Source organism: Bacillus sp. J41TS8 (assembly GCF_018333035.1).
Lineage (GTDB): Bacteria > Bacillota > Bacilli > Bacillales > Bacillaceae > Bacillus > Bacillus paralicheniformis.
In genome coordinates, this window is the sequence record NZ_BORF01000002.1 from 1 (window position 1) to 114,468 (window position 114,468).

Genomic DNA, 114,468 nt, shown 5'->3' on the forward strand with positions numbered 1-114,468 from the left:
CACCTAGCGAAGCTAGGCTAGGGGTGTGGGAGGACTTTTTCTATTTCTTTTATAAAGATGACAAAACACATCAAAACCATTTAAAACAAAAAAGCTTGTAGAAAAACATAGGTTTCTCTACAAGCTGAGGAAGCTGCCAAAAGGCAGCTTCCTATTCTTTTTTATTCAAGTTTTCCTGGCCGATCGGCAGGATGAGGATTTCAACGCGTCTGTTTTTCCTTCTTCCTTCTTCGGTGTCATTTGAAGCGATCGGTTTAAATTCTCCGTAGCCTTTCGCGCTGAATATCTTGGCGTCAAGCTTGGGATTTTCGATTAAAAGCCCCATGAAATTGACTGCCCGCATCACGCTTAAATGCCAATTTGATTTAAATTGAGAATTTCGAATCGGCACATTGTCCGTATGTCCGCTGATTACGATATTGCGGGGCGGATTCAAGACGAGAAGGTCGGATACTTCCTTGGCCAGCGGAATGTCCTGCTGGCGGATCTCCGCTTTTCCGGAATCAAAAAAGATATTATCCTCGATGGAAAGGAGGAGGCCTTCGTCTGTCAGCTTCGTATTGACCTGTTTTTCAAGACTTTTCTCTTTAATAAACCGGTTGACCTGCTCCTGAATTTTTTTCAGCGACTGCTTGTCTTTTTCTTTTTGATCTTGAGAGAGATCTTTTGCTTGGTCAGGGCTTTTTCCATCTTCGGTTGTGCTCGTTTTCGGCTCGGTGAAGCTGGAATAATCCATCATTCCTGTTCCGCCGGTAAATACGGCATTGAATGATTTAGACAGCATATCAAACTTCTTGGCGTCGATCGAGCTCATGGCAAACAGTACGATGAACAAGGCCAAAAGCAGTGTCAGCAGGTCGGCATATGGGATGAGCCAAGACTCATCCACGTGTTCTTCATGGTCTTTTTTGTGCTTCTTTTTTCTAGCCATTGCTGCTGTCTCCTTTGTCTCCTTCTGGGATGACGATGCTGGAGCGTTCGCTTGGAGAGACATACATCAAAAGCTTTTGTTCAATGACTTTTGGCGCTTGGCCTTCCAAGATCGAAAGGATGCCTTCAATCATGACTTCGCGGACTTTGACTTCCTGTTTGGATTTCCGCTTTAATTTATTGGCAAAAGGATGCCATAGTACATATCCGGTGAAGATCCCGAGAAGGGTCGCGACAAAAGCGGCGCTGATCGCATGTCCAAGCGCTTCAGTGTCGCTCATATCCGCAAGCGCTGCGATCAGTCCGACAACAGCGCCCAAAACGCCGAGTGTCGGCGCGTATGTGCCCGCCTGGGTAAAAATGCCCGCTCCGACTTGATGTCTTTCTTCCATTGCTTCAACTTCTTCAGTTAAAACGTCCCTGATAAATTCGGCACTTTGGCCGTCTACTGCCATGCTCATGCCGTTTTTCAAAAATTCATCATCGATCTCATTCAAATTTGCTTCCAAAGCGAGAAGTCCTTCACGTCTTGCGATTTGCGCCCACTCGGAAAACATCGGGATCAATTCGTTGATTTCGATCATCTTCTTCTCTTTGAACAAGATGCCGAAGAGTTTGGGAACCTTTTTGATCTCGCGGATTGGAAAAGCGATCACAACTGCTGCGATTGTCCCGACAAGGATGATCAGCCATGCCGCGGGATTGACGAGAACGGAAGGGCTGACACCTTTCATGACCATGCCGACACCTACTCCGATGATAGCTAAGATGATTCCAATTAACGATGTTTTGTCCATTTTTTCACCAATTCCTTTAACTAACTTTTCTATCGTTAATATCGGTGTTGCGTGATAGGAACTTTAGGGTGTTTCTTAAATTGTTTCAAAATCATGGTGAAAAGGGACTTTAGGGTTATTTAATGTTAAAAAATAGAATTTTTGTGATCCTTACGTTGTATGTAAAGCGGCCTCCGCAATCGGAGGCCGTTATGTGTGTTATGCGGTTGGTTTCACCAAGATTTCATCGTTTTCAACGATAACCGCAAAACCGTTGATATGTTCTTCTTCAAGCAGCAGATCGGTCATTTGATCTTCGACTGCTGTTTGAATGGTTCGTCTTAATGGGCGGGCGCCGAAGGCCGGATGGTATCCGATTTCAGCAATTTTTTCTTTTGCTTCATCTGAAACTTCAAGCGTCATGTTTTGCTCTTTTAACGTTTCTTCAAGCTCTTCCAGCAAGAGAGTGACGATCTTGACCAGATCTTCTTTTTCGAGCGGCTGGAACTCGATGATGCTGTCAAATCTGTTCAGGAATTCCGGCTTAAAGTAGCTGCTTAGGGAATCGATCATTGATTGTTCGCCCATTACTTGTTCTTCCCGGTTAAAACCGACGGTTGTCCGCTTTTCAGATACTCCGGCATTGCTTGTCATAATGATGACGGTATCTTTAAAGCTGACCGTCCGTCCCTGGCTGTCTGTCAGACGTCCGTCTTCCATGATTTGCAGGAACATGTGCTGAACATCGGGATGGGCTTTTTCGATTTCATCAAGCAAAACGATGCTGTACGGGTTCCTCCGGACTTTTTCGGTGAGCTGTCCGGCTTCTTCGTGGCCGACATATCCAGGAGGTGAACCGATCAGCTTCGATACGGCGTGTTTTTCCATGTATTCGCTCATATCGAGGCGGATGACGGCATCCTTCGTGCCGAACAGTTCTTCCGCAAGCCTTTTAGAAAGTTCTGTTTTACCGACACCTGTCGGGCCGACGAACAGGAATGAACCGACTGGCCTGTTTTTTGATTTCAGGCCGGCGCGGCTTCTTTTGACGGCTTTTGCCACTTTTTTTACCGCTTCTTTTTGACCGATCACGCGGCTTGAAAGGTTTGCTTCAAGCTCTTTCATTTTCTTCTGATCGTCGTGCTGAAGCTTGCCGACCGGAATGCCGGTTTTTTGTTCGATGATCGCTTGAATGTCTTCAGCTTTAACGGTTGCCCGTTTTTCTTCCGCATGGTTTTCCATTTTTTTGTGCAGTGCTTCTTCTTCATCGCGGAGCTTTGCTGCAAGCTCATAGTTTTCTTCCTGCAGCGCTTTAGCTTTTTCCGCTTCGATTTCTTTCAGGCGTTGGGAAGCTTGTTCACCGCTGACCGTGTCGATTTTCAAGTTCGCTTTTGAACCGGCTTCATCCAAAAGGTCGATCGCCTTATCGGGAAGATGACGGTCCTGAATATAGCGGCTAGACAGAACGACGCAGGCTTTGATCGCTTCATCCGTGTAAGTTACATCATGATACGCTTCGTATTTTTCTTTCAGCCCGTTTAAAATCGCCGCGGTCTGCTCAATTGTCGGTTCATGCACCATGATCGGCTGGAAGCGCCGCTCTAATGCTGCATCTTTTTCGATTTGGCGATATTCTTTCAACGTCGTCGCGCCGATGACTTGCAGTTCGCCTCTGGCAAGCGCAGGTTTTAAAATGTTGCCGGCGTCCATGGAGCCTTCGGCAGAGCCTGCTCCGACAAGAAGGTGAATTTCGTCAATAAACAAGACCGCGTTTTTGCGTTCTTTCAGCTCTTTCATCAGCTGTTTCATTCTTTCTTCAAATTGTCCTCTGATGCCGGTGTTTGCTACGAGGGAAGCGACATCAAGCAGGTAGAGTTCTTTGTTTTTCAATTTATTTGGAACATCGCCTTCGGCGATTTTGAGAGCAAGTCCTTCAGCAACGGCTGTTTTACCAACGCCCGGTTCACCGATTAAGACAGGGTTGTTTTTATTTCTGCGGTTTAAGATCTCGATTACACGGGCCACTTCATCATCGCGGCCGATCACCGGATCGAGCAAGCCTGTCTTTGCGGCATTCGTTAAGTTGACGGCAAGTTCATCGAGCAAGCCTTTTTTGGCAGCGGTTTGCGTCTGCGCTTGTGATGGCTGGCTGAAGAAAGAACCTCCTCCGCCAAAAAAATGATTTCCTGAAAACATAGAAGGCTGAGTCAGCTCTTTATAGCAGTCTTCACATAAATCCATTTGCTTTTTTGTAAAGTTGATTTGCATGTTCAGGCGAATCGTCGCCTCATTTTTTTGACAATGTTGACAACGCATTTGCCAAAACCCCCTTTATTGAATTTGACCTTTTTTGACCAATTGACTTTGAAAAAATGGTCTGTAGTTTGACCATTTCTGACTATTAGTATACATTGACCTTCTTTGACTTTCAAGTTCTATGCTTTTTTCTTTTTGTTCCTGAATGAGAAGTTGTCCTTCTTTTTAAAGGACATGGCTCATATGGTGTAGAAAGGGAATTCGTTTACGGAGGAGTCGTATGAGTCAATCACATGGATCAGCCTTTCAGCTGGCATTTGTTTATGTAGGAACGGTCGTCGGAGCCGGATTTGCAACTGGAAGAGAAATCGTCGAGTTTTTTTTAAGATTCGGCTGGCCGGGGTTAGCCGGAATTTTGATCAGCGGACTGATGTTTACATTTCTCGGCGCAAAAATGATGCTGATTGCGGTCAGAATCAATGCCAAATCTTATCAGGAGCTGAATCAATATTTATTCGGCCATACGCTCGGGAAATTTGTCAATGTCTTCATGCTCGTGATTTTGCTCGGCGTGACGTCTGTTATGCTGTCCGGAGCGGGGGCGATATTTGAGGAACAGCTCGGCTTTTCAAACCAAGCGGGGATGATTGCGACGATTGCCTTGAGTCTGTTTGTCATGATGAAGGGCGTTAAAGGGATATTCGGCGTCAATGTCATTGTCGTTCCGCTGCTGCTTCTGTTCACAGTCATCGTCCTGTTCGATTCGTTTATTTTCAGAGGGCCGGAGATCCACAATTTGGCGGCATTCTCGGCGGCAAAACCCGATTGGATTTTATCCGCTGTTTCGTACGGCGCTTTTAATTTGTCGCTCGCACAGGCGGTTCTCGTGCCGATCGCTTCTGAACTGAAATCTGAACGGCTCATTATAAAAGGAGCATTAATCGGAGGGTGTCTGCTTACCCTTGTGTTGATCGCGAGCTTTCTGTCTCTTTCAACATTGCCTGATGTCCTGTTATACGAAGTTCCGATGGCACAGGTTGTATTCATTGTCCAACATTCTGTCCATATCATCTATCTGTTTATCATTTTCGGGGAAGTCTTCACATCGGTCATCGGCAATTTATATGGTCTTGAAAAGCAGATTAATGAATATCTTCATATGAAAAGCCTGTATGTATTTATGTTCATCCTGCTGACAATCTACTTGACGGGACAAATCGGCTACGGAAAACTGATATCGACCATTTATCCTTTGTTCGGCCAGCTGAGCCTCGTCTTTATATTCTTTTTGATCGTCAAAAGGGTGCCTGAGCGTTGAATGGCAGGCATTGCACTTGGCGAAACATGCGATTTGTGATAAGATGGCGAAGGAAAATTGAAACAAAATCCGCTTGAAACTGCGGGAGAGGTTCTAGCAAAACCCTCTATAAAAAACTAAGGAAAGCTGTATCCTTGGGGTATGGCCTTTTTTATTGTTTTTTTGCTAGAACACTTTTCTCACAGAGAAAGGTGTTTTTTCGTTTAGATATCAGTGAATCTCTTCTTTTATGAAATACTGACGGAAAGCGGAGAAGGAGGAATTATGAAACAGGAAAAAGCGATCGTCGTATTCAGCGGCGGTCAGGACAGTACGACTTGCCTTTTGTGGGCGCTTCGGCAATTTCAGGAGGTGGAAGCGGTCACCTTCCAATATAATCAGCGGCACCGAGAGGAAATCGAAGTCGCGAAAAAGATCGCTGAAAAGCTTGGCGTCAAGCATCACCTTCTTGATATGGAACTGTTAAATCAGCTCGCGCCGAATGCTTTGACAAGGGATGATATCGAGATTGAGGCGAAAGAAGGCGAACTTCCGTCCACTTTTGTTCCGGGACGCAACCTCGTGTTTTTATCGTTCGCTTCGATCCTCGCCTACCAGGTCGGCGCGCGGCACATCATAACAGGTGTATGCGAGACGGATTTCAGCGGCTATCCGGATTGCCGGGATGAGTTCGTCAAATCCTGCAATGTCACTGTCAACTTGGCGATGGAGCGCCCGTTTGTCATCCACACGCCGCTGATGTGGCTGAACAAGGCGGAAACGTGGGAGCTCGCCGATGAGCTTGATGCGCTTGATTTCGTGAAAAACGAGACGCTGACGTGCTACAACGGAATCATTGCCGACGGCTGCGGCGAATGCCCGGCCTGCAAGCTTCGGGCGAATGGCTACAATGAATATATGAAAATGAAAAAGGAGCGAGCTTAACAGTGCTTACACAAATTTACCCGCAACCAAGCCATCCTTACTCTTTTGAACTAAATAAAGATATGCAGATGTCAGCCGCGCATTTTATTCCGAGAGAGGATGCGGGCGCATGCAGCAGAGTCCACGGCCATACGTATACAATCAATATCACGATTGCCGGGGATGAATTGAATGAATCAGGATTCCTTGTCAACTTCAGCACCATTAAAAAATTGATCCACGGGGAATACGATCATACGCTTTTAAATGACCATCAGGAATTTTCGGGTGAAAGCGCGGATCGGATCCCTTCGACAGAAGTGGTGGCGAAAACGATTTACGATAAAACAGAGGCTTATTTGAAAGATCTCAAAAACCGTCCGCATTGCGTTCAGGTGTTTGTCAGGGAAACGCCGACAAGCTATGTCGTCTACCGTCCGAAACCGGGTGTTCACAATGGCTAAGCCGATTCCCGTACTTGAAATTTTCGGTCCGACGGTTCAGGGAGAGGGGATGGTCATCGGGCAAAAAACGATGTTTGTCAGAACAGCCGGCTGCGACTATTCGTGCAGCTGGTGCGATTCAGCTTTTACCTGGGACGGTTCGGCGAAAAAAGACATCAAATGGATGACCGCGGAAGAAGTATACGAATCTCTTAAAGACATCGGCGGAAACGCCTTCTCGCACGTTACGATTTCAGGAGGCAACCCGGCGCTTTTAAAACAGCTGGACGGACTGATTTCCCTTTTAAAAGAAAACGGTATACGGACAGCGCTTGAGACGCAAGGGACGTTTTATCAAGACTGGTTTGCCGGAATCGATGATTTAACAATTTCGCCAAAGCCGCCGAGCTCCAATATGAAAACCGATTTTAACAAGCTTGATCATATTGTTGAAAAACTGAAAGAGCACGGTCAGGCGGCAGCGGCAAGTTTGAAGGTCGTCATATTCACGGCGGAAGACCTTCAATTTGCAAAGCAAGTTCACCAGCGTTATCCTGATGTCCCGTTCTTTCTCCAAGTCGGAAATGACGACGTTCATACAGAAGACCAAGTGCGGCTCGTCGAACGGCTGCTTCAAAAGTATGAACAGCTGGTAGAAGCGGTCACGCGCGACCCTGAATTGAACCGCGTCCGCGTTCTCCCGCAGCTCCACACCCTGATCTGGGGTAACAAACGAGGCGTTTGATTGAAGAAAGGAAGATGAATGATGACCACAAGAAAAGATTCAGAACTCGAAGGCGTAACCCTTCTTGGAAATCAAGGCACCAATTATTTGTTTGACTATTCTCCGGAAGTGCTTGAGTCTTTCCCGAATAAACACGAAAACAGGGACTACTTCGTGAAATTCAACTGCCCTGAATTCACATCCCTGTGCCCGAAAACCGGCCAGCCCGATTTTGCCACGATCTATATCAGCTACATCCCTGATAAAAAAATGGTAGAAAGCAAGTCTTTGAAACTGTATCTCTTCAGTTTCCGAAATCACGGCGATTTTCACGAAGACTGCATGAACATCATCATGAACGATTTAATTGAGCTGATGGACCCGCGCTACATCGAAGTCTGGGGCAAATTCACGCCGAGAGGCGGAATCTCAATCGACCCGTACACCAACTACGGCAAGCCCGGCACAAAGTATGAAAAAATGGCCGAGTATCGGATGATGAACCATGATCTGTATCCGGAGACGATTGATAATCGGTAAGAGGTGCATCGGTGTGTGACCGAGACGCGTATTGTTACGCGTCTTTTTTGTTCGAAATTTCCACGAACAATTGCAGCGTATTGGTCGAATGCTAGTCCGGGTATATGAAATACGATTCGAATTGTTAATTGAAGGGTAAAGAGGAGGAAACTTCGTCGTCACTCGCCTCGTTAACGTCTCCGCTTGTCAGTTCGTCGTTAACTGCGAATGCTCTAGCGTTCGGTATTTATCTGTTTTTAGTCTTGTTTGTTCATTAATTAAAAATATAGCTTTGTCCTCCTGTTAAAAAGGATGTTTTCTGTTTTTTTCTTTAAACATAAAAATTTAGTTATTCTGACTTTGAGGAGGGGATGGGAGGTATATACAGGAGAGACGAAGAGCGGCGATTAAAACATAGTGTCAAGAGCATGTCTCATTCTGACGTTTACACACAAATATGTAACGTGAAGATGTTGGAGGGCTTACGAAAGAAGCAATCGATCGTTATAGACGGGAGGAGCGTTGAAGAAATTGTAAAGGAAGGTTGGCACTGAGTCGGAATGGTATACGTTAATCTTACCGTATTTTATCGACAGCTGATAAGAAGTTTATTACGATGTTTAACGTTAAGAAACTGTAGACATGAAAAAGCGCCCCAATGCGGGGCGTTTCTTACGTTTGCTTACGGGTAGCGATTTGATATACGCCGTCAGACTGGTCGGTTGCTGAAACAGCGCTAATACCCATCGTTAATATCGCGGCGGCTAAAATGGGAATAACGAGCTTTTTAATACTCATAGAGACACTCCCCTTTTTTAATTTGTGTTTGTGCATACATCATTTTTTGAAGGAACTCGATTGAGTTTCTGTGGTCTTTTCTTTCAAGGTATTGGTTGGAGACTTCAAGCGAAAGCTCTTCTATGTATGCAAATATTTTATTCTCTTCCAAGTATTTAAATACCTCTAAAATCTCTTCTTTATTCACAGAATAGATATATAACGCCTCGAGATATTCAAATAGTGAAGTGAATAGGGTATCATTGAATTTTCGAGCTGTTTGTCTACCAATACGAAATATCTCGATTGCGCGCCCGTAGTTTTTCTGTTTAAAAAGAAGTTGAGTAAAGTAATATAATGATTGTGGTAGGTTATTATATTCTTCTTTTAGGTTAATCTCTACGGCTTTTTCAGCATATTCAACTGCTGCATCAATGTCCCCCATACATTCATGACAGTCGGCTATATTAAAATAGGCAGAACTAATGAGCCTTTTATTGTCGATCTCTATCGCTAATTGAAGTGCGTTTTCCAAGTGAGGCAAGGCTTTGTCGTGGCACATTAAATCGTCATAGTTACCCGCGATAACAAATAAACATTGGATTTTACGGACTGTGTAGAGTTCATGATTATTGTATATTTTAAAGGCCCTCAATATATGATACATGGATACATGAGTCTGTTTCATGATGTAGTATGCTTCAGCCATTTTAAAGTGAAACTCGGCTTGTTCTATAACATCCGTAATGAGAGACAACTGTTTTTCTGCGTTTCGATAAAACTCTATCGCTTTGATGTACTGTTTTTTCTCAAATTCATACATGCCCCTAAAGAAAAATGAGTAGTAACTAAGGAGGTCATTTAAATCTCCTCGAGGCTCCTCGATTTGGGTCAACAATTCATGGATTGATCGTCCCTGTTTTCTTTTGTTAGTAGGTTCTAAATATTCTAACATTAATTGATGTCTAAAACACATCAACTGATAGTAAAGGAGTAAGTCCTGATCCTCTTCCATTTGATTAATTTCCTTCTCTACTTCTTCTTTTAAAGCCTCTGCATCCGGTACACTAAACTCTCTTATCATTTTATACCATTCGTGGATTTTCACTCCGACTTTTGACGAGGGTAATAACTGTTTCACTTCCACCTCTCCCTTTTTATTTCCTTTTTGTAAATATATTACTATACTTAGGGAGATAATAGGTTGAAAAATGAAAAAATTTTCGGCATACCGCAATTAAAGCAATACAAAAAGACGCCTGTTAAGGCGCCTGATATTCTATATGCTCTTATTCATGCCACATCTGCAGCATTCTCGAAGGTAAATTTCGTCCTTCACCGAGCTCTTGAATAGCGGATAATCGCAGTTGTCTCACCGGCCATAAAGACCGTCCGGTTATTCCTTATAATCGTATACCACCGTCATATCATATCCTTTTATTTCGTAATCCATTCGCCAACGATCTCCAACTAATAGGATACGTAAGAGGACGGAGGATTCAACGTTCTCTCCAGGAAAATGAATCTTGGTGATCAAGTCTTATGACCTACTAAAGGAGTAATTCGATATGTGAATGATCAGCTTAAAGAAAATTTTTTATTGATGTCTGCAACAGGTCCCATAGCTCTTTGATACCCTTTAAAATAAGTTATAAAAATTGACCGGCATCCACTCTAGTGGAATCTTTCTCCTTAATCTGTTTTAACGTGGCTACGATTAGAAAGCTGACAATCACTAATAAGAGCCATGAACTCACTTTCCCTACATGAACGAGACTCCACGCGCTGGTTTGGTTTGGATATGTCCAGGCTCCAAAAAACGTTGCGATATTTTCGGCTATCCATATAAAAAATCCGATGAGCACAAAAGAAAGTGCGAGCGGCATACGGTAACGAATTCCATTAACCTCGTATATGACCCATGATTTCCAAAAGACAATTATCACAAGTCCAGATAACCAAAAGCGGACGTCAATCCAATAATGATGGAGGAAAAAATTCAAATAAATCGCAGCGGCAAGAGGTACAACGACGAAAAACGGCGGCCACTTCACCAGTTCAACCTTGAGCCTCCTCCACGCCTGGCAAAGATAACTGGCGACACTTGCGTACATAAAGCCGCTATACAAAGGCACTCCAAAGATTTTGGAATAACCTTCCTCTGGATAAGACCAGGAGCCCATTTGCACCTTGAAAAGTTCAAGAGCTAGTCCAATAATATGGAACAATGTGATCACTTTTAATTCATCCCGTGTTTCAAGCCCGGAACGCACCATCCACCATTGCATGAGAACACAGATGATGAGCAGCCAGTCATACCGCGGCAGGAAGGGAAGAGGGATGGTTTGTGTAATTGCCAAAGAGGCAAAAATAACGACAGGAAATAAACATGACAAGGACTGCTCCCAACCAAAACGAACGAGTTGTTTTAGTGCTCTCATCATGTGTGCCTCCGAAGTTTTTTTCTGAATATATGGGAGGCCGGCTTTGTATTACAGCTAAACAGGCTTACGGGTATGCGCATAAGATCACCGCCGAATAGGCTAAATTTTTAATCATGGGTGTCTTCATCACTTCGGTATTCCAAAATATCTCCGGGTTGACATTCTAAAGCAATGCAAATCGCCTCTAAAGTTGATAATCGAATAGCCTTTGCCTTTCCGTTTTTTAATATAGAAAGATTCGCCATTGTGATTCCAACCCTCTCAGAAAGTTCCGTTACGCTCATTTTTCTTTTAGCAAGCATCACGTCAATATTGATAATAATTGCCATTGTTTTCACCTCAGACTGTTAAATCATTTTCTGATTTTATATCAATCGCTTCTTGCAATAGCCTTTGGAGAACAGCAGCAAAGACGGCGATAACCATTGAAGCAAAAATAAGGACCAGTCCGATGAGTATGATGCCAGGAGCGTCGTCCATCTCCGCGATGAGATAGAAGAGCGGCATGCCTGCCGCTAATAAAATACTGATGGTGATTGCACAGTATTTTATATTCTTTAAAGCCCGTACAGACAATTTCGAGAAAGCTTTATTGTGGTCAATATAGCTTAAAAGTTTAAAGGCTTGATACAGAGCAAAGTAAAAAGGTATCGCCGCTGCATACAAATCGATATAAACGAGATATTTCAGATAAGAAATATCCGGGTACAATTCAGCTGCAAAATTCGCTATTTTTGGCACGAAAAATATGCACAAAGCAAGTACTGGGATTCCAATAAGAATAACAGCCATCTTTAAAAAGAGTGTTGATCCACGTTTCATAAAGAGCACCTCACTTATTTGTCGATTTGAATTTAACATATTATTTATCGTTTTCAATAAAAAATTATTGATAAAAATGATTTTATTGTTGTTATGGAATGATCTTTTGATTTTAGACAAGCGTTTATAACAAATGAGCTATGCAAGGCAATACGTCAGCGGAGTATACATCACCTCTTTCGGGCCTTTGCGGCTTCTGCCAAACGAAACGATCAAGCTTAAAGCAAGCGTCTTTCGAATAAGCGCAGGTTCGAGACAGTCAATGAATTGAAAAACGCTGGTTATGCGATTGTTAAACCGGGACCCAATCATTTCGCCAAATAAAGTCCCCTAGGGTGAAAAAGCTCAAACGTATTTTAAATTTATCGGGTATATTGAAATGCTTAAAAGGTTAAGGGCTATTAATGGAATAGCCATAAAGGAATATGTGTCAACAAGGGGACTTGCAAAAATAAAAAAGCTCTTAACGTGAAGACTCGGGGTGAAGTCGAGGAGTTATTTGAGGTGAAGACCGAAGACGAGTAGTGTGGTGAAAACAGAACAGAACATGTTGTTAGATTTAAATAAAAATAAGACGCCAATTAAGGCGCCGTCATCTCGTCTTAAATCCATTCACAAAACTTTCTCCGTCCTGCTCCGTATTGATAAGCTGCTGGGCGCTGTGGCTGATTCGCTGAGCAAGCGCCTGCTGCGCTTTTCCTTCGAAGCTGTAGAGAAGTGATGAATAAACGCTGTTCATTTCTTTTTGTATATCGTCTACTTTAAACTTCGGTCTTAGCGACGTTTTAATGCCTTCAAGCTTTGTTGCGGCCGTACCTCTCATGCCCGTTTTCAGCAGTTGAAGCTGGTTGCGTCGTATGAAGAGTGTGTCTTCTTGATCTGCGTTTAAGTTGTTGAGTGAAGCCAGTTTATTGAAATTTTCCATTGTTTCATCTCCTAAAGCTTAAGCCAATTTGCCAGCATTTTATCTTTCGATTTAAAATCTTTTGCGATCTGCGCAAGGTACCCGCTGATGTCTTCTAAATCTGAAATCGTATTTTTTAATGAGGCGATGTACGCTTTTTCGGCATGAACATCGTAAAAGAGCGGATTGCCTTTTTTGTCAAACGACTGCGCCAGGTTATTCAGCGTATTGTTTACATCGTCAAGCGTCAGCTTGTCGTATAAACCGTGGCCGATTTGACGGTAGGTATCATGTTTCAGATCATTGATTGCAGCATCGTGTTCCTGATAGGCGTTTTCGGCTTCCCGTTTCATCGTCCGTAGATCGTTGATCATTGCATTTACTTTTTGCGCGAGCTGCTTGGCGACTTCCGGGGTCACTTTAATTGCGCCACTTCCGGATACAACTTCCGGTGGAAGCATCGCTTTTAAATTTTTGTCATAAACGAGCTCATCGCCTTCTATATTTTGAACGTTGCCGTTTTCGTCGAAAGAGAAATTATTGCTGCCGACCCAGTGTGTATCGGGGTTTTGAAAGATTAGTGTATTAGCGAAATACAGAAGGTTTCTTCCGACCTGTTGGAGTTTATTGCCGTCAAGCCTTTTTTCGCGATTAGCCGTTGCGATAGAAGGATCTTTTGTGTAAATGGTAGTCCCATTGTGACGATCAAATTCGTCCCACCAACCGGCACCGACCATATCATCCGGATTGACAATTGACTTTACATAAGGATTATAGTCTCCGTTATTAATTTCCTTTTGTTTTTCTTCTGAATGTAATTTAACAATTGATGGGCTGTTAAATGAAACAGCGTAAATATCATTGTTGACCGCGCTGTATTCCGCCTCTGCTCCTCCGAGAGAGTGTCCGGTTGTTGAAATAATCGTTGAGGTACCTTTATACTTTTGTTTGACTTCCCGCACAAGTTGATCGGCTTGATCGATTTGTGATGTTTTTGTAATTAATTTATAATCTCCGGACTCGAGCATGGCAGTTTGTTCCATCGAACCTGTATATCTCCCAAGTGTCTTAGACGTATCTTTCGCAGCTTTCTTGACGACATATTGTGTTTTATCTTTCGGATCGTTTCCTAAGACGATATGATTAACGTCCGCTTGTTCTACGTCACTTAGCGGATCCTTCCCTGGATCTGTTCCAGCAAAAGCTACAATGACATTTTTCGGGCTATCTGATTTTATCCACTTGCCGTTTCTCTTTTCGGCTTGTGACAGAACAACCGCATCGAGTCCGGTATCGTCGTCGTTTCGTACGCGCTCAACGTACCAACCAATCTTGTTTTCTGTTACAATTGGCGTGTTACTTTTTAATTTTTCTTTAAGCTGATCATATTTATACGCATTTCTGCTTAATGAATAATAAGTGCTATCCGACAGATTTGGAACTTTTATGTTTTTACTCATACAAAACCTCGCAAATTTAGTGTAAAATGATCTTGAAAGGATGAATTTTTTTGAAAAAATACCTTATTATTCTAGCTTTAGTAATTATAGCAGTCGGGGGTTTTATTGTGAAGAACAACGCACAACATAATGAAGAAATTGAAGAGTTTAAAACTGCAAAAATACATATGGAAAAATTCTTGAAGGCAAATTATGAAGGAATAGATAGTGTTCAGTTCGAGGATAGATATGAAATAGATCCAATGGGTGGCGTACAGGTGTTTGGGTATTATAATAAAGATGAAAATAACAAATTTGATGGTATATACGATCCGTCTAATGATAAGATAATGAGTCATAGTGTTGATGCTGTTATGAAAAAAGAGTGTAGAGATAAAGATTGCGGATATTAAAGGATCCGCTTAACAATGAGCAACCCCTTTTTACTTACTTCTAAACGTTCCTAAAAATTCCCGACCTTCAAACAATGAATAGCCGGAACGGTTAAGCTCAACTCATTCTGTGGGAGGAAGGTTATACTTTAGAAAAAGCTTATTATATTGAGGTGGATATTGAAAATATGGATTCGACAATGAATAATTTAATCATCAGTTGTCATTACGCTTTATTGGGGGCAATCCCATATAAATTAAGGGGACTCGCAGTTAAGTTGGAAAATGAAACGTTATACTGGAAAGGTTATTTTAACGGGGAGCCTACAGACGATGAAAAAGAAATGCTGAGCGTAGCTTGTACAGAGGTACTTGCTGACTTTCCACTCATTAAGGACTGTGAAGAAGAGTATATCAATCATAAATTTCCGTTAAAAATGAATAAATTGCAGTTTTGGGCATTTTTAAGATGGGAAGATAGCGCGCATACAGAAATCGGGTGATATGTAAAACAACGAAAAATTGATTTGTGAAAATTTGTTACATAGTTATGGTTTGAAGTGTAATAAATTAAAGCCTTAATCCATTTTAAGATTATATGGATTAAGGCTTTAATTTGCATCGTTGGTTATCTGGAAAACACCTTCAAAATCGTCCAGGTTCATAATAATAAAAAAATATTCATGTTGATTAGGCGTGCATCGTTGCACGTCTATTCCTTTTGGAAAGAATTTTAACCCAGAACTAAAGAACTTAAAAATCGAGAATGACATAAAAATTATTAGTTCTATTGTCTTATTTTGTGTACCGGAAACCAAAAATACACTTCATATGATTTATAATGAAGCGGGCCCAATAATTAGCAAACAAATGGGATTCAATAAAATCGTACAGTATGCATGCAGTATGAACTGGAGGATACATTTTTGAAATATAAAAAAGCAGCAGCACTTGGAATGGGTTTACTTTTGTTTATAGGCGGATGTCAAAACAGAGAGGATTCTGAAATTAGCGTCCAAGATTACAAAGGACAAGACTTTCATATTCATAGTAAGGGTTATCAAGCGGAAACCGCTGAGATTGCAGAAGCGCATCGAGATGAAGTTGAAAAAACGGTAAAAGATTATTTCTTGGATCAATATAGAACAAAGGTAAAAGTCCATAACATTGTCGGAGGGCATGGATTTGTTACTGTTTATGCTGAATCGGTCGGGAAATTGCATTTCTACACAAGCGCAAAAATTAAAATTGATTTGGACAAGAAAGAGGTGCAGACTGACGCGATCAGTTCATCGGAGTTGGACTTGAAAGATTCGATTACAAGCGCGATATACGCATTGGCTTTTGAAGACGAATTTGCCGCGCTAGATTACTATTTAGAGAAGCTGACAGAAGAAGAGCCGATTGTTGGCAAAACGCAGGCAGCCGTTGATAACACAAGCGGTAAGGGATATCAGACGCCTTATTATGGTGTTTCTTTAAATGCTGATTGGAAGGATGACCTTTATTCAGCATATTTAGAAAACCCGAAAAGAAGCAAACAAGACTGGCAGGAAAAATTAGAAGATGAAGAAATCACCCCAAAATCATGTGATATCAATATACAGTTATATATGAAAAAAGCGCATACAAGGCCAAGCGAACGCATTTATAATCAAGTGGTGCAGGATATTGAAGACATGGAAGAGCTGGCCCCGGGGACTTACAGCATTTACTTGAATGACAATAGAATCGATAAAAACTTCGGATATAATCGTAGAAAAAGCACGCTTGGACGATAATGTCTTCCTAAACTGATAATGAGATTGAAAAATGTACTGATACGGGTCGGAAAGATAAAGTCATCTATTTTAAAATAATGTTTAAGGAGCCGGAAAGCGGTCGGGTATTTCTTTTCATTACGCACGGCCGCCGTCTTTTTCAGCTGTCTAGTCAAAAGCAAACTCGATTACCGTGCTTTGCGATAAAACTTCTTCGGGACGATGTAGGGAACAGAGGAAAAAAACCGCCGGAGCCGGGTGGCAGGCGGTTTTTCCTTTTGTAGAAAAACTTGTGGAAATAAAGCTGCGTGGAAATCGTGAATATTTGCTGTAAAGGGCGGCTGATTAATGCAGGGAATCTTTAATAATTTTATAGTTTTTATGATTGACGACGGTTAAGGAGTCCAGTTCCAAGTCTCTGTAGTTTTCCATAATCGTGACATCGACGATCACAGAGTTTTCGTTTACTTTCTCTACGATTCCGGTGAGTCCGTTTTTAAATTCGATGACGTTCCCGACTTTTGCAATTTTCAAGTGACTTCCTCTCCTTTAAAGTAAATTAACCTATTGAAAGTATTTTGCAATATTTTCTTGGAGAAGTAAAGCGATTTGGGAAGCGGCATCACTATTGTTGTACCTGGTGTGACTTAATGTTATAGTTAATTAGTTAAAGATGATGAGAGAAAAGGGGAGAGAACAGGTGACAGAGCAAAATGCCATCGATCAGATCGAGCAATTAAGGTCAGGGAGCATTCATGAACTCCATGTCAAAAAAGAAGATTTTCTTTCTTTCAGAGCCATCTTAACAAAGCAGGAAGATTTTAAGCATTTTCGCGGCATTGCCCAGCATGGCGGAAATATTATATTTCAATATATGAAAGAGGCAAGAAGCTGAAAAAGGCTTTCTCAGACCGGCTGAGAAAGCTTTTTTTATTTGTGTGAAGCCATATGTTTCTGGAGATTTTGGTGTTTTCTGCATGAAATCGTCCGGCTGTCTGCAATAATGTGACAACCGGACGGTTTGATGGAAGACATGCCAACATTTTGGCAATGAAATCAGCGATTCGTCTTGTTAGTGTAAAACATATGTTTTTTTCGATGAAGATTTGACAAGGAGGAAGGAAATGAAATCGAAATTTGCTGCGCTAGCTGCGTTTTTAATCTGCATGCTGCCGGCAGCAAGAATCGAGCATGCTCAAGCTGTCATGTTGTTCTCGAAAAAAGATAAACAGGAAATGGAACGGCTGATGGAAAGCCTTAAACAAGAAGAAAATCCTGCTTTTCAATTGACAGATGAAAAAAGCTTCGTTGAAGCCGCACATCTGCCAGCTGAAGAGGAGCAGGAAAAAGAAGAACTTGAAGAAGAGACGACTGATCTTACACATAAAGAAAAAGATCTTTTATCAAGGCTTGTACATGCCGAAGCGAAAGGCGAGTCATTTGAAGGAAAAGTGGCTGTCGCCAATGTCGTCCTGAATCGGGTGGAAGACGGCCGATTTCCTGACAGCGTAAAAAGCGTGATCTATCAAAGAAACGCTTTTGAGCCCGTTCTAAACGGCAGCATCGAGAAAAAAGCAGACCGCGAATCAGTTGAAGCTGTGGAAGAAGCGGTAGATCAAAATAAAAAAGAAACAGACGCTTTATTTTTCTATAATCCTGACATCGCTTCTGATGACTGGATTAAAACGAGAAAAGTCGTGAAGCGCATCGGCAATCATGTCTTTGCGATCTAAAAAAGCAGTCAGGGCCATCCGCCTTGACTGCTTTTTATATGCGATTCTTTCTCACTTTTCACAGCCTAAGAAAAAAATTGTTTTTGATCCTTTATGAAAATCAATTTTCAATGAAAAAGAAAATAATTTTTAGACTTGTCTCATATGATGGGATAAACCCGTGAGACAAGGAGAGACCTCATGAACCGTTTTGTAAAAGGAATCGTTCTTCTTTCGCTAGCTGCTTTTTTTGCAGAATGTCTTGAATTCGTCATCAACATGATTCTTGCGCGGGAGCTTGGCGAGCATGGCATGGGGCTCTACATGAGTGTTTTGCCTTCCATTTTTTTAGTTGTGGTGATTGCGAGCCTTGAGCTGCCTGTATCGATATCGAAGTTTATCGCCGAGTCCAGCCCGAAGCTGCACGAAAGCATGCTGAAACATGCATTGCGGATGACTGCGGTCTGCACGGTTTTTTCCACGGCAGCTGCAGTGATCATTCTTCCATTTATTCCGGTTTTTGATTCTTACCACCCTCTGATCAGAGGACTTGTGATCGGGATGATCCCTACGGTTGCATTTACGTCGATCGCGAGAGGCTACTTCATGGGCGTTCAGCAAATGGGTAAAATCGCAACGGCTAATGCCCTGAAAAAAATCTTTCAGCTCATCGGCTTGTTTTTATTTTTTCAATGGTATTCCTTTGAATTGGATACTTCTCTTCTGATCTCATTGTTTGTCCTCGTTGCAAGTGAAGTGGTCGTGTTTGTTTATTTGTTTTCGCAGTTTGTTTTGGTCAGGCGCGCCGCTCAAAAAGGGCAGCAGATCCACTTGCGGAGAAACGATGTTTTAAAACGCCTGCTCACTGTTTCGATCCCGACGACGGGGCTGCGCGTTTTTCACGCTGTGACAAACGCCGTTGAACCTTTTTTGGTGAAGGGAACGCTGCTTGCCGCTGGCGTATCGAGAACATCGGCCATCGACCAGTTCGGCATGCTTTCGGGGGTGGCGATGACAATCGGCTTTTTTCCGGCTTTTATCGCCCATTCACTGATGATCGTCATGATCCCGAGCATTTCCGAAAGCTACGCTTACGGACAATACGAAAGAGTGATCAAACGGATTAAACAGGCGATCTTCATCACGCTGTTTTACGGCATACCGTCCGTTATGGTGATGTATCACTTTGCAGAGCCGCTGACCCACTTATTTTTCGATTCGGTCAAGGCGTCGTTTTACCTAAAAATGCTGTGGCCGTACTTTTTATTCCACTTTTTTGCGATGCCGTTTCAGGCCTGTTTAATCGGAATGGGATTGGCCAAAGATGCCTTTTATCATAACGTATGGGCCAGTGTCTTGTCGTTTTTGATGATGTATGTTCTCGGATCTATGCAGACATTGCAGATGACGGGGATCATCCTTGCGATGAATACCGGGATGATTTTGCTGACGGCGCTGCATTATGTGACGATGTGCAAAGAGCTGGGCGTCACGCTTTTGTTGACAAACAAATCCCGCTCTCCGAGAATCGAAAGCCGCTGATTGACCCTCTTCATAGTTTTGGTTTTTGCGGGGAAGCTAATACTAAAAAGAAGGGGAGTTCATATGCGAAGAATCAGTCTTATTTACCCGCTCATCCTGGTGCTTTTTTTCGGAGCCTTCTTATTTCAGCCGCAGGCCTCTGCAAAATATGCTTCTCCGGCAGTCATGCAGATGAACACGGTGGAGGGTCAGCGCGTCGTCATTCCCGCCGAAGGCCAAAAGACGATCGTTCATTTTTGGACGACCTGGTGTCCGCCGTGCCGTGAAGAGCTTCCGCGATTCCAATCCTACTATGAAAGCAAGCAATCCGGCATAAAGCTCGTAACCGTGAATTTGCTGAATGCCGAAAAAAACGAACAGAAGGTGAAACAGTTTATTAAAGCAAACAAGCTGACATTTCCGATCGTTTTTGACAAAAAGGGCGAAATGATGAAAGCCTACAATGTCATGACGATTCCAACGACATTTTTCTTTAACGAAAAAGGAGAGCTGGAGAAATCGGTTGTCGGACCCATTACTGTGGAACAAATGAAAGAATGGGCAGGGAAAAGCTGAGCCGGGAGTTCAGCTTTTTTTTTGGAATGTAAATGATAATTAATATCATGAAGAAATTATAATAATTATTATTTGAAAACGTAGAAAGCCGTGCTATAATGAGAAATAGAAAAGGGTGTGTTCAATGGACAAGAAGCAGTCATACCCTTTATATAAATAAAATACTTCATGTTTATGCTGCCGATGAGGCGGCAATTTGTTTTTTAAGAAGGAAATTGACGATGAATTACATTCTCAATTAGGGAGGATATTGGAGATGCAATTAGAGATCGGGAAACAATCGCAGCAGAACCGTCACACGTTTCACTTTGAAAATTGGAGGCAGCACGGGGAATTGATTGCTGCGCTTTTGTCGGGTTTGTTGATTCTTGCAGGCTGGCTGTTGTCCGGCAATGACACATTGTCCGTTGTTCTGTTTATTTTAGCTTTTTGTATCGGCGGCTTTGCCAAAGCGAAAGAAGGTATACAAGAAACGCTGGCGGAAAAAACGCTGAATGTTGAACTCCTGATGATTTTTGCGGCGGTCGGGTCTGCGCTGATCGGCTACTGGGCTGAAGGGGCCGTGTTAATTTTTATCTTTTCTCTCAGCGGAGCGCTTGAAACGTATACATTAAATAAAAGCAAACGCGATTTGACATCGCTGATGAAATTGGAGCCGGAGGAAGCCGTTTTACTTGAAGAAGAAGGAACAAGAACCGTGGCGGCAGCCGATCTTCAAGCGGGTGACCTCATTCTTGTTAAACCAGGGGAACGCATTGCGGCAGACGGGGAGATCGAATCGGGAAAAACGAGTATCGACGAATCGGCACTAACGGGCGAATCAATCCCCGCGGAAAAAACCCTCGGAGACGCGGTTTTTGCGGGGACAGTCAATTTGAGCGGATCGCTCACCGTCCGAGTCACAAAGACAAATGAAGATTCGTTGTTCAAAAAGATCATTCGGCTCGTTGAGTCTGCGCAAAACAGCGTTTCGCCGTCACAGGCGTTCATTGAGCGATTTGAAAATATTTACGTTAAAGGGGTTTTGCTTGCTGTCGGACTGCTGCTCTTTCTGCCGCATTTTCTGCTTGGCTGGAGCTGGAGCGAGACATTTTACAGAGCGATGGTGTTCATGGTCGTCGCTTCGCCGTGTGCCCTTGTCGCTTCGATCATGCCTGCCGCGCTGTCCTTGATCTCGAATGGCGCAAGAAACGGCCTGCTTGTCAAAGGCAGCGTCTTCCTTGAAAAGCTCGGAAACAGCAAAATTGTTGCATTGGATAAAACGGGAACGATTACGAACGGAAAGCCCGGCGTGGAGGATATGCTTTTAGCTGCTGATATCGAGGAGCGCGAATGCTTGGAGGCTGCTGCTGCGATTGAGAAGCAGTCAGGTCATCCGCTTGCCAAAGCGATTGTCGAGTATGCAGAAGCAAAAGGTATCGAGCCTCCCGCGAATGTGTCGATCGAGGAGACGTCAGGGTTTGGCGTTCAGGCTCGATATAATGGAGAGACATGGCTGATCGGCAAAGCCGGATTTGTCGGGGAAGAGGCAGCCGGGCAATTTCTCACGGCGGCTGTTCAGGAGCTTGCCAAGCAGGGAAAAACAATTGTGTTCGTGAAAAAAGGCGAAAAAATCGCGGGGTGTTTTGCATTAAAAGACCAAATCAGACCGGAAGCTAAAGCGGTGATTGAAGAGCTGAACGCGCTTGGTGTTCAGACGGCGATGCTGACCGGGGATCAGCCTGAAACCGCAGCGGCCATCGCACGAGAAGCGGGCTTGAAAATCGTCGTTTCAGAATGTCTTCCTGACAGAAAAGTAGAGGAAGCGCAAAAGCTGAAAAAAACATACGGAACAATCGTGATGGTGGGAGACGGAATCAATGATGCACCGGCCCTTGCCGCCGCTGATGTGGGGATCGCAATGGGGGGAGGCACAGATGTCGCACTGGAAACAGCTGATGTCGTTTTAATGAAAAACGAATTGACAGGACTGACCAAAATGATCCGGCTCTCCCGGAAAATGAATACGATCATTAAACAAAACGTGATGTTCTCTCTTGGTGTGATCTGTCTTTTAATCTGCAGCAACTTCCTGCAAATTCTTGATCTGCCGCTCGGTGTCATCGGCCATGAAGGCAGCACGCTGCTTGTTATTTTAAACGGCCTCAGGCTGCTGAAATCCTAAACAAAAAAACGGCTGCACGTTAACGGCAGCCGTTTTTCACATCAGAACGCTTCATACATAAGCGGTGAGCAAGAGACGGGAAAAACTGATACAATGGATGTGATGCTTTTACATGTTAAATGTATGGTATGGAAACTGTCTCAAGGAGTGAAAAGAGCATGGAAAGAATTGAACAAATCTCTTCCTGGCTGAAAGAAAAAAACATATCTTCGGCTTTTATTCATTCAAAAGAAAACGTGTTTTATCTTACAGGCTTTTATACAGAACCGCACGAACGGCTGATGGGCGTTTTTATTTTTCAAGATGAAGAGCCGTTTTTTGTTTGTCCGCAAATGGAGGCCGGTCAGGCGAGAGCAGCAGGCTGGACGTATGAGATCGTCGGATACGGGGATCATCAAAACCCTTGGGAACTCATATCCTCAGCGCTTCAAAAGCGAAACGGCCAATGTTCAAAAGTGGCGGTTGAAAAAGAAACGCTTGCTCTGTCGCGAGCCGAAATGCTGCAGGCGGTCACAAACGGTGCGGAGCTTGTCTCTGCAGAAGAAAGGCTGAACCAAATCCGCGTCATCAAAGACGAAAAAGAAATCAGCATCCTCCGTGAAGCGGCCAAGCTTGCCGACTACGGGGTCGAAGCAGGAGCCGCCGCATTAAAAGAAGGGATAGCGGAAATCGATGTGGTCGCTAAAATCGAGTATGAGCTGAAGAAAAAAGGAGTCCAGGGGATGTCATTTTCCACAATGGTCCTTTTCGGAGAAAAGTCAGGACAGCCGCACGGAAACCCGGGCAGCCGCACGCTTAAGCCGGGCGATTTCGTCCTCTTTGATTTAGGCGTAATCATTAACGGATACTGCTCTGATATTACAAGAACGCTCGTGTATCAAAATGTGAGTGAAAAACAAAAAGAAATATATGATACGGTGCTTCAGGCCGAAACGGAGGCGCTTAAGATGAGCAAACCCGGTGTCAGAATCGGCGACCTTGATTTAAAAGCGCGCGGTATCATCGAAAAAGCGGGCTATGGCGATTACTTTCCTCACCGTCTCGGGCACGGGCTCGGGATTTCGCCTCATGAATACCCGTCGATGAGCCATAACAATGACGAGCTTTTAAAACAAGGTATGGTATACACGATTGAACCCGGCATCTATGTGCCGGAAATCGGAGGGGTGCGCATCGAGGATGATGTACTTGTCACTGCCGATGGAGCAGAAGCGCTGACAAAGTATCCAAAAGAGCTGACTGTCATTTCATAAAAAACGGAACCCGCGCCCGCGCGCGGGTTCTTTTTTATGCTGACGTGAATCGTTTGTCTTATTACCCGCGTCAATCCTTTGAAATGAAAAAATCGTCAAAGGAACGGAATGGTTTGACCTCGTGTTTTTCTTTAAGCGGTTTCATTGCTGCTTTTGAAGACAGTACGATAATGATACATAAGAGAATCAGAATGAAGATACCCATTTTTCTTCCCCTTTCTGGAATGAAAACGTGTTCAGCACCGGTGCTGCCTTCATTCTAAATTATGAAACGCTTTCCATAGCAAGCCCTAAATCAATAAAGAAAAACCTGATGTCAGGGATTTCAGGAATTTTGCCGGGCCGCTTCATATGATTGACGCTGAAAAAGTCCTGTGATGATCGTTTGATGAATGAATCTATAGCGTCTTTTTGTTTTTATTATGGTGATTTAGATTGATCAAAAGATAATCGGATTGCATCGTTATTCTCTCGTGAAAAATTTGTATACTAAGCTCAGAAGAAGGGAGGGATTAAATGGGGAAAACGCTGATGAATTAAATCTGCCGCAGACCATATCTTTTCATCTCTCATCGAGATATTTCAGTCCCCGCAATGATTGCGGAATCATCCCCTCAACAAATAAGCATTAAAAACTTTTTTAATGATTTGACGTCCATTACCTATGAAAGGAAGCTAGCAAAGAGTGAAAACATTAGGATATGTACTGTTTTTGTCGATGTTTGCTTTTGTCAGTATCGTACCAGCAGCTGACGCGAAAGTGATTGATCATGACAAAGTGCAAGGCTTCAGTGAAGTAACCCCTGTGACGGTTTCTCAAAAAGCGGCCAAACGTTTTCAGCCTTATTTAAAGGTCGCAAGCGGCTGCGTGCCTTTTCCCGCAGTTGACGCACAAGGCAATACAAGCGGAGGCCTGGAGCCTACCGGAGCGCCCGAAGGACACTGCAGCAAAAGCGTGGGACAAGTGTACTCCCGCTCTGCATGGTACAATGGAGTATGGGCGATTATGTACGCATGGTATTTTCCTAAAGATTCACCTCTGCCTTTTAAAGCATTCGGCCATCGACATGACTGGGAAGGAATCGTCGTATGGATCGATAACCCGGCAAATCAAAATCCAAAAGTGTTTTCCATCGCTTATTCTCAGCACGGTAAATTTCAAAAAACAGCTCCAAACAACAAGATCATGGAAGGTGATCATCCGAAAATCCGCTATGATGCTCCTCAAGCACCGATTAACCACAGTTTATATGTGGACAGCGCAAAGGGCGGAACCCAGCCTCTCATCGGATGGGAAGATTTGACGCCTGCCGCAAGAAACGCATTGAACACGACGGATTTCGGAAGCGCAAACGTTCCTTTCAATGATCACAATTTCATGAATAACCTTGGAAAAGCATGGTTTAGATAAAAATATTTCGTGTATCGGCTGATTGTGAAATATTTTCATATCAGCCGGTTTTTTTCTCCGTACATCTTCTTCACTGTTTTCTTCATATTTATAGAACCCCGAAAAAAATTCCGAAAACGATCAAAATCCACGTCTCCAAGCGATATAATTTCTTTATGACGCGAAATGATCCGGCATGTATGAAAAGATTTGAAAGAAAGAAGGGAAACGAATGGCAAATATCAGGGAAATAGCTGAAGCCGCAGGGGTTTCCATCACGACTGTTTCAAGGGTTCTCAACGGCCACCCGTATGTCAAAGAAGAAAAACGTCAAAAAGTTCTTGAGACGATTGAACGGCTCGAATATGCAAGGAATATGCATGCCGTTCATTTATCCAAAGGCTTTTCAAATATGATCGGTGTTGTGCTGCCGACCATCGGCCTCCCTTATTTCGGCGAGCTGCTGGAAGGAATCGCTGAAGAAGCTGCAAAGGAAGGCGTTCACTTTTCGCTTTATCAAACAAATTATCAATTGGAAAAAGAAATTTTTGCATTGGAGCAGCTGAAACAAAGACAGGTGGACGGCCTGATTTTCTGTTCAAAAGCGATGTCTGATGAAGCGCTTTTGGACTGGCATGAGACCGGTCCGTTCATTCTGTGCCAGGACTCAAGCGAACAGTATTTTTCAACGGTCAGCATTCCGCACAAAGATGCTTTCCGGTTAGGACTGGATTTTTTGATTGAAAAGGGGCACACAAAAATCGCCATTGGTTTGGCAAGGAAAAATGGCATGAACAGCCATTTTCGCCTCGAGGCATACAAGGAAGCTTTGGCCGCGATCGGGGAGCCTTACCGGGAAGAATGGGTATTCGAGCGGTCGCTGACGATAACCGACGGGCAAAAGCTGTTCTCTGAATGGAGAGAGATGGAGGAGAAGCCGACAGCTGTTTTTATCGCCAACGACCAAGTAACAGCCGGTATGTTTCTTGAAGCGCAGCGTCATCAGGTGGATATTCCCGGAAGCCTCGCCATTTTAAGCTGTGACAACCAGCCAATCAGTGAAGTGCTGGGCATTTCAACGATCAAAATTAATATAAAGGAAATGGGGAAGCATGCGTTTCGCCTTTTGCGAAAAAGAATCGGCGGTGCCGGCCCGGAAAAACAGACCGTTCCATACAAGCTGATCAAAAGGGCGACTGTGTAATGTAATCAAAACATCAATCATTTTCCAGACAGTGATCAAATTTCGACATTTTTCATCAAAAAGGTCAAAATAAATTGACGCGCTTTCATGAGTTTTGTACGATATGAGAGATTGATGACAAAAAGGAGCTGAGGATCGTGAACAGATCCTTTACCGTTGAAAAGGTACTCAACAACAACGTTTTAATCGCTCTCCATGATGATTACAGAGAAGTTGTCTTGATTGGCAAAGGAATCGGTTTTGGCAAAAAGCGCGGAGATCTTATCGAACATGAGAACTATGAAAAAATGTTTATCCTGGAAAATGATAAGGAACAATCGCAGTATAAGAAGCTCCTCACTTATGTCGATGAAAAAATGGTTGATATCGCCAATGATGTTATCTACCATATCGCGCAAAAAATCGGCCAGCCGCTGAACGAACACATTCATGTCGCGTTGACGGACCATATCGCATTTGCGGTTAAGCGCTTAGAAAAGGGATTTGATATGAAGAATCCGTTTTTGCTTGAGACGGAATCGCTTTATCCGAAGGAATACGAAGTCGCCAAAGAAGCCGTCGATATGATAAATGAAAAATCAGACATTCAGCTGCCTGAAGGCGAAATCGGGTTTATCGCACTTCATATCCACAGTGCGATGACGAACCGCCCGCTTTCTGAAGTCAATCAGCATTCCCAACTGATCTCCAGGCTTGTCCAGGTCATCGAGGATTCGTTCCAGATGCAGGTCAACAGGGAAAGTGTGAACTATTTGCGGCTGATCAGGCACTTGCGCTTTACGATCGACAGGATTAAACGGGACGAGCCGATTCAGGAGCCGGAAAAATTAATGTTATTGTTGAAAACGGAATATCCGCTGTGTTACAATACTGCTTGGAAGATGATCAAGATCTTGCAGCAAGCGCTCAAGAAACCGGTTCATGAGGCAGAAGCCGTTTATTTGACATTGCATTTGTACCGTTTAACTAATAAAATTTCATAACGCCTTTATAACGTGTTACTGATTCGATCAGGCATGAGTGAAAAAAGGGAAGAAATGAAGACGCTGTCTTTTGTTTCTTAGTGTACCCGCTTTCACCCATGCCTTTTTTGTCGTTCTAAAGGCGAAATGTAAACGGTTTATTTGGATGAAAAAGCAGTCTTTTGAACGAAGTTGTCATGAATTTTTGCTGTAAGGTCAAACTATCCTTAGAGGGGGTTAAAACATGTTTAAATCGCTATTTGGCGTTCTGCAAAAAATTGGACGGGCGCTGATGCTTCCTGTTGCGATCCTGCCGGCTGCAGGGATTCTGCTCGCGCTTGGTAATGCCATGCAAAATCCGCAGATGACAAAAGTCGCACCATTCTTAACGAACAGCACCGTTCAGCTTGTTGCGAAAGTGATGGAAAGTTCAGGTGACGTCGTGTTCACCAACTTGGCGCTCCTTTTCGCAGTCGGGGTTGCCATCGGTTTGGCTAACGGCGACGGTGTTGCCGGAATCGCCGCTATTATCGGATATCTTGTTATGAATGTCACGATGAGTGCAGTGCTTCTTCAAAACGGTTCGATTCCAAGCGACGCAGTTGAAAGAGCACAGTTCTTTACTCAAAACCATCCGGAATACACGACAATGCTCGGCATACCGACATTGGCAACGGGGGTATTCGGGGGTATTATTGTCGGTGTCCTGGCCGCTGCCATGTACAACCGATTCTACACAATCGAGCTTCCGCAGTATTTAGGATTCTTTGCCGGAAAGCGCTTTGTTCCGATCATTACATCGATTTGTGCATTGCTGCTGGGACTCGTCATGCTGTTTATCTGGCCGCCGATCCAAGGCGCGCTGAACAGCTTTTCGACAAACTTGCTTGCAGCAAATGAAGCGGTCGCAGCTCTCATTTTCGGAATGATTGAGCGGGCCCTCATCCCGTTCGGTCTGCACCATATTTTCTACTCGCCGTTCTGGTACGAGTTCTTCAGCTATACGAATCAGGCGGGAGAAATTGTCCGCGGTGACCAAAGAATTTTCATGGCGCAAATCAAAGACGGCGTCGATTTGACAGCGGGTACATTTATGACCGGTAAGTATCCGTTCATGATGTTCGGTCTTCCTGCGGCAGCGCTCGCTATTTATCATGAGGCAAAACCGCAGAACAAAAAGCTTGTTGCCGGTATTATGGGTTCAGCAGCATTGACATCATTCTTAACAGGGATCACTGAGCCGATCGAATTCTCATTCTTGTTCGTCGCTCCGATTCTGTTTGCGATTCACTGTGTGTTTGCCGGCCTGTCATTCATGATGATGGACATTTTAAATGTTAAGATCGGGATGACATTCTCCGGCGGTTTGATCGACTACTTCCTGTTCGGAATTCTGCCGAACCGTACAGCTTGGTGGCTTGTCATTCCTGTCGGTTTAGTCCTGGCTGTCGTCTACTACTTCGGATTCAGATTTGCCATCCGCAAGTTCAACTTGAAAACGCCTGGACGCGAAGATGCAGCTGCAGAATCCGCTGATGAAGGCAAAGAAGCAGCAGGAGATCTTCCTTATCAAATTCTAGAGGCGATGGGTGACCAAGAAAACATCAAACACCTTGACGCTTGTATCACAAGACTTCGCGTCACAGTCAACGATCAGAAGAAAGTTGACAAAGAGCGCTTGAAAAAACTCGGCGCATCCGGCGTGCTGGAAGTCGGCAATAACATCCAAGCGATTTTCGGACCAAGATCCGACAATTTAAAATCGCAAATGCAAGACATTATGTCAGGCCGCACGCCGCGTCCTGAAAAAGCACCAAACGCTGCCGAGGAAGTAGAGCAGCAAATCGAAGAAGTCATGGTCGAGCCTCTTCAAAATGAATCAGGTGAAGAAGTATTCGTTTCACCGCTTGCTGGTGAGCTTCATCCGATTACAGATGTTCCGGATCAAGTATTCTCCGGAAAAATGATGGGCGACGGATTCGCGATTCTTCCTGCAGAAGGCACAGTTGTGTCACCTGTAAGAGGGAAAGTGCTGAACGTGTTCCCGACAAAGCATGCGATCGGTCTGCAGTCTGACGGCGGCAGAGAAATTCTGATCCACTTTGGAATCGATACGGTCAGCCTGAAAGGTGAAGGCTTCACTGCATTTGTTTCTGAAGGTGACCGGGTTGAGCCGGGCCAGAAACTGCTTGAAGTCGACATTGAAAAAGTGAAGGACAGCGTACCTTCCCTGATGACGCCGATCGTGTTCACGAACCTTCAAGAAGGCGAAAGCGTGAGCTTAAAGGCAGAAGGCAATGTCAGCCTGACACAGGACGACATCGTCCGCGTTGAAAAATAAATTCACAAAATGGCCGTACTTGTCAGATGACATGTACGGCTGTATGATATAATATTGTGAATGTACTAAAAGCTTTAAATTAAAAGGAGATTGATAAAAAATGGCACAAAAAACGTTTAAAGTAACTGCAGATTCTGGAATCCACGCTCGTCCAGCGACTGTTCTTGTACAAACAGCAAGCAAATATGATGCAGATATCAATTTGGAATATAACGGAAAAACCGTCAACCTTAAATCAATTATGGGTGTTATGTCACTAGGTATTGCCAAAGGTGCTGAAATTACGATTTCTGCTTCCGGCGCTGATGAAAATGATGCTCTTTCCGCACTTGAAGAAACAATGAAAAGCGAAGGTTTAGGCGAATAATGCTTGAACTAAAAGGAATAGGCGCTTCCGCCGGTATTGCGATCGCAAAAGCATATCGGCTGGAGGAGCCTGATCTAACGGTTGAAAAGAAAAACATCTCTGATTCTGATGCGGAAGTAAATCGTTTTGAAGACGCCATCGAGCGTTCTAAAAAAGAGCTTGAAATCATTAAAAACCATGCATTGAAAGAGCTTGGAGAAGATAAAGCGGAAATCTTTTCTGCACATTTGTTAGTATTAAGCGATCCGGAACTGTTAAACCCGATTAAAGACAAAATCAAATCGGACTCCGTCAACGCGGAATTCGCTTTAAAAGAAACGGCCGACATGTTCGTCACAATGTTCGAGTCGATGGATAACGAATATATGAAAGAACGCGCCGCAGACATCCGCGATGTCACCAAGCGTGTCACAGGGCATCTTCTCGGCGTTGAAATTCCGAACCCGAGCCTGATTTCGGAAGAGGTCATCATCGTGGCCGAAGACTTGACACCGTCTGATACAGCGCAATTAAACCGCAACTTTGTTAAAGGGTTTACAACAGATATCGGCGGACGGACGTCCCACTCAGCCATCATGGCGCGCTCGCTTGAAATTCCGGCCGTTGTCGGCACAAAAACGGCAACGAAAGGCATTCAAAACGGCGTAACAGTGATCGTTGACGGCATCAATGGCGATGTCATCGTTGATCCTTCCCAGGAAACAATCAGCGAATACGAAGAAAAGCATCAAGCCTTCCTGGCACAAAAAGCCGAATGGGCGAAGCTCGTCAATGAACCGACTGTCACGAATGACGGCCATCATGTGGAACTTGCCGCTAATATCGGTACACCTGATGATGTAAAAGGCGTTCTGGAAAATGGAGGGGAAGCAGTCGGCCTTTACCGAACTGAATTCCTTTACATGGGCAGAGACCAGCTTCCGACTGAAGAGGAGCAATTTGATGCCTATAAAACCGTTCTTGAGCGTATGGAAGGCAAATCAGTTGTCGTTCGTACTCTTGATATCGGCGGAGACAAAGAGCTTCCATATTTAGAACTGCCAAAAGAAATGAATCCTTTCTTAGGATACAGAGCGATCCGTCTTTGCCTTGATGAGCAAGAGATTTTCAGAACGCAGCTTCGTGCGCTGCTTCGGGCAAGTACATATGGAAACTTAAAAATTATGTTCCCGATGATCGCGACTGTAAACGAATTTAAAGAAGCGAAAGCGATTCTTTTAGAAGAAAAAGAAAAGCTGAAAGCTGAAGGTCAACAAGTTTCCGACGACATTGAAGTCGGTATGATGGTTGAAATCCCTTCAACAGCGGTGATCGCTGATCAATTCGCTAAAGAAGTCGATTTCTTCAGCATCGGAACGAATGACTTGATTCAATATACGATGGCTGCTGATCGGATGAATGAGCGGGTATCTTACCTTTACCAGCCGTACAATCCTGCGATTCTCCGCCTGATCACGCTTGTCATTGAAGCGGCTCATAAAGAAGGAAAATGGGTCGGCATGTGCGGCGAAATGGCGGGAGATGAAATTGCGATCCCGATCCTGCTCGGTCTTGGACTGGACGAGTTCTCAATGAGCGCGACGTCAATCCTGCCGGCAAGAACGCAAATCAGCAAGCTTTCTAAAAAAGAGACGGAATCGTTCAAAGAGCAAATTCTGTCCATGAGCACAACAGAAGAGGTTGTCCAATTCGTAAAAGAAACCTTCAATATGGCATAAGCGCTTGAAAATCCGGACCGGCATAACCAATGCCCGTCCGGGTTTTTTTGTTGATCTGAATGATCTCGGCTGCGGCGGAAATAATACATGTGACCAATTGTTAGAAAGGGGGATTTTGATATGCCCAGGCAGCCATTCAAACCGGGTGATGAGGTTTATGTCATTTACCGGAATCCGCATGCCGCCAATGTCGCGCATATAAAGGAAGCTGAAGTCGTTGATCACCCGCTTCACGAAGGTGAACTGGCATTGTTTATGTATGATACATATCACGCCTTTGCCGAAGATGATGCCGTTTTTTCTTCATATGAAGAGGCGGAACGGCTTTACCGTGAATTATTTGACGGGATATGAAGATATTACCGGTATATCGCATCCTCTAAATGTAAAAAGTAACGGAAATAAGCAAAGGATGTGTCTGTTTTCAATGGTAAAACCGTTTGTTCCCCAGCTCGTCTATATTGAACCGAGAGCGCTGGAATACCCGCTGGGAAAAGAGCTGAGAGATAAATTTTCAAACATGGGGCTTGAGATCAGGGAAACGACTTCACACAACCAGGTAAGGAATATCCCGGGGGAAGGCCACCTGCAAAAATACAGAAATGCGAAATCCACTTTGGTCATCGGCGTCAGAAAAACATTGAAATTCGATTCGTCAAAACCGTCCGCAGAATATGCGATTCCGTTTGCAACAGGGTGTATGGGTCACTGCCATTACTGCTACCTGCAGACGACAATGGGCAGCAAGCCGTATATCAGAACATACGTCAATGTGGAGGAAATACTTGATCAGGCGGATCAATATATGAAAGAACGCGCTCCCGAAGATACGCGGTTTGAAGCTTCTTGCACATCTGATATCGTCGGAATTGACCATTTGACACACACATTAAAACGTGCAATTGAGTATTTCGGTCAATCCGAGCACGGAAAACTGCGTTTCGTGACAAAATTCCATCATGTCGACCATTTGCTTGATGCCAAGCATAACGGAAAAACGCGTTTCCGCTTCAGCGTGAATGCCGATTATGTTATCAAAAGTTTTGAACCGGGCACATCCCCGTTGGACAAACGGATCGAAGCCGCCGTGAAAGTAGCGGAGGCGGGCTATCCGCTCGGTTTTATCATCGCTCCGATTTATATTCATGACGGCTGGCAGGAAGGCTACAGAGTGCTTCTCGAAAAGCTCGATCGTGCGCTGCCGCAGCATGCGAGGCGCGACATTACCTTTGAAATGATCCAGCATAGATTCACGAAGCCGGCAAAAAGAGTCATTGAAAAAAACTATCCAAAGACAAAGCTCGAACTGGATGAAGAAAAACGGCGCTATAAATGGGGCAGATACGGGATTGGCAAATATATATACCAGAAAGATGAAGAAGCAGAGCTTCGCAGCGCCCTTGAAACGTATATTGATAACTATTTTCCCGAAGCAAAAATCGAATATTTCACATAACAGAGCTTTAATCGGAAAAGCTCTGTTTTTTGTTTTGAGACGTTAGAAAAGGGTTTTTCCACTCCATTAAGACCGCATAATCAAGCGATTCCTCATCTTCAATGTAGCCGGGAATCACGCAAACCGGCGATCGGCCGCACTGGAGCAGGAATGAGAGCACGGGATCGCGCTTTTCCCCGTCCAATACAGCTTGAACATACTGTTCGGGCGTCATTTCTTCAGCCGACTTGTGATAATGGGGAATCCGCCCGCCGCCAATGAGCCGCTTGAGCCCTTTAAAGACCGTCAGTTCATACATGGATTGCATCAGCCGCTTTCCGATGCCGAGTTTTCGATAGTGCGGGGATACTGAAATATCGACGACATAAAGGGAGTTTCCATCGTTTTGATGTGTGCCGATATACCCGTTGTCCGTCACTTCGTCCCAGCTGTGGTGCGGATGATGCGGATCAAAATCAGTCATGAGCGCTGTCATCGAACCGATGATTCGGCCTTCGGAAACCGCGCAAAGCGCACCATCGGGAAATCGTTCAATATGGGAATAGAGCTGCTTTTCATTCCATAAAAGGTCTTCCGGAAACGGAGGCGGAAAGCATTCTCTTTGAAGTGCAATCAAATCGGGAATATCTTTTTTGCTGTAGTTGCGGATGTCCACCTGCTGATAAGAAGTGCCGTTATCGACGTAAAACTGTTTATAGATCGCCCATCACTCCTTTTGATATTTCCTTCATTATATCGTTATTTTAGCAGGCTATCTTAATTTTGCGAAATTTTGGCCGATAAAAAGAATATGAAGGTGCATGTAAAGGAGGGTTTCATTTGTTTAAAAAACTGCATGTCAAAATTGCCGGATTTGTTGCCATCCTGCTGATTTTGACCGTTATCGTCCTACAGTTTTCCACAACATATTTGTTGAAATCAATGCTTGAAGATGAAGCAAAAGAATCGACGTCCAGCCTCCTCGGTTCAATTAAAAGAAATATTGAGCTTCAATTAGAAAACTACGAGATTTCTTTGAATCGTATAAGTGATGGAGAATTGGCTCACTCATTCTTAAAAGACGGTGATAATAAAATTATAGAAATCGTCAATGATGAATTAAAACAATTAAAAGAAAAAAATGAGTATGTCAATTTAGCTTATATCGGCACAAAGAAGAAGGAAATGTTTACATTTCCGAAAACGACCTTTGATGATGATTATAATCCGGCTGAAAGGCCATGGTATATGTCAGCTGCAAAAACACCCGACAAAGTCGTTTGGACGGAACCTTACAAAGATGCGGTTTCCGGAGATATGACAGTTACTGCGGCAAAAGCCATCGTCGTCAATAATCAAGTTGAAGGCGTTGTCAGTATAGACTTGTCATTGAATTCATTAAACAAAATCATCGAAAATCAAAAGATGCCATATGACGGCTACGCATTTATTATGGACCAAAACGGGACAATGCTCGCCCACCCGTCAAAACAAGGTGACGATATATCGAAAGACAAAACATATCGGGATATCCCGTCATCCAAAGACGGAATCAAAGTAGGCAAAGATACGGTGATCGCTTATCAAACCGTCGGCGGTACGGGCTGGAAAGTCGGTACGCAATTCGACACGGCGAAGCTGATGTGGGTCGCACAGGAAATGAACAAAATCGTCATCATCGTTTCAATCATTGCTTTGGCAGCGGCGATCATTTTAAGCTATTTCCTTGCCAAAACGATCACAGGCCCGATTAAGCAGCTAATTGCCAAAACAAAAGCAGTTGCGGGCGGTGATTTGACGGTCCAAACAGCCGCTGCCTCAAAAGACGAAATCGGCATATTGACAAAAGACTTCAATAAGATGGTCGAACACATGAAAGAAATGATTGTGCAAGTCAGATCATCGTCTGGAAAAGTATCGGATACAACCGATCAATTAAGCGCTGTTTCAGAAGAAACAGTTTCTGCGAGCGATGAGATCGCCAAAGCAATCGAAGAGGTGGCGACAGGCGCGACAGAACAAGCGGCAGAGGTCGAAAATGTAAATGAACAATCCGAACGGCTGTCTGTCAAAATTAAAGAAATTGAACATCATGCCGACAGCATCAAGAAGCTTTCGAGAACATCAGAGGATGCAAGCTATACAGGAATCGATGCTCTCGGGCAGCTGCTTGCAAAATCAAATGAAGCCAACTCGGAGACGAAGAAAGTGGAACATATGCTTTTGCAGCTTGAAGAAAAAACGAAAAACATCGAAGACGTTGTTACAGCCATCTCGGCGATCTCTGATCAAACAAACCTGCTTGCTCTGAACGCCAGCATTGAAGCAGCCCGTGCCGGCGAAAGCGGACGCGGTTTTGCGGTAGTTGCAGAAGAGGTGAGAAAGCTTGCCGAACAATCGGCGGTCTCTTCACAGCATATTAGCGAAACGGTTAAGCAGATTCAGCTGGAAACGAAAGAAGCCGTTTCAGCGATGACGGAAGCAAGCAAGATGAATGAAGAGCAAAATGGAATGATTCACGAGACAGGAGAAGCACTCAGCAAAATTACTGCAGAAATGCAGGCGCTCGTCAACTCAATTGACCACATTTACTCTGAAATCTCGGATATGAGCGGAGAGCAGCAAAAAATGACCGATTCGATCCAGAGCATTTCAGCTATTTCCCAGCAGTCAGCAGCGGCTGCGGAAGAGGTCAGCGCTTCGACGAACGAGCAGCTGACAGCGCTGGAAAGCATCGCAAAATCCGCTGAAGCGCTGAGCGAAGCCAACCAAGAATTATTAAATGCAATCAATAAGTTTAATGTGTAATAAAGAAGTCCCTCTTGTTGAAAGAGGGACTTCCCCTTTTTCAACGCTCACAATCCCAATTTTCAGAATATACGTGTTACACTATAAGTATGAAGGGAGTGATGATTGTGGACTTAAAGATGAATGGCAAAACGGCGCTTGTGGCAGCAAGCAGCAAAGGACTCGGCAATGCAATCGCAAAAGCCCTTGCGAAAGAAGGGGCAAATGTCATGCTGTCCGGGAGGCACGAAGCGGACTTGAAAAAAGTTGAGGAAGAGCTGAGCGGACTCGGCAGCGGAGCCATCTCTTATCAAGTATGCGATCTTGCAGACGCCGACGGGATCAAAGCGCTCGTTCAAAAGACCGCTGACACATTTGGAACGATCGATATGCTTGTCAACAATGTCGGAGGACCGAAGGGCGGCAGCCTGCTGGATCTGACAGACGCTGACTGGACTTCGTCATTTGAATTGCATCTGCTCAGCTATGTCCGTTTAATCCGCGAAGCTTTTCCATATCTAAAAAAGGATGGAGGACGCATCGTTAATATCGCTTCATCATCAGTCAAGCAACCGATTCCGGGGCTGCTGCTTTCCAATACGTTTCGAATGGGAATCGTCGGTCTGACAAAATCCATTGCTGAAGAGTTGGCCGAACATCGCATTTTGATCAACACGCTCGCCCCGGGAAGAATCGCGACAGACCGCGTGGCAGAGCTTGACCAGCTGAAAGCCGAGAAAACGGGCCTTTCCGAGCAGCGGGTGAAGGAAAGCTATGAGAAAGAGATTCCGCTCGGCTCCTACGGAAAACCTGACGACTTTGCACAGTATGCAAGCTTTCTTTTATCAGAATGCAATACATATATGACTGGACAGACACTGCTGATAGACGGCGGAATGGTAAAAGCAATTTAAGGGGGATGACATCATGAAAAAAACAATCGGATTTATCGGACTCGGTGTAATGGGAAACAGCATGGCCTCGCATATTTTGGCTGCAGGCTATCCCGTCAGCGCCTATACGAGAACAAAACAGAAAGCGGACAGCCTCGTGGAAAAAGGGGCGGAATGGAAATCATCCGTCAAAGCACTGGCGCAGTCGTCTGATGTGATCATCACAATGGTCGGCTACCCAAAAGACGTTGAAGAAGTTTACTTTGGAAGCGAAGGCATTATTGAAAATGCCAAAACAGGTTCTTACCTTATCGATATGACGACTTCCAAGCCTTCTCTCGCCAAACAAATCGAGGCTGCTGCAAAAGAGAGAGGACTTTACGCTTTGGATGCTCCGGTTTCAGGCGGGGACGTCGGCGCGAAAAACGGCACGCTCGCCATCATGGTCGGAGGAGAACGGAAAGCCTATGATGAATGTTACCCGATCTTTTCGATCATGGGTGAAAACATCCAATATCAGGGACCGGCCGGAAGCGGGCAGCATACGAAAATGTGCAACCAGATTGCGATTGCTGCAGGTATGATCGGCGTCGCAGAAGCGATGGCTTACGCCAAAAAATCCGGACTCGATCCCGACAATGTGTTAAAAAGCATTACGACCGGCGCTGCGGGAAGCTGGTCTCTCTCAAATCTCGCGCCTAGAATGCTGAAAGGCGACTTTGAACCGGGCTTTTACGTCAAACACTTTGTTAAAGACATGGGCATCGCGCTAGAAGAAGCGGAGTTGATGGGCGAGAAAATGCCGGGGCTTGAGCTTGCGAAAAGCCTTTACGACACCCTTGTGGAAAAAGGCGAAGAAAACAGCGGCACCCAAAGTGTGTACAAGCTTTGGACAGAATATAAATAACGAAAAAAACCACTTGCTCAATGCAAGTGGTTTTTTGCTGGTTCTTATTTTCCGATGAACTGCTGAGTCCAGTAGTTGCCGTCTTTCACATATCCAACACCGATATGCGTGAAGTTAGGATTCATAATGTTTTTTCTGTGACCTTCACTGTTCATCCAAGCTTTGACAACTTCCTGAGGCGTTTTTTGGCCTTTCGCGATGTTTTCTCCGGCAGTGCGGTATGTGATGCCGAATTTCTTCATCATGTCAAATGGAGAACCGTAAGTCGGGCTGTTGTGATCAAAGTAATTGTTATCTTTCATATCTTGAGATTTCGTGCGGGCAACCTTGCTCAGTTTTTCATCCAAAGTAAGAGGTTTTAGCCCTTGTTTCTTTCTTTCCGCATTCGTCAGCTCAACAACTTCTTTTTCATACGCGCTTACAGAAGAAGATGAAGGCGCTGTATTTTGCTTTTGCTGTGAAGTCTGCTCTTTTGAAGCCGCAGGCTTTGAAGCTTCCTGTTTTTGAGTCTGCGTGCTTTCAGGCTTCGAAGCTTTAGGTGCAGAAGACTTCGGTGCAGAAGCTTTAGGCTGTTGAGTGGCTTGTTTCTTATAAGAATGAAGCAGGGACTGAATTTTTTCCTGGTCAGCTTTAGAAAGCTGGTTCATGTTTTGGATATTCAGTTTACCCGCGAGATCAGTTACATTTATGGAATGAACGGTTTTGACTTGTACTTGCTGCTGCTCTTTAGCGTCTGCGTGTTGAACGCCGCTGAATGTGAAGAGCGTTGCTGCAGCTGCTGCTGATAAAAGAAAAGCTTTTTTCATAAACAGTAATCCTCCTAAATGTTATAGTTGTTGTTGTTTCGTACACTAGAATCATAACACGGCTTTTTTGAAATAATAGATCCATATATTCCCTTTGACAAGGTATTATTGTTAATTTTGACATAAAAAAAGAAAAACCCTTTGCTGCCAATATGCAACCAGATCGCTCTTTTACGCGTCTTGTCATAAACGTGGTAAAATTTAAATGTGTTAGTTAAATTTTAATATAAAAAGAGATTGACAGCTTTTTTAAAAACTTTAGATTGTAACAACCATTACAAAAGTGTTACAATATATCTCAGTTAATTAATGTAAAAATTGAATATTGTGAGAGGAGAGAGAGTTTCAGTGACAGAATCTCAACATGATCCGGCTGAAATCAAAAAGAGCAGGCGTTCGCGTTTATGGCGGATCAACCTGTACTTCTTTGCGGTGTTCACTTTGTTCGCTGCGCTGATTGTCAAGCTGGGCCTCGTGCAAATCGTCAATGGAGAGGCGTATGAGCAGGAAGCTTCGAAAACCGAGGCGAAAATTGCGTCATACCCGGCGCCGCGGGGTAAAATGTATGACAGATACGGGCGGGTGGTTGTCGACAACCAAAGCGTTCCCGCGATCACATATACGATGATGACAAGCACAAAAACGGAGGAAAAAATCAGCACAGCCAAAAAACTCGCAGAATTGATCGATATCGATACTTCGTTTCTGAAAGAAAGAGATTTGAAAGATTACTGGCTTGCCAGACATCCGAAAAAAGCTGCTGCACTTCTGAAAGACGGCGAGAAAACCCTCAAGTCTGATCAAACATACAAGCTGCAGGTGGACCGCGTTCCGGCGGAAGAGATCAAAGCGCTGGAAAAGGACAAAGACGAGCTTAAAGTCGCCGCGATTTTCAGAAGGTTTTCAGGCGGCTATGCGTATGAGCCGCAAATCGTCAAAGCGATGAGCCCGAAAACCGCTGGTAAAAACGACGCACAGCTCCTTGATGAGAAGGCTTCAAAACAGATGCCGGCCAACGATTTAACGTATGAGGAAGTCTCACGCGTTTCCGAGCATCTTGAAGAGCTTCCCGGCGTTGACGTCATCATGGACTGGACCAGGAAATATCCTTATGAAAAAACGCTCTACTCCATTTTCGGAGGCGTCACAACGCCTGAGCAAGGGCTTATCAAGGACCGGGAAGACTTTTACCTGACAAGGGGATATGCCCGGAATGACAGAGTGGGAAAAAGCTATCTCGAGTATCAATATGAAGAATATTTAAATCCGAAAAAAGCGAAAGTGCAATATACAGAAAACCGCTCAGGCAAGGTCATCAGCCAGGAAACGGTTGATGAAGGAAGACGCGGCTACGATCTGCAGCTGACATTCGACATGGAGCTCCAAAAGAAAGTCGAAGAAGCGATCGAAGAGGAGCTTAATAAATTCCGCGGCTCAAACTACATGCTGGACAGAGCGTTCGTCGTCATGATGGATCCGAATAACGGAGACATTCTGTCCATGGCCGGAAAACGAATCGTCGACGGCAAAATCACCGACTATTCAATCGGCGCGTTTACGACCCAGTATGAAATGGGATCGGCAGTCAAAGGTGCGACCGTGCTGGCCGGCTATCAGGACGGTATGCCGCATGGGCAGATGTATTTGGACCAGAAGCTACACTTTGCGGGTAAAGTAACAAAAGGTTCTTATACAGGAAACAACATCGGCTGGACCGATGAAGTCAAAGCGCTTCAAAAAAGTTCAAACGTTTATATGTTTCATGTGGCCATGAGGATTGCAGGAGTCACTTATAAACCTTACGGCGCCCTTCCGGCAGATATTGAGGACTTAAAGAAGATGAGATACTACTACAACCAGTTCGGACTCGGAGTGAAAACAGGAGTAGACTTGCCGCAGGAGTCGGCAGGAATGCAGACGACCCCTCCTCTTGTCGGAGGACTTATTCTTGATGAAGCAATCGGCCAGTTTGACACGTACACGCCTTTGCAGCTCGCTCAATATATGTCTGCGATTGCCAACAGCGGTTACAGAGTGCAGCCGAGAGTCGTGAAAAGCATTCACCAACCTGAAAGCGAAAAGCTCGGACCTGTCATTGAAGAGCGTTCTGCCAATGTGCTCAACAAAATCAACAACTCCCAAAGCGATATTGAAATCGTGAAAACCGGTTTGAAACGGGTCACTCAGCCAGGGGGAACGGCAGCCGGGACATTCGGTTCACTTGATGTATCAGGCAAAACCGGAACGGCACAGGCACCTTACTACGGCACGAACAGAAGCTGGTGGGGAACGATGAGTTACAACCTAACCTTTGCCGGTTACTATCCTTCGAAAAATCCTGAGGTTGCTTTCAGCGTTGTTGTTCCGTCTATGACCACTGATAAAGGCGGAATCAACAAAAACATCGCCGCCAAAATCGTCAAAGCCTATGTCGATCTGCAAAAAAAATACAGCAAGGATTAGACAAAAAAGAACACGGATTTTTTTCCGGGTTCTTTTTTTGTTATCAAAATTTGACGAATGCTAGAAGTTTTGAAGGAGATTTCTCGCATTTTAGCGAATCCTTTTAAGCAAAATAGTTTTAATGAATGCTGGTCATGAATAGGGTATAAAGGAGGGATATGATGGAACAAAAAACAAAACGTTTTGAGCAATATAAGCCCCATATGAATTTACAGGCAGTCCTGTCAGCTAACGGCCGTTTTATATACATATCTGCAAATTGCAAAGAGCTCTTAAGCTACGAGCAGAATGAACTGATCGGTACGTATTTGAAGGACTATTTACACGAAGACGATCTTTTTCTGGTAGAAAGCTATTTTTACAATGAGCATCATTTGCTGCCTTGCACCTTCAGATTTGTGAAAAAAGACTACACGATGATCTGGATCGAAGCATCGATCGATTTCGTGACGACCCATGTTGGAGAAAAAGAACGCGAGATTGTACTCAAAATGAAAGTGTTTGAAGACCGTCCCTCTAAGAAAAGCAGCTCCATAAAAGAGGAAGACACACCGGAAGAAGCTGCCAGGCTGCCGGCAAAAGAGGAATTCGAAGCCATGGTGGAAGGCTTGCCAAACCCTCTGTGCATCAGCGTTCAAGGGGAAATAGTCTACGTCAATGACGCCATGGTCAACCTGCTCGGAGCCGAGCACAAACGGCAAATTATCGGAAAGTATTCCTACGATTTTATCGAGAAAGAGTACCATGACATCGTCAAAAACCGTATCAAGCGGATGCAGCAGGGACTTGATGTCGGAATGATCGAGCAAACTTGGCATAAGCTCGACGGCACGCAGATTCACCTCGAAGTCAAGGCGGCACCGACCATTTATCAAAAACAGAAAGCGGAGCTGCTCCTGCTCATTGACATTTCATCGAGGAAGAAATTTCAGACCATTTTGCAAAAAAGCAGGGAGCGCTATCAGCTCTTGATTCAAAACTCAATCGATACGATAGCCGTTATTCATAAAGGTAGATGGGTCTTTATGAATGAATCAGGCATTCGTCTGTTTGAAGCAAAGACGTATGAGGATTTAATCGGCAAAGATATTTATGAACATCTGCATCCGTGCGATCACGAAGATGTCAAAGCGAGGCTGAAACGGATTACAGACCGAAAATCCGAATCTGAAATCATAAAGCAGACGTGGTATACATTTGAAAAAAGGCTCATCTATACAGAAATGGTTTGCATCCCTACGACATTTTTCGGGGAAACGGCCGTTCAGGTGATTTTAAGGGATATTTCTGAACGCAAGCAGACCGAGGAGCTGATGGTCCGTTCGGAAAAACTGTCGATCGCCGGACAGCTTGCAGCCGGGATCGCCCACGAAATCCGCAATCCGCTCACCGCGATCAAAGGGTTTTTACAGCTGATGAAGCCCACGATGGAAGAAAATGAACATTATTTTAATATTATCTTTTCCGAATTAAGCAGAATCGAACTGATCTTGAGCGAGCTTCTCATGCTGGCAAAGCCGCAGCAAAACGCATTGAAAGAAAAGCTAGATCTGATCAGGCTGATCCGCGAAGTGACGGCCCTTTTAGAAACGCAGGCCAACTTAAACGGCATTTTGATCAATACGATCCTCCCGGACAATATCTATATTAAAGGGGATCAAAATCAATTAAAGCAAGTGTTTATCAACCTGATCAAAAACGCCGTCGAATCCATGCCGAACGGCGGTACGGTCCATTTGACCGTCAGAGAAACCGAAGATTCGGTCATCGTCGAGGTGGAGGACGAAGGAGAAGGAATACCTGAACATGTCATGAAGCGAATCGGCGAGCCGTTTTTGACGACGAAGGAAAAAGGAACAGGCCTCGGTTTGATGGTCACCTTCAATATCATCGAAAATCACAACGGAACAATCGAAGTCGACAGCAAAGCAGAAAAAGGCACGACATTTAAGATTTCATTTCCAAAATAAAAAACAACGGCGTAAAAGCCGTTGTTTACGTAGTCTGTATCGACTGCCTTTTATTGAAAACAAAGGACTCCAGCCGGTCAAGACCTTCCCTTAGCGTATCAGGAGAATATGCGTAAGAGATCCTCACATAGCCTTCCCCGTATTCAGAAAACGAGCTGCCCGGCACGATCGCAAGCCCCTCTTCCTCAAGAAGCGACATGCAGAAATCAAAGGAAGACATTCCAAACGATTTGATGGACGGGAAAATGTAGAATGCTCCCGACGGTTTAATCACATCGAGGCCCATTGTCACAAGTCTGTCGTACACGTAGTCAAGCCGTTTTTTATATTGCTCGCGCATGATCAGCGCATCATCAAACCCGTTGGTGACGGCTTCCAGAGCTGCTTTTTGAGAGACCGATGAAGCGCATGATACGTTGTATTGATGGACTTTTAAAATATGTTTGGCGATTTCCTTCGGCGCGAACAAAAATCCGATTCTCCAGCCTGTCATGCTGTGGGATTTGGAAAGTCCGCCGATGACGATCGTCTGGTCCCTTAACACAGACGCGATGGAGTGGTGCGGTCTGTCAAAAGTGAGTTCGCTGTATATTTCATCCGAAAGCACAAAGACGTTTCGACCTTTTAAAAGGGAGGCGATGTCCTTCAGCTCTTCTTCGGACAGCGTCATTCCCGTCGGATTTGACGGATAAGGAAGAACAACACATTTTGTCTTCGGCGTCAGCGCTTCCTCGATCAATTTTGCTGTCAGCTTAAAGCCGTGAGACGTGGTGTCAATGATCAATGGAGACGCTCCGCACATTTTGATGATCGGCTCGTATCCGGGGTATACCGGCCCCGGAAGAATGACTTCATCGCCAGGTGATAAAATCGTGCGGAATGCCGAATCGATGGCCTGGCTGGCTCCGGTCGTCACAATGATCTCGCTTTCCGCTTCATAATTTAAATCGGCTTTTTTCTTCATATAAAGCTGTACAGCCTGCCTCAGTTCGGGATATCCGGCGTTGTGAGTGTAAGATGTTTGATTCTCATCTATCGCTTTTTTGGCGGCCTGTTTGACATGGTGGGGGGTGAAGAAATCAGGCTGGCCGATTGTTAAAGAGATTACGTTTTCGTACTGGGATACAAGGTTTGAGAACTTGCGGATCCCTGAGATTTCGATTTCTTTTACATTTGGATTAAGCAAATGTTCCATTTAGCATCACCTTAAAAATGTTATGGTTTATCTTATTTTACCATCATCAGACCAATTGTCATCTTTTAATCAATCAATTTTATAAAAACTCGTAACAAGTATATGCAAAACAATGCAAGGTATGCGGACATGCGGATGGCAGCAGATAGAAAAATAAGACAATCAAACGATTGTCTTACGTTATATTTCGTTTAGTAGCCGTAATCGAAGTCAACATCTTCTTTCCACGAAATATATATTTGTTCTTCACTGTCTGAAGCATCCTTGAGCATTTCTGTGTAAACGGCACGGCTGACCCCTTCTAAAATGGTCATTTCATGATTTTTAATCGTTACAATTGTTCCCATCATAAACACCTTTCCTGAAAAATCCTTGACCATTGTAACACGATAAATGTCAAAGTCAATGAAAAACTTGTGAGCCGTACATTAATTTAACTTTAAAAAAACGTGATACGTATTGATAATATTCAGCGAATCTTAGTAGTATATAGAAGTCAAGATGTTAGGAGGAAAAGCACATTGGAATTGGAATTAGACAAACACGAAACTGCTCCTGAAAGGAGCGAGTATGCCGGAATCGGCGCGCGTTTTGTAGCTTCCCTGCTCGACGGATTGATTCTCGGGATTCCCGCATATATTTTCACGTACGTTTTAACAGCGGCGTTGATGTTGGGAAATTCGGATATCATGCTCATGATGGAGACTGATCCCGAGTATTTGAGCGATCAGGAAATCTTTACGTTTATCATCAGCATGTTCAAAACCATAGCGATCGTTGGAAGTATTACTTTTATTGTTTATTTTCTTTATTACACGCTGATGGAATCATCCAAATGGCAAGGGACGCTCGGCAAGAAAATCATGAACGTTCAGGTGGCGAAAGCAGAAGGCGGAAGAATCTCTTTCGGCCGTGCGGCCGGAAGGTTTCTGGCCAAAAGCTTTCTTTCTCCGATTTTGTTGGTCGGCTACATTATGGCCTTTTTCACAGAAAGGCGCCAGGCGCTTCATGATATGTTGGCAGGAACCATTGTCGTAAAAAAATAACGGGTAAAAGACAGCACGCTTTCAGCATGAATGCGTGCTGTCTTGTTCAGGAAAATGTTTCACGGCAGGAATAAAAATAAGGAGGCATCAATCCAGATGGATACTCAGCCGGAACGTGAACAAGCTGTAAAGCGGGCGCAAAGAACGGGAATCAAGCTCTTTTTGACGTTGCCGATTCTATCTTGGGCGTTATACGATTTTGCAAACACGATTTTTTCATCAAACATTGTGACGATCTTTTTTCCTTTTTATTTGCAGGAGGCAGTCGGCGAAAACGCCAGCATGAATCAGGTGGCAAGCACTTTTATCTCCTATTCGAACGCAGCCGCAAGCTTCCTGCTCGTCATTTTCACGCCTTTATTCGGGGTGTTGATTGACCGGACGGGCAGAAAGAAAAAATACATCGGTCTGTTTACGATGATTTGTGTTTTGTGTACCATCTTAATGGGGGTTTTTGCGGGCGCTTCGTTTCAGAAGGACATATACGGGCTTCCGTTATCTTTGATCCTTGTTGTTGTCATGTTTGTGACCGCAAAGTTTTTCTATCATTCAAGCTTGGTGTTTTATGATACGATTTTGGCTGATTTGGGTACAAAAGAAGAAATTCCTCTCTTATCAGGATTCGGGATTGCGATCGGATATATCGGTACTTTGGCCGGCTTAACGGTTTACCTTCTGGTCGGGAACCAGGATTTTCACCGTGCTTTCATCCCGTCGGCTCTCTTGTTTTTACTTTTTTCACTTCCGTATTTGCTCTTCACGAAAGAGAAAAGAAAACCGGAACCGAAAGAAAAAAAATCGTTTTTCAGCGGATACAGGGAAATCGTGCAGACGTTCAAGGACATTCGCCTGTACAAACCGGTCTTCTTGTTCATGATCGCCTACTTTTTCCTGAATGATGCGCTTGCTACAGCAATAGCCATGATGGCGGTTTATTCAAAAACGGTCATCGGTTTTACGACCGGTCAATTTGTATTACTTTACCTTGTTTCAACGGTCTCAAGCATCATCGGTTCATTTTTGCTCGGCTTTGTAACAAAAAAGATCGGCGCTAAACACGCAGTCAGTCTTGTCGCCGCCATTATGATCACCGCTTTGACGATTGGAGCATGCACGACGTCAACAGTCTTGTTTTGGATTGCGGGAAGCCTTTTCGGTATCTCGCTTGGAGGCACATGGGTCGCATCAAGGACACTGATTATCGAACTGACGCCCGAGCATAAAAGAGGCGAATTTTTCGGATTGTTTGCTTTGTCGGGGAAAATCTCTTCCATTTTCGGTCCGGTCCTGTACGGATCGATTACTTTGCTGTTCAGGGATTTAGGGAACATGGCCAGCAGAATGGCTTTCGGATCTTTAGTGTTATTGGCAGCGATCGGCCTGATCATTCATCAAAATGTTAAGGCAAAAGCTTAACCCAGAGCATCAACTTTTAACAAAAGACGCCGATATAAAAAGTAAACACAAAGTAGGATAGAGAGGGATATCAGTGTCTTCAAACCAACAGGAAATTTTATTAAGTTCGGGAACCAATGAATTAGAAATCGTGAAGTTCGAAGTTGGTCTCAACATTTTCGGCATAAATGTCATGAAAGTCAGAGAAATCATTCAGCCGGTTGACATTACGAAAGTGCCTCATTCGCACAAGCATATGGAGGGCATGATCACATTGCGCGGGGAAATTCTTCCCGTCATTGATTTATTCTCTTTCTTCGGCGTCGAACACGGTGAGGACGAGCATCAAGAAAAATACATTGTGACGGAATTCAACAAGCGGAAAATCGTCTTTCACACTGGATCGGTTTCGCAGATTCACCGGGTGTCGTGGGAAGAAATCGAGAAGCCGACCGCTTTAAATCAAGGAATGGACCGTCACCTTACCGGCATCATTAAGCTCGACGGCACAATGATTTTCCTGCCTGATTACGAAAAAATCATTTTTGATCTTGAGTCTGAGTCAGGTACGGACCCTTATCAAATGAAAGATGAAAAATTTGATCAGAGACGGACTGACAAAAAGCTGATGATTGTCGAAGACTCTCCGCTCCTCTTGCGGCTTTTGGTGGAAAAGCTGAATGAAGCAGGGTATAACAACATCGTGTCTTTTGAAAACGGAAAAGAGGCTTACGAACATGTGCTTCAATTGATGGAAGACGGCACAGCCCTTCACGAAAAAGTCGATCTCATGATCACGGATATTGAAATGCCGCAGATGGATGGACACCGGCTCACAAAGCTGTTAAAAGATAACCCGCTGAGTTCGGAGCTGCCGATCTTGATTTTCTCTTCTTTGATTACAGACGATCTTCGCCATAAAGGGGAACAAGTCGGAGCTGACGAACAAATCAGCAAGCCAGAGCTCAACGAACTGATCGAAAAGCTTGATAAATATATTTTCAAGAAATAAAAAAAGCCTCTTTTTGAGGCTTTTTTTATTAAAAATAGCTTTCGCCAAGCTTCTTGAAGACGGGCTTTGAGGCAGGGCGCTTCCGGTTTGTGACGAGCGGTTTTTCCTTAATTCCCGTGTAGTTTTGAAGAAGCTGTTTCGCTATATTCAAGGACATATGAGCTTTAGGGTTCCGATACGAATGATTTAATGTACCTAAGTGTGGAAGGCTTGCGAAGTCTTCTTTTGTTGGAGGCATGTGAAAAAAGTAGTCTCCGAGAGAAATCAGCACATCTGACTGCTGCTGGCTGAATCTTGGATTTTTCGAAAAGTGAAGTCCTACCTTTTTACCCTTTCCTTCATTAAGCAGCTTTTGCAAAGCTTTCTTTTTCAGAAGATACAGGTATTTGGGATTAGTCGCAGTTTTCGCATGACGATTAACTGTATAAATCGCTTTTGAAAGGTTTTCAACTGTCGGTTTTAATTCTTTCGTATGATTATGGTCGTCCATCTTTTCTCTCCTATCCATTCGTTTCTAGATCACCTCCTAAAGATGCAAGGCTTATGTCTAAATTATACGAAATAGAACAGAAAATGCAAATATCTCATAGAAAAAACGCACGATTTTTTAAGGAATCGCGCGTTTTCATCTTTATAAAACAGAGTTCATTTTCGCTTTTGTATTTTTTTGTCTCTTCAGCGCCGCTTGAACGTCGATTTCCGCACTCTCGGCGCTTAATTTAGGCAGGACGATAAAATAGTACATCGCTGCCAGCAGAATAATTCCCGCCAAACCGTAATATATATAATCGACATTGGCGATGATCCCCGGGAATAGAACAGCGATCACGCCAAGCGCTGAGGATTGAGCCAGCATTGTCAGCGGATCGGTCCACCCGCTGACTCTTCCCATCAGCCTCGGGTGGACGATTTTGGGAATCCAGCCGCCAAGCGCCGTGTTGATCGGCCCGATGCATATCCCGGCAAGAAACGCAGCCGAGTAATATACGGGCAATTGATCTGTAAAGCCAAGCAGAATGATAAAGCCACCCGCAATAAAAATCGGGACTGACATCATGTATGCCGGCTTCACTTTTTTTTCAAGCAGAGCGGCGACGGCAATCCCTGTCAAAAGTCCGATACCGAGTACGATTGTAAAGAGGGAGGTATGCCACTCATAACTGTCAGGGGACAGCTCATACTTCATTTTAAACATCGGCAGAACCGAAAGTCCGCCGCTGACAAGCCCGAAGATAAAATATCCGAATACAAGAGAGGCAAGCAATTTATTTTTTAATATATAAACGATGCCTTCCTTAAAATCGCGCATCGAATCTTTGACGGTCATGTTTTTCCAGCCTTTTTGCCCGTTCGGCTGCCGCGCTTCAAGCGGAATATTGCAGGAACGGATTAAAAAGCCGGATACGATAAAGCTCACAAAATCAAGAGCGATAGCTCCATGCAGGCCGATCGTCTTGTACATAAACGCTCCAATTCCTACACCGAACAATAGAAACAGGCTGAAAAGCATCTGGTTCAGTCCGGCTGCCTTTGCATACTGATCCTTTCTTAAAATGGCCTGGACCAAACTTGCTTCGGCCGGGTAGAAAAATTTTGTAACCGCGCTTCTGATAAATAGAACTAAAAACACAAGCGGTATGATCTGAAGATACAGTACAAAGAAAAGAACGACAGTCAGTCCCGCTCTGATCCAATCACAGTTTTCCGCGACTTTCTTGCGGTCAAAACGGTCAGCGACCACCCCGACGATAAAGAATACAAAAACCGTCGGCAAGGAATACATCAGCTCGGCGATTGTCGTGTAGGCCGGCTGGCTGCTGAACCGGTCGAGCAAGAAAAAAGCGAAAGCCATATTTCCGACTGTCGTTCCCATTTGAGAAGCGAAAGCTGCGAAAAAAAGTCGGACGAAATTACGATTTTTAAAAAGATCCATATATACGCTCCTTACCCTAAAGGTCCCATTATATCTTAATACAAGATGTTGGATTGTTCAAATTGCATTTGTCTGGAAATGTACTGGCCTAAGGTGTAATGGACACTCGGGTTCCGTTGGGTACGATAGAAGCAAGTTCCAGAACATCCTGATTGTGCATGCGGATACATCCCCTTGAAACAGCTTTGCCAATTGACGCCGGGTTATTCGTTCCATGGATGCCGTAGTGCTGCTTTGAGAGGCTCAGCCAGTAGGCGCCGAACGGGCCGCCCGGATTTGGCTGCCGGTTGACAATGACAAATTCGCCTCTCGGCGTCTGTGTGAGGATTTTTCCGACGGCAATCGGATATGTTTTTACAAGTCTGTCTTGCTCATATAATCTGAGCGTTCTCCCGCTGAGAGACACGACAATCCGGTAAGGGATTGTGTCCGGGTTTCTAATGCCGGGAATGATAATCGATTGGCCTGCGGACACTTGGCCGCCGTTTAAGCCCGGATTCGCCTGCAGCAAAGCCTGCCGGGTCGTTCTGAAATCGGCGGCGATGCTTTCCAGAGTTTCTCCGGGTTTTACTTGGTACATCAGCAATAATCAGCACATCTCCTTTTCAAAACGAAAAGAGAGCCTTTTCCGCTGCTAATATATAGACGGAAAGAGGCTGGGGAAGTTTCGTTTTTTTAATGGGGATTGGATGAAAGGAGCGGGAATGTTTTTACTTAATGTATGCAGATGTCTTGCGTTTTGAGCCAAAAGGCCGGTCAAAATTTAAATGGATTCAAGTTGGAAGACGGTGATTTCGGGCTTTGACAGAAAGCGGAGCGGCAGCCTGGTCGTGCCGATTCCTCGATTGACATAGATTTTCATTCCGGCTGTTTCATACATCCCTTCCGTATAAATTTCTCCGTACGGAGGCGTGATTAAAGGACCGAATACGGGAATCTGAATTTGTCCGCCGTGGGTGTGTCCGGATATTTGCAAATTGACGGGGTATTGTTTTGCCGTTAAAGCAGCGTCCGGCTCATGGACGAGCAAAATCGAGAAGGCTTTTTCGCTCAGCTTTGACAGGATGCCTTCATAGTCAGGCCTGCCGAGCATCAAATCATCGAGTGAAGCGATCTCAATGACGCTTCCGTCTATCAATTCAAGCTTCATGAAGTCGTTTCGCAGCACCCGAAAACCGGCGGATGCCATGAGCGTCTGATAGACTTTTGTTCCATAACCGCCGTGATCATGGTTTCCGAATATGGCAAGCTTTCCATAGGGGGCCGCAAGCTTTTTTAAGGCGTTGACAGCACGCTCGTGTTCCCGGTAGCGATGCGGTTTATCTATTAAATCCCCGCTGAATACGATAAGGTCCGGGGAGAGGGCGTTTACTTGGCTGACAACATTTGAAAGCTCGTCTGCTGTAAAGTATTCGCTTAAGTGGGTGTCGCTGAACTGAACGATCCGAAACTGGTCAAACCCTTTAGGAATGAGCCGATGCCGAATGGGAATCAAGTTCGTTTCAAGCATGTGCGGTTCGAGATAGCGCGCATAGCCCAAGCCGCCGGCAGCGGTAAAGAGCCCTGCTGCAGCAAGGCCTAAGAAGCCTTTTAAAAATTGTCTTCTGGACGGATTTTTCATAAGCAACCAACCTTTAATAGAATCTCTACATTATATCATCCAGAAAAGCCGTTTTAGGACAGTCCGCGTGTTTTGTTAATTTTTTTTAACTAATATGATAAACTATGAATTGAATGAATACTCATTCATGACAAGGGGGATGGATATGGACAGAAAAGTTGTAATCGTGACCGGCGGGTCGAGCGGAATGGGAAAAGCGATCGCCAAAAAGCAGGCTGAAGAAGGCTGGAATGTGATGATTACAGGCAGAACACAAGAAACGCTTGAAGCGGCCAAAGAAGAAATTGAAACATTTGCGGGGCAGGTGGCTGTATGCCGGATGGATGTCAGGTCTGTTGAAGATGTGGAACAGATGATCACAGAGACGGCAGGACGCTTTGGCACGATCGACGCTTTGGTTAACAATGCCGCAGGGAACTTTATCTGCCCTGCTGAAAAACTGTCGGTCAACGGCTGGAAGGCGGTCATCGATATCGTATTGAACGGCACATTTTATTGCAGTCAGGCAGCCGGCCGCTACTGGATTAAGGAAAAGAAACGCGGCCAGATTTTAAATATGGTCGCGACATATGCATGGGGCGCCGGTGCCGGTGTCGTTCATTCCGCGGCGGCCAAAGCAGGTGTGCTGTCGCTGACGAGGACGCTTGCAGTCGAGTGGGGAAGTGCATACGGGATCAGGTGCAATGCCATCGCGCCCGGTCCGATCGAGCGGACGGGCGGTGCCGAAAAATTGTTTGAATCGGAAGAAGCCGCGCGCGCGACAATCAAAAGCGTTCCGCTCAACAGGCTGGGAACCCCTGAAGAAATCGCGGGACTCGCCGCATTTTTGCTTTCTGAACAGGCGGGATATGTCAACGGGGAGTGTGTGACGATGGACGGCGGTCAATGGCTGAATCCCCGTCCGTTTTAAGATTTCAAATTCAAAGGTGCGGGCCGGTATGGTATAATCAGACAAAGATTAGAAGCAGGTGATATGCCATGTTGGATCCACTCGATATTTTAACGAACATTGAAGATATCATTCCATACTATCAGCCGATCTTCAGTGCTGAAGAACAAAAGGTGATCGGCTATGAAGTGCTGGGGCGTATCAAGGTAGAATCTGAAGTGAAGAGCCTCGGGCCGTTTTTTTCTGATCCGACAATTCCGGAAGAATACAAGAAAGAGGTTGATCTCAAGGTGATCCGCCAGGCGCTTGATTATTTTTTGGAGAGCGGTCGCGACCTGCTCATCTTCATCAATCAAGATGCAAATGTGCTGATGATGGATCACGGTGAATCGTTCCTCGACCTGTTGATGGAATATCAGGATAAAGGGCTCGAGCTCAGCCGTTTCGTTATCGAAATCACGGAGCAAAAGTTTGAAGGGGATATTGAACAGCTGCATCATTTGCTGACCTATTACCGTACATACGGAATTAAAGTCGCTGTTGATAATATCGGAAAAGAAAGCAGCAATCTCGACAGAATCGCTCTTCTTTCCCCGGATCTGTTAAAGATCGACCTTCAGCCGCTCAAGCTGTCTTCTCCTTCGCCATCCTATGAATATGTGCTTTACAGCATATCGCTCCTTGCCAGAAAAATCGGCGCCGCATTGCTTTACGAAGATATTGAGGCGAGCTTTCAGCTGCAATACGCATGGAGAAACGGTGGCCGGTATTTTCAGGGGCAGTATCTTGAACTGCCGAAGGATGAATTCATCGAACGGAATGTATTAAAGGACCGGCTGCAGGCCGAGTTTCACCAATTTATCACGCGTGAGAAGAAAAAGCTAACCATTCTGTACGACCACTCTGAGCAGTTTTACAAACGGATTCATCAGCTTGTCACATCGCTGAAGAAAACGGCTCAGTCAGACGATGAGTTTCTCTTCAATCTCGGAAAAGAACTGACCGATTGCAGCTTTAGAATTTACATGTGCGATGAAGACGGGATTCAGCTGACGAAAAACGTGTTTAAACATGACGGAGCATGGATATTTCAGCCTGAGTACATCGGCAAAAACTGGAGCTGGCGCCCTTATTTTCTCGAGAATATCATGAGGATGAGAACGATGAGAAAAGGGTTTTTCAGCGATTTGTACAGCGATATCGAAACGGGGGAAATGATCAGAACGTTTTCCTATCCGATGGATGAAGAAGTGTATCTGTTCATTGACCTGTCCTACTCCTATTTATACGAACAAGACGGATTAATTTAAGCGGCGGCCTTTCGCCGCTTTTTCTTTTCAAAAAAATGAATCCCGAGAGGTTTGCTTTGCGTATATAAAGGAAAATGTGAATATATATATGCTAAAAAAGGGGCGGATCATATGAAGAACGTTTGGTCATCCTTACTGTGCGGACTATTGACTGCTGCTTTTGTATTCCTCTGTGCGGATTTTGCCGAAGCCGGAGAAAAACCGACAAGAACGTCGTTATTTGAGACCCTTCAATCCGTATCTGACGTCCATTTTCAGCTGACCGAGAAGGAAAGAACGAAAACAGACATGTTATCCCTCTTGGAACCTTATATGGAACACACCATGGCAGCGAAGTACGTAGAGGCGAACGCCTTTCCCGAACAAGCGGGGTGGATTTTTTACGGGACAGACGCGCCGGAAGTTGCAATCCCTTTCTTCAGCTATGATGAAAACACAAAAGTGGCGGTGAAAGACGGAAGCTATACCGTATATGAATGTGTTGGAGATCAAGACGGCGCTCCTGTTTCATATCAAAAAAATTATCAGACGGTGACGCTGGAGAATATCGGCGGCAGCTTCAAAGTAACGGCTATCGGCCAATCTGATACAAAACCGGCTGGAGAAGACATGATGGCCGAACAACCGGATGAGAAAGAAACAAACTCGAATTTTGCGGATAACAAGAAAGAAGACCACGCTGTATTCCCGCTGTTTGTCATCGATGTTAACTGGACATTGGCCGAACTTTTCAGCTAGAAAAAGAATTTTTAAAAAATTCATTGACAATGATACTGATAATCATTATCATTTAATTATAGAGAGATGAACCTCTCTGTTCCCCAACCCCTCTATCAGATCAAGGTTTTAAAAAACTTGGCGCTGCCCCCGCCAAGTTTTTTATTTGCGTGGAATCCTGCATTGCAAATGGCTGCGGGATTTTTGGGCTTTAGGTGTGGGACAGGAATAAGACAATCCTGTTGCCCCATAAATCTAAATTGGTGGTTAAAAAGGCTCCTCTGCAGTCAAAAAAATATTTTTCATGTATGACATGAAAAAAGAAAACTCAAACTATGAAAAGCGGTTTTTCTTTTTCATGATCAGAAAGGAAAAATGTCATCGGCTGATACTTTGTGGTATGATGCGTGTAGAACTTGTATTATAATTAATACTTGTTGATCCTGAAGTTGTTTTTTTGAAAGGAGTCTTTTTTAGAATGTCACAATTAATGGGTATCATCACGAGACTGCAGAGCCTGCAGGAGACTGCGGAGGCTGCCGGAGAACCGACGCAGCGCAATTTTGAAGTAAACGGAGAAAAAATTTGCAGCGTAAAATATTTTGAAAAAAACCAAACATTTGAGCTGACAGTTTATCAAAAAGGCGATAAGCCTACCACATTTCCGTTTGACAACATCGATATGATTTCAATCGAAATCTTTGAACTGCTTCAGCAATAGGAGGATATGGCATGAAAGCTTTTCCAAGCGTTATTTGTCCGAATTGCAAAACAACCGAGCATATGGATCAAGTGCTGACAGCCCAGTCCAATCAGAATGTAATTTACAGATGTGACAGCTGCGGGTTCAGCTTGAAAAATATACCGACCAAAAAAGGATAGCAGACAGACGAATCGTTCCATCTTCGGTGCAGATCAAAAATGAAAAGGGGCATTCCAATGGCTGATTCTTTTCTTTTTTATAATCTTTCTGAAGATCAAATGACATTTCCTGAAGTGATCGGGAGACTGAAGGCGTTCATACGCCAAGATCCGCGGGCAAGCTATCTGCTGTCCGTCGGAACAGACTCGCAAATCCATCAGAACTGCACAAAGTTTATCACGGCTATCCATTTGCACCGCAAGGGCAAAGGAGCGTGGGGCTGTCTGAAAAACACGGTTGTCAACAGACCGATACATAGCCTCAGGGAGAAAATATCGCTTGAAACAGCTTACAGCCAAGAGATTGCCGCATATCTTTTAAATGATTACTTTAATGAAATTATGGATCTGCTTCTTCCGTTTACAGACGAGGGAGCAGATTTAACCCTTGAAGTTCATTTGGATATCGGAAAAAAAGGAATGACAAAGGATTTAATCCAGGAAATGACGGGCCGGATCACCTCCATGGGAATCTGTGCCAAAATTAAACCTGACTCCTATACAGCTTCAAGCTATGCAAACCGGTACACAAAATAATTGTTTGAAAGAAAATCGAACAGATGTCGAAATGTGCGGTTGACGTTTGAATTGCAATTTCATATTCTAGCCCTATAGAAACTAGAGAGAACATATTGTTTCTGACTCTAGCTAAATCAATTAGGGGGCTGGTTAAGAATGGAACGCTTTTCAGAAGAAGAGAGAAAACTGTTGCTGAACGTACTTTTGGACCATGAGTATGCCGTAGAGCTACTAAGCAGTGAGATCAATGATATAGAAACGGGTACAAAAAATGTGGATAGCCTGACATATAAAAAACTGGTTACCTTATACGACCGTGTCCGGTCTGAAAATTAGGTCAGATTATATCAATTGATACTCATTAGAGTATCTTTTTTGTTTCCTAAAAGGATATGGAATGATAAACTGACCTTGGAAGAAAGGAAAGTTTTCGACAAATATTGATATCGTTTATATTATTGTAGTATAGGGAAAATATGCGTTGATGGATTAAAGCTGAAAAGGAGTCGAAAAATCATGATTAGTATGCAATCAGATGAACTTCTTGAAACGACAGTAGGTCAGTTTATGATCGATGCTGATAAAGTAGCCCATGTTCAAGTCGGAAATAATCTGGAACATGCCCTTCTCGTGTTGACGAAAACCGGATATACCGCGATCCCTGTACTTGATGCTTCTTTCCGTTTGCACGGATTAATCGGAACGAATATGATCATGGATAAAATCTTCGGCTTGGAACGAATCGAATTTGAGAAGCTTGACAAGATTCATGTTGAAGAAGTCATGCTGACAGACATCCCACGCTTGAAAATTGACGACCCGATCTTAAAAGGATTCGGACTGGTCATCAACAACGCGTTTGTATGTGTCGAAAATGAAGAGCAGGTTTTCGAAGGCATATTTACAAGGCGTGTCGTGTTAAAACAGCTGAATAAGCATTTGAGAACGTTGAATAAATAGGCGCGGCAGCGGCCTATTTTTTATTTGCAGCGCTCCACCAAACCCTCCGCACATTCTCCGAAGCCTGACTTTCCGCTTGATTAAAAAACAGCCGTTTGATTAAATGTATGATAAGAAAAACTTATTGGAATGAGGAATGTCCATGCAGCTTCAAGAGCTCCACATGCTTGTCGTTCTGGCGGAAGAATTAAATATGCGGAAAGCGGCTGAACGCCTGTTTGTTTCCCAGCCGGCTTTGTCCCAACGCCTGCAGACCATTGAGAAATCATGGGGAACGAAAATTTTTTTGAGATCGCAAAAAGGGCTGACGGTTACGTCTGCCGGAGAAAAAATCATCCAGTTCGCAAAAGATGTGACATTGGAACAGGAAAAAGTGAGAGAGAATATCGATGAGTTGGAGGGCGAGATTCACGGTACGCTCAAATTGGCGGCCGCTTCGATCATTGGGCAGCATTGGCTTCCCAACGTTCTGAAAACCTATGTCAAACAATATCCAAACGTGAAAATTTCGCTCGTGACCGGATGGAGCAGCGAAATGCTGAAAAGCCTCTACGAAGACCATGTTCATGTCGGCATTATCAGAGGAAACCCGGAATGGAAAGGACCGAAGCATTACTTGATGCGGGACGAATTGTACCTTGTCGATACAGAGATCCGTAACATTGAGGACATTGCCAAAACGGAACGGCCGTTCATCCAGTTCAAAAGCGACAGCACGTACTATCAGGAAATTCAGCACTGGTGGCATCAAAAGTTTAAAACGTCGCCAAAGCAGACCATTATTGTCGACCAAATTGAAACATGCAAACAGATGGCTTTCCACGGAATCGGCTATGCGATCCTTCCATCTGTGACGCTTCACGGAAGCGGGAGCCATGTTCATCAAATCCCGCTGCTTGACGCTAAAGGAAAAGCAATCGGCAGAGATACGTGGCTGCTCGGTTATGAGCCGGCTTTCCAACTGAAGCAAGTACAGGCGTTTGTAGAGGTTGTGAAAGAATGTACGGCAACTGAATAAACATCAGAAAGGCAGGACTCAAAAAAGAGGGCTGCTTTTTTTGTGCGATTTATTGACATTGATAATCATTATCATTTAAAGTGTATCTATATAATAATGAAAATCATTATCAATTTCAGAGGTGATTCTGTTGTCTAAAGCATTAATTGCATATGCCAGCATGTCCGGCAACACGGAGGATATCGCGATGATCATCAAAGATACATTGAAGGAGAACGGTTTTGATGTCGCAATTCAGGAAATGGATGATGTCGATGCCGATTCATTGGCTGAATACGATCTTCTTTTAATCGGCACCTACACATGGGGAGACGGGGATCTTCCTTATGAAGCGGAATCGTTTTACGACGAGGTCTCTTCGCTTGACCTTAAAGGAAAGAAAGCGGCATGCTTCGGATCCGGCGACTATGCATACCCCCGCTTTTGCGAAGCGGTCAACACGTTTTACAGCATGCTAGAACGAACCGGCGCCGACCTTTATCGAGAGACCTTGAAAATAGAACTTGCCCCCGAAACGGATGAAGATGCCGAGTGCTGCAAGGAATTTGCCGAAGGTTTTATAAGATGGGCAGAACACGAAAAGCGGCAGGCTGAGACCCATGTTTCATAAAGGTGCGACGGCCGTCGCTTCGGCAAAGCATTCCGGTTACTTTGTCGCCATCAAGCGGGAAGGGATTTTTCACTACTCACTTGAGCAAGGCTGGACAAAGCTCTTTCAATTAAAAAGCAAAATATGTTCCATCACCTATATCGGCGATTATTTATTCGGCGCAGGGGAGAGGGGAACGATTATCAGATCGTCTGACCAAGGAGCAACCTGGTCAATCTCAAGCTTTCCGACAAACGCTACGATTTGGTCGATCACAGGGACAACGGACGGCTTTGTTTGTGCCCATGGGAAGCATTGCATTTACATATCAGAGGATTTCGGCGTCTCATGGAAAATCGTCAAGCCGTTTTCCGGTTTGAGTCATCCGCCCGTTATCCGCTCTCTGTGCCTCCATGAGGAGCGCCTTTACATCGGAACGCAGATTCATGAAGTGCACGGCGGTGTTTGGGCATACGATTTGGCAGCAGAATCGGCTTGTTTGATCAAAAAAGAAACCGGCCGCATGACCGCCTCGATGATCGCATTTGAAGGCGAATGGCTGGTTTGTGCGATGGGATCCAAAAAAGGAAATCACGGTGCCGTCAATTTGGTCAACATCCACACGAATGATGAAATACAAATCAGGCAGGGCCTTGTTGAAAATGAAGAATCATTCCTGGATGTGTCCGAAGACAACGGAATCATCTATGTCACATCGGCTCAAGACCGAGACGGATTTTCAAGAATCTACCGGCTTGATTTCTTTGAAAGAGAGCTGAAATGGTTTGACACGATTAAAGGGCATGGATTCAGAGTCGCCAATCAAAAGGAGAACTTCTTTTGCGCGGGTCTTTATGAATGCAAATTTGTCAGGCCTTATGAACAGCCTGCTGCAGCCCACTGATTTTATAGCGTTTTATAGGAGGAATAACGATGGGGAAAGTTTTGCTGGTTTATGCAAGCATGTCTGGAAATACAGAAGCAATGGCCGATTTAATCGAGAAAGGCCTTCTTGAGGGCGGGGCCGAAGTTGACCGCCATGAAGCGATGGATGTAGATGCGGCGCTCTTTAACGATTATCAGTATATGATATTTGGCGCTTATACATGGGGCGACGGGGATCTCCCGGATGAGTTTTTGGATATTTACGATGATATGGAAGGGATGGATTTCACAGATAAGATGTTTGCCGTTTTCGGGTCCGGAGATACTTCTTACGAGCATTTTTGCGGTGCCGTCGACATACTTGAGGACAAAATCAAAGAGCTTGGCGGAGACACGGTGCTTCCGTCCGTCAAAATCGAAATGAATCCGGAAGATGAAGAAGAAGACATGCTGCTTCAATTCGGCAGGGATTTTGCAAAGAAATGTGAAGTGCCGGCATGACATTTGCTAAAAAAGGAAACGGGACGCCCCCTTTCCTTTTTTTCTTGTTTTTAAATCTTTCCTTTGATACAGTAATGAGGAGAAAAAGAGAAGGAGGACTTACATAATGAAAATGATGGATGCAAATGAGATTATCTCATTTATTCAAAATAGTAAGAAATCAACACCTGTTAAAGTGTATGTGAAAGGCGACCTTGAAGGAATTGACTTCGGCGCTTCAGCCAAGCCTTTTATTACAGGGCATACTGGGGTAGTATTCGGTGAATGGGCGGAGATTCAAGCTGTGCTCGAAGCAAACAAAGGTAAAATTGAAGACTATGTTGTCGAAAACGACCGCCGCAATTCGGCGATCCCAACGCTCGATTTGAAAAATATTAAAGCGCGAATCGAGCCGGGTGCGATCATCCGCGATCAAGTGGAAATCGGCGACAACGCCGTTATCATGATGGGAGCTTCCATCAACATCGGCTCTGTAATCGGCGAAGGAACGATGATCGATATGAATGTCGTGCTGGGCGGACGAGCTACCGTCGGCAAAAACTGCCACATTGGAGCGGGTTCCGTGCTTGCCGGTGTCATTGAGCCCCCTTCAGCAAAACCTGTCGTTATTGAAGACGATGTCGTCATCGGTGCAAACGCCGTCGTACTTGAAGGTGTGACTGTCGGAAAAGGAGCCGTCGTTGCTGCCGGCGCAATCGTTGTGGAAGATGTGGCACCTTACACAGTAGTTGCCGGAACGCCTGCGAAAAAAATCAAAGACATCGATGAAAAAACAAAAGGCAAAACAGAAATCAAACAGGAATTGCGTCAGCTTTAAGAAGCGGCGGCGAAAAGTGCGTGGATGTGACAATCCACGCATTTTCGTATCGCCGGGGAGGTTAGAAAGATGAAATTGGACGAATTAGCAGCGATTCGCAGAGATCTGCACCAAATTCCTGAACTCGGTTTTCAGGAATATAAGACACAGGCTTATCTTTTGAACCACTTACTAAAGCATCCGGAAGACCGGATTGAAATCGAAAAGTGGAGAACCGGACTGTTTGTAAAGGTTAAAGGGACAGCCCCTGAACAGATTTTGGCTTACAGGGCGGATATGGACGGGCTCTCGATTCGGGAAGATACCGGATATTCTTTTTCTTCCATACATCAGAACCGGATGCATGCGTGCGGGCATGATTTTCATATGACGATTGCCCTCGGCATCATCGATCATTTCGTCCGCAACCCGGTTAAACAAGATCTGTTGTTTTTGTTCCAGCCTGCTGAAGAAGGGCCGGGCGGCGCTGAACCGATGCTTGAAAGCGATTTGTTTAAAAAGTGGGAGCCGAGCATGATCACAGCGCTGCACATCGCGCCTGAGCTCCCGGTCGGAACGATCGGAACGAAAAGCGGGCTGCTCTTTGCCAATACGTCAGAGCTTGTAATCGAACTTGAAGGAAAGGGCGGGCATGCCGCATATCCCCACCTTGCAGAAGATATGGTGGTCGCCGCCAGTTCGCTCGTTACGCAAATGCAGTCGATCGTAGCCAGGAATGTCGATCCGCTGGACAGTGCTGTCATTACCATCGGGACGATTACAGGCGGATCAGCACAAAACATTATCGCTCAGCAAGCAAGGCTTGAAGGGACGATCAGGACGCTGTCCCCGGGATCAATGGAACAGGTGAAGAAAAGGATCGAGGCGATGGTGAGCGGCCTGGAAACGGCTTATCAATGCATCGGTAAAGTCAGCTATCCGGCAGCATATTATCAGGTCTATAATTCAAGCGGTTTAGTTGAAGACTTTATGAAGTTCGTTTCTGAAAACGGCCTTGCAGAGGTCATCCGTTCAAAAGAAGCGATGACAGGAGAGGACTTCGGCTATATGCTGAAAAAGTATCCGGGCTTCATGTTTTGGCTCGGCGTCGATTCACCTTACGGACTCCACCATGCCAAACTGCAGCCGAAAGAGGAAGCGCTTGAGACGGCAGTCCGCGTTATGACGGCTTATTTCTCTTCCAAAGCCAATTAGAACAAGCGGCTGGTATAAAAAATCAGCAAACGTGGCATCTTAATTGGTGGAGGTGTTTCTTCATGTCGAAAAAAATCGGAATCGAACAATCTCTTTCTGATGTCGAGGCTGCTTTGAAGGAAAAAGGGTATGAGGTTGTAACGATGAAAACCGAAGACGATGCAAAAGGCTGCGACTGCTGTGTTGTCACTGGTCTGGACACTGACATGCTCGGGATTTCAGATACGATGACCGGAGCATCTGTCATTCAGGCGACTGGTTTAACTGCCGATGAAATCTGTCAGCAGGTTGAGCAAAAACTTCAGTAATAAACATAAAACCGAAGTTCCAGCTTCGGTTTTAACTTGTTTTTCCAAAAAAACGGCTGTCGGGTGTTAAACGGTTGTTTCATCATCCGGAGGCATGTTACACTTTTTTTAAAGGCTTAAAAAAAGAACAACCGCTAATTTAAATTTATTATCAATTAATATTGACTAAAAATATGGTAAGTATTATAATGAATTATGTATGTGATGTTATTAACTAAATGAGAATTTAATATTTAAATTCTCATTTTGATATGGGTAGCAGAACCCAAAAATCACAATTGGAGGGATACATAAAATGGCAGAACGCATGGTAGGTAAACAAGCGCCGCGCTTTGAAATGGAAGCGGTTCTTGCAAACAAAGAATTTGGAAAAGTAAGCCTTGAAGAAAACATGAAGAATGATAAGTGGACGGTTCTATTCTTCTATCCTATGGACTTTACTTTCGTGTGCCCGACAGAAATTACAGCAATGTCTGACCGCTATGACGAGTTTGAAGACCTTGATGCAGAAGTAATCGGCGTTTCAACTGACACCATCCACACTCACTTGGCATGGATTAACACAGACCGCAAAGAAAATGGTCTCGGCCAGCTGAAATACCCGCTTGCTGCCGACACAAACCATGAAGTATCCCGTGAATACGGCGTACTGATTGAAGAAGAAGGTGTGGCGCTTCGCGGATTGTTCATCATTAATCCGGAAGGCGAACTTCAATATCAAACAGTGTTCCATAACAACATCGGCCGTGATGTAGACGAAACATTGCGCGTGCTTCAAGCGCTGCAAACAGGCGGTCTTTGCCCTGCAAACTGGAAACCGGGTCAAGCAACTCTTTAATTTTTATTCTCAAATTAGAAATCAGATTGGAAAGGTCTAACATTTGTTAGACCTTTTTAATCGACAAAAATGACAATGGAGGAAAAATCATGAAATTACGCCAGCCGATGCCGGAACTGACCGGCGCAAAAGAGTGGTTAAACGGAGAAGTGACAAAAGAGCAGCTTATCGGAGAAAAGCCGACATTAATTCATTTTTGGTCGATCAGCTGCCACTTGTGCAAAGAGGCAATGCCGCAAGTCAATGAGTTCCGCGACCGCTACAGCGATAAACTAAACGTGGTGGCCGTGCATATGCCGCGTTCAGAAGACGATTTAGACTTGAATAAAATCAAAGAGGTTGCCGCTGAACATGATATTACTCAGCCTGTTTTTGTTGACAGCGACCATAAGCTGACTGACGCTTTCGAAAATGAATATGTTCCGGCTTATTACGTTTTTGATAAAACAGGCCAGCTTCGCCATTTTCAAGCTGGAGGAAGCGGGATGAAAATGCTCGAAAAACGTGTAAACCGTGTTCTTGCCGAAACAGAACAGTCTGCTGAATAAAGATGAAAAGCCCCGTTTTCATGGGGTTTTTTGTTTATTCGGCTCCTCATTGCAAAAAAAGCAAAAAAATTTCCTCTATCCGCCCCTTTCGACAAATGGATCATTAGACACTGTTTATTTTACTTGATGAGTCTTATGTCCTGTTTTTGTTTCAGGAGTATTTCTGACTTTCCCTGTACACAACAAACTGCGAATTCGACAAGTGAGATCTGGCAATTTTGAATATTCTGGATTTATAAGCCGGATTAATCATTGATATTTCACACTTTCCATCACGATTAAACAGTAGAGTCTATTCCTAAATTATGTTTCGTTGAAAAGTAATTTTCTATGTTCCTTCATTATTTACCATTTTTCGACAATGGGTTTAGAGTAGGCCGAAATGCTTCGAAAACTCCTCAGGCTTCAAGTTTTCCGGAAATTTAGTTCTATTTTCTTAACGGAAAGCAACAGTAGAAAAACGAAAAAATAGTTGATAAAATTAGTTTGGTAATCTAATATTTTTATTGGAAGGTTTATTTATTCTGATAGGAGGGTATAAACGGTATGTTTAACGAGAGGGAAGCATTGCGTTTAAGATTGGAGCAGCTGAATGAGGCTGAGGTTAAGGTGATTAGGGAGTATCAAATTGAGCGGGATAATATATATGCAAAGCTGCGTGAATTGGATCGTCCATCCAGCTTTAATGATACAAAAAAAGATTTTCGCCCGGAGCGTAAAACGGAATCTCTCCCTGTTTTAGCTGAATTAGCTGCGCAGGAGATGAAGAGCTATCAGCAACAACAGCAGCAGCCGCAAGCATCTCAAAAGAACCAGCAGCAGACTTCTCCGCAAACCTCCTCACTGCCTGCCGGAATTCCAGATGGAACGACAAGGCGCAGAAGGGGTACAGCACGTCCAGGCTCAAAAGCTGCAAAACTGCGTGAAGCGGCGATTAAAACATTAAAACGCCATAATGCGGCCATCAAAAGCTCCGAACTTCAAAAAGAAATCGAAAAAGAGAGCGGACTTGAGATCCCTAATATGACAACCTTTATGCAAAGCCTGATTAAAATGTACCCGGAAGTCAAAAAACCATACCGCGGTCAATATATATTAGAGGGTGAGATTTCTACCGAGACAGAGCAGCAATAGTCAAACCCTTGCTTTTCCAGATAGCGTTTCCATTTTGAGGAACACCAAGGCGGCCGCTATATACGCCGCCGCCCTAATCAACTGCTTGAGACAATCGACTCAAGCGGTTTTTTATAAAATCCAAATTATTCCTTAAAGTGGTATTCAATTTAAAGGTTTTGTTTCTTTGTCTTTGCGTTTAATTTGATAGACCCATTTTTGCGGGGTTGTTTCTTCTTTCGTCTGCTTTTTCCATTCAGTTATTTTCTGATCCATTTTCGTGTCATTTTGTTTGATGACGCTCAATTGCTGTTGGAGCTGATCGACTTGCTCCGTAACTGTTTGAAGTACCGCCTCGATCTGCTCTGACCGTTCAAAAAGCTCTTCGTTTTGTTCAAGCGCCTTCTCCGTCTGCTGAGATGTATCAATATCGGCAAAATGAGAAGCGATCCACTTATCACTTTCATCGAGCTGCCTTTTATAGGATAAAATCGTTTCGTAAAACAGCGCTTCTTTTGTTTTTTCAGCCTCCAAAAGGCGGTTTTTCGTTTCTGTCACCCGCTCTTTTAATACCGCAACATCTGTTTCGATTTGTTTGAGCTGAAGACCTTTAGCATGAAGTTCGTCTTTCAGGCGGGCATTTTCGTGTGCAGCGTTTTCGAGCTCATGCTCCTTTTTTTCCCTCAGCGTTTTTTCTTTTTCCGCATGAAGCTTTTCATATTCTATTTGGCTATGTAAGCTTTTTTTCTCTTCTTCGGCTTTTACATTTGTTAAATGAAGGCGGTGCTTTTCTTCTATCTCTTGTTTTCTTGCATAGGTTTCTTTTTGAAGGAGCTCCTGAAGAACAACGATTTTACCCAGCAGTTCGCTTTTTATCCGGTTGAGCGTTTCGGCCGACTCGTCTTCCTTGTTTGCCGAAATCCGCTCCAGTTCGATTGACAGCTGCTGAAGCTGCTGCTTCAGCGCTGCGTTTTCCTGGCTGAGCTTATGATTTTTTTGATGAAAATAGCTTGCTTCAAGCTCGTGGATCAATTGATGTGACCTTGCCAGCTCCGCTTTTAAAAAAAGGTTTTCCTGTGATAAATCATGAAAATAAGGCAGCGAACCCGTTGTTTTTTTCATGGTGACCAGCCCCCTATTAATGTTACAACTACAATATGCATAAATGAAACACGGCATGCCTTTTGAAAAAGAGATTTTACAGACTTGTTCGGATTTCTAAAATTTTGCTATGATGTTCGCAGGCAGAAACACGCGAAGGAAGGTTGAGCTGCATGAAAGAAATACATGTCATATTATCGGGAGGCCTTTCACGCCGTTTTGGGGAACCGAAAGCGTTTGCCCGCTGGCAAGGCAAGCCGCTTTATCAATGGTGCAAACATGCGCTGGGAGGCGATGTCCTGATATTGAGCCGTCCGGGGCTGACGGAGCGGTTTAAAGAACTCGGGGAAAAAGCGGTGCTGGAAGATATCGAACCGTTCAGTGGGAGAGGGCCGCTTGCAGGTATGTACACAGCCATGGTTCGGGCGGAAGGGGAATGCTATATTTTTTCGGCCTGTGATACCCCGCTTGTCCGGCAGGAGACCATATCGGCTTTAAAACGGCAGATGACCCCGGCGGATGACGCCGTCGTGCCGGTCGCAGACGGAAGGGCGCAGCCGCTTGTTGCTGTCTACAGCAGAAGGGTGAAATCCGTCCTCCTCGAACAGCTTCAGCAGAACGAGCTGAAGATCAGCAGTTTCCTCGACCGCATCCGCGTCAAGTATATTGAAGCTGATAGGGTCGGGGCAGAGCCGTGGGAATTTATAAATGTCAATAAAAAGTCGGATTTAGATAAAATAGAACCGTTCTTTCCGGGATGAAATATTTTATTATAGATTGCAAGGGTTTTTCGGAAAGTGTTTTTCAAAAAAAAGCGGACGGAAAAATGATATGATATAGAAAAGGAAGTAAAGGGGATCATCCTGATGCATGAACGGTATTCAAGACAAATCAGATATCAAAACATCGGACAGGCGGGTCAGGACAGAATCAGGCAGAGCCATGTTTTGATCGTCGGAGCCGGGGCGCTCGGCACGTCGGCTGCCGAGGGGCTTGTGCGCGCAGGCATCGGTACACTGTCTATTATAGACCGCGATTATGTGGAATGGAGCAACCTGCAAAGGCAGCAGCTCTATACAGAGAAAGACGCGGAGGAAAGGCTTCCGAAAGCGGCAGCCGCAAAAGAACGTCTTTCCCAGATCAATCGCGATGTTGAGCTTCGTACATATGTTGCCGACGGCACCGTGGAAACACTCAGACCGCTGATCAAAGAAGCGGATGCTGTCATCGATGCAACGGATAACTTTGAGACCCGCATGATCATCAATGACCTTGCCCAAGAGACGGGCACTCCGTGGGTTTACGGCGCTTGTGTCAGCAGTCAGGGCATGTATATGACGATTATTCCTAAAAAAACGCCGTGCCTTGCCTGCCTGTTTGAAGATGTTCCGATTGGCGGGGCTACATGCGACACGTCGGGGATTATTTCGCCGGCCGTTCAAATGGTGTCGGCTTATCAACAAGCTGAAATTCTAAAAATCTTAACGGACAACCAAGATGCGCTTGAAACCGCTTTTGTCACGTTTGATTTATGGGCGAACACCCACTTCCGAATGGAGATCGGCCGCAATGAGACATGTCCTTCGTGCGGAGAAACGCCGGTTTTTCCTTTTCTCAGCAACATGGGCCAAAAAAAAGCCGACGTTCTGTGCGGAAGAGAGACCGTCCAAATTCGCAGCGATATGTTAAAACGGCTGCCTAAAGAGGAACTCATGAAAAAACTTTCGGGCATCGGAAAAGTGGATGCGAATGATTATTTGCTGCATGTACAATACGAGACATTCAGAATCGTCATATTTAACGATGGAAGAGCCCTTGTTCACGGCACAAATGATATAAAAGAAGCCAACTCCATATTGGCGAGAGTCATCGGAATGTAACAACAGGAGGTTTTTTTAATGATTGAAAAAAGAACGCCCATTCCAGTTTTTGAAGCCGCTGCGCGTGTCTCTCGGCACTGGAAGCAGGGAGATACAGAGTGGATCCATCTTGAGGAGAGTCTCCATAGATTTTTAGCCGAAGATGTAAAGGCTGATCACGACGTACCCGCTTTTGACCGTTCGCCGTACGACGGCTTTGCTGTCCGAGCTTGCGATACCGCCGGTGCTTCACGGGAAAATCCGCTGCAATTCGAGGTGGTTGATCACATTGGAGCCGGAGCCGTGTCAGGTAAAACGCTCGGTCCTTTTCAAGCTGTCAGAATTATGACCGGAGCGCAGATTCCGGAGGGCGCTGATGCGGTAGTCATGCTTGAGCTGACGAAAACCTACTCAGAAGACGGTAAAAACTATATGGTGTTAAAACGCTCATTGGAGCCGGGAGAAAATATTTCAAAAACCGGAGAAGATGCGAGAAAAGGATCAGTGCTTGTGAAGAAAGGAACCCGGATCACACCGGGTGTCGTCGCTTTGCTTGCAACATTCGGATATGCAGCGGTACCTGCAGTCAAAAAGCCTGTGGTAGGCATCATTGCCACCGGAACGGAGCTCCTGAATGTCAGCGATCCCCTCGTTCCCGGAAAAATCCGCAACAGCAATGCAGGCATGGTGGCCGCCCAGGTTGAAGAAGCAGGCGGAACCCCCCTTTATTTAGGGAAGATTTCTGATCGATTTGACGAAAGCTTTGCAGCGGTGGAAAAAGCTTTGGACAAGGTGGATTTTCTGATTACGACCGGAGGGGTGTCCGTAGGGGACTTTGATTTTCTGCCGGCAATTTACGAAAAGCTCGGGGCCGAGGTCCTGTTTAATAAAGTGGCCATGCGTCCGGGAAGTGTAACGACTGTTGCTCAATTAAACGGCAAATTGCTGTTTGGGCTCTCCGGGAACCCGTCAGCCTGCTTCGTTGGATTTGAGCTGTTTGTCAAGCCGTCCCTCCACACCTGGCTGCATCATCAAAAGCCGTATTCTTTATGTGCAGAAGCGGTTTTAAGCAAGGATTTTCCAAAGCCTAATCCGTTTACAAGATTTGTCCGCTCGTTTGTATCCATTAAAGACGGGGCGCTTCATGCGGAGCCTGTCGGCCTGGATAAATCAAGCGCCGTCACGTCGCTGGCAGATGCCAATGCGCTGATGGTTTTGCCGGGCGGAACGAGAGGCTATGAGGCCGGGGCAAGAGTGCATGTTCTGTTATACCGGGATGAGAACGGAAGTGAAGAGCTGTGGCCGCACATTTTCCAATCCTCCAGATCGTAGGGTACCAAAACAGCGGCAAAACGACGTTCGTTGAAAAACTAGCGGAAAAGCTCGGTCAGCTCGGAGTCAAGATTGGCTGCCTGAAACACCACGGACATGGAGGAGAACCGGATGTTTTCGCCGAGGGAAAGGATTCCGACCGCTTTTTTCGGGCTGGAGCGGCTGCGTCCGGCGTCGAAGGAGCAGGCGTTTTTCAGCTGAGGGCGCGCGGCGAGTGGACGCTTGATCAACTGATTGCCGCTTATGGCGTTTTAGCGGTTCAGTGTCTTCTCATCGAAGGATTTAAACATGCGCCATATCAAAAAGTTGTCATGGTCAGAAACGAAGCGGACTGTCAGCTCTTGGAGGAATTGGACGGCATCATCGCCGTCATTTATCAAAAGAGCGAGCCGAAAACGGATGTTCCATCCTTTCATATTGAAGACCCGAGCGCCGTGGCTTTTATTCTGAATCATCTAAAGGAGGAAGGCGTTTGTCTGAACGATTTGTTATAACAAAAGAGCCGATTGTCATCGAAGATATCGTCAAAAAAGTTGAAAAAAGGGAAGCCGGTGCCATCACGACGTTTATTGGAACAGTGAGAGAATGGACAAATGGAAAAAAGACACTCTATCTCGAATATGAAGCATATGTTCCAATGGCGGTCAGCATGCTTGCTCAGATCGGGAAAGAAATCAATGAAAAATGGCCTGGTACAGCTGCAGCGATTACCCATCGCATCGGCAGGCTGGACATCTCCGACGCGGCCGTGGTGATCGCGGTGTCGTCACCTCACCGGAAAGCGGCATATGAAGCGAACGAATATGCGATCGAAAGGATAAAGCAAATTGTGCCGATTTGGAAAAAAGAACATTGGGAGGACGGCGAGACTTGGATCGGCGACCAGCTTGAGACAACTGAATACCCGGAAGGGAAACCAGATTTGGAAGCAGCGGCTTCCGACAGAAAAAGAGGTGCTGACCTTTGATTAAAATTTTACTGTTTGCCCAGCTTGCCGAACAAGCGGGTGCGCAGAGCGTTGATATAGATGAAGAAAAAACGACAACAGACGACATCAGACAGTTTTTAAAAGAAACTTACAATCTTCAGGGGACGGACCGAGCGATGATCGCTGTCAACGAAGTGTACAGAAGAGGAAACAGTGAGGTTAAGTCTGGAGATACGGTTGCTCTTATTCCCCCGGTCAGCGGAGGTTGAGAACGTCGGTCGGTTCAGGCATAGAGCCTGTTACCGACCGACGTTTTTTTTCGAACCGTTTTCCAGATAAATAAAACAGCCGCGCCGTTCTTTCGAAATGTTTGGTTCTAATTTTTGAATCAAGTCATAAAGCTCACTAATACGGTGAACGTTAAAATTGGTTCTTTCTTTCAGTTTCATTTTCAGTTCTTTTGTCGTTACAATTTTTCCTTTTTGCTGTTTAATAATGTCTACGCAATGTGCTGCATAATACTCTTTAGTGGAACGTCTATGTCGCTGGATTTGTCTGTCAAGTTCTCCTAACCTTGCGTAAATCCCTTCGCGTTCTTTCCGGAAGTCCTTCCAGATTTTTTGTTCCAATTCACCTAAGAGGAGAAGCTGTTTTTTTAAAGCCTCTCTTTTCGCCATTGCAATCAACTCCGTCATTCATAATTTGATAACATTTTCTATTATTTTACATCATCTTCCTTCATTCATCAAAAAATTTCCTTTGCCAACAAGAAACTATTTTTTATTGACTGTCACATTTTAAAAAAGATTTATTTCAAGCGGAAGAAGGAGGAAAACTCCATAATAAGTCTGAATTTTGTAAAATCGGTGGAATTTTATTTCGCAAACCGATATATTAGATGATGTGTCCTTGTTTTACATGAATTGGAAAGGTGCTGGTGCAAATGGAGTCCCTTAAAAAACTAAAAGATTTTTATTGGCCTTATAAAAGAATGTTCTTGTGGTCGCTTGTGTCGATGCTTCTGATGACGGCGATCACTGTTGTTTACCCGATTATTCTGCAAATGACAATTGATGAAGTGATTCTCGGCGGAAGGTACGGTTTGGTCATATGGATCAGCCTCGGGTTCATTGCTGTCATGGCGGCGAAGGGCGCAGCTACTTTTTTTCATCAGTATCTTGGAGATATGTTCGGAATCCGCTCGGTCTACCGGTTAAGAAAAGAGCTGTATGCGAAGTTGCAGCGTCTGCCGTTCAAGTATTATGACAGCGCTAAAACGGGAGATTTAATGTCGAGGCTTACGGCTGACGTCGAAGGCATCAGATTCTTTTTATCTTTCGGTTTTGCTGAGGCGATTCGCTTTATCCTGCTTGTCACCTTCAGTCTGTCTGTCATGTTTTCTTATTCTGTGCCGCTGACTCTGGTAACGATTGCTTCTCTGCCGTTTTTAGGAGCGGTTGTCTACAGGTTTGATAAAAAAGTGCATCCGGCTTTTCGGAACATAAGAAAATCTTTCGCCCGTTTAAATACGAAAGTTCAGGAAAATATCAGCGGCATGAATACCGTTAAATCTTTATCAAAAGAAGATTTTGAGATTCAAAACTTTACTCATTCAAATGACCATTTTCGAAATAAAAACTTAAACGCTTCGTTTATCATGTCTAAATTCTTTCCGCTGATGGAGTTTATCGGCAATATTTGCCTCGTTGCCCTGCTGTCGTTCGGCGGCTGGCTCGTGATGCAAAACAGCTTAAAACCGGGGGAGCTTGTCGCTTTTTTCAGTCTTGTCAATTACTTAATGTGGCCGATCATGAACCTCGGTTATGTCATCAACCTGTTTTCACAAGCGAAAGCATCAGGAGAGCGGCTGCTGGAAATTCTTGATGCCAAAGAGGAAATCACCGACAGCGGACATGCGGTGAAAAACGGCAGACTGAACGGCGATGTCGTATTCAGCGATGTTTCCCTTCAATATACAAAAGAAAACGCTGAAGCACTGCATGGAGTGTCTTTTCAAGCCGAGCGCGGCAAAACGATCGGGTTAATCGGTGCGACGGGGTCAGGAAAGAGCAGTATCATTCAACTGCTGAGCCGCTTTTATGAGCCGACATCCGGCCGGATCATGATCGACGGCAAGCCGCTTGAACACTACTCATTAAAAATGCTGCGCTCCAATATCGGCGTCGTCCCGCAGGAATCGTTTTTATTTTCATCAACGATCAGATCAAACATATCTTATGGAAATCCTGATGCATCAATGGAAGAGATCATCGAAAGCGCGAAAAGAGCCCAGGCGCACGATTTTATCATGGAGCTTCCGAACCAATACGATACGATGCTCGGCGAGAGGGGGCTCGGACTGTCCGGTGGCCAAAAACAGCGAATCGCGATTGCGAGGGCGATTTGTCTGAACCCGGGCATTCTCATCCTCGATGATTCGACGAGTGCCGTTGACATGGAAACGGAGCACCGTATTCAGCTTGCATTGCGGGAAGTGATGCGGGATCGGACGACGTTCATCATCGCTCACAGAATCTCATCCTTAAAGCATGCCGACGAAATTCTTGTGCTCGATAAAGGTGTTGTTAAGGAAAGGGGAACACACGAACAATTATTGGAAGAAAACGGTTTATACAAACGGATTTTTGATTTGCAGTATAAAGATCAAAATGTGTTGAATGAGCCGCATTTTGCAGGATAGGAGGCTCTTGCTATGGAAAATCAGGCGAAAAAACAAACATTGATGAATCGGTTTTTTTATACTTCAGACCAAATCATTGAAAAGCCTTTTAACTGGGCGCAGATGTGGAGGCTGCTCAAATATTTAAAGCCTTACCGAAAAAATCTGCTGCCGCTCTCCTTTTTAACGGTCATGATCTCGGCGGCGATCCGGCTGACGGTGCCGATTTTGATCGGCGTCTATGCGCTCGACAAAGCAATCGCAGGCCGGGATATGAATCTTCTTGCGATTCTGATCTCCGTCATCAGTGGATTATATCTTGTCAATTATGTTAGCAATGTGTTGAGAATCCGCTGGATGAACAAGCTTGGCCAGCATGTCATTTATGATCTCAGACAGCATTTATTTACGCATGTTCAGCGGCTGTCGCATCGCTTTTTCGATGAGCGTTCGGCAGGTTCCATCCTTGTCCGGATCATGAATGACATCAATTCTCTGCAGGAATTATTTACGAGCGGAGTCATCAATTTATTGATGGATATCCTGCTCCTCTTCGGTATTATCGTCATTCTGTTTTCGCTCAGTCCTGAGCTGACCATCGCCATCATGGTGACGCTGCCTGTTATGTTCTTCATTTCAACCAATCTCAGAAGGAAAATCCGACGATCCTGGCAAAAGGTGCGCTTAAAGCAGTCCAAACTGAATTCCCATTTGAATGAAAGCATTCAAGGCATCCGGGTCACTCAGGCATTTACGCAGGAAAAAGAGAATATGATGTATTTTGAAGGCGTCAACAGCGAGAACTTTGAAGCCTGGCGGGAAGCGACGAAAAAAAATGCGACATTCCGCCCGCTTGTAGAAATGACAAACGCCGTCGGGACGGCCATTTTAATCTGGTACGGCACAAGCTTAATCATCAATGAAACGATTACGATCGGTGTATTTGTCTCATTCGCCTTCTATCTCGGAATGTTCTGGGAGCCGATTTCAAGGCTCGGCCAAGTCTACAACCAGCTGTTGATGGGGATGGCTTCGTCAGAGAGGATATTTGAATTTCTGGATGAAAAACCGAGTGTGGCAGACAAGGAAGATGCGGTCAAAATTAAAGAATTAAAAGGCCGGATCGAATTTGAACAGGTGGAATTTTCTTATGACGGGAATCGCAAGGCGCTGCACAGCATTTCATTTGAGGTGCCGGCGGGAACATCGCTCGCGCTTGTCGGACATACAGGATCAGGGAAGACGACGATCGCGAATCTGATCAGCAGGTTTTACGATGCAACAGGCGGGACTGTCAAAGTGGACGGAATACCGATTACCGATATCTCGCTTTCCGATCTTCGTTCGCAAATCAGCATCGTGCTGCAGGATACGTTTATTTTTTCCGGAACGATTATGGAAAATATTCGTTTTGGCCGTCCGAATGCCGCCGATGAAGAAGTGATCGAAGCAGCAAAAGCTGTCGGGGCCGATTCGTTTATTTCAGCGCTTCCGAATGGATACGCCACAGAAGTGGAAGAACGCGGCAATGTATTATCGGCAGGTGAGCGGCAGCTCATTTCATTCGCGAGGGCGCTCCTGGCAGACCCTCGCATTCTGATCCTTGATGAAGCAACCGCAAGTATTGACACAGAAACGGAAGTCAAGATTCAGGCTGCATTGAAAACCCTGCTCCATGGCCGAACAGCTATTATGATCGCTCACAGGCTTTCAACGATAAGGGATGCGGATAAAATCCTGGTTCTTGACCACGGCCGGAAAATAGAGGAAGGAAATCACCAGGAATTAATCGAAAAACGTGGAATGTATTATGAGCTGGTGAAAGCGCAGTATCAAATGTTTCAGCGAAACTAAACTGAAACCGTCCGCGGCCGCATATTCTGAAATGCGGCCGGGGCGTTTTTTTGAGAAAACAGAGGTGAAACATTTTAGATGATTCTGCGTATAAACTGGTAATTCATTTTTTAAGGGGGATACATATGGAAACGCATTTAGAAACTGAAAAAGTAAAAAATCCGTCATTGTTCGGATTGATTACCCATCCCGGAGAACAGTTTGAGAGAATGAGAGAAAAGCCGGCTGTCTGGTTTCCGCTTGTTATTGTTTTATTATTGTCGGTTACCGGCGCGTATATGCTCAGCGAAAAAACGGTGTTATCTACCGATTTGTCGGAAATGCCGGGAGATGATGAAACATTTGAAGCCACTATGAAGAGAATCGGGATCATCGGCGGGATCATCGGCGGGATCATCGGCTTTGTGATTGCCTTGCTGATCAGCGCTTTAATCTATTGGCTGATTGTCAAAATCGGAAGAGGAACAACCAATTTTGTTCACATGTTTTCGCTGTCTGTTTTTACATATTTTATTGCGGCTATCGGGCAATTCATAGGCGGGCTTGTGATCTATTATTCAAATATTGATCCCACGATCGCCATCACGTCTTTAAGCAGCATCATCCCGGCAGACGAGCCGCTCAAATCGGTATTAGGTGTATTTGATATTTTCACCATCTGGTCGCTCGCACTGGTTGCACTGGGTCTCCAAAAGGTTGGGGGCATCTCCAAAAAAGCGGCTTGGACCGGTGTGATCATTTTATTTGTGATCTCCATTTTGCTCGCTTTAACAGGCGGAATCGCGAGGAATTTCTTCGATACATTTGAAGGAGCAATGTAAATGAAAAAAATATGGATCGGCATTATCATTGTTGGGGCTGCTGCGCTTTTTATCGGACTCAACCTCTACCGCTCGGTGCAAACGGGCGGAGGGGCTGAAACAGCGGTCCAAACCGTCAAATTGGAAGAGAAAGAGATTTCTTCTGAAGTCATGGTTCCGGGCGCCCTAAAGTTTGCCAACGAACAATACGAATATTTTGAACCCGAAAAAGGGAAAATTGCCGACATCAAAGTAAAAGAAGGCGACAAGGTGAAAAAAGGAGATGTGCTTTTCACCTATACGAACGAAGAAATTCGCCTGGAAAAAGAACAGAATGCTTTATCCATTCAATCGAAGGAACTCCAGCTTGAACAGGTAAAGCGAAAAATCAGCAGTCTAAAAAGCAAGGAAGACGAGCTGAAGGCTGAGCTGGGAGCGGAAAAAGCCAAAAGGCAAATGGATGACGAACGGTCCCAGCTTGAAATGGAAGAAAAATCGCTTCAGCTTGAGCTGAAACAAGCCGACCTGCAAAAGGAAACGCTCGCGAAAAAATCAGCAGCGCTGCAAGTAAAAAGCGGCATTGACGGGACAGTGATCACCGCTGATAAACAAGCCGCCTTAAAGCAATCGGATATTCAAAAGCCGGTTATACATATAGGTAACGAGGACAAGCTTGTCGTTAAAGGCGTGTTGTCAGAGTATGACACATTGAAAGTGAAAAAGGGACAGAACGTGACCATCACGTCGGATGTCATCCAAAATAAAGAGTGGCGGGGCAGAATCTCTCAAGTCGGATTGGTTCCCGAAGAAGAGGCGTCTGCAGGTGCTGCGGGAGGAAAGGAACAAGCTGTTCAATATCCGTTTGAAGTCAAAATAAAAGGGGAGCGTCCTAAAGCAAAGCCCGGCTTCAATATGATTCTCAAAATCCAGACGGACAAAAGAACCATTCAGGCTCTTCCTGAAGATGCCGTCAAGCAGGATGATGATCAATCATACGTGTATGTCGTCAGAGACGGAAAGGCGAAAAGGATCAATGTCAAAACCGGCGAGAAAGCAGATGGCGTCGTTGAAATTACCGGCGGTCTGACGAACAAGGACCGGGTTATCGCAAACCCGGCCGAGGACATGAAAAGCGGAACGGAAGTGAAGCTTCAATGATTGAGCTTTCCCGCGTGAAAAAAAGCTACCAAATCGGAGGGGAAACCATTGATGTTCTCAGGGAGATCAATATGAAAATTGAGCCGGGTGAATATCTGTCCATCATGGGGCCTTCCGGTTCCGGAAAATCGACAATCATGAACATTATCGGCTGTCTTGACCGCCCGACATCGGGTATTTACAGGCTGGACGGCGAGGATATTTCATCATATGGTGAAAGGGAGCTTGCCGGCGTCAGAAACCGTTTAATCGGTTTTGTTTTTCAGCAGTTTCAGCTTCTGCCGAGACTGAATGCCATAAAGAATGTGGAGCTTCCGATGATCTACTCCGGCATTCCAAGAAAAGAGCGGCGGGAGCGGGCCGAACGGGCGCTTGAAAAAGTCGGGCTCAAGGACAGAATGCGCCATTTGCCGAACGAGCTTTCCGGCGGCCAAAAACAGCGTGTAGCCATCGCAAGAGCGATCGTCAATGAACCGAAGCTGATATTGGCCGATGAACCGACCGGAGCGCTCGATACGAAAACAAGCCGGGATATCATGGAGCAATTCACCGAATTGAATGAGGAAGGAACGACGGTGGTGCTCGTCACCCACGAACCGGAGATTGCAGATTATACAAGCCGGATCATCATGGTGAGGGACGGTGTGATCGTCTCGCCGGAAACAGAGCGGAGGGGGACGGTGCAATGAATCTCATCGAAAACTTGAGAATGGCGTTAAGTTCCATCCTTTCCCATAAACTGCGCTCGATTTTAACAATGCTCGGAATCATTATCGGTGTAGGCTCTGTTATTGTCGTTGTTGCAGCGGGGCAAGGAGGAGAGCAAATGCTCAAGCAGACGATCAGCGGGCCCGGCAACACGGTCGAAATCTATTATCAGCCCAGCAATGAAGAATTGACGTCCAATCCCAACGCCTATTTAGACGCCGGCTTCACCGAAGAAGACATCAGAAGTTTAAAGTCACTCGAAGGCGTGAAGCATGTCGTTGCGAAAACTACCGAGTCTATGAATGTCCGTTTCCGGGATGAAAAAACGGATGCCGCTGTAAACGGCATTAATGACGGATATATCAGCATCAACTCGATGGAAGTCGAAAAGGGAAGAGAGTTTTCAGAAGAGGATTACAATGCCGGAAGCAGGGTCGCCGTCGTTTCGCCGAAACTTGCGGAGGAACTTTTTTCTCAGCAGTCGCCTCTCGGCCGCGTCGTATGGATCAATGGCCAGCCCGTTGAAATCATCGGCGTATTAAAAGAAGAAACCGGGCTGCTTGCGTTGGGGATGAATGAGATGTATGTTCCGTTTTCAATGTTAAAATCGTCCTTCGGCATTAGCGACTATGACTCTGTCTCCGTTCAAGCTGAATCTGCCGACCATCTGCAAGCCGTCGGAAAGCAGGCTGCCGCGGCCGTCAACAACAATCACGGCACCACGGAATCGTACGAAGTGATGAACATGGAGGCCATAGCGGCCGGGATCAGCCAGATTACAACAATTATGACGATGTTCATCGGCTCAATTGCAGGCATATCTTTACTCGTTGGCGGGATCGGCGTCATGAATATTATGCTGGTGTCGGTCACGGAACGGACGAGGGAAATCGGGATTCGAAAATCGCTTGGTGCAACAAGAGGCCAGATTTTGATGCAATTTTTAATAGAATCGTCTTTGATCACGCTGATTGGCGGGGTGTTTGGCATCGGCCTCGGATACGGCGGAGCCGCCCTAGTTTCGTTTTTTGCCGGTTGGCCGCCGCTCGTTTCCTGGCAGGTGGTCCTCGGAGGCGTCCTGTTCAGCATGGCGATCGGGGTTATCTTTGGCCTCATCCCGGCCAATAAAGCGGCCCGCCTTCATCCGATTGATGCATTGAGGTATGAGTAAAGCGGCATATAGCCGTCAGCCGATAAGCGTCACTTTGAAACACCCGCTCCTACTCATGAGCATCGACTTAGCAGGCCTGACAACAAATGCGAGAGTTTGTCGACACGCTGAAACCGCCTTTAGAGGCGGTTTTTTTGTATGCGAAAATTAAACTAAATTTAAAAATACACTTCTTACATTAATGATAGACTTAAAAGTGCTGAAAAATTGATCATTATGTTATGAAAGAGGTATTACAGGAGGAATTTTAGAGTGGAAGCCAATATAGAAACAGCAACTCAAGTAAAAAAACCGTCACTGTTCGGTATCATCACGAGCCCTGTCCGTCAGTTTGAAAGAATGAGAGAAAGGCCCGCAATTTGGCTGCCGATGATCATCGTGCTGGCGTTATCCGCCTTTTCCGTTTATCTTGTTTGTTGGGAACTAAGTGAGTTTCTTGGTTTGGATATAGATCCTGGACTAGAGGCCGCCCGTAATGTTTTTCAGTCTGTCATATTCTTCGTGCTCAGCGCTTTAGTATTGTGGCTGATTGCTAAAATAGGCGGCGGAAACACCAATTTTGCCTGCATGGTGTCTCTGTCTGTCTTTGCCACATTTGTACCTGTTATCAGAGACGTCATCATCGGTTTGGTGTATTATGCTTCGAATTCTGAGATCGCGTTTTCGTTCTCATCTCTTGATGGATATATTCCGGCCGAGGAGCCTCTTCTGAGCGTCCTGGAGATGTTTGATGTTTTTACAATATGGGCGTATGTTCTGGCGGCGGTAGGACTGCAAAAAGCAGCGGGCGCTTCAAAACGGGCAGCGTGGATCGGCGTTTCCGTCATATTTATTATGATGCTGATGTTGTCTTATTTATTAGGCTTATGGCAAGTATTTTTAGAACATTCATTAGGCTGATGTATGATTGTAAAACCTCATGCGGCGAGCATGAGGTTTTTATCGTTGTGATCTGAATGATGTTTGAAGGAATAGATAATAATAATGTCACATATTTTTGCGGATTTTTATAGTTTATACAGTTTACAAACGGTACATATCACGATAATATGTTAAAATGTGAAAGATTTTGATGGTTATTGAATGAATTTGAAAGATTTTTGTTGAGTTATGTCGAAAAAGCGTTTACAATGTAATTGTAAGCTAAATGAAGGCGTTTCCAAAAGGGGTGATAATGTGTTGACTCCCGAACGGCATCAGCTGATTATTGACGAGATTGAAAAGCATGATGTCGTGAAAATCCAGTACTTAATGAATTTAACGAACGCATCCGAGTCAACGATCAGAAGAGATTTGTCGACGCTGGAAGCCCGCGGATATTTAAAGCGTGTTCATGGAGGGGCATCGAGGCTTTCCGATATTCGTACGGAGCCTGACATGCTAGAGAAATCATCCAAAAACCTTCATGAAAAGAGAAAAATCGCTCAAGAAGCGGCCTCACTTCTTGAAGAAGGCGATTGTATCTACCTTGATGCCGGAACGACCACATTGCAAATGATCGATTTTATCGATCCGGAGATGGATATTATCGTGGTCACAAATGGAGTCATGCACATTGAGGCATTAGGTAAAAAAGGCATTCCTTTTTATTTATTAGGCGGGTATGTGAAGTATAAAACCGGAGCAATCGTGGGCGGTTCGGCTTTATCAGCCATCAGCCAATACCGGTTTGACAAAAGCTTCATCGGCGTCAACGGCATTCATAAAGAAGCGGGGTTTACGACTCCGGATCCTGAAGAAGCGCTTTTGAAAACAAAAGCTGTCAACCAGGCGAAAAAAGCATTTATTTTAGCTGACGTTTCCAAGTTTGGGGAAATTTCATTTTCTGCCTTTGCCGGTTTAGACGAAGCAACTATCATTACAGCAGGATCTGCAAAACATTCATTTGATAACTATCAAGAAAAAACTGTCGTAAAGGTAGTGAAAAAATGATATACACTGTAACTCTCAACCCATCGGTCGACTATATTGTTCACGTTGAAGAATTTTCCGTAGGCGGGCTGAATCGTTCAGTCTATGACACGAAATACCCCGGAGGCAAAGGAATCAATGTCTCACGCGTACTGAACAGACACCATGTACCTTCTAAAGTTCTCGGTTTTATCGGCGGTTTTACCGGGGGGTATATCAAATCATTTCTCGAAGAAGAGAAGCTTGAAACGGCTTTTCATGAAGTGAATGGAGACACGCGCATCAATGTCAAATTGAAGACCGGGGATGAGACGGAAATCAACGGGCAGGGGCCGGTCATCAGCGAAGAAGATTTCGCCGCCTTTTTAGACCAATTTTCAGCGATGAAAGAAGGGGACATTGTCGTATTGGCTGGCAGCATTCCTTCTTCATTGCCGCAGGACACCTATGAAAAGATTGCAGAAAAATGCGAAGAGCAAAATGTCCGGGTTGTCGTTGATATTTCGGGTGAGGCGCTCTTAAAAGCAGCAGAAATGAAGCCGCTTTTAATGAAACCGAATCATCACGAGCTCGGTGAAATGTTTGGGACAACCATCACTTCAGCGGAAGAAGCGGTGCCTTACGGTAAGAAACTCGTTGAACGCGGGGCCGAAAACGCGATCGTTTCCATGGCTGGGGAAGGCGCACTTTTATTTACAAAAGACGGCGTCTACCATGCCAACGTACCTAAAGGAAAGCTCGTGAACTCAGTCGGCGCAGGAGATTCAGTGGTTGCAGGCTTTCTCGCAGGCATTGAAAAACAGCTCGACATCAAAGAAGCTTTTCGCTTAGGTGTTGCGTCAGGAAGCGCAACCGCCTTTTCAGAGGAGCTGGGAACGGAAGAGCTCGTTCACAAGCTGCTTCCGGAAGTTCAAGTCAAAGCGATATAAAGGAGGAAAGGTTATGAAAATAACTGAGCTACTAACAAAGCATACGATCAAGTTAAACCTTGAGAGCAGCCAGAAAGAAAACGTTATCGAAGAACTCGTCAGCGTTTTGGATCAGGCAGGCAAGTTGAATGATAAAGAAGGCTACAAAGAAGCCGTGATCAACCGTGAGAAACAAAGTTCCACCGGTATCGGCGAAGGTATCGCCATCCCTCATGCGAAAACGGCAAGCGTTAAAGAGCCTGCGATCGCGTTCGGCCGTTCAAAAGGCGGTGTCGATTATGAATCGCTTGACGGTCAGCCAAGCCATCTTGTTTTCATGATCGCCGCTACAGACGGCGCGAATAACACTCACTTGGAAGCATTGTCAAGACTGTCGACTTTGCTAATGAGGGAAGAGATTCGCAAACAGCTGCTTGAAGCTTCATCCGAAGACGAAATCATCGACATCATCAACCAGCATGATAAAGATGATGAAGAAGAAGAACAGGCAGAAGAAGCGCCTGCACCATCAGCAAAAGGAAAAATCCTTGCGGTTACAGCATGTCCGACAGGGATCGCCCACACGTTCATGGCTGCCGATGCTTTGAAGGAAAAAGCGAAAGAGCTCGGCGTTGATATCAAAGTTGAAACGAACGGTTCAAGCGGTATTAAAAATGGTCTGACAGCGCAGGAAATCGAAGATGCGGTTGCGATCATCGTCGCCGCCGACAAGCAGGTTGAAATGGATCGCTTTCAAGGCAAGCATGTCATTGAAGTACCAGTTACAGCAGGAATCAGACGTCCGAAAGAGCTGATTGAGCAGGCGCTGAAACAAGACGCGCCTATCTATCAGGGTAAAGGCGGCGGTGCATCCGATTCTGATGACGGAGCTGCCAAAGGAAAAGGCGGCGGTTTCTACAAACACTTGATGAGCGGTGTCAGCAACATGCTGCCATTCGTCGTCGGGGGCGGGATCTTAGTTGCGGTTTCGTTCTTCTGGGGAATCAACGCGACCAAGCCGGGTGATCCGACTTATAATGAGTTCGCTGCTGTATTAAATAATATTGGCGGAACGAATGCACTTGGATTAATTGTCGCTGTATTGGCCGGATTTATCGCGATGAGCATTGCAGATCGTCCGGGATTTGCGCCTGGTATGGTCGGCGGTTTCATGGCGACACAAGCTGGCGCCGGGTTCTTAGGCGGCCTGATTGCCGGTTTCTTAGCTGGTTATATTGTTGTCCTCTTGAAAAAAGTGTTCGCTGGTCTGCCGCAAGTGCTTGACGGTTTAAAACCTGTGCTGCTTTACCCGCTGTTTGGAATATTCTTGACCGGAATCATTATGCAATATGTTGTCAATACGCCTGTCAAGTTCATTATGGATGGCCTGACACATTGGCTTGAAGGTCTTGGAACAGGAAACCTTGTCGTAATGGGTATTGTTTTAGGCGGGATGATGGCGATTGATATGGGCGGTCCGATCAACAAAGCGGCCTTTACATTTGGTATCGCGATGATTGAAGCTGGGAACTTTGGACCTCACGCAGCGATCATGGCAGGCGGTATGGTGCCTCCGCTTGGAATTGCTCTTGCAACAACTTTCTTTAAAAATAAATTCTCAAAACGGGATCGCGAAGCCGGAATTACCAACTACGTGATGGGCTTGTCATTTATTACTGAAGGTGCGATTCCTTTTGCGGCAGCAGATCCGGCGCGCGTCATTCCTGCTTGTATGATCGGATCAGCAGTTGCCGGAGGTTTGTCTCAATTTTTCCATGTCACACTGCAAGCGCCGCATGGCGGAATATTCGTTCTCTTCTTTACGACGAACCATGCGCTGCTGTATCTCCTCAGTATCTTGATCGGTGCGGTTGTGACGGCTCTCATTCTCGGCTTCTTGAAAAAGCCGGTTCCAACTGAAAAATAAGTGCTGAAAGTGCCACAGTAATCCTAACGTGGCACTTTCTTTTTTACCGTTTTTGCCGGAAGTGAGCGCGGGGATTATGTATTCGGCAGGAACTTGTGATAAAGTATAGGAAAGCTTTATTTTGCATGTATGCTGTGACAGACTGTTTTTAGGAGGAAGCGTTTTGACTGAAGAAAAATCCACCAAAAATAAAAACTCTCTCTTTGAATGGGTAAAAGCCATTATTATCGCAGTCGTTCTGGCGTTATTGATCAGGGCATTTTTATTCGAACCGTATTTAGTCGAAGGTACATCAATGGACCCGACGCTGCACGACGGAGAGCGGCTGTTCGTCTATAAAACGGTTAAATACGTAGGCGAATTTAAGCGGGGAGATATCGTCATTATCGACGGCGATGAAAAAAATGTCCATTATGTAAAGCGCTTGATCGGCCTGCCGGGAGATACCGTGCAAATGAAAGATGACACGCTGTACATAAACGGGAAAAAGGTGTCTGAGCCGTATCTTTCGGAAAACAGAAAAGAGGCGGAAGCAGTCGGCGTCAAGCTGACGGGCGACTTTGGCCCTGTGAAGGTTCCGGAAGGCAAGTATTTCGTGATGGGAGACAATCGCCAGAGGTCGATGGACAGCCGGAACGGACTCGGACTGATCGATAAAAAACGAGTCGCCGGGACTTCACAATTTGTGTTTTTCCCGTTCAACGAAATCCGAAAAACAGACTGAAAAATGCCTGATGTCCATTTGGACAATCAGGCATTTTTGCTTGATTTATGCGGCTATTGATGCCAGCACTGCGATAAACAGTACGGTAACGAACACAGAGGCCATAATCAGAAGAACGCTGTACAAGACTCTGATTTCCGCGGCTTCTTTTCCCCGTTTTGACAGCATTCGTTTCGCCGCGATATGAACGAACACATAAATCATGGCAATCCCGATGTAAAGGCCGACATCCCGTGCTGTAAAGCCGGTTACGGCAAGATAAACCCCTGCGAAAAAAATAAACATGCAGTATTCCGTCAAAGTGATAAGCTTCATGTCTTCCTCCGTCTAACGATCCGAGTTTTCTTCAAATATCACCTTTTTATAATATATCTTTTGCAGCCATCCCACAAGGAGGCCGAAGCCGATCAGCAGACAGGAAAATATAAAAAAGTCAGAGGTCCACATATCAAACCCTTTGAAAAGCCCGATAGACATCGTAGAAATCACCATGGCCACTGACACGAAAAGCGCTTGGCGCGGCCTCGAATTGATCCACCTGATGATATCAGGGTCATCTTTCAATTTCATTATTCCTTCCCCCATTCTTCAATAATTGTAACATATTGTCACCGAGAAAGTGTGAATAAGAGTTTTTTTGATATATTTTTCTTTAAAACTTTATCGTAAAAAAGCAAAGCATTTCTCTTGCGGAATTTTCGTGTTATACTCTTTTTAATGAAGTATAGATGGAGGATTTTAAATGATAGCTGTTCAAAATGTCAGCTTGCGGTTTGCGGACCGGAAGCTGTTTGAAGATGTAAATATTAAGTTTACGCCGGGAAACTGCTACGGATTGATCGGAGCAAACGGCGCCGGAAAGTCCACTTTTTTGAAAATATTGTCAGGTGAAATCGAGCCTCAGACGGGCGAGGTTCATATGAGCCCGGGCGAACGCCTTGCCGTCCTGAAGCAGAACCACTTTGAGTATGAAGAACATGAAGTGCTGAAAGTCGTGATCATGGGGCATAAACGCCTTTATGAAGTCATGCAGGAAAAAGACGCGATTTACATGAAACCCGATTTTTCAGATGAAGACGGAATCCGCGCCGCAGAACTTGAGGGCGAATTCGCCGAGCTGAACGGCTGGGAAGCCGAAGGGGAAGCGGCGATTTTGTTAAAAGGCCTCGGCATTCCTGAAGAGCTCCATACGAAGAAAATGGCCGATCTGGGCGGTTCCGAAAAGGTGAAAGTTCTTCTTGCACAGGCCCTGTTCGGAAAACCTGACGTCCTTCTTCTCGATGAGCCGACCAACCACTTGGATATTCAGGCGATTCAATGGCTTGAAGAGTTTTTAATCAATTTTGAGAATACGGTTATCGTCGTATCGCATGACCGCCACTTTTTGAATAAAGTATGTACGCATATTGCCGACCTGGATTTTAACAAAATTCAAATTTATGTCGGAAACTATGATTTCTGGTATGAATCAAGCCAGCTTGCGCTAAAAATGAATCAGGAAGCCAATAAGAAAAAAGAAGAGCAGATCAAACAGCTCCAGGAGTTCGTCGCCAGATTCAGCGCCAACGCCTCCAAATCGAAGCAGGCGACATCAAGAAAAAAACTGCTTGAAAAGATTACGCTTGACGATATTAAACCGTCATCGCGCAAGTATCCGTACGTGCATTTCACACCTGAACGCGAAATTGGAAACGATGTGCTTGTCGTCAAAGACCTGTCGAAAACGATTGACGGTGTCAAGGTGCTTGACTCGGTCAGCTTTATGATGAATAAAGAGGATAAAATCGCTTTTACAGGCCGGAATGAGCTTGCCGCTACTACGCTCTTTAAAATCCTTGCCGGGGAAATGGAGCCTGACAGCGGATCGTTTAAATGGGGCGTCACAACATCACAGGCGTTTTTCCCGAAAGATAACAGCGAGTATTTTGAAAACAGCGATTTAAACCTTGTCGATTGGCTTCGCCAATTTTCGCCGCATGACCAAAGCGAAAGCTTCCTGCGCGGATTTTTAGGCCGGATGCTGTTCTCCGGTGAAGAAGTGCTGAAAAAAGCAAGCGTTTTGTCAGGGGGAGAAAAAGTCCGCTGCATGCTGTCCAAAATGATGCTGTCCGGCGCCAATGTGCTGATGCTTGATGAGCCGACAAACCATTTGGACCTCGAATCCATTACAGCGCTGAATAACGGTTTAATCAGCTTTAAAGGCGCTATGCTGTTTACATCTCATGACCATCAGTTTGTCCAAACAATCGCCAACCGCATCATCGAAATCACGCCAAACGGAATCGTCGATAAACAGATGAGCTATGACGAGTTTTTGGAAGACAAAGCGGTTCAGGACAAGCTTGCTGAACTTTACGCGTAATGCTAGAAAACCCGCCTTAAAAAGCGGGTTTTTTTATAAAAAAGGGAGATGGTTGCCGTGTCATGCCGCAAGGCTCTTGAGCAATATATTCAAGCTACAAACACACATGAGTTTGAGAATGTCAAAAAGCTCCTTCATCCCGACGCTGTGTACTGGTTTTCGGATCAAACGTGCTCGGGCGCTGAGGAAATTCAGCGTTATTTTGAAAACGCCTGGAAGCAAATCGAAAACGAAGTATACAGTGCCAATCATGTCAGTTGGATCACGGAAACGGACGAACAGGCCGTCTGTCTTTATACATACGAATGGACAGGATTTTATAGGGGCGAACCGGTTCAAGGGGCAGGCCGTGCGACAAACGTATTTGTAAAGGACGAGTCAGGAAGCTGGAAGCTGAAGCATGAACATTTAAGCGGTTTGCCTAAATCATGAGGAGGCGGGGCATTGGGCCGGCTTTATAGCTCCATCTATGTACGGAAGTTAGGAGGGCTGGCCGCATGAGGACACGATATAAAAGGACCTCAGAAGTTTTCTGAGGTCCTTTTGTGCGGAATGCTTTAGATCGCCCAGTTGCCGTTTCTGAAAATCGGCTCTCTTTTTCCGTCTGCTGTGATTCCGTCTATATTCATTTCTCCTGAACCGATCATGAAGTCAACATGTGTGATGCTTTCGTTTAATCCTTCTTTCGCCAGCTCCTCGCGCGACATCTGCTTTCCGCCTTCGATGTTAAATGCGTACGCACTGCCGATCGCGAGGTGGTTTGATGCGTTTTCGTCAAACAGCGTGTTGTAAAACAGAATATTGGACTTGGAAATCGGCGAATCGTGGGCAACGAGCGCAATTTCGCCTAAATAGTGTGAACCCTCATCTGTTTCGATCAGTTCTTTTAAAATCTCTTCACCTTGTTCAGCTTTGACATCGGTGATCCGTCCGTTTTCAAATGTCAGCTGAAAGCCGTCGATCAGATTGCCGCCGTAGCTTAACGGCTTCGTGCTTGAAACAGTGCCGTTCACTCCGTTTTTTTTCGGAGCGGTGAATACTTCTTCTGTCGGCATATTGGCCATGAACTCGATGCCGTTTTCGTTTGTGCTTCCGGCGCCGACCCACAGGTGCTTCTCAGGAAGCTCGATCGTCAAATCTGTTCCTTTTGCTTGGTAATGAAGGGCTTGGTAATGCTTGTCGTTTAAGACGCTTACTTTATCGCGCAAAGTTTGATCGTGGTCTTTCCACGCCTGAACAGGATCTTCACGGTCGACGCGGGTCGTTTTGAAGATCTCATTCCACAGCTTTTGCACAGCTGTCTCTTCATCTGCGTCAGGGAAAACTTTTTTTGCCCAGGCCGGTGAAGGTGCTGCGACGACAGTCCAGCTGACTTTATCCGATTGAATCATTTGCCTGTATGTATGCATCGCCTTTCCGGCGGCTTTCTGCTGGGCCGCGATTTTTTTGGAATCGATGCCTTTCAAAAGATCAGGGCTTGAAGAGACAATGGAAATAAAAGCGGCGCCTTCTTTAGCGAGCGTCTCCAGACCTTTCGCTTCCCACTCAGGGAATTCTTCAAAGGCTTCCGCTGGGGCCAGCTCATATTTCAGCCTTGTCACCTCATCATCCTGCCAGCGGACCGTCACGTTTTTTGCCCCTCTTTGATAGGCGCTTTTGACGAGGAGCCGTGCAAAATCGCGTACTTCTGTTGACGCGTTGATGACGACTTTCTGTCCTTTTTGAACGTTTACACCGACTTCGGCTACAAGCTTCGCATATTTGCTCAATTTATCAGTAAACGAATTCATTGGCAAAACCTCCTTTATTGTCCATAACATCATATCAAATATTTGATTGAAAAGAAAAAAAGACGCAGCCCGGATAGGCTGCATCTTTTTTAACGGTTGATTTTGGCCGTTTGGCCGGGGGGCGAGCTTGGCATGTTTGCAAGGGAGATGCTCATCCCCCCGAGAATAATACCGCTTAAAATAACGGTGATGGCCAGGCGTCTTCCCATATCTCTAAGCATGTTCTTCCTCCTTATCGTTTCTCCATTCCTCACGATATGAAAGAAGCAGGGAAAAAAGACGCGAAAACAAAAATTATTTAGCCGCTTTTTGCAATTTATCGATTACTTCAAGAGAGCGGCCCGTTCCGATGGCGACAGACTCGAGCGGATTTGCAGCAACATGCACGGGTACAACGATTTCCTGTGACAGCCATTCTTTGATGCCGTTCAAAAGCGCGCCTCCTCCGGTTAAAATCACGCCCCGGTCGACAATGTCTCCGCTCAGCTCGGGAGGACAGTCTTCAAGCGTCGCTCTGATGGCTTCGATAATATGAAGGAGCGATTCGCGCATCGCTTTCTGAATCTCTTTTGATTCCAGGGTAATCGTTTTCGGCAGGCCTGTGACAAGGTCGCGCCCTCTGACTTCCATCGTTTTCGTCTCATGGTCAATCAATGCGTAGCCGATCTCGATCTTGACTTCTTCGGCCGTCCGTTCACCGATCAGCAGGTTGTATTTTTTTCTGACGAATGACACGATGTCTTCATCAAGCTGATCGCCGCCGATCCGGATCGAGTGGCATGAGACTACGCCTCCGAATGAAATGATCGCCACTTCTGTCGTGCCGCCGCCGATATCGACGACAACGTTTGCGACAGGTTCATCGACAGGCAGATCTGCGCCGATGGCGGCAGCGACAGGCTCTTCAATCAAATGGACTTGCTTGGCTCCGCAGTTTTTGACAGCATCGCTGATCGCGCGCCTTTCAACCGCGGTTGAACCGGACGGCGTGCAGACGACGACGCTCGGCTTTCTGAACGTAAAGCCGATGTTCTTTCCGGCTTTTTTCATAATCTGCTTCAAGAGGTCTGTCGTCATGTCATAATCGGCGATGACTCCGTCTTTCATCGGCCTGACCGCGACGATTTTTCCCGGTGTCTTTCCGATCATGTTTTTGGCTTCTGTGCCGACCGCCAATACGCTCTTTGTTTCCGTATCCACGGCGACAACGGAAGGCTCATTTAAAATGATTCCTTTGTTTTTGCTGTAAACCAATATGTTAGCTGTGCCTAGATCAATTCCGATCTCGGTTGTTTGAAACATGTTTTCACCCAATCTCTATTTAAAATTTTTCCGAAAAACGAAATTTTCTTCGTGCTGAAAAAATGAATTTCATTTAAATTTTCTCAAATGATCGGCGGTTTTTGGGGGTTTGTGACGAGTTTGAAACCAATCTGTAAAATGCTGTCCTCATATTGACATGATGAGAAATTATTTCATTTTTATGACCGAATTTTTGTCAAAGAAACGTTCAATAAGGGAAACCTTTTTCAGTCTTCGTTCGTCTATCGTTATGCTAAGACAATATCTTAGAAAAATAGAAACAAAAGAGGAAGTAGGCGAAAGTTTTGAAAGCAATTGGAGTTGTGAGAAAAGTAGACGAACTCGGCCGAATCGTGATGCCGATTGAATTGAGAAGAGCTTTGGATATTTCGATCAAGGACAGCATCGAATTCTTTGTCGACCAAGATAAAATTGTCCTGAAAAAATATAAACCGCACGGTGTGTGCCTGATGACCGGTGAAATCACTTCTGAAAACCGCGAGTATGGAAACGGGAAAATTACGCTGAGTCCTGAGGGGGCTGAATTGCTTTTGGAAGAAATTAAAGCCGCCTTAAACGAAGTGAAAGCATAAAATTTGAAGCCCTTTATCAGAAGGGCTTTTTCTTGCACCGGCAGAAGATATAACCGCCGTCACTGAAAAATTCAGCCATAGAGACGATAAATACTTCGAACAATCCTCTCAAATGTGGTGTAAAGAATGTTACAATTGACTGAGAAATACAAGTGGCAGGTGGGGGTATGAAAAGATATCAAGGACGAATCATTGCAACCGTGCTGGCAATGACTTTTATCATGTTTTGGAATTTTTTATTCTATGGGGTGTTGGGAAATAAAATCAATTGGACGGTTGATCTGCTGTTTACGCTGGTGACATTAATCAGCGTTTGGTGGCTCACGCTTTATATCGATGAGTCAAATCAGCTTGTCTATAAACTGAAGGAAAGCGAAAAGAAATATAAAGAGCTTTCCTCAGAAACCAACCGCATCATGGATAACCTTCAGGAAATCGTCTTTCAGACGGACCGGATAGGATACATTACATTTTTGAATCAGGCGTGGACAACCTTGACCGGATACAGTGTCAAAGAGAGCCTCGGAACGATGTATAACGATTATTTTGACCATGAAGAACGGATCTCGAATCACCTGATCGCCCAGCTGAAGAACAAGGAGCCTGAAGGCAGGATCGAGGTGCTCTACCATCGCAAAGACGGGAGCAAGTTCTGGGGCGAAGTTCACTATAAACTTTATTATAAAAACGGTCAATTTACGGGCAGCTTGGGGACGCTGACTGATGTGACAGAACGGAAAAAAGCGGAGATGGAACTGTTCAAGTCGAATCAGCGGCTGGCCATGCAGTCTCAGAAGCTGGCGATGGCCGGGCAGCTCGCCGCGGGGATCGCTCACGAAGTCAGGAACCCGCTGACATCTGTAAACGGATTTTTGCAGCTGATGAAAGCGGAATATCCCGACCGGAAAGATTACTTTGACATTATTTTCTCAGAGATTAAACGAATCGATTCTGTGCTCGGCGAACTGCTTGTGCTGGCCAAACCGCACCAGGTTCAATTTAAAAAGATCAATATCAATTCGGTTCTTCAGCAGGTGGCAACGCTTCTTGAGACCAACGCCGTGCTTTCCCACATTAAGATCGAAAAAGCGTTTCAGCACGGGGAGGAGTGGGAAATAAACGGTGATGAAAATCAAATCAAACAGGTATTCATTAATTTAATAAAAAACGGGATAGAAGCGATGCCTGACGGTGGAAAAATCACGATCTCCTCGGAGGTTGAAGGTGACTATGTGAAAATCAGCATCAAAGACGAAGGCGGCGGCATTTCCCAAGCCGATTTGGCAAAGCTCGGGGAGCCTTTCTTTTCAACGAAAGAAGAAGGGACGGGTCTTGGGCTGACGATTTGCATGAATATTATCGGCGCCCACAACGGAGAAATGAAAATCGACAGCGAATTGGGCGAGGGAAGCACATTCCACATCCTGCTTCCGATCGACAAAGGGGCGGCATCCGAAGAGAACGATCTTCAGCAAGGATGCTGCAGCCGCGCAACGATAAAATAAAAGAGGAAAAATTCCACTTCATATGATAGAATTTGTTCAGATTGACCCATGGAGGAATTACCGATGAAAAAAGAATTTGCAGTAATTGGACTCGGCCGGTTCGGCGGCAGCATTTGTAAAGCATTGAGTGAAGAAGGGCTTGAGGTAATGGCGATCGACAGAGATGAAGATCGCGTAAACGAATACGCCAAAATTGCCTCACATGCTGTGATAGGAGACACTACAGATGAATCAGTGCTGAAAAACCTTGGGCTGCGCAATTTTGACCACGTCATTGTAGCGATCGGGGAGAACATTCAAGCGAGCATTTTGACAACGCTGATTTTGAAAGAGCTTGGTGTGAAAATGATTACCGTCAAAGCTCAAAACGATTATCACGAAAAAGTATTATCGAAAATCGGAGCGGACCGGATCGTTCATCCGGAGCGTGAAATGGGAAAAAGAATCGCCCACAACATCGTCTCCAACAATGTGCTTGATTATCTTGAACTTTCTGATGAACACAGCCTTGTCGAAATCGCAGCGAACGGCAAACTGGCCGGAAATACGCTGCTTGACCTTGATATCCGGGCCAGATACGGAATTAATATTGTCGCGATCAAGCGGGGGAAAGAAGTCATCGTATCTCCGCTTGCCACCGAAGAGATTCAAAAAGACGATATTTTAATCGTCATCGGCTCAAATCCTGACATTGAGAGATTTGAAAAAAAAGTCTTTCAACATTAAAATGCCATCGATCAGCCGCGGGAACCCCACAGCCCGCGGTTTTTTTGATCTTTTCATTGACTGTTTCAAACGATTCGGCTACGATATTGAACCATATCCATATAAAAAAGAGAGGGGACATATATCTTTGGACAAAGAGATGTTCATTCGCCGGCTTGGCGCCGCCAGTCATCGCAAAAAAGCGGATACTGTAATTAAAAACGGAAAGATCATGGATGTTTTTAATCAGGAATGGTTGAAGACAGACATCGCTATCACAGACGGGGCCATCGTCGGTTTGGGCGATTATGAGGGGGAGAATACCATTGACGCAGAAGGACATATGATTGTTCCCGGCTTTATCGACGGTCATGTCCACATTGAGTCTTCAATGGTGACGCCGCCCGAATTTGCCAAAGCGGTGATTCCCCACGGTGTGACAACCGTTGTCACCGATCCCCATGAAATCGCGAATGTCTCAGGAGTGAGGGGTCTTGAGTTCATGTTGGAGCAGGCTAAGATGACCAGGCTGAACATTTGTTTTATGCTCCCTTCTTGCGTGCCTGCGGCACCATTTGAAAAATCGGGTGCAGTTTTGAACGCCGCGGATTTACATCCTTTTTACAGCCGCGAAGAGGTGCTCGGGCTTGCGGAAGTGATGGACTATGTGGCTGTTGAAGCGGGAGAGCCGGATATGGTGCAAAAGCTCATGGATGCCCATAAAGCGGGCAAGCGGATCGACGGACATCTGGCCGGCTTGTCAGCCGGGTTTGTCAATGTCTACAGAGCGGCGGGCGTGCTGACAGACCATGAGGTCACAACACCTGAAGAGGCGCTTGAACGGGTTAGAAGAGGTATGTACGTCATGCTGAGAGAAGGCTCTGCAGCAAAAAATACACGTCATGTTTTGCCTGCGGTTAATGAGAAAAATGCGAGACGCTTCTTTTTCTGTACGGATGATAAGCATTTGGATGAACTGGTTGATGAAGGAAGCATTAACCACCAGGTCAAGCTTGCCATTCAAGAGGGACTTGACCCGTTTCTCGCATATCAAATGGGCAGTCTGAATGCAGCAGAATGCTTCGGGTTAAAGACGAAGGGAGCGGTCGCGCCGGGCTATGACGCAGACCTCCTTTTCATCAGCGATTTTGAGAACGTCAGCATTTCAAAGACGATGATTAACGGCGTGATCTGGAGCGGTACAGAACAAAGCGAATCGACGGGCGGCAATGCGGCAGCCGGTCTGCTCCAATCTGTCCATCTCCCTGATTTATATGCGAATGATCTGGAAATTCCGATCGTTCAAGGGAGTGAAATCAGGGTCATTGACATTATCCCCAATCAGCTTGAAACAAAGCTGTCCTTAGCCAAGCCGAAAAGCGGCGCTTTTTTTCAGCCGGATCTGGAAAGCGATCTGTTGAAAATTGCAGTGATTGAGCGCCATCGCGGGGTTAAAGGAATCGGACTCGGCGTTGTCAGGGGCTTCGGTTTAAAAGAAGGCGCCATCGCGACAACGATTTCTCATGATTCCCACAATTTAATCGCTGTCGGTACAAATGATCAAGACATCTTAAAAGCGGTTGAACGTCTCGGAGAAATCGGGGGAGGCCTCACCATTGCAAAAGGAGGAAAGGAGCTTCAATCCGTCGCCTTGCCGATCGCCGGCCTCTTGTCGGACAAACCGCTTGAGACGGTAAACGAAAGCCTAAAATCTCTTCATGCAGCATTAACGGAGACAGGATTTTCAGGAGCGTTTAATCCTTTTCTGACGCTTTCTTTTTTAGCGCTGCCTGTTATTCCCGACATTAAAATGACGACGGAAGGCTTGTTTGATGTTAAAGCGTTCAGGCATATCCCGATTCAACCATAAAAAAACGGATGCACCGGTGTGCATCCGTTTTTTGCTAAAGCCGCGATTAGACTTCCATAATAATCGGAAGGATCATCGGCCGGCGTTTTGTTTTTTCATAGAGGAACGGAGCAAGCGTGTCTGTGATCTCGTTCTTAATTTCAGACCACTGCGTCGTTTTGCGCTCCATCACTTTTTTAAGGTGTCCTGCAATCAGATCCTGGGCATCATTGATTAAATCACCGGACTCTCTCATGTAAACAAACCCTCTGGAAATTAAGTCAGGCCCTGCGGACACTTTGAATTCTTTCATGTTGATGCTGACAACGACAATGACAAGCCCTTCTTCAGAAAGAATCCGGCGGTCGCGAAGCACGATGTTCCCGATGTCGCCGATGCCGCTTCCGTCAATATAGACATTGCCTGACGGGATTTTACCTGCGACTGAGGCTTCTTCGCTTGTCAAAGCAAGCACTTCGCCGTTGTCCATAATAAAGCAGTTTTCCTCAGGAATTCCGCAGTCTGTCGCCAGTTTGACGTGCATTTTCTGCATTCTGTATTCACCGTGAATCGGCATGAAAAACTTTGGCTTGATGAGGCGGAGCATCAGCTTTTGCTCTTCCTGGCCGCCATGTCCTGATGTATGAATGTTAGTCACAGCACCATGGATGACATCGGCACCCGCCCGGTAAAGCTGGTTAATTGTGCGGCTGACGCTGATTGTATTGCCCGGGATCGGAGATGATGAAAATACGACCGTATCCCCGGGATTGATGGAGATTTGCCGGTGTGTGCCGTTAGCAATTCGAGATAGCGCAGCCATCGGTTCACCTTGGCTTCCGGTACAGAGAATCGTCACTTTGCCGGCAGGAAGCCTGTTGATTTCATTCGCTTCAACAAACGTATTTTTCGGACACTTAATATACCCGAGCGTTTGGCCGATTTCAATCGCCGACTCCATGCTTCTCCCAAATACGGCAACCTTCCGTCCGTTTGCAACAGCTGCTTCGATCACCTGCTGCAGGCGGTGGATGTTTGACGCGAAGGTTGCGAAGATGATCCGGCCTTCAACTTTTCGGAAAATGTCATCAATGCTTTCTCCGACTTTGCGCTCTGACATCGTGAAATCAGGGATTTCACTGTTGGTGCTGTCAGAAAGCAGGCAAAGCACGCCTTCTTTTCCGATTTCGGCCATCTTGGTCAAGTTGGCGGGTTCGCCTACCGGTGTAAAATCGAATTTAAAGTCACCGGTATGTACGATGTTTCCTTGCGGTGTTTTTACGACAATCCCGTATGAGTCCGGAATGCTGTGGGTCGTCCTGAAAAAAGAAACCGACGTTTTTCTGAATTTGACGATATCGTCTTCTTCAATGATATGAAGCTTTGTTTGGCGCAGCAGACCGTGCTCTTCAAGCTTCTTTCTGAGAAGGCCGATGGCTAGCTGCCCGCCGTAAACGGGAATGTTCACCTGTTTGAGCAGGTACGGTATTCCGCCGATATGGTCTTCGTGGCCGTGCGTAATAAAAAGACCTTTGATTTTTTCTTCGTTTTTGACTAAATAAGTGTAGTCGGGGATGACATAGTCGATTCCGAGGAGCTCGTCTTCCGGAAACTTAATCCCCGCATCGATGAGCACGATCTCGTCCTGGAACTGGACCCCGTACGTGTTTTTGCCGATTTCCCCAAGTCCTCCGAGGGCAAATACAGCCGTTTGATCATTTTTAACAAATTTCATGCATTCATAACTCCAATACTTTAAAATTTTCGCTTTGCTTTTCATATTCTAAAAAAGCGTCTTCAACTTGCTGTATAAACTCAATATTGTAGTTGTATTGTTTTAATTTAGATCTGACTTCACGTTCAGATTGAGCTTCCACAAAAATTGAATCTGTTTTTTCACGAACAGGTACTTCGTCATTGCTTGCTTGATAAAATACCTTATAGATCATCCAAATCTCTCCTTAACTGCCGATTGTTAGACTCATCTTTCTATTATATTCGAAATTGCCTCATAAGAAAAGCGCTTGAGAAAAAAAGGACCCTTCCACACGAGTGAAGGTCCTTTTAGGCAATCGACTTTCTGCGCATCATGCCATTCAGCTGTTTTTTTAATTTTTTCCGCAGTCGGCGTAGCATACGGATTCCTCCTTTCTCTGACTTGTCCGGTCACTACCGTATCTCTTTAGTTCTATTATATGATGAATCCGTCTATTGTTACATGGATATTATTGGCATGTTGATTTTGTTTTGATTTTCGAGTGAAAAGGTTTTCTCGCGTACGCAGTTTTTGTATGATGGTACAGGAGAACCATCAATCATACTAGCTAAGGGAGAAGGATTCACTGCCATGGATAAAAAGCTGATTTTCTTTGATATCGACGGAACGATTTATGATCATGATAAACGTATTCCCGACACCGCGAAACAGGCTGTCTCCGATTTGAAAGCGCACGGCCATCATGTTTTCATCGCTTCAGGCCGGGCGCCGTTTATGGTCAGGCCTGTGCTTGAAGAACTGGGCATCGATTCTTTTGTCTCTTATAACGGACAATATGTCGTTTTTGAAGGAGAGGTCATTTATAAAAACCCCATTGCCGAACAGTCACTGGAAGCGCTGCTTGCGCATTCGGACAGCTGCGGCCATCCCCTCGTCTTCATGGGAGAAGAGGGGATGCGCTCTACAACTGCCGGCCATCCGTTCGTCCATGAAGGGATCGGCAGCTTAAAAGTCAATCCGCCGGAAGAGGATCGCGCCTATTTTAAAGGCAGGGATATTTTTCAGGTCCTCTTGTTCTGTACGCAAGACGAGGAAGAGCGGTACAGCCGGTTTCAGGAGTTTGATCTCGTCCGCTGGCACGAGCGTTCCACAGATGTGCTGCCTTCTGGCGGTTCGAAAGCGGAAGGAATCAAAAAAGTCATTGAAAAGCTTCCGTTCGAGAGAGAGGATACTTACGCGTTCGGAGACGGTCTGAACGACCTCGAGATGATCGAGTTTGCGGGAACAGGAGTGGCGATGGGCAACGCTGTGCCTGAGCTGAAAAAAATAGCCGACTTTGTCACAAAGCCCGTCGATGAAGACGGCATTCAATACGCGGTAGAAGCCCTCGGCCTTTTGAAACCATAAAAAAAACGGATCATATCTGATCCGTTTTTTTGCGGCATTATCTGCCGACAGGCGTTGCGTTTTCGGGTTGTTTCAGCGGGTTTTCTTTGTCGATATGATCGTAAAACATAACGCCGTTTAAATGATCGATTTCATGCTGGAATACGATGGCCGCAAATCCTTTTAAGCGGATGTCGACGTTTTCGCCATCAAGTGTCGTTCCTTTGACACGGATCCGTTCATAGCGCGGAACATATCCGGGAATCGGTTCGTCGACGGACAGGCAGCCCTCGCCGCTTGTCAAATAGCATTTTTGAACAGAGTGGCTGACGATCTTCGGATTGAAAAGCGCATAGCTGTAAAGTGTCCCGTCTTCATTTTCGGCATGAACTGCGATCATTCGTTTATTGATATTAATTTGCGGAGCGGCTAGGCCGACACCAGGACGAAGGTTGTACTTTTGAGCGATTTCAGGGTCCTGGCTGTTTTTGATAAACTCGATCATGTCGCTCAGCTGTTTGATTTCTTCTTCGCTAGCTGGCAATTGAACTTCTTCGGCGACGGTTCTTAAAGCGGGGTGCCCGTCGCGGACAATGTTTTCCATTGTGATCAACATCTTCACTCCCAACGATTCATTATGTAAAGTATAGCGGATCTTGCTCTTTTCGCGCAATCTCTGTGCATGATAAAATGACCAGCCGAAGGAGGCTGGTCATGACGGATTCATCAGGGGCTAGCAGCCTAAATAAGCGGCCCCTACAATAATCAGCAAAATAAAGAGAACGACGATCAAAGCGAATGTGCGGCCGTAGCCGTATCCATAACCGCCGCCGTACCCGTATCCAGGGCAGCAATAACCGTACATATGAAGACCTCCTCCGTTATTTTACGCCAGCCTTTTCTTTTTGGTAGGCATGGCGTCTAATATAAATTATGTAAAAGTCCAACGGTTGTATAGTCGAATGCCCAACTTCAAGGAATTTTCCCTGAATGTTTTGGTCTAAAAGCGAAGGCGGCGGCATACCGATCTGATATCGGCTTGTCCATACGCTTTAGACTTCTGTTGTCAAACAAACGAATTCATTTTATAGTGGAATTTGTCGAGATTGGGGGAAGTTCGAAGTGAAATTTTCAAACATGCGGGTGCCAGCAGGCATCGTTGTTCTTTTCACGGCAGCATTTGTACTATCAGGCTGTCTCTGGAAAGATCCTGTCGAGTCTTTTCACGGCTCGCTGGAGAAGATCGTGGAATTGGAAGAGCCTTTTAAACAAGAGCAGGGTTCCCTTAAAAGTCTGGAAAAAGCCGAATCTAAGCTTTACGAGGAAATGATCAGGCTCAATATGGATGATTTTGACCGGATCGCTGCGCTCTCCGACAAAGCGCTCAAGAAAGCCGGAAACCGCGAGAAGCACTTGAATTCTGAGAAAGAAAGCATAGACGAAGCAAAGCAGGAGTTTGAAGCGAATAAAGCGTCGGCGGAAAAAATCGAAGATCAGAAGGTCAGGAAAAAAGCTGAGAACGCTGCTTCTTTTATGGAAAAGCGCTACAAAGCCTACGACTCGCTTTATGACGCCTATCAGAACGCAATCGGCCTTGACAAAGAGCTGTACAAGCTGCTCAAAAACAAAGGTCTTAAACTGGATGACCTTGAGGCACAGCTGAAAAAAATCAATCAATCGTATGACAAAGTGCTGAAAGAAAGCAAACATTTCAATGAGTATACAAAGGATTACAACAAAGCCAGAAAAGATTTTTACAAGGCTGCGGGATTTGAGATGAAAGAGGGCTGAATATTCAGCCCTCTTTTTTCGACAAAATCTGTATTGCTATTGTAATACAGAAAGCTGTCTATACTAGAACAGTTTGAAACAGTCTGAACAGCGATGAAACAGAAATTCAGTAAAGCGAATACATTTATTGAATTTCAGGAATGAAATCGATTGACGAGTATGATCGACTGGTGTAAACTTAGCCTTGGTGGAACTTGTTGTATTAGTTTGTCATAAACTATAAATGATACAGTTTTAGAACGCGTTGTGCTGTCCTTACATAAAAGTTTCGACAACCATCAAAGCGGCTAATAAGAAATAAATATGAGTTGCGCCCGTCAATTTAGGACACCCTAATTCTGTATGTATAAGGGATACACGTCTATGACTGTCAAAAGAAAGGAAGAGGTGACTTTATATGGCTGCAAAAACGAAAAAAGCAATCGTTGATAGCAAAAAGCAATTCGATGCCATTAAAAAGCAGTTCGAAACGTTTCAAATTTTGAATGAAGAAGGCGAAGTCGTTAATGAAGCGGCAATGCCCGATCTATCTGATGATCAATTAAAAGAATTAATGCGCCGCATGGTGTATACACGCATTTTGGATCAGCGTTCTATTTCTTTGAACAGACAAGGCCGCCTTGGCTTCTACGCGCCGACTGCCGGTCAGGAAGCGTCTCAAATTGCTACGCATTTCGCGCTTGAAAAAGAAGACTTTGTTCTTCCTGGCTACCGTGATGTTCCGCAGCTGATCTGGCACGGACTTCCGCTTTATCAAGCATTCTTGTTCTCTCGCGGACATTTCCGCGGCAACCAAATGCCGGATGATGTCAATGCGCTGTCACCGCAAATTATTATCGGTGCGCAATATATCCAGACGGCTGGCGTTGCACTCGGCTTGAAAAAACGCGGCAAACAGGCTGTGGCGATCACTTATACTGGAGACGGCGGTGCTTCCCAAGGTGACTTCTACGAAGGCATCAACTTTGCCGGTGCGTATAAAGCTCCAGCTATTTTCGTTGTTCAAAACAACCGCTATGCGATTTCTACACCTGTTGAGAAGCAATCAGCAGCTCAAACAATCGCACAAAAAGCTGCGGCTGCAGGTATCGTCGGCGTTCAAGTAGACGGCATGGATGCCCTTGCTGTATACGCTGCGACACGCGAAGCACGCGAGCGCGCTGTAAACGGCGAAGGCCCTACCCTGATCGAAACGCTTTGCTTCCGTTACGGTCCTCATACTATGGCCGGTGACGACCCGACGAAATACCGTACGAAAGAAATCGAGAATGAGTGGGAGCAGAAAGATCCGCTTGTCCGTTTCCGCAAATTCTTGGAAAACAAAGGCCTTTGGTCTGAAGAAGAAGAAAGCAAGGTAATTGAAGAAGCGAAAGAAGAAATCAAGCAGGCGATCAAAAAAGCTGACGAAGAGCCGAAGCAAAAAGTGACCGACCTGATCGACATCATGTATGAAGAGCTTCCTTACAACCTTGCAGAACAAAAGGAAATTTATAAAGAGAAGGAGTCGAAGTAAGCCATGGCGCAAATGACAATGATTCAAGCAATCACTGATGCGTTACGCACAGAACTGAAAAATGACGAAAATGTCTTAGTTTTCGGAGAAGACGTCGGTGTTAACGGCGGCGTGTTCCGTGCGACTGAAGGATTGCAAAAAGAGTTTGGTGAGGATCGCGTATTTGACACTCCTCTTGCTGAATCTGGTATCGGCGGCCTTGCACTCGGCTTAGGCTTACAAGGCTTCCGTCCTGTAATGGAAATTCAATTTTTCGGCTTTGTGTACGAAGTGATGGACTCAGTTTCCGGACAAATGGCACGGATGCGCTACCGTTCCGGCGGCCGCTGGACTTCACCAGTGACAATCCGCTCTCCGTTCGGCGGCGGTGTTCATACGCCTGAACTTCACGCGGACAGCTTGGAAGGACTCGTTGCACAGCAGCCTGGACTTAAAGTCGTCATTCCTTCAACTCCGTACGATGCTAAAGGACTTTTAATCTCCGCGATCCGCGATAACGATCCGGTTGTCTTCCTTGAGCATATGAAACTTTACCGTTCATTCCGTCAGGAAGTTCCTGAAGAGGAATACACAATTGAAATCGGCAAAGCCGATGTGAAACGCGAAGGAACAGACCTTTCCATCATCACATACGGAGCGATGGTTCACGAGTCATTAAAAGCTGCGGAAGAGCTTGAAAAAGAAGGCGTATCTGCTGAGGTTGTCGACCTTCGCACAGTCAGCCCGCTTGACATCGACACGATCATCGCATCTGTGGAAAAAACAGGCCGCGCGATCGTCGTTCAAGAGGCGCAAAAACAGGCTGGAGTGGCTGCAAACGTTGTTGCCGAAATCAACGACCGCGCGATTTTGAGCCTCGAAGCTCCGGTGCTTCGCGTCACTGCTCCTGATACCGTATTCGCATTCTCTCAAGCTGAAAGCGTATGGCTTCCAAACCATAAAGACGTGCTTGAAACTGCGAAAAAAGTATTGGAATTCTAATAAGATCTGAACAATAAGGGAAAAGCTGATACCAGCCTTTTTCCCTTCATGCATTTCCACAGTCAGTCGGAGAAACTGTAGCCGTCTACTGACAGTCAGCCTAAATAAGCAGGCTGACCATTATATCAACTACGTAATAATCTTAGGAGGTCGAAAACTGTGGCATTTGAATTTAAACTTCCGGATATCGGGGAAGGAATCCACGAAGGCGAAATCGTAAAATGGTTCGTCAAGCCAAACGACGAGGTAAACGAAGATGACGTTTTGGCAGAGGTCCAAAACGATAAAGCAGTTGTAGAAATTCCTTCACCTGTTAAAGGAAAAGTATTAGAATTAAAAGTTGAAGAGGGAACAGTCGCAACCGTTGGGCAGACAATCATCACATTTGATGCACCAGGTTACGAAGATCTTCAATTCAAAGGCGACGAATCAGGCGAAGCGAAAGCGGAAGAAGCTGACAAACAAGAAACTGATGCACCAGCAGAAGCAGCGGAAGCAAACGAGCAAGCGGATGCAGATCCGAATAAGCGCGTCATTGCAATGCCATCTGTACGCAAGTATGCCCGTGAAAAAGGCGTTGATATCGTGAATGTTTCAGGTTCGGGCAAAAACGGCCGCGTTCTGAAAGAAGATATCGACAGCTTCTTAAACGGAGGAACTGCCGGAAACGCTCAGGCTGCTCAAGCTGAAGAAAAAGCAGAGCCTGCTGCACAAAAACCTGCAGCGGCGGTTCAAGTGCCTGAAGGCGAATTCCCTGAAACACGCGAGAAAATGAGCGGAATCCGCAAAGCCATCGCAAAAGCTATGGTCAACTCAAAACATACCGCTCCACACGTTACACTAATGGACGAAGTCGATGTGACAAACCTTGTCGCTCACCGCAAGCAGTTTAAACAAGTTGCGGCTGATCAAGGAATTAAGCTGACTTACCTGCCTTACGTGGTAAAAGCTTTAACATCAGCTCTGAAAAAATATCCAGTCCTGAATACATCAATTGACGACAATACAGATGAAGTGATTCAGAAGCACTACTACAACATCGGTATTGCGGCAGACACTGACAAAGGCCTGCTTGTGCCGGTCGTTAAAAATGCGGACCGCAAAGCTGTTTTTGAGATTTCAAATGAAATCAACGAACTTGCGACAAAAGCACGCGACGGCAAACTTGCTCCTGCTGAAATGAAAGGCGCTTCTTGCACAATTACGAATATCGGCTCTGCCGGCGGTCAATGGTTCACACCGGTTATCAACCATCCGGAAGTTGCAATCCTTGGAATCGGCCGCATCGCTGAGAAAGCTGTCGTTCGTGACGGCGAAATCGTCGCTGCACCTGTTCTGGCTCTTTCTCTAAGCTTCGACCACCGTATGATCGACGGCGCAACTGCACAAAACGCATTAAATCACATCAAGCGTTTGCTGAACGATCCACAATTAATTTTAATGGAGGCGTAATGTAATGGTAGTAGGAGATTTCCCTATTGAAACAGATACTCTTGTCATTGGTGCGGGACCTGGCGGCTATGTAGCTGCCATCCGCGCTGCTCAGCTTGGACAAAAAGTAACAATCGTTGAAAAAGGCAATCTTGGAGGCGTATGTCTGAATGTCGGATGTATCCCTTCAAAAGCGCTGATCAATGCAGGCCACCGCTATGAGAATGCAAAGCATTCTGAAGAGATGGGGATCACTGCTGAAAACGTAAAAGTTGACTTTACAAAAGTTCAAGAATGGAAAGCCTCTGTCGTTAATAAGCTTACTGGCGGTGTTGAAGGCCTTCTGAAAGGCAACAAAGTCGACATCGTAAAAGGCGAAGCGTACTTTGTAGACAGCAATTCTGTACGCGTGATGGATGAGAATTCAGCTCAGACATACACGTTCAAAAATGCGATCATTGCAACGGGTTCTCGCCCTATCGAATTGCCAAACTTCAAATATAGCGACCGCGTACTGAATTCAACAGGCGCGCTTGCACTGAAAGAAATTCCTAAGAAGCTCGTTGTCATCGGCGGCGGCTACATCGGAACTGAGCTCGGTACTGCATATGCAAACTTCGGCACTGAAGTTGTCATTCTTGAAGGCGGAGAAGAAATCCTTCCAGGCTTTGAGAAGCAAATGAGCTCTCTTGTTAAACGCAACCTGAAGAAAAAAGGCAACGTTGAAATCCATACAAAAGCTATGGCTAAAGGCGTAGAAGAAAAAGCTGACGGCGTAACCGTTACGTTCGAAGTGAAAGGCGAAGAGCAAACAATCGATGCGGACTACGTACTTGTCACTGTCGGCCGCGTTGCAAACACGGACGAGCTTGGACTTGAACAAGTAGGCGTTGAAATGACGGACCGCGGCATCATCAAAACGGACAAACAATGCCGTACAAACATTCCGAACATCTATGCGATCGGTGACATCATCGAAGGTCCTCCGCTTGCACATAAAGCTTCTTATGAAGGTAAAATCGCTGCTGAAGCGATTGCCGGAGAAGCAGCGGAAATCGACTATCTCGGAATTCCTGCGGTCGTCTTCTCTGAGCCTGAACTTGCATCTGTGGGTTACACTGAAGCACAGGCTAAAGAAGAAGGTCTTGCAGTGACTGCAGCCAAATTCCCGTTTGCTGCAAACGGACGTGCGCTGTCATTAAACGAAACTGACGGTTTCCTTAAACTTGTAACACGCAAAGAAGACGGTTTAGTCATCGGTGCACAAATTGCCGGAGCAAGTGCTTCTGACATGATTTCTGAGCTGAGCTTGGCAATCGAAGCAGGCATGACTGCTGAAGATATCGCCATGACAATCCATGCTCACCCTACATTGGGAGAAATTACAATGGAAGCTGCAGAAGTTGCCATTGGCATGCCGATTCACGTTGTAAAATAATTAAATGAAAAACCCCCAGCAGGGGGTTTTTTTATGTATTTTAGCAATTGCTCAAGATAGAAAATCCCCTTGCACATGCACAGGGGGCTTTTAATGTTTCAATTCCTTTTGAAGAAGCCTTACAATTTTATCTTTATCTTTTATTTTTCCTTCAATTTTAACCAGTACTTTCTTATCATTAACAAGCAGCAAGCTTGGAAAGACTTTAACCTCTTTTTTCCACTCGCCTTTATCATGTGAAATTTCCATACTTGAAACCTGTTCGGGAAATTCTTTTTTTAAATCCAAAAGCGCATCATAATAAGCCACTTCCTGCTCCATATGCTCGTCATCGGAAAAAAAGATGAGCTTGAGGTGGCGGTGATTGGTGCTTTGATGCTGCTGGTCAGGCATGATGTGAGATAAAGAACATCCACTCGTCAAAAAAAGGAAACAAATTGCGGCGGTGAATATCGCTCGAAACCACATGACGTCTCTTCACCTCTCTATATAATGCAAGCCGATTTTCCTGTTCGATTAGTAAACAATTCCTATTTTATCATGATAATTGAAATAATTTTTCGTTGTTACCCATTTGTTACACAATTGATAACTGCCGTTTTATTTATGAGATGTTGTAGGTTGAGCGTGTTTGATGGGTACATCGTCGGAATCAGCCGGGAAGCGTTCTGCTTATACCTTAAGCAGGAATACATATATAACATGATGGCCTTTTTTTAGAAAAAGAGCAAAAATGTTTTAAATGTGTTATACAATTTACCGTTGACAATATTAATGTGACATAATATTATAGGGGTAACAAATTTAAACGCTTCCATTTTGAAAAGAAAAGGGGAATGAAAGATGGGCACGATCGTTTGTCAAGACTGCAATGAAACCATTCAGCATTTTGAAGATGAGAAAGTGACGATACTTTACGGAACGTGCGGACAGTGCAACTGCCATCTTAAAGAGGAAGAATAGAAAAAAGCATGCGGCCATTTACAGTGCCGCATGCTTTTATGTTTTTACAGGATTGCCTGCTGTTCTTTAATAACGCGGATCATATGGAGGGTGTCATCTTCCGGTCCCTGAACAGGCAGCCCAGCTTCCAGGTTCTTTTCGATGTAGTTGATATTATCCTCGGTAATGATCTCGCCCGGAATGAAGATCGGTATCCCTGGCGGATAAACCATAACAAACTCGGCAATCATTCTGCCAGCTGCTTTTTTGAACGGAATGATCTCCGTGTTTGCGTAAAAAGCGTCACGCGGTGTCATCGCAAGCGCCGGAATGTTTGGCAGAAGCACTTCAGGCTTGCGTCTGTTTTCCGCAGATGAAGCGGCCTGTTGAGCAATCTCGGTTAATCCTTTAATTAACGCATCTGCATCCTCTTTCCGGTCTCCCGGTGTAAAAATGCACAGGATGTTGTATAAGTCAGAAAGCTCCACTTCGATTTGGCATGACTCGCGCAGCCATTTTTCCACATCATGACCGGTCAGGCCGAGGTCTTTCACAGATATGATCAACTTGGTCGGATCATAGTCAAAAGCCGCTTTGGAGCCGAGGATTTCCCTCCCGACGCATGAAATCCCGTTGATATCATTGATGCGTTCCCTTGTTTCGTTGGCGAGCTTAATCGTTTGTTCGATCAGTTCGTGTCCCTCTGTGGCTAAGCGTTTTCTGGCGACATCAAGCGAAGCGAGCAATAGATAGGAGGTCGATGTCGTCGTCAGCATGCTTAAAATCGATTGCACCCTTTCCTTTGAAACCAGACCTTCTTTCATATTGAGAATCGAACTTTGTGTAAGGGATCCTCCGAGCTTATGAACGCTCGTCGCCGCCATATCCGCTCCGGCCTGCATTGCCGAAAGAGGCAGATCTTCATGGAAGTGGATATGAACGCCGTGCGCCTCGTCAACTAGCACCGGGACATGAAAAGAATGAGCAAGCTCGACGATGCTTTTTAAGTCTGCAGCTATGCCGAAATAAGTCGGGTTGATGACGAGCAGTCCTTTTGCGTCAGGATGCTCAAGCAGCGCTTTTTTCGCTGATTCAGGGGTGATCCCGTGTGAAATCCCCAGCTCATCGTCGATTTCCGGATGGATGAAGATCGGTACGGCGCCTGAGAAGACGATCGCTGACATCACCGATTTATGAACATTTCTCGGGACGATGATTTTGTCTCCGGGTCCGCATACGGCCATGACCATCGTCATGATGGCGCCGCTCGTTCCCTGGACGGAAAAGAACGTGTAGTCGGCTCCGAATGCTTCAGCCGCCAGATCCTGCGCCTGTTTGATTATTCCTTTCGGCGCGTGCAGATCGTCGAGAGGCTCGATGTTGATTAAATCTATGCTTAATGCATTTTCTCCGATAAACTCCCTGAATTCAGGGTCCATCCCAGAGCCTTTTTTGTGCCCCGGTATATGGAACTGGATTGGGTTTTTGCCGGCGTGTTTTTTTAATCCGGTATATAGGGGTGTTTCGTGCTGCAACAATTGTTTTCCCACCTTCATGATAAACCTGCTATTTCCTTAAAGACTAATCTTTATCAAAAATCGTTGAGTTATTTTGCGTTTTTGCTTGATGGCATAAAACAAATGAATTATATTATGTTCTTGAAAGAATGTAAAGAACATTTTATCATCTTTCCTGTAAGGGGCTTCTAGGTCCCTATGGATAGTCGCAAAAAAGAGAACCAATACTAAAGCTATACAAGCCGTCAGGCTGAACTGCACAAGGAGATGAACCAAATGGAAGAAGGGTACCAATATCCGATGAATGAAGACTGGAGCACAGAGGAAGCGATAGACGTCATATCGTTTTTTCAGGCGGTTGAGCTCGCTTATGAAAAAGGCGTAGAGCGAGACGTGCTGATGAGTGCTTACCGCCGCTTTAAAGAAATCGTTCCGGGAAAAGCGGAGGAAAAAAAGCTGTGCAGCCAGTTTGAAGAAGCGAGCGACTACTCTCCGTATCAAGCAGTCAAAAAAGCAAAGGAACAAACGGAAGATACGAAAATTAAAATGTAATGAGAAAATCCAAAACAAAAAGGGATGGCACCACCGGCCATCCCTTTTTGATTATACCGATACTTTCTGCGTCAGGCGGTAAAGGAAGGCGAGCTTTTCAAAAGCCGCTTCGATTTCGGATAGAAACGCCTCTTCACTCATATGCAGCACCTCGTCTTTAGAAAGCTGAATACCGCAAAGCGCTTCTGCTTTCTTCACGTTGACGAGCCGTTCAAACAGGTTTTCCAGATCTTTTTCATTCATCTCAGACTGTCTCTTGGCATCCGGTTTCGTATGATCGGCCGACCAGAAAAAGCGACTTGGAATGCTGCTCTCAATATCCGGCAGATGCTTCTTAAACAGCTGGCCGTATTCCTGCTTGAGAGGGGACTCATAGATCAATGCAAACCATACGAAAACGTGGGTTTCCCATAAACCAATTTGGAAATGCGGCAGCTTTTTATAGCCGCGCTTATTGTTTGCGAAAGCAACCCAGCTGTCGTTCGGCGGATTGACTGAGCGGCGCGCGTGCTTGGCGACGTGGACAAACATTTCGTCTCCTGTCAAAGCGGACAGAACAGGCGCAAAATGATCGCCGAGCCCTTGAAGTTTCGGGCGCACTGTGTCTTTCAGAACGCTCATCCGCGCATCTAAACCTTCTATTGTAAATGTACGAAAATCCTCTTCAGTAAAACGCAGACTGCTCATTGTGTTCCTCCTTGTCCAATCAGTAAAGATATTGTATCACAGTCGGCTTTTCAAACAAAAAATTACGTTTCGCCTTGCGGAATTTGGGGAATCGTTAGGTAAACACACAATTTTTAGAATAACGTTGCGAATGTTTGAGCACTTCATACGATATGAATAAGAAATTAATATATATCACGCTTAGGACTTAAAGCCAGAAGGATTCCTTTTGAAATCAATTTTCTCTGGAGGGGGCGTAGGGCACATGAAACCAATAGTAAAACAAGGATTGAAAGAGGAAAAAGACAATCGGGCCGCTGTTTGGAGGCTTGAGGTCGATTATGAACTTGCAACGCTTTTTGAAGCTATGGAAAAAAAGGATGAAACCCAAATCGAGTTGAGCAAGCGCAAACTGGAACGACTCAGAAAAGAATGGATCAGATTACATGGTTGAAACCATAATAAAAACGAACCGTTTGAGAGGTTCGTTTTTATCTGGGCTGCCTGGATATTTGTCATTTTTCTTGATTTTTCCCGGTTAATATCAGTATGCTATGAATAAATCAACAGGTATACATAGAAAAGAGGTAGTGTGATGACAAACTGGAAGGAAATCGATCGCCTGGCGAAAAGCTGGGTGAAAGAAGCTGGTCAGAGAATTAAGCAATCAATGAAAGAAAAGATGACGATTGAAACGAAATCGAATCCAAATGACCTTGTCACAAACATTGACAAGGAAACAGAGCGTTTTTTCATTGAAAAAATTCAATCGGTTTTTCCGGATCATCATATTCTTGGCGAAGAAGGCCAAGGGGACAAGCTCACATCTTTGGACGGCGTCGTTTGGATCATCGATCCGATCGATGGTACGATGAACTTTATTCATCAAAAACGCAATTTTGCGATTTCAATCGGCATTTTTGAAAACGGAAAAGGCAAAATCGGCTTGATTTATGATGTAACTCACGATGAGCTTTATCATGCTTTTCAAGGCGAGGGTGCTTACATAAACAATACAAAGCTCGGCAAGATGAAAGAAGTGCCGCTTGAGGAATCGATTCTGGCCATCAATGCGACATGGATCACCGAGAACAGACGGATCGATCCAAGCGTATTATCCCCGCTTGTCAGGCGCGTCAGAGGGACCCGTTCATACGGTTCAGCGGCTTTGGAACTCGCTTATGTAGCGGCAGGCAGAATGGATGTGTATGTGACGATGAGGCTCGCTCCTTGGGATTACGCTGCCGGCTGCATTCTGCTTGACGAGGTCGGCGGAACATATACAACCATTGACGGGAAACCGCTCAATTTTCTTGAAAACCACAGCATCGTAGCCGGCAATCCGGCAGCTCACCGGGCGATTTTCGACGAATATTTGCCGCATGAATAGCAGGTCTTTCTCTTCTTCTGATCTCGCCTTTTTTGAAGAGCTGGCCGAAGCGAGCCCCGGGTGGGTGAAGGAAGAGCTTGACGGAAGCAGCCTGGAACGCTATATGAGTGCTTATGCGATGTATAACGGTGAATGGCTCGTGTGGGAAGACGGGGGACTGCCGGCGGCTCTCAGCTTTCATCTCGAATGGGCGCCTTCTAATGGCAAGCCTTGGCTCGGAACGCTTCTTGTCCATCCCGATTTCCGCAAAAAAGGCCGGGCAAAAGAAGTGATCAAAACGATCGGAAAACGCTTGAGAGAAAAGGGGCATAAAGCGTTGTTTGCGGCAGTGCCTTATGAGAAAGACGAATGGTTGAACATGCTGGCCCGTTCAGGATTTGAACAGCTGAAAACGGAAAAAGATGAAAAGGGAAAACGATATTTGATCATGGTTTTGCCCCTTCCCTTGAGGCTGCAATGAGACTTGTTTAACAACAGGTCTCTTTTTTTTATGATTTTATGAAACAATATGCAGCGTCGTTTGTCTATAAAGATGAGGCCTTAATTTGATGTAAAGGAATTGTGGAAATTGATCGAACTATTTAGTGATTATGTGCTCCATTTTGAACGTTATTTTGTTTTAAGCAGACAGAGCATGCTTGTCATTCAGTGGTGTGTGACAGGCCTTGTCCTTTTGTATGCCGTGTCATTTCATCCGAAAGTGTGCAGGCGGCGCCTCTTTTTTTATGCAGGCATCGTTCTCAGGCTGATACTGGTTGGCGCCCTTTCGTTTGAATTGGCTCACCAAATGAAAGCCGCTGAGTTTTCAAACCTGTACATAGACGAACAAGATGCGCTTCTGCCTTTTATGCAGTTTTTGCTGTTCGGCTATATTTTGCTTGTCTCTTTTCATTATATGATGACACTCGCGGAAAAAGGGGGCAAGGGGCTGTTTTTTGCATTTGACATTGCGGTGATGGCGATGCCGCTTTTCCAATCGCTGTTCAGCTTTGCCGCCTATTTGAAGGAATTTGGAGCGGAGGAGCTTGAAGAATTGCCGCTCGTTCTGTTGTTGATTGTCGGAATACCGGGACTGATGATCTGCTTGTTTTTTCAGCTTTATTGGAAAAGAAACCGTTACGTTCTCCTTTTGATTTTTTATATTGTGACGATCGGCGGTTTCTTCATCAAAAAGCTTGGATACGAATTTTTTCCGCTGAACGTATTTCTGACAATGATCGGTTTTCTTATGACATATCACTTGCTGAATGACTCGAGAAAGCCTTTGTTGATGGTGAAGCGTGTTTTAGCCGCGGGCACCGCCGTATTTTTCACGCTTCACCTCAATCCTTTTTACAATTTGGCGGATGCCGCTTTTACAATCTCACACCCGGAGGTTTCAGACGTGGTTGATGCCAATTTTCGGCCTGTTTCGGTTAAAGAAGCGAAGCAGACTGTCAGCTCGTTTTTTCCGACAGAGAGCTTTATCTATTTGTCAGCTACCAACCAGGATTTTCATAACGTTTATCATTTCAAAACGAAAGATTACGATGCGGACGTTGACGGCTGGACGGGAATGATCACCAATTATCACAATCAAAAAAAGCCTAGCGGGAATATCCTGTCCGGTCAGGCATATATCAAGCGGTCGAAGCAATTTCTAAGGGAACACGGCCGCGAACTTGACAAACAAATCAAGGCAAAGGTCAGCCGTGATGACGGCGAAGCTACTGTTGAATTTTACCGTGAATGCGAGGATCCTGAATTAAGCACAATGTGGTTTACTTGGCGGAAGGAGACTCTGATGGGATTCCATGAGGACGCGTCTGTTTACAGCTTAGAAAGCGTGAACCAAGCCCGCGTTTCTGGTGAGGATATCGAGCGGGGAGTTGAAGCCGTCTATCGTAAGCTGGGCATACCCGTCTCATCTTATCGGCTGACAGATATTGATTTATTATTCCCATTCAGCCTCAACTCGGCATCCATCAACATAAAGACAAGTGACGGAATGGGGATGGAGTTCCACCCTGTAACAGGTGCATTAACGGCTATTTCGATCAAATCTGAAAGCGCCTTGCCTTATCGCGGACAAGAGCTTGAAAAACGCTTGCTTTCATTATTTGATCAAGACATTTCCAATCTGAAAAGGGTGGAGTTAGAAAAGGATCTGATAGAATTTCAGAAAAAAGAAAGCGATGCTGTGTTAAATACGGTCTGGACCATGACGAAACATGAAGAGGGAGCTTATCTGACGGTGAGAAAAAACTTTCAAAAAGCAGATGAAAAACCCCCCTACACGTATGCAGACGGGGAAAAAGCTTTTCAGAAAGTGTCTGAACGCTATCAAAAAGGGCTGGTCTATCATAAACGGACGAAGCTTGTAATCGTTTCAGACGGGGATCAAAAGAGCCGTTATGCGTGGCTTGTCATCATCCAGCCGTTCGGCTCAAATGAACATGACGCATACTTGGTTGATGCCGAGACAGATGAGGTGAAACATTTTGATGACAAATGAAGAAAAAAAAGCGGTGTTTATCGATTTGTATGAGCTCTATCAAGAAAGTGAACTGGAAGAGGAAACGATGATCTGGATGAAAGAGCATGAGCAGTTTTTTCAGGATCAGGCTGAAGCGGCAGCAGCCGGGAATAGAGAGCTCCCCGGCATGCAAAAAACAGATGATCATCAGAAGCTCCTTCATATCAAGATTTTTGTTTACTCGTTATATGGTGCTTTCCTGCTCCTATCGATTTGGATGACGGTGTGGTTTTTTTCTAAATGGCTCACAATAAAAAACAGACGATTGAAGAACTGTACAGGGAATATTATCATGACATCATGTACTATTTGTACAGGCGAACCCATCAGCTTGAGACGGCGAAAGACCTGGCGCAGGATACGTTTCTAAAAGCTTTTGCGGGCCTGGAGTCTTTCAGGGGCCATTCCTCGATCAAAACATGGCTGTATACGATCGCACATCATACGTTTATCAACTGGTACAGAAAAGATAAAAAAATCCAATTTTCCGACGTGGCGGCCTGCGGCGATATGGAACAGCACACATTTGAAATGCCTGAGCGCCATTTGGCAAACGCCATAATGCAGGAAGAGCTGAAACATCACATTGACCGGCTGAAAGAAGATTACCAGACTGTCCTCATTTTAAGAGAGTTTCAAGAGCTGTCATACGAGGAAATAGCGGAAGTGCTGAATTGGAAACTGTCAAAGGTAAAAACCAATCTTCACCGGGCCCGCCTGGAGCTGAAAAAAAGCTTGGAAGGCAGGGAGGTTTAACAATATGAAATGCCATCTTGTAAGAGATTTACTGCCTTTATACATAGAAGGCGATTGCAGCCGCAAAACGGAACGTTTGGTTGCCGCACACATTAAGACATGCGAGGATTGCCGGGAAATGTACGACATGATGAGGGAACCTGTCAATTTTCATGATGACGGAGGATTGCCAAAGGAAGCAGAAGAAGCGGAAGAACAAAAGTTCAGGAAAGCGTATTATCAAAGGCTGATTCTCAAAGGGGCAGCGCTGTTTGGCGGGGGCTACTTGCTGATGCTTTTGATTTACTTATTCTTTTTATAAGAACTGGCGGCAACCAGCCGCCGGTTTTTTGATATAAAATCAAAAGCCCCTTCATTCGGTAGGGGCTTCTTTCCTATTCAAGCAGGCCTTTTTCGCGCATTCTTTTTTTCAGTGTAAAACCGCTTCCCATAATGACGATCAGAATCGCGATGGCGATTGCGACGCCGGCTGCGCTTTTTTCGGCGACTGCAACTCCGATCATCATGATGCTGATCACTGCAGCAAGTGCGAATAATAAGAAAATCCATTTGATTTGTTTCACTGTTTTTCCATCCCCTTAGTATGAAGTCTACTGTTAGTTTACAGAAAATCGCGCTGGATAGAAAGGGGCAATGGGAGCTGAAAATTTGAAACAAATTGAAATAACTTTGTTTGTCAGTTATAATATGAAAGATTATCTGAATTTTTTTAGGAGATGAAAATGTGAAACTTCGAGAAGATCTTCGCAATATCGCTATTATCGCCCACGTTGACCATGGAAAAACGACGCTGGTGGATCAGCTCCTCCATCAGGCCGGTACATTCCGTGCAAATGAAAACGTGGCTGAGCGCGCCATGGATTCCAATGATTTGGAAAGAGAGCGCGGCATTACGATTTTAGCGAAAAATACGGCGATTAATTATAAAGATACACGCATTAATATTTTGGATACTCCGGGACACGCAGATTTCGGCGGGGAAGTTGAACGGATCATGAAAATGGTCGACGGCGTTCTGCTTGTTGTCGACGCTTATGAAGGCTGCATGCCGCAAACCCGCTTTGTGCTGAAAAAAGCACTTGAGCAAAACTTGACGCCGATCGTTGTTGTCAATAAGATCGACCGCGATTTTGCCCGTCCTGAAGAGGTCGTTGACGAAGTGCTCGATTTGTTTATCGAGCTAGATGCAAATGAAGAACAGCTTGAATTCCCGGTTGTTTACGCTTCTGCGATCAACGGCACCGCGTCAGCAGATCCGAAGCAGCAGGATGAAAACATGGAGGCTTTATTCGAAGCGATTGTCAACCATATTCCTTGTCCTGTCGATAACCATGAGGAGCCTTTGCAGTTCCAGGTGGCTCTGCTTGACTACAATGATTATGTCGGCCGTATCGGAATCGGACGCGTGTTCAGAGGAACGATGAAGGTCGGACAGCAAGTTGCTTTAATGAAGCTTGACGGTTCTGTCAAGCCGTTCCGCGTCACGAAAATCTTCGGTTTCCAGGGCTTGAAGAGAGTCGAGATTGAAGAAGCGAAAGCCGGCGACCTTGTCGCTGTATCAGGAATGGAAGACATCAATGTCGGAGAAACCGTCTGCCCGATTGAGCATCAAGAGGCGCTTCCGGTTCTTCGCATTGACGAACCGACGCTTCAAATGACGTTTGCGGTTAACAACAGTCCTTTTGCCGGTCGCGAAGGAAAATATGTCACGGCCAGGAAGATTGAAGAGCGGCTTGAACAGCAGCTGCAGACAGATGTCAGCCTTCGAGTCGATCCGACGCCATCTCCTGACGCATGGATCGTGTCAGGACGCGGTGAGCTGCATTTGTCGATTTTAATCGAAAACATGCGCCGCGAAGGCTTTGAACTGCAAGTATCGAAGCCGGAAGTCATCATTAAAGAAATCGACGGCGTTCGCTGTGAGCCTGTTGAACGCGTACAAATCGATGTGCCTGAAGAGCATACCGGATCTGTAATGGAATCAATGGGTGCGCGCAAAGGTGAAATGATCGACATGATCAATAACGGAAACGGGCAAGTCCGCCTGATTTTCAATGTCCCTTCACGCGGATTAATCGGCTACTCAACCGAATTCCTTTCCCTTACACGCGGTTTCGGGATTTTAAATCATACGTTTGACAGCTATCAGCCGGTTGAGCCGGGGCAAGTCGGCGGGCGCCGCCAAGGCGTGCTTGTCTCAATGGATACCGGGAAAGCTTCAGCCTACGGCATTCAAGGCGTTGAAGAGCGCGGCGTGATTTTTGTCGAGCCGGGCACAGAAGTATATGAAGGCATGATCGTCGGCGAGCACAACCGTGAAAACGACCTTGTCGTCAACATCAACAAAATGAAGCAGCAGACAAACGTGCGCTCAGCGACGAAAGATCAGACGGTCAGCATGAAAAAACCGCGTATCATGTCGCTTGAAGAATCGCTTGAATACTTGAACGAGGATGAGTACTGCGAAGTCACACCTGAATCCATCAGATTGAGAAAGAAAA

At 45.1% G+C, this 114,468-nt stretch carries 121 protein-coding genes, 3 pseudogenes and 1 riboswitch (1 of these 125 only partly in view); of the genes and pseudogenes, 88 read left to right on the forward strand and 36 right to left on the reverse strand.

Going from position 1 to position 114,468, the window contains the following annotated elements; genetic code table 11:
- Window positions 1-151: 151 nt before the first annotated feature.
- The 3 genes from motB to clpE all read right to left on the reverse strand — a co-directional run bounded on the left by motB (window position 152) and on the right by clpE (window position 4,022).
- On the reverse strand, window positions 152-931 hold the full coding sequence (gene motB, locus KI350_RS03460; RefSeq protein ID WP_020451148.1) for a flagellar motor protein MotB: 780 nt from the start codon (window positions 929-931) through the stop codon (window positions 152-154).
- Window positions 924-1,727 carry a flagellar motor stator protein MotA gene (motA, locus tag KI350_RS03465; RefSeq protein WP_020451149.1) on the reverse strand — a complete coding sequence of 268 codons (804 nt, stop codon included), beginning with the start codon at window positions 1,725-1,727 and terminating at the stop codon, window positions 924-926. Before motA ends, motB begins: the two co-directional genes overlap by 8 nt.
- A 198-nt stretch (window positions 1,728-1,925) precedes the next feature.
- Entirely contained in the window at window positions 1,926-4,022 is a 2,097-nt protein-coding gene (clpE, locus tag KI350_RS03470) for an ATP-dependent protease ATP-binding subunit ClpE (protein ID WP_025810290.1), read from the reverse strand.
- 220 nt (window positions 4,023-4,242) lie between these two features.
- On the opposite strand from clpE, the gene KI350_RS03475 reads away from it, so the two are divergent.
- The 5 genes from KI350_RS03475 (at window position 4,243) to queF (ending at window position 7,890) form a co-directional block, all read left to right on the forward strand.
- Complete coding sequence (locus KI350_RS03475; protein ID WP_020451151.1) at window positions 4,243-5,280, forward strand: YkvI family membrane protein; 1,038 nt, start codon at window positions 4,243-4,245, stop codon at window positions 5,278-5,280.
- Window positions 5,281-5,361: 81 nt separating this feature from the next.
- Window positions 5,362-5,406: riboswitch (PreQ1 riboswitch) on the forward strand.
- Between the two features lie 138 nt (window positions 5,407-5,544).
- The gene (gene queC, locus KI350_RS03480) at window positions 5,545-6,204 is read left to right on the forward strand and encodes a 7-cyano-7-deazaguanine synthase QueC (RefSeq protein WP_020451152.1); all 660 of its coding nucleotides are present in this window, start codon (window positions 5,545-5,547) and stop codon (window positions 6,202-6,204) included.
- 2 nt (window positions 6,205-6,206) lie between these two features.
- Window positions 6,207-6,647 (forward strand): 6-carboxytetrahydropterin synthase QueD, encoded by a 441-nt coding sequence (gene queD, locus KI350_RS03485; RefSeq protein ID WP_023857309.1) that lies wholly within the window; start codon window positions 6,207-6,209, stop codon window positions 6,645-6,647.
- Window positions 6,640-7,371 (forward strand): 7-carboxy-7-deazaguanine synthase QueE, encoded by a 732-nt coding sequence (gene queE / locus KI350_RS03490; protein ID WP_023857308.1) that lies wholly within the window; start codon window positions 6,640-6,642, stop codon window positions 7,369-7,371. The genes queD and queE overlap by 8 nt, the downstream gene beginning before the upstream one ends.
- A 21-nt stretch (window positions 7,372-7,392) precedes the next feature.
- On the forward strand, window positions 7,393-7,890 hold the full coding sequence (gene queF, locus KI350_RS03495; RefSeq protein WP_009328607.1) for a preQ(1) synthase: 498 nt from the start codon (window positions 7,393-7,395) through the stop codon (window positions 7,888-7,890).
- A 651-nt stretch (window positions 7,891-8,541) separates the two neighbouring features.
- On the opposite strand, the gene KI350_RS23175 is transcribed toward queF, so the two are convergent.
- On the reverse strand, window positions 8,542-8,667 hold the full coding sequence (locus KI350_RS23175) for a hypothetical protein (protein ID WP_261763398.1): 126 nt from the start codon (window positions 8,665-8,667) through the stop codon (window positions 8,542-8,544).
- Complete coding sequence (locus KI350_RS03500; protein WP_081303562.1) at window positions 8,657-9,787, reverse strand: Rap family tetratricopeptide repeat protein; 1,131 nt, start codon at window positions 9,785-9,787, stop codon at window positions 8,657-8,659. The genes KI350_RS23175 and KI350_RS03500 overlap by 11 nt, the downstream gene beginning before the upstream one ends.
- Window positions 9,788-9,850: 63 nt before the next feature.
- On the opposite strand from KI350_RS03500, the gene KI350_RS03505 reads away from it, so the two are divergent.
- The gene (locus KI350_RS03505; protein WP_212930433.1) at window positions 9,851-10,000 is read left to right on the forward strand and encodes a hypothetical protein; all 150 of its coding nucleotides are present in this window, start codon (window positions 9,851-9,853) and stop codon (window positions 9,998-10,000) included.
- Here KI350_RS03505 and KI350_RS22935 read toward each other — a convergent pair.
- From KI350_RS22935 to KI350_RS03530, 6 genes and pseudogenes are all read right to left on the reverse strand, one after another.
- Window positions 9,926-10,099, reverse strand: a pseudogene (locus KI350_RS22935) (DUF8096 family protein). The gene KI350_RS03505 and the pseudogene KI350_RS22935 overlap by 75 nt on opposite strands.
- Window positions 10,100-10,295: 196 nt before the next feature.
- On the reverse strand, window positions 10,296-11,087 hold the full coding sequence (locus KI350_RS03510; protein ID WP_065644018.1) for a DUF817 domain-containing protein: 792 nt from the start codon (window positions 11,085-11,087) through the stop codon (window positions 10,296-10,298).
- A 110-nt stretch (window positions 11,088-11,197) separates the two neighbouring features.
- Window positions 11,198-11,419 carry a helix-turn-helix domain-containing protein gene (locus tag KI350_RS03515; RefSeq protein ID WP_065644019.1) on the reverse strand — a complete coding sequence of 74 codons (222 nt, stop codon included), beginning with the start codon at window positions 11,417-11,419 and terminating at the stop codon, window positions 11,198-11,200.
- Window positions 11,420-11,429: 10 nt separating this feature from the next.
- Window positions 11,430-11,912: a DUF2975 domain-containing protein gene (locus KI350_RS03520; protein ID WP_065644020.1), complete on the reverse strand. Its 483-nt coding sequence runs from the start codon at window positions 11,910-11,912 to the stop codon at window positions 11,430-11,432.
- A 592-nt stretch (window positions 11,913-12,504) separates the two neighbouring features.
- Complete coding sequence (locus tag KI350_RS03525) at window positions 12,505-12,837, reverse strand: hypothetical protein (protein ID WP_065644021.1); 333 nt, start codon at window positions 12,835-12,837, stop codon at window positions 12,505-12,507.
- Window positions 12,838-12,848: 11 nt separating this feature from the next.
- On the reverse strand, window positions 12,849-14,276 hold the full coding sequence (locus KI350_RS03530; protein ID WP_065644022.1) for a lipase family protein: 1,428 nt from the start codon (window positions 14,274-14,276) through the stop codon (window positions 12,849-12,851).
- A gap of 50 nt (window positions 14,277-14,326) precedes the next feature.
- Here KI350_RS03530 and KI350_RS03535 point away from each other — a divergent pair, with 50 nt between their 5' ends.
- The 3 genes from KI350_RS03535 (at window position 14,327) to KI350_RS03545 (ending at window position 16,428) form a co-directional block, all read left to right on the forward strand.
- Entirely contained in the window at window positions 14,327-14,668 is a 342-nt protein-coding gene (locus tag KI350_RS03535) for a DUF1433 domain-containing protein (RefSeq protein WP_065644023.1), read from the forward strand.
- Window positions 14,669-14,835: 167 nt separating this feature from the next.
- Entirely contained in the window at window positions 14,836-15,150 is a 315-nt protein-coding gene (locus tag KI350_RS03540; RefSeq protein ID WP_065644024.1) for a MafI2 family immunity protein, read from the forward strand.
- A 423-nt stretch (window positions 15,151-15,573) separates the two neighbouring features.
- Window positions 15,574-16,428 carry a DUF1672 family protein gene (locus KI350_RS03545; RefSeq protein ID WP_065644025.1) on the forward strand — a complete coding sequence of 285 codons (855 nt, stop codon included), beginning with the start codon at window positions 15,574-15,576 and terminating at the stop codon, window positions 16,426-16,428.
- 324 nt (window positions 16,429-16,752) lie between these two features.
- On the opposite strand, the gene KI350_RS03550 is transcribed toward KI350_RS03545, so the two are convergent.
- Entirely contained in the window at window positions 16,753-16,941 is a 189-nt protein-coding gene (locus KI350_RS03550) for a YkvS family protein (RefSeq protein WP_003181225.1), read from the reverse strand.
- Window positions 16,942-17,083: 142 nt separating this feature from the next.
- Between KI350_RS03550 and KI350_RS03555 the strand changes: the two genes are divergently transcribed.
- The 6 genes from KI350_RS03555 to KI350_RS03580 all read left to right on the forward strand — a co-directional run bounded on the left by KI350_RS03555 (window position 17,084) and on the right by KI350_RS03580 (window position 23,633).
- Window positions 17,084-17,302 carry a hypothetical protein gene (locus tag KI350_RS03555; protein ID WP_154495665.1) on the forward strand — a complete coding sequence of 73 codons (219 nt, stop codon included), beginning with the start codon at window positions 17,084-17,086 and terminating at the stop codon, window positions 17,300-17,302.
- A gap of 229 nt (window positions 17,303-17,531) precedes the next feature.
- Window positions 17,532-18,140 carry a cell wall hydrolase gene (locus tag KI350_RS03560; protein WP_165426854.1) on the forward strand — a complete coding sequence of 203 codons (609 nt, stop codon included), beginning with the start codon at window positions 17,532-17,534 and terminating at the stop codon, window positions 18,138-18,140.
- A 180-nt stretch (window positions 18,141-18,320) separates the two neighbouring features.
- Complete coding sequence (locus KI350_RS03565) at window positions 18,321-19,661, forward strand: polysaccharide biosynthesis protein (protein ID WP_212930434.1); 1,341 nt, start codon at window positions 18,321-18,323, stop codon at window positions 19,659-19,661.
- Window positions 19,662-19,724: 63 nt separating this feature from the next.
- Window positions 19,725-20,216, forward strand: coding sequence for an endospore biogenesis thiol-disulfide oxidoreductase StoA (gene stoA / locus KI350_RS03570; protein ID WP_165426856.1), 492 nt, complete (start codon window positions 19,725-19,727; stop codon window positions 20,214-20,216).
- 256 nt (window positions 20,217-20,472) lie between these two features.
- The gene (locus KI350_RS03575; protein ID WP_212930435.1) at window positions 20,473-22,380 is read left to right on the forward strand and encodes a heavy metal translocating P-type ATPase; all 1,908 of its coding nucleotides are present in this window, start codon (window positions 20,473-20,475) and stop codon (window positions 22,378-22,380) included.
- 158 nt (window positions 22,381-22,538) lie between these two features.
- Window positions 22,539-23,633 carry a M24 family metallopeptidase gene (locus KI350_RS03580; RefSeq protein ID WP_025811354.1) on the forward strand — a complete coding sequence of 365 codons (1,095 nt, stop codon included), beginning with the start codon at window positions 22,539-22,541 and terminating at the stop codon, window positions 23,631-23,633.
- Between the two features lie 70 nt (window positions 23,634-23,703).
- Here KI350_RS03580 and KI350_RS23180 read toward each other — a convergent pair whose 3' ends face one another.
- Window positions 23,704-23,838 carry a hypothetical protein gene (locus KI350_RS23180; RefSeq protein WP_261379687.1) on the reverse strand — a complete coding sequence of 45 codons (135 nt, stop codon included), beginning with the start codon at window positions 23,836-23,838 and terminating at the stop codon, window positions 23,704-23,706.
- A 480-nt stretch (window positions 23,839-24,318) separates the two neighbouring features.
- On the opposite strand from KI350_RS23180, the gene KI350_RS03585 reads away from it, so the two are divergent.
- From KI350_RS03585 to splB, 8 genes are all read left to right on the forward strand, one after another.
- A complete protein-coding gene (locus tag KI350_RS03585; RefSeq protein WP_212930436.1) occupies window positions 24,319-25,044 on the forward strand; it encodes an NPP1 family protein in 726 nt (241 codons plus the stop codon).
- Window positions 25,045-25,255: 211 nt separating this feature from the next.
- Window positions 25,256-26,227: a LacI family DNA-binding transcriptional regulator gene (locus tag KI350_RS03590; protein WP_075213212.1), complete on the forward strand. Its 972-nt coding sequence runs from the start codon at window positions 25,256-25,258 to the stop codon at window positions 26,225-26,227.
- Between the two features lie 137 nt (window positions 26,228-26,364).
- Window positions 26,365-27,210, forward strand: coding sequence for a glucose PTS transporter transcription antiterminator GlcT (glcT, locus tag KI350_RS03595; RefSeq protein ID WP_003181243.1), 846 nt, complete (start codon window positions 26,365-26,367; stop codon window positions 27,208-27,210).
- Between the two features lie 223 nt (window positions 27,211-27,433).
- Complete coding sequence (gene ptsG / locus KI350_RS03600; RefSeq protein ID WP_020451176.1) at window positions 27,434-29,530, forward strand: glucose-specific PTS transporter subunit IIBC; 2,097 nt, start codon at window positions 27,434-27,436, stop codon at window positions 29,528-29,530.
- A 100-nt stretch (window positions 29,531-29,630) separates the two neighbouring features.
- Window positions 29,631-29,897, forward strand: coding sequence for a phosphocarrier protein HPr (locus KI350_RS03605; protein WP_003181247.1), 267 nt, complete (start codon window positions 29,631-29,633; stop codon window positions 29,895-29,897).
- On the forward strand, window positions 29,897-31,615 hold the full coding sequence (gene ptsP, locus KI350_RS03610) for a phosphoenolpyruvate--protein phosphotransferase (protein ID WP_025811358.1): 1,719 nt from the start codon (window positions 29,897-29,899) through the stop codon (window positions 31,613-31,615). The genes KI350_RS03605 and ptsP overlap by 1 nt, the downstream gene beginning before the upstream one ends.
- 120 nt (window positions 31,616-31,735) lie before the next feature.
- Complete coding sequence (locus tag KI350_RS03615) at window positions 31,736-31,969, forward strand: transcriptional regulator SplA domain-containing protein (protein WP_025808421.1); 234 nt, start codon at window positions 31,736-31,738, stop codon at window positions 31,967-31,969.
- Window positions 31,970-32,042: 73 nt separating this feature from the next.
- On the forward strand, window positions 32,043-33,071 hold the full coding sequence (gene splB / locus KI350_RS03620) for a spore photoproduct lyase (RefSeq protein WP_025811359.1): 1,029 nt from the start codon (window positions 32,043-32,045) through the stop codon (window positions 33,069-33,071).
- A gap of 7 nt (window positions 33,072-33,078) precedes the next feature.
- On the opposite strand, the gene KI350_RS03625 is transcribed toward splB, so the two are convergent.
- On the reverse strand, window positions 33,079-33,771 hold the full coding sequence (locus KI350_RS03625) for a GNAT family N-acetyltransferase (protein ID WP_025811360.1): 693 nt from the start codon (window positions 33,769-33,771) through the stop codon (window positions 33,079-33,081).
- A gap of 221 nt (window positions 33,772-33,992) precedes the next feature.
- On the opposite strand from KI350_RS03625, the pseudogene KI350_RS23355 reads away from it, so the two are divergent.
- The 4 genes and pseudogenes from KI350_RS23355 to KI350_RS03640 form a co-directional block, all read left to right on the forward strand.
- A pseudogene (locus KI350_RS23355) lies at window positions 33,993-34,916 on the forward strand (HAMP domain-containing protein); the annotation flags it as partial.
- 15 nt (window positions 34,917-34,931) lie between these two features.
- Entirely contained in the window at window positions 34,932-35,858 is a 927-nt protein-coding gene (locus KI350_RS23360; protein ID WP_374706232.1) for a methyl-accepting chemotaxis protein, read from the forward strand.
- Window positions 35,859-35,965: 107 nt separating this feature from the next.
- Window positions 35,966-36,751, forward strand: coding sequence for an SDR family oxidoreductase (locus tag KI350_RS03635; protein WP_065644026.1), 786 nt, complete (start codon window positions 35,966-35,968; stop codon window positions 36,749-36,751).
- Window positions 36,752-36,764: 13 nt separating this feature from the next.
- Window positions 36,765-37,637, forward strand: coding sequence for an NAD(P)-dependent oxidoreductase (locus tag KI350_RS03640; RefSeq protein ID WP_065644027.1), 873 nt, complete (start codon window positions 36,765-36,767; stop codon window positions 37,635-37,637).
- Between the two features lie 44 nt (window positions 37,638-37,681).
- On the opposite strand, the gene KI350_RS03645 is transcribed toward KI350_RS03640, so the two are convergent.
- Window positions 37,682-38,443: a CAP domain-containing protein gene (locus tag KI350_RS03645; RefSeq protein WP_020451183.1), complete on the reverse strand. Its 762-nt coding sequence runs from the start codon at window positions 38,441-38,443 to the stop codon at window positions 37,682-37,684.
- A gap of 348 nt (window positions 38,444-38,791) precedes the next feature.
- Between KI350_RS03645 and KI350_RS03650 the strand changes: the two genes are divergently transcribed.
- Both KI350_RS03650 and KI350_RS03655 read left to right on the forward strand, forming a co-directional pair.
- Window positions 38,792-40,906 (forward strand): peptidoglycan D,D-transpeptidase FtsI family protein, encoded by a 2,115-nt coding sequence (locus tag KI350_RS03650; protein ID WP_065644028.1) that lies wholly within the window; start codon window positions 38,792-38,794, stop codon window positions 40,904-40,906.
- A gap of 161 nt (window positions 40,907-41,067) precedes the next feature.
- Window positions 41,068-42,876: a PAS domain-containing protein gene (locus tag KI350_RS03655; protein ID WP_065644029.1), complete on the forward strand. Its 1,809-nt coding sequence runs from the start codon at window positions 41,068-41,070 to the stop codon at window positions 42,874-42,876.
- 14 nt (window positions 42,877-42,890) lie between these two features.
- Here the strand turns inward: KI350_RS03655 and KI350_RS03660 are convergent.
- Together KI350_RS03660 and KI350_RS03665 are read right to left on the reverse strand one after the other, a co-directional pair.
- Window positions 42,891-44,071: pseudogene (locus KI350_RS03660) on the reverse strand (aminotransferase A); the annotation flags it as partial.
- 191 nt (window positions 44,072-44,262) lie between these two features.
- On the reverse strand, window positions 44,263-44,421 hold the full coding sequence (locus tag KI350_RS03665; RefSeq protein WP_165583461.1) for a hypothetical protein: 159 nt from the start codon (window positions 44,419-44,421) through the stop codon (window positions 44,263-44,265).
- 171 nt (window positions 44,422-44,592) lie between these two features.
- Here KI350_RS03665 and KI350_RS03670 point away from each other — a divergent pair, with 171 nt between their 5' ends.
- The 3 genes from KI350_RS03670 to KI350_RS03680 all read left to right on the forward strand — a co-directional run bounded on the left by KI350_RS03670 (window position 44,593) and on the right by KI350_RS03680 (window position 47,524).
- The gene (locus tag KI350_RS03670; RefSeq protein WP_020451188.1) at window positions 44,593-45,117 is read left to right on the forward strand and encodes an RDD family protein; all 525 of its coding nucleotides are present in this window, start codon (window positions 44,593-44,595) and stop codon (window positions 45,115-45,117) included.
- Between the two features lie 96 nt (window positions 45,118-45,213).
- Window positions 45,214-46,533, forward strand: coding sequence for an MFS transporter (locus KI350_RS03675; protein ID WP_020451189.1), 1,320 nt, complete (start codon window positions 45,214-45,216; stop codon window positions 46,531-46,533).
- Between the two features lie 73 nt (window positions 46,534-46,606).
- Window positions 46,607-47,524, forward strand: coding sequence for a chemotaxis protein (locus KI350_RS03680; RefSeq protein ID WP_065644030.1), 918 nt, complete (start codon window positions 46,607-46,609; stop codon window positions 47,522-47,524).
- A gap of 28 nt (window positions 47,525-47,552) precedes the next feature.
- Here the strand turns inward: KI350_RS03680 and KI350_RS03685 are convergent, their stop codons facing one another.
- The 4 genes from KI350_RS03685 to KI350_RS03700 form a co-directional block, all read right to left on the reverse strand.
- Window positions 47,553-48,014: a YkyB family protein gene (locus tag KI350_RS03685; protein WP_020451191.1), complete on the reverse strand. Its 462-nt coding sequence runs from the start codon at window positions 48,012-48,014 to the stop codon at window positions 47,553-47,555.
- 141 nt (window positions 48,015-48,155) lie between these two features.
- Complete coding sequence (locus tag KI350_RS03690; RefSeq protein WP_065644031.1) at window positions 48,156-49,457, reverse strand: MFS transporter; 1,302 nt, start codon at window positions 49,455-49,457, stop codon at window positions 48,156-48,158.
- An 88-nt stretch (window positions 49,458-49,545) separates the two neighbouring features.
- On the reverse strand, window positions 49,546-50,043 hold the full coding sequence (locus tag KI350_RS03695) for a L,D-transpeptidase family protein (protein WP_081303567.1): 498 nt from the start codon (window positions 50,041-50,043) through the stop codon (window positions 49,546-49,548).
- A 177-nt stretch (window positions 50,044-50,220) separates the two neighbouring features.
- Window positions 50,221-51,078, reverse strand: a complete 858-nt coding sequence (locus KI350_RS03700) for a metallophosphoesterase (protein ID WP_065644032.1) — start codon at window positions 51,076-51,078, stop codon at window positions 50,221-50,223.
- Window positions 51,079-51,223: 145 nt separating this feature from the next.
- Between KI350_RS03700 and fadH the strand changes: the two genes are divergently transcribed.
- The 18 genes from fadH (at window position 51,224) to rok (ending at window position 64,226) form a co-directional block, all read left to right on the forward strand.
- Window positions 51,224-51,988: a 2,4-dienoyl-CoA reductase gene (gene fadH, locus KI350_RS03705; protein WP_065644033.1), complete on the forward strand. Its 765-nt coding sequence runs from the start codon at window positions 51,224-51,226 to the stop codon at window positions 51,986-51,988.
- Window positions 51,989-52,056: 68 nt separating this feature from the next.
- The gene (locus KI350_RS03710) at window positions 52,057-53,277 is read left to right on the forward strand and encodes an EAL domain-containing protein (RefSeq protein WP_065644034.1); all 1,221 of its coding nucleotides are present in this window, start codon (window positions 52,057-52,059) and stop codon (window positions 53,275-53,277) included.
- Between the two features lie 111 nt (window positions 53,278-53,388).
- Complete coding sequence (locus tag KI350_RS03715; protein ID WP_212930437.1) at window positions 53,389-54,015, forward strand: DUF3993 domain-containing protein; 627 nt, start codon at window positions 53,389-53,391, stop codon at window positions 54,013-54,015.
- A 457-nt stretch (window positions 54,016-54,472) separates the two neighbouring features.
- A complete protein-coding gene (locus KI350_RS03720; protein ID WP_003181299.1) occupies window positions 54,473-54,715 on the forward strand; it encodes a YkuJ family protein in 243 nt (80 codons plus the stop codon).
- An 11-nt stretch (window positions 54,716-54,726) separates the two neighbouring features.
- Entirely contained in the window at window positions 54,727-54,876 is a 150-nt protein-coding gene (locus KI350_RS03725) for a hypothetical protein (RefSeq protein ID WP_020451198.1), read from the forward strand.
- Between the two features lie 57 nt (window positions 54,877-54,933).
- Window positions 54,934-55,452 (forward strand): ribonuclease H-like YkuK family protein, encoded by a 519-nt coding sequence (locus KI350_RS03730; RefSeq protein ID WP_020451199.1) that lies wholly within the window; start codon window positions 54,934-54,936, stop codon window positions 55,450-55,452.
- A gap of 138 nt (window positions 55,453-55,590) precedes the next feature.
- Complete coding sequence (gene abbA, locus KI350_RS03735; protein WP_003181305.1) at window positions 55,591-55,770, forward strand: antirepressor AbbA; 180 nt, start codon at window positions 55,591-55,593, stop codon at window positions 55,768-55,770.
- A gap of 180 nt (window positions 55,771-55,950) precedes the next feature.
- Window positions 55,951-56,394 carry a cyclic-di-AMP-binding protein CbpB gene (gene cbpB / locus KI350_RS03740; RefSeq protein ID WP_020451200.1) on the forward strand — a complete coding sequence of 148 codons (444 nt, stop codon included), beginning with the start codon at window positions 55,951-55,953 and terminating at the stop codon, window positions 56,392-56,394.
- A gap of 142 nt (window positions 56,395-56,536) precedes the next feature.
- Window positions 56,537-57,412, forward strand: coding sequence for a transcriptional regulator CcpC (locus KI350_RS03745; protein WP_023857289.1), 876 nt, complete (start codon window positions 56,537-56,539; stop codon window positions 57,410-57,412).
- A gap of 130 nt (window positions 57,413-57,542) precedes the next feature.
- A complete protein-coding gene (locus KI350_RS03750) occupies window positions 57,543-58,022 on the forward strand; it encodes a flavodoxin (protein ID WP_020451202.1) in 480 nt (159 codons plus the stop codon).
- The gene (locus KI350_RS03755) at window positions 58,012-58,905 is read left to right on the forward strand and encodes a WD40/YVTN/BNR-like repeat-containing protein (protein WP_023857288.1); all 894 of its coding nucleotides are present in this window, start codon (window positions 58,012-58,014) and stop codon (window positions 58,903-58,905) included. Before KI350_RS03750 ends, KI350_RS03755 begins: the two co-directional genes overlap by 11 nt.
- Window positions 58,906-58,934: 29 nt before the next feature.
- The gene (locus KI350_RS03760) at window positions 58,935-59,387 is read left to right on the forward strand and encodes a flavodoxin (protein ID WP_020451204.1); all 453 of its coding nucleotides are present in this window, start codon (window positions 58,935-58,937) and stop codon (window positions 59,385-59,387) included.
- A 106-nt stretch (window positions 59,388-59,493) separates the two neighbouring features.
- Window positions 59,494-60,204: a 2,3,4,5-tetrahydropyridine-2,6-dicarboxylate N-acetyltransferase gene (dapD, locus tag KI350_RS03765; RefSeq protein ID WP_020451205.1), complete on the forward strand. Its 711-nt coding sequence runs from the start codon at window positions 59,494-59,496 to the stop codon at window positions 60,202-60,204.
- Between the two features lie 69 nt (window positions 60,205-60,273).
- A complete protein-coding gene (locus tag KI350_RS03770; RefSeq protein WP_020451206.1) occupies window positions 60,274-61,398 on the forward strand; it encodes an N-acetyldiaminopimelate deacetylase in 1,125 nt (374 codons plus the stop codon).
- Window positions 61,399-61,460: 62 nt separating this feature from the next.
- On the forward strand, window positions 61,461-61,706 hold the full coding sequence (locus KI350_RS03775) for a YkuS family protein (RefSeq protein WP_003181323.1): 246 nt from the start codon (window positions 61,461-61,463) through the stop codon (window positions 61,704-61,706).
- A gap of 295 nt (window positions 61,707-62,001) precedes the next feature.
- The gene (gene ahpA / locus KI350_RS03780) at window positions 62,002-62,544 is read left to right on the forward strand and encodes a biofilm-specific peroxidase AhpA (protein ID WP_020451207.1); all 543 of its coding nucleotides are present in this window, start codon (window positions 62,002-62,004) and stop codon (window positions 62,542-62,544) included.
- 89 nt (window positions 62,545-62,633) lie between these two features.
- On the forward strand, window positions 62,634-63,092 hold the full coding sequence (locus tag KI350_RS03785; protein WP_020451208.1) for a redoxin domain-containing protein: 459 nt from the start codon (window positions 62,634-62,636) through the stop codon (window positions 63,090-63,092).
- A gap of 546 nt (window positions 63,093-63,638) precedes the next feature.
- A complete protein-coding gene (gene rok, locus KI350_RS03790) occupies window positions 63,639-64,226 on the forward strand; it encodes a transcriptional regulator Rok (RefSeq protein ID WP_020451209.1) in 588 nt (195 codons plus the stop codon).
- A gap of 144 nt (window positions 64,227-64,370) precedes the next feature.
- On the opposite strand, the gene KI350_RS03795 is transcribed toward rok, so the two are convergent.
- The gene (locus KI350_RS03795; RefSeq protein ID WP_023857286.1) at window positions 64,371-65,327 is read right to left on the reverse strand and encodes a coiled-coil domain-containing protein; all 957 of its coding nucleotides are present in this window, start codon (window positions 65,325-65,327) and stop codon (window positions 64,371-64,373) included.
- 152 nt (window positions 65,328-65,479) lie between these two features.
- Here KI350_RS03795 and mobA point away from each other — a divergent pair, with 152 nt between their 5' ends.
- The 6 genes from mobA (at window position 65,480) to moaD (ending at window position 69,694) form a co-directional block, all read left to right on the forward strand.
- Entirely contained in the window at window positions 65,480-66,067 is a 588-nt protein-coding gene (gene mobA / locus KI350_RS03800; protein ID WP_023857285.1) for a molybdenum cofactor guanylyltransferase, read from the forward strand.
- 105 nt (window positions 66,068-66,172) lie between these two features.
- Complete coding sequence (locus KI350_RS03805; RefSeq protein ID WP_023857284.1) at window positions 66,173-67,186, forward strand: molybdopterin-synthase adenylyltransferase MoeB; 1,014 nt, start codon at window positions 66,173-66,175, stop codon at window positions 67,184-67,186.
- Window positions 67,187-67,204: 18 nt separating this feature from the next.
- A complete protein-coding gene (locus KI350_RS03810; RefSeq protein ID WP_020451213.1) occupies window positions 67,205-68,497 on the forward strand; it encodes a molybdopterin molybdotransferase MoeA in 1,293 nt (430 codons plus the stop codon).
- Window positions 68,464-68,991, forward strand: coding sequence for a molybdopterin-guanine dinucleotide biosynthesis protein B (gene mobB, locus KI350_RS03815; RefSeq protein WP_020451214.1), 528 nt, complete (start codon window positions 68,464-68,466; stop codon window positions 68,989-68,991). Before KI350_RS03810 ends, mobB begins: the two co-directional genes overlap by 34 nt.
- Complete coding sequence (locus KI350_RS03820; RefSeq protein ID WP_020451215.1) at window positions 68,970-69,464, forward strand: molybdenum cofactor biosynthesis protein MoaE; 495 nt, start codon at window positions 68,970-68,972, stop codon at window positions 69,462-69,464. The genes mobB and KI350_RS03820 overlap by 22 nt, the downstream gene beginning before the upstream one ends.
- Window positions 69,461-69,694 (forward strand): molybdopterin converting factor subunit 1, encoded by a 234-nt coding sequence (moaD, locus tag KI350_RS03825; RefSeq protein ID WP_023857283.1) that lies wholly within the window; start codon window positions 69,461-69,463, stop codon window positions 69,692-69,694. Before KI350_RS03820 ends, moaD begins: the two co-directional genes overlap by 4 nt.
- A 30-nt stretch (window positions 69,695-69,724) precedes the next feature.
- On the opposite strand, the gene KI350_RS03830 is transcribed toward moaD, so the two are convergent.
- Window positions 69,725-70,102, reverse strand: coding sequence for a Rok-like winged helix domain-containing protein (locus tag KI350_RS03830; protein ID WP_020451217.1), 378 nt, complete (start codon window positions 70,100-70,102; stop codon window positions 69,725-69,727).
- Window positions 70,103-70,368: 266 nt separating this feature from the next.
- Between KI350_RS03830 and KI350_RS03835 the strand changes: the two genes are divergently transcribed.
- The 11 genes from KI350_RS03835 to lepB all read left to right on the forward strand — a co-directional run bounded on the left by KI350_RS03835 (window position 70,369) and on the right by lepB (window position 83,266).
- Window positions 70,369-72,126 carry an ABC transporter ATP-binding protein gene (locus tag KI350_RS03835; protein WP_023857282.1) on the forward strand — a complete coding sequence of 586 codons (1,758 nt, stop codon included), beginning with the start codon at window positions 70,369-70,371 and terminating at the stop codon, window positions 72,124-72,126.
- Window positions 72,127-72,138: 12 nt separating this feature from the next.
- Complete coding sequence (locus tag KI350_RS03840) at window positions 72,139-73,959, forward strand: ABC transporter ATP-binding protein (RefSeq protein ID WP_026579782.1); 1,821 nt, start codon at window positions 72,139-72,141, stop codon at window positions 73,957-73,959.
- Window positions 73,960-74,084: 125 nt separating this feature from the next.
- On the forward strand, window positions 74,085-74,780 hold the full coding sequence (gene yknW, locus KI350_RS03845; protein WP_020451220.1) for a YknW family membrane protein: 696 nt from the start codon (window positions 74,085-74,087) through the stop codon (window positions 74,778-74,780).
- Window positions 74,781-75,917, forward strand: coding sequence for an efflux RND transporter periplasmic adaptor subunit (locus KI350_RS03850; protein ID WP_048350517.1), 1,137 nt, complete (start codon window positions 74,781-74,783; stop codon window positions 75,915-75,917).
- The gene (locus KI350_RS03855) at window positions 75,914-76,606 is read left to right on the forward strand and encodes an ABC transporter ATP-binding protein (RefSeq protein WP_020451222.1); all 693 of its coding nucleotides are present in this window, start codon (window positions 75,914-75,916) and stop codon (window positions 76,604-76,606) included. Before KI350_RS03850 ends, KI350_RS03855 begins: the two co-directional genes overlap by 4 nt.
- Window positions 76,603-77,796, forward strand: a complete 1,194-nt coding sequence (locus KI350_RS03860) for an ABC transporter permease (protein WP_065644041.1) — start codon at window positions 76,603-76,605, stop codon at window positions 77,794-77,796. The genes KI350_RS03855 and KI350_RS03860 overlap by 4 nt, the downstream gene beginning before the upstream one ends.
- A 252-nt stretch (window positions 77,797-78,048) precedes the next feature.
- A complete protein-coding gene (yknW, locus tag KI350_RS03865) occupies window positions 78,049-78,696 on the forward strand; it encodes a YknW family membrane protein (RefSeq protein WP_065644042.1) in 648 nt (215 codons plus the stop codon).
- A gap of 276 nt (window positions 78,697-78,972) precedes the next feature.
- On the forward strand, window positions 78,973-79,728 hold the full coding sequence (locus tag KI350_RS03870; RefSeq protein WP_065644043.1) for a DeoR/GlpR family DNA-binding transcription regulator: 756 nt from the start codon (window positions 78,973-78,975) through the stop codon (window positions 79,726-79,728).
- The gene (gene pfkB / locus KI350_RS03875) at window positions 79,725-80,636 is read left to right on the forward strand and encodes a 1-phosphofructokinase (RefSeq protein WP_043928615.1); all 912 of its coding nucleotides are present in this window, start codon (window positions 79,725-79,727) and stop codon (window positions 80,634-80,636) included. Before KI350_RS03870 ends, pfkB begins: the two co-directional genes overlap by 4 nt.
- A 13-nt stretch (window positions 80,637-80,649) precedes the next feature.
- Entirely contained in the window at window positions 80,650-82,542 is a 1,893-nt protein-coding gene (locus tag KI350_RS03880) for a PTS fructose transporter subunit IIABC (RefSeq protein ID WP_065644044.1), read from the forward strand.
- A gap of 163 nt (window positions 82,543-82,705) precedes the next feature.
- Window positions 82,706-83,266, forward strand: coding sequence for a signal peptidase I (gene lepB, locus KI350_RS03885; protein WP_043928613.1), 561 nt, complete (start codon window positions 82,706-82,708; stop codon window positions 83,264-83,266).
- Window positions 83,267-83,311: 45 nt separating this feature from the next.
- Here lepB and KI350_RS03890 read toward each other — a convergent pair whose 3' ends face one another.
- Both KI350_RS03890 and KI350_RS03895 read right to left on the reverse strand, forming a co-directional pair.
- The gene (locus KI350_RS03890) at window positions 83,312-83,581 is read right to left on the reverse strand and encodes a hypothetical protein (RefSeq protein WP_165426891.1); all 270 of its coding nucleotides are present in this window, start codon (window positions 83,579-83,581) and stop codon (window positions 83,312-83,314) included.
- Window positions 83,582-83,593: 12 nt separating this feature from the next.
- Window positions 83,594-83,836 (reverse strand): hypothetical protein, encoded by a 243-nt coding sequence (locus KI350_RS03895; RefSeq protein WP_075753038.1) that lies wholly within the window; start codon window positions 83,834-83,836, stop codon window positions 83,594-83,596.
- Between the two features lie 172 nt (window positions 83,837-84,008).
- Between KI350_RS03895 and KI350_RS03900 the strand changes: the two genes are divergently transcribed.
- Window positions 84,009-85,628 carry an ABC-F family ATP-binding cassette domain-containing protein gene (locus KI350_RS03900; RefSeq protein WP_065644046.1) on the forward strand — a complete coding sequence of 540 codons (1,620 nt, stop codon included), beginning with the start codon at window positions 84,009-84,011 and terminating at the stop codon, window positions 85,626-85,628.
- A 57-nt stretch (window positions 85,629-85,685) separates the two neighbouring features.
- The gene (locus tag KI350_RS03905) at window positions 85,686-86,060 is read left to right on the forward strand and encodes a YybH family protein (RefSeq protein WP_081303569.1); all 375 of its coding nucleotides are present in this window, start codon (window positions 85,686-85,688) and stop codon (window positions 86,058-86,060) included.
- A 125-nt stretch (window positions 86,061-86,185) separates the two neighbouring features.
- Here KI350_RS03905 and KI350_RS03910 read toward each other — a convergent pair whose 3' ends face one another.
- From KI350_RS03910 to mreBH, 3 genes are all read right to left on the reverse strand, one after another.
- Window positions 86,186-87,418: an aminopeptidase gene (locus KI350_RS03910; protein ID WP_065644048.1), complete on the reverse strand. Its 1,233-nt coding sequence runs from the start codon at window positions 87,416-87,418 to the stop codon at window positions 86,186-86,188.
- Between the two features lie 89 nt (window positions 87,419-87,507).
- A complete protein-coding gene (locus KI350_RS03915; protein ID WP_003181378.1) occupies window positions 87,508-87,639 on the reverse strand; it encodes a protein YkpC in 132 nt (43 codons plus the stop codon).
- A gap of 73 nt (window positions 87,640-87,712) precedes the next feature.
- On the reverse strand, window positions 87,713-88,720 hold the full coding sequence (gene mreBH / locus KI350_RS03920) for a rod-share determining protein MreBH (protein WP_003181381.1): 1,008 nt from the start codon (window positions 88,718-88,720) through the stop codon (window positions 87,713-87,715).
- A gap of 305 nt (window positions 88,721-89,025) precedes the next feature.
- Between mreBH and KI350_RS03925 the strand changes: the two genes are divergently transcribed.
- The 4 genes from KI350_RS03925 (at window position 89,026) to ade (ending at window position 93,393) form a co-directional block, all read left to right on the forward strand.
- A complete protein-coding gene (locus KI350_RS03925) occupies window positions 89,026-89,313 on the forward strand; it encodes a transcriptional regulator AbhA (protein ID WP_020451235.1) in 288 nt (95 codons plus the stop codon).
- A gap of 167 nt (window positions 89,314-89,480) precedes the next feature.
- Window positions 89,481-90,818, forward strand: coding sequence for an ATP-binding protein (locus KI350_RS03930; protein ID WP_212930438.1), 1,338 nt, complete (start codon window positions 89,481-89,483; stop codon window positions 90,816-90,818).
- A 63-nt stretch (window positions 90,819-90,881) separates the two neighbouring features.
- Window positions 90,882-91,544, forward strand: a complete 663-nt coding sequence (locus KI350_RS03935; protein ID WP_020451237.1) for a potassium channel family protein — start codon at window positions 90,882-90,884, stop codon at window positions 91,542-91,544.
- A gap of 127 nt (window positions 91,545-91,671) precedes the next feature.
- Window positions 91,672-93,393, forward strand: coding sequence for an adenine deaminase (gene ade, locus KI350_RS03940; protein WP_065644161.1), 1,722 nt, complete (start codon window positions 91,672-91,674; stop codon window positions 93,391-93,393).
- Between the two features lie 46 nt (window positions 93,394-93,439).
- Here ade and rnjA read toward each other — a convergent pair whose 3' ends face one another.
- Both rnjA and KI350_RS03950 read right to left on the reverse strand, forming a co-directional pair.
- Window positions 93,440-95,107 carry a ribonuclease J1 gene (gene rnjA, locus KI350_RS03945; RefSeq protein ID WP_065644050.1) on the reverse strand — a complete coding sequence of 556 codons (1,668 nt, stop codon included), beginning with the start codon at window positions 95,105-95,107 and terminating at the stop codon, window positions 93,440-93,442.
- A 4-nt stretch (window positions 95,108-95,111) separates the two neighbouring features.
- A complete protein-coding gene (locus tag KI350_RS03950; protein WP_020451240.1) occupies window positions 95,112-95,321 on the reverse strand; it encodes a DNA-dependent RNA polymerase subunit epsilon in 210 nt (69 codons plus the stop codon).
- 398 nt (window positions 95,322-95,719) lie between these two features.
- On the opposite strand from KI350_RS03950, the gene KI350_RS03955 reads away from it, so the two are divergent.
- A complete protein-coding gene (locus KI350_RS03955; RefSeq protein WP_065644052.1) occupies window positions 95,720-96,496 on the forward strand; it encodes a Cof-type HAD-IIB family hydrolase in 777 nt (258 codons plus the stop codon).
- Between the two features lie 37 nt (window positions 96,497-96,533).
- Here the strand turns inward: KI350_RS03955 and def are convergent, their stop codons facing one another.
- Window positions 96,534-97,088, reverse strand: a complete 555-nt coding sequence (gene def, locus KI350_RS03960; RefSeq protein ID WP_065644162.1) for a peptide deformylase — start codon at window positions 97,086-97,088, stop codon at window positions 96,534-96,536.
- Between the two features lie 120 nt (window positions 97,089-97,208).
- Entirely contained in the window at window positions 97,209-97,340 is a 132-nt protein-coding gene (locus tag KI350_RS03965) for a YjcZ family sporulation protein (protein WP_003181399.1), read from the reverse strand.
- A gap of 257 nt (window positions 97,341-97,597) precedes the next feature.
- Between KI350_RS03965 and KI350_RS03970 the strand changes: the two genes are divergently transcribed.
- From KI350_RS03970 to lpdA, 5 genes are all read left to right on the forward strand, one after another.
- Entirely contained in the window at window positions 97,598-98,266 is a 669-nt protein-coding gene (locus tag KI350_RS03970) for a YkyA family protein (protein WP_020451243.1), read from the forward strand.
- A 397-nt stretch (window positions 98,267-98,663) separates the two neighbouring features.
- Window positions 98,664-99,779: a pyruvate dehydrogenase (acetyl-transferring) E1 component subunit alpha gene (gene pdhA / locus KI350_RS03975; protein WP_020451244.1), complete on the forward strand. Its 1,116-nt coding sequence runs from the start codon at window positions 98,664-98,666 to the stop codon at window positions 99,777-99,779.
- A gap of 3 nt (window positions 99,780-99,782) precedes the next feature.
- Window positions 99,783-100,760: a pyruvate dehydrogenase complex E1 component subunit beta gene (pdhB, locus tag KI350_RS03980; protein WP_020451245.1), complete on the forward strand. Its 978-nt coding sequence runs from the start codon at window positions 99,783-99,785 to the stop codon at window positions 100,758-100,760.
- Window positions 100,761-100,919: 159 nt separating this feature from the next.
- Window positions 100,920-102,212, forward strand: coding sequence for a dihydrolipoamide acetyltransferase family protein (locus tag KI350_RS03985; RefSeq protein WP_026579774.1), 1,293 nt, complete (start codon window positions 100,920-100,922; stop codon window positions 102,210-102,212).
- 4 nt (window positions 102,213-102,216) lie between these two features.
- Window positions 102,217-103,629, forward strand: a complete 1,413-nt coding sequence (lpdA, locus tag KI350_RS03990) for a dihydrolipoyl dehydrogenase (protein WP_020451247.1) — start codon at window positions 102,217-102,219, stop codon at window positions 103,627-103,629.
- Window positions 103,630-103,719: 90 nt separating this feature from the next.
- On the opposite strand, the gene KI350_RS22940 is transcribed toward lpdA, so the two are convergent.
- A complete protein-coding gene (locus KI350_RS22940; RefSeq protein WP_223307093.1) occupies window positions 103,720-103,950 on the reverse strand; it encodes a hypothetical protein in 231 nt (76 codons plus the stop codon).
- Window positions 103,951-104,472: 522 nt separating this feature from the next.
- Here KI350_RS22940 and KI350_RS04000 point away from each other — a divergent pair.
- The gene (locus KI350_RS04000) at window positions 104,473-104,592 is read left to right on the forward strand and encodes a GapA-binding peptide SR1P (protein ID WP_003181418.1); all 120 of its coding nucleotides are present in this window, start codon (window positions 104,473-104,475) and stop codon (window positions 104,590-104,592) included.
- A gap of 44 nt (window positions 104,593-104,636) precedes the next feature.
- On the opposite strand, the gene KI350_RS04005 is transcribed toward KI350_RS04000, so the two are convergent.
- Window positions 104,637-106,109, reverse strand: a complete 1,473-nt coding sequence (locus tag KI350_RS04005) for an aminotransferase class I/II-fold pyridoxal phosphate-dependent enzyme (RefSeq protein WP_025804456.1) — start codon at window positions 106,107-106,109, stop codon at window positions 104,637-104,639.
- A 255-nt stretch (window positions 106,110-106,364) separates the two neighbouring features.
- Between KI350_RS04005 and KI350_RS04010 the strand changes: the two genes are divergently transcribed.
- Window positions 106,365-106,640, forward strand: a complete 276-nt coding sequence (locus KI350_RS04010; protein WP_003181422.1) for a UPF0223 family protein — start codon at window positions 106,365-106,367, stop codon at window positions 106,638-106,640.
- Between the two features lie 51 nt (window positions 106,641-106,691).
- On the opposite strand, the gene KI350_RS04015 is transcribed toward KI350_RS04010, so the two are convergent.
- A complete protein-coding gene (locus KI350_RS04015) occupies window positions 106,692-107,327 on the reverse strand; it encodes a YktB family protein (RefSeq protein ID WP_003181424.1) in 636 nt (211 codons plus the stop codon).
- Window positions 107,328-107,571: 244 nt separating this feature from the next.
- Between KI350_RS04015 and KI350_RS04020 the strand changes: the two genes are divergently transcribed.
- The 6 genes from KI350_RS04020 (at window position 107,572) to KI350_RS04045 (ending at window position 112,268) form a co-directional block, all read left to right on the forward strand.
- Window positions 107,572-107,760 carry a hypothetical protein gene (locus KI350_RS04020; protein WP_003181425.1) on the forward strand — a complete coding sequence of 63 codons (189 nt, stop codon included), beginning with the start codon at window positions 107,572-107,574 and terminating at the stop codon, window positions 107,758-107,760.
- Window positions 107,761-107,901: 141 nt separating this feature from the next.
- A complete protein-coding gene (locus KI350_RS04025) occupies window positions 107,902-108,696 on the forward strand; it encodes an inositol monophosphatase family protein (protein ID WP_016885786.1) in 795 nt (264 codons plus the stop codon).
- Window positions 108,689-109,156 (forward strand): GNAT family N-acetyltransferase, encoded by a 468-nt coding sequence (locus KI350_RS04030; RefSeq protein ID WP_016886442.1) that lies wholly within the window; start codon window positions 108,689-108,691, stop codon window positions 109,154-109,156. The genes KI350_RS04025 and KI350_RS04030 overlap by 8 nt, the downstream gene beginning before the upstream one ends.
- Window positions 109,157-109,264: 108 nt before the next feature.
- Window positions 109,265-111,190: a hypothetical protein gene (locus KI350_RS04035; protein ID WP_044790043.1), complete on the forward strand. Its 1,926-nt coding sequence runs from the start codon at window positions 109,265-109,267 to the stop codon at window positions 111,188-111,190.
- Between the two features lie 261 nt (window positions 111,191-111,451).
- Window positions 111,452-111,967, forward strand: a complete 516-nt coding sequence (locus KI350_RS04040; RefSeq protein ID WP_003181440.1) for a sigma-70 family RNA polymerase sigma factor — start codon at window positions 111,452-111,454, stop codon at window positions 111,965-111,967.
- Window positions 111,968-111,971: 4 nt separating this feature from the next.
- On the forward strand, window positions 111,972-112,268 hold the full coding sequence (locus KI350_RS04045) for an anti-sigma factor family protein (protein WP_003181442.1): 297 nt from the start codon (window positions 111,972-111,974) through the stop codon (window positions 112,266-112,268).
- Window positions 112,269-112,341: 73 nt separating this feature from the next.
- On the opposite strand, the gene KI350_RS04050 is transcribed toward KI350_RS04045, so the two are convergent.
- Window positions 112,342-112,530 (reverse strand): YlaF family protein, encoded by a 189-nt coding sequence (locus tag KI350_RS04050; protein ID WP_003181444.1) that lies wholly within the window; start codon window positions 112,528-112,530, stop codon window positions 112,342-112,344.
- Between the two features lie 161 nt (window positions 112,531-112,691).
- Between KI350_RS04050 and typA the strand changes: the two genes are divergently transcribed.
- Window positions 112,692-114,468, forward strand: the 5' portion of a protein-coding gene (gene typA / locus KI350_RS04055; RefSeq protein WP_003181446.1) for a translational GTPase TypA. 62 nt of this gene lie beyond the right edge of the window; the window shows 1,777 of its 1,839 coding nt (coding positions 1-1,777); the start codon lies at window positions 112,692-112,694; the stop codon falls past the right edge of the window.

What these genes read in the sequence shown, in the direction of transcription:
- KI350_RS03475 (WP_020451151.1), top strand. Translation starts at nt 4,243, where the DNA reads ATGAGTCAATCACATGGATCAGCCTTTCAGCTGGCATTTGTTTATGTA.
- KI350_RS03575 (WP_212930435.1), top strand. Translation starts at nt 20,473, where the DNA reads ATGCAATTAGAGATCGGGAAACAATCGCAGCAGAACCGTCACACGTTT.
- KI350_RS04015 (WP_003181424.1), bottom strand. Translation starts at nt 107,327, where the DNA reads ATGAGCAGTCTGCGTTTTACTGAAGAGGATTTTCGTACATTTACAATA.
- pdhA (WP_020451244.1), top strand. Translation starts at nt 98,664, where the DNA reads ATGGCTGCAAAAACGAAAAAAGCAATCGTTGATAGCAAAAAGCAATTC.
- KI350_RS03950 (WP_020451240.1), bottom strand. Translation starts at nt 95,321, where the DNA reads ATGATCTATAAGGTATTTTATCAAGCAAGCAATGACGAAGTACCTGTT.
- KI350_RS03935 (WP_020451237.1), top strand. Translation starts at nt 90,882, where the DNA reads ATGAAAAAAGAATTTGCAGTAATTGGACTCGGCCGGTTCGGCGGCAGC.
- KI350_RS03965 (WP_003181399.1), bottom strand. Translation starts at nt 97,340, where the DNA reads ATGTACGGTTATTGCTGCCCTGGATACGGGTACGGCGGCGGTTATGGA.
- KI350_RS03810 (WP_020451213.1), top strand. Translation starts at nt 67,205, where the DNA reads ATGATTGAAAAAAGAACGCCCATTCCAGTTTTTGAAGCCGCTGCGCGT.
- KI350_RS03540 (WP_065644024.1), top strand. Translation starts at nt 14,836, where the DNA reads ATGGATTCGACAATGAATAATTTAATCATCAGTTGTCATTACGCTTTA.
- KI350_RS04010 (WP_003181422.1), top strand. Translation starts at nt 106,365, where the DNA reads ATGGAAGAAGGGTACCAATATCCGATGAATGAAGACTGGAGCACAGAG.
- KI350_RS03955 (WP_065644052.1), top strand. Translation starts at nt 95,720, where the DNA reads ATGGATAAAAAGCTGATTTTCTTTGATATCGACGGAACGATTTATGAT.
- KI350_RS03835 (WP_023857282.1), top strand. Translation starts at nt 70,369, where the DNA reads ATGGAGTCCCTTAAAAAACTAAAAGATTTTTATTGGCCTTATAAAAGA.
- KI350_RS03560 (WP_165426854.1), top strand. Translation starts at nt 17,532, where the DNA reads ATGAAATCGAAATTTGCTGCGCTAGCTGCGTTTTTAATCTGCATGCTG.
- rnjA (WP_065644050.1), bottom strand. Translation starts at nt 95,107, where the DNA reads ATGAAATTTGTTAAAAATGATCAAACGGCTGTATTTGCCCTCGGAGGA.
- KI350_RS04025 (WP_016885786.1), top strand. Translation starts at nt 107,902, where the DNA reads ATGACAAACTGGAAGGAAATCGATCGCCTGGCGAAAAGCTGGGTGAAA.
- KI350_RS03725 (WP_020451198.1), top strand. Translation starts at nt 54,727, where the DNA reads ATGAAAGCTTTTCCAAGCGTTATTTGTCCGAATTGCAAAACAACCGAG.
- KI350_RS03700 (WP_065644032.1), bottom strand. Translation starts at nt 51,078, where the DNA reads ATGAAAAATCCGTCCAGAAGACAATTTTTAAAAGGCTTCTTAGGCCTT.
- splB (WP_025811359.1), top strand. Translation starts at nt 32,043, where the DNA reads ATGGTAAAACCGTTTGTTCCCCAGCTCGTCTATATTGAACCGAGAGCG.
- KI350_RS03510 (WP_065644018.1), bottom strand. Translation starts at nt 11,087, where the DNA reads ATGAGAGCACTAAAACAACTCGTTCGTTTTGGTTGGGAGCAGTCCTTG.
- KI350_RS03915 (WP_003181378.1), bottom strand. Translation starts at nt 87,639, where the DNA reads ATGCTTAGAGATATGGGAAGACGCCTGGCCATCACCGTTATTTTAAGC.
- KI350_RS04030 (WP_016886442.1), top strand. Translation starts at nt 108,689, where the DNA reads ATGAATAGCAGGTCTTTCTCTTCTTCTGATCTCGCCTTTTTTGAAGAG.
- lpdA (WP_020451247.1), top strand. Translation starts at nt 102,217, where the DNA reads ATGGTAGTAGGAGATTTCCCTATTGAAACAGATACTCTTGTCATTGGT.
- rok (WP_020451209.1), top strand. Translation starts at nt 63,639, where the DNA reads ATGTTTAACGAGAGGGAAGCATTGCGTTTAAGATTGGAGCAGCTGAAT.
- KI350_RS03795 (WP_023857286.1), bottom strand. Translation starts at nt 65,327, where the DNA reads ATGAAAAAAACAACGGGTTCGCTGCCTTATTTTCATGATTTATCACAG.
- KI350_RS03770 (WP_020451206.1), top strand. Translation starts at nt 60,274, where the DNA reads ATGAAATTGGACGAATTAGCAGCGATTCGCAGAGATCTGCACCAAATT.
- KI350_RS04000 (WP_003181418.1), top strand. Translation starts at nt 104,473, where the DNA reads ATGGGCACGATCGTTTGTCAAGACTGCAATGAAACCATTCAGCATTTT.
- pdhB (WP_020451245.1), top strand. Translation starts at nt 99,783, where the DNA reads ATGGCGCAAATGACAATGATTCAAGCAATCACTGATGCGTTACGCACA.
- KI350_RS23175 (WP_261763398.1), bottom strand. Translation starts at nt 8,667, where the DNA reads ATGAGTATTAAAAAGCTCGTTATTCCCATTTTAGCCGCCGCGATATTA.
- KI350_RS03745 (WP_023857289.1), top strand. Translation starts at nt 56,537, where the DNA reads ATGCAGCTTCAAGAGCTCCACATGCTTGTCGTTCTGGCGGAAGAATTA.
- yknW (WP_020451220.1), top strand. Translation starts at nt 74,085, where the DNA reads ATGGAAACGCATTTAGAAACTGAAAAAGTAAAAAATCCGTCATTGTTC.
- KI350_RS03730 (WP_020451199.1), top strand. Translation starts at nt 54,934, where the DNA reads ATGGCTGATTCTTTTCTTTTTTATAATCTTTCTGAAGATCAAATGACA.
- KI350_RS03910 (WP_065644048.1), bottom strand. Translation starts at nt 87,418, where the DNA reads ATGAATTCGTTTACTGATAAATTGAGCAAATATGCGAAGCTTGTAGCC.
- KI350_RS03715 (WP_212930437.1), top strand. Translation starts at nt 53,389, where the DNA reads ATGAAGAACGTTTGGTCATCCTTACTGTGCGGACTATTGACTGCTGCT.
- KI350_RS03515 (WP_065644019.1), bottom strand. Translation starts at nt 11,419, where the DNA reads ATGGCAATTATTATCAATATTGACGTGATGCTTGCTAAAAGAAAAATG.
- KI350_RS03755 (WP_023857288.1), top strand. Translation starts at nt 58,012, where the DNA reads ATGTTTCATAAAGGTGCGACGGCCGTCGCTTCGGCAAAGCATTCCGGT.
- ahpA (WP_020451207.1), top strand. Translation starts at nt 62,002, where the DNA reads ATGGCAGAACGCATGGTAGGTAAACAAGCGCCGCGCTTTGAAATGGAA.
- KI350_RS03580 (WP_025811354.1), top strand. Translation starts at nt 22,539, where the DNA reads ATGGAAAGAATTGAACAAATCTCTTCCTGGCTGAAAGAAAAAAACATA.
- KI350_RS03590 (WP_075213212.1), top strand. Translation starts at nt 25,256, where the DNA reads ATGGCAAATATCAGGGAAATAGCTGAAGCCGCAGGGGTTTCCATCACG.
- motB (WP_020451148.1), bottom strand. Translation starts at nt 931, where the DNA reads ATGGCTAGAAAAAAGAAGCACAAAAAAGACCATGAAGAACACGTGGAT.
- KI350_RS03555 (WP_154495665.1), top strand. Translation starts at nt 17,084, where the DNA reads ATGAGAGAAAAGGGGAGAGAACAGGTGACAGAGCAAAATGCCATCGAT.
- KI350_RS03645 (WP_020451183.1), bottom strand. Translation starts at nt 38,443, where the DNA reads ATGAAAAAAGCTTTTCTTTTATCAGCAGCAGCTGCAGCAACGCTCTTC.
- KI350_RS03930 (WP_212930438.1), top strand. Translation starts at nt 89,481, where the DNA reads ATGAAAAGATATCAAGGACGAATCATTGCAACCGTGCTGGCAATGACT.
- KI350_RS23360 (WP_374706232.1), top strand. Translation starts at nt 34,932, where the DNA reads ATGATTGTGCAAGTCAGATCATCGTCTGGAAAAGTATCGGATACAACC.
- KI350_RS03720 (WP_003181299.1), top strand. Translation starts at nt 54,473, where the DNA reads ATGTCACAATTAATGGGTATCATCACGAGACTGCAGAGCCTGCAGGAG.
- motA (WP_020451149.1), bottom strand. Translation starts at nt 1,727, where the DNA reads ATGGACAAAACATCGTTAATTGGAATCATCTTAGCTATCATCGGAGTA.
- dapD (WP_020451205.1), top strand. Translation starts at nt 59,494, where the DNA reads ATGAAAATGATGGATGCAAATGAGATTATCTCATTTATTCAAAATAGT.
- mreBH (WP_003181381.1), bottom strand. Translation starts at nt 88,720, where the DNA reads ATGTTTCAAACAACCGAGATCGGAATTGATCTAGGCACAGCTAACATA.
- KI350_RS03605 (WP_003181247.1), top strand. Translation starts at nt 29,631, where the DNA reads ATGGCACAAAAAACGTTTAAAGTAACTGCAGATTCTGGAATCCACGCT.
- mobA (WP_023857285.1), top strand. Translation starts at nt 65,480, where the DNA reads ATGAAAGAAATACATGTCATATTATCGGGAGGCCTTTCACGCCGTTTT.
- queC (WP_020451152.1), top strand. Translation starts at nt 5,545, where the DNA reads ATGAAACAGGAAAAAGCGATCGTCGTATTCAGCGGCGGTCAGGACAGT.
- KI350_RS03690 (WP_065644031.1), bottom strand. Translation starts at nt 49,457, where the DNA reads ATGGATCTTTTTAAAAATCGTAATTTCGTCCGACTTTTTTTCGCAGCT.
- KI350_RS03685 (WP_020451191.1), bottom strand. Translation starts at nt 48,014, where the DNA reads ATGGACGACCATAATCATACGAAAGAATTAAAACCGACAGTTGAAAAC.
- KI350_RS03850 (WP_048350517.1), top strand. Translation starts at nt 74,781, where the DNA reads ATGAAAAAAATATGGATCGGCATTATCATTGTTGGGGCTGCTGCGCTT.
- pfkB (WP_043928615.1), top strand. Translation starts at nt 79,725, where the DNA reads ATGATATACACTGTAACTCTCAACCCATCGGTCGACTATATTGTTCAC.
- ptsP (WP_025811358.1), top strand. Translation starts at nt 29,897, where the DNA reads ATGCTTGAACTAAAAGGAATAGGCGCTTCCGCCGGTATTGCGATCGCA.
- KI350_RS03895 (WP_075753038.1), bottom strand. Translation starts at nt 83,836, where the DNA reads ATGAAATTGAAAGATGACCCTGATATCATCAGGTGGATCAATTCGAGG.
- KI350_RS04020 (WP_003181425.1), top strand. Translation starts at nt 107,572, where the DNA reads ATGAAACCAATAGTAAAACAAGGATTGAAAGAGGAAAAAGACAATCGG.
- KI350_RS04040 (WP_003181440.1), top strand. Translation starts at nt 111,452, where the DNA reads ATGGCTCACAATAAAAAACAGACGATTGAAGAACTGTACAGGGAATAT.
- ptsG (WP_020451176.1), top strand. Translation starts at nt 27,434, where the DNA reads ATGTTTAAATCGCTATTTGGCGTTCTGCAAAAAATTGGACGGGCGCTG.
- KI350_RS03805 (WP_023857284.1), top strand. Translation starts at nt 66,173, where the DNA reads ATGCATGAACGGTATTCAAGACAAATCAGATATCAAAACATCGGACAG.
- fadH (WP_065644033.1), top strand. Translation starts at nt 51,224, where the DNA reads ATGGACAGAAAAGTTGTAATCGTGACCGGCGGGTCGAGCGGAATGGGA.
- KI350_RS03710 (WP_065644034.1), top strand. Translation starts at nt 52,057, where the DNA reads ATGTTGGATCCACTCGATATTTTAACGAACATTGAAGATATCATTCCA.
- KI350_RS03760 (WP_020451204.1), top strand. Translation starts at nt 58,935, where the DNA reads ATGGGGAAAGTTTTGCTGGTTTATGCAAGCATGTCTGGAAATACAGAA.
- KI350_RS03890 (WP_165426891.1), bottom strand. Translation starts at nt 83,581, where the DNA reads ATGAAGCTTATCACTTTGACGGAATACTGCATGTTTATTTTTTTCGCA.
- queF (WP_009328607.1), top strand. Translation starts at nt 7,393, where the DNA reads ATGACCACAAGAAAAGATTCAGAACTCGAAGGCGTAACCCTTCTTGGA.
- KI350_RS03880 (WP_065644044.1), top strand. Translation starts at nt 80,650, where the DNA reads ATGAAAATAACTGAGCTACTAACAAAGCATACGATCAAGTTAAACCTT.
- KI350_RS03615 (WP_025808421.1), top strand. Translation starts at nt 31,736, where the DNA reads ATGCCCAGGCAGCCATTCAAACCGGGTGATGAGGTTTATGTCATTTAC.
- KI350_RS03565 (WP_212930434.1), top strand. Translation starts at nt 18,321, where the DNA reads ATGAACCGTTTTGTAAAAGGAATCGTTCTTCTTTCGCTAGCTGCTTTT.
- cbpB (WP_020451200.1), top strand. Translation starts at nt 55,951, where the DNA reads ATGATTAGTATGCAATCAGATGAACTTCTTGAAACGACAGTAGGTCAG.
- KI350_RS03675 (WP_020451189.1), top strand. Translation starts at nt 45,214, where the DNA reads ATGGATACTCAGCCGGAACGTGAACAAGCTGTAAAGCGGGCGCAAAGA.
- stoA (WP_165426856.1), top strand. Translation starts at nt 19,725, where the DNA reads ATGCGAAGAATCAGTCTTATTTACCCGCTCATCCTGGTGCTTTTTTTC.
- KI350_RS23180 (WP_261379687.1), bottom strand. Translation starts at nt 23,838, where the DNA reads ATGGGTATCTTCATTCTGATTCTCTTATGTATCATTATCGTACTGTCT.
- KI350_RS03830 (WP_020451217.1), bottom strand. Translation starts at nt 70,102, where the DNA reads ATGGCGAAAAGAGAGGCTTTAAAAAAACAGCTTCTCCTCTTAGGTGAA.
- KI350_RS03525 (WP_065644021.1), bottom strand. Translation starts at nt 12,837, where the DNA reads ATGGAAAATTTCAATAAACTGGCTTCACTCAACAACTTAAACGCAGAT.
- KI350_RS03840 (WP_026579782.1), top strand. Translation starts at nt 72,139, where the DNA reads ATGGAAAATCAGGCGAAAAAACAAACATTGATGAATCGGTTTTTTTAT.
- KI350_RS03860 (WP_065644041.1), top strand. Translation starts at nt 76,603, where the DNA reads ATGAATCTCATCGAAAACTTGAGAATGGCGTTAAGTTCCATCCTTTCC.
- KI350_RS03520 (WP_065644020.1), bottom strand. Translation starts at nt 11,912, where the DNA reads ATGAAACGTGGATCAACACTCTTTTTAAAGATGGCTGTTATTCTTATT.
- KI350_RS03855 (WP_020451222.1), top strand. Translation starts at nt 75,914, where the DNA reads ATGATTGAGCTTTCCCGCGTGAAAAAAAGCTACCAAATCGGAGGGGAA.
- KI350_RS03640 (WP_065644027.1), top strand. Translation starts at nt 36,765, where the DNA reads ATGAAAAAAACAATCGGATTTATCGGACTCGGTGTAATGGGAAACAGC.
- KI350_RS22940 (WP_223307093.1), bottom strand. Translation starts at nt 103,950, where the DNA reads ATGGAGCAGGAAGTGGCTTATTATGATGCGCTTTTGGATTTAAAAAAA.
- KI350_RS03665 (WP_165583461.1), bottom strand. Translation starts at nt 44,421, where the DNA reads ATGATGGGAACAATTGTAACGATTAAAAATCATGAAATGACCATTTTA.
- KI350_RS03775 (WP_003181323.1), top strand. Translation starts at nt 61,461, where the DNA reads ATGTCGAAAAAAATCGGAATCGAACAATCTCTTTCTGATGTCGAGGCT.
- abbA (WP_003181305.1), top strand. Translation starts at nt 55,591, where the DNA reads ATGGAACGCTTTTCAGAAGAAGAGAGAAAACTGTTGCTGAACGTACTT.
- KI350_RS03785 (WP_020451208.1), top strand. Translation starts at nt 62,634, where the DNA reads ATGAAATTACGCCAGCCGATGCCGGAACTGACCGGCGCAAAAGAGTGG.
- KI350_RS03900 (WP_065644046.1), top strand. Translation starts at nt 84,009, where the DNA reads ATGATAGCTGTTCAAAATGTCAGCTTGCGGTTTGCGGACCGGAAGCTG.
- queE (WP_023857308.1), top strand. Translation starts at nt 6,640, where the DNA reads ATGGCTAAGCCGATTCCCGTACTTGAAATTTTCGGTCCGACGGTTCAG.
- KI350_RS03530 (WP_065644022.1), bottom strand. Translation starts at nt 14,276, where the DNA reads ATGAGTAAAAACATAAAAGTTCCAAATCTGTCGGATAGCACTTATTAT.
- KI350_RS03655 (WP_065644029.1), top strand. Translation starts at nt 41,068, where the DNA reads ATGGAACAAAAAACAAAACGTTTTGAGCAATATAAGCCCCATATGAAT.
- clpE (WP_025810290.1), bottom strand. Translation starts at nt 4,022, where the DNA reads ATGCGTTGTCAACATTGTCAAAAAAATGAGGCGACGATTCGCCTGAAC.
- KI350_RS04045 (WP_003181442.1), top strand. Translation starts at nt 111,972, where the DNA reads ATGAAATGCCATCTTGTAAGAGATTTACTGCCTTTATACATAGAAGGC.